Source organism: Phyllobacterium sp. MT110, from assembly GCF_058792715.1.
Genome location: NZ_JBXAFE010000006.1, coordinates 287,990 through 388,599 on the forward strand (window position 1 = coordinate 287,990; position 100,610 = coordinate 388,599).

The 100,610-nt window shown below is 56.8% G+C and carries 99 protein-coding genes and 1 pseudogene (1 of these 100 cut by a window edge); 34 read left to right on the forward strand and 66 right to left on the reverse strand.

Features of this window, described 5'->3' with window-relative positions; translation table 11 throughout:
• The 12 genes from AC1Q5O_RS23050 to AC1Q5O_RS23105 form a co-directional block, all read right to left on the reverse strand.
• Positions 1–322 carry the start of an LLM class flavin-dependent oxidoreductase gene (locus tag AC1Q5O_RS23050; RefSeq protein ID WP_464663617.1) on the reverse strand. 656 nt of this gene lie to the left of the window's left edge, so the window shows 322 of its 978 coding nt (coding positions 1–322); the start codon lies at positions 320–322; its stop codon lies beyond the left edge, outside the window.
• Positions 319–996, reverse strand: a complete 678-nt coding sequence (locus AC1Q5O_RS23055; RefSeq protein ID WP_492566337.1) for a DUF427 domain-containing protein — start codon at positions 994–996, stop codon at positions 319–321. The genes AC1Q5O_RS23050 and AC1Q5O_RS23055 overlap by 4 nt, the downstream gene beginning before the upstream one ends.
• Before the next feature lie 116 nt (positions 997–1,112).
• Entirely contained in the window at positions 1,113–2,045 is a 933-nt protein-coding gene (locus AC1Q5O_RS23060) for an ABC transporter ATP-binding protein (protein WP_464663614.1), read from the reverse strand.
• Entirely contained in the window at positions 2,042–2,683 is a 642-nt protein-coding gene (locus AC1Q5O_RS23065) for an ABC transporter permease (RefSeq protein WP_464663612.1), read from the reverse strand. The genes AC1Q5O_RS23060 and AC1Q5O_RS23065 overlap by 4 nt, the downstream gene beginning before the upstream one ends.
• A 9-nt stretch (positions 2,684–2,692) precedes the next feature.
• The gene (locus tag AC1Q5O_RS23070; RefSeq protein ID WP_492566210.1) at positions 2,693–3,310 is read right to left on the reverse strand and encodes an ABC transporter permease; all 618 of its coding nucleotides are present in this window, start codon (positions 3,308–3,310) and stop codon (positions 2,693–2,695) included.
• Between the two features lie 105 nt (positions 3,311–3,415).
• Positions 3,416–4,297 (reverse strand): glycine betaine ABC transporter substrate-binding protein, encoded by an 882-nt coding sequence (locus tag AC1Q5O_RS23075; RefSeq protein ID WP_492566211.1) that lies wholly within the window; start codon positions 4,295–4,297, stop codon positions 3,416–3,418.
• A 308-nt stretch (positions 4,298–4,605) separates the two neighbouring features.
• On the reverse strand, positions 4,606–5,382 hold the full coding sequence (locus tag AC1Q5O_RS23080) for an anti-sigma factor family protein (protein WP_492566213.1): 777 nt from the start codon (positions 5,380–5,382) through the stop codon (positions 4,606–4,608).
• Positions 5,379–5,909 (reverse strand): RNA polymerase sigma factor, encoded by a 531-nt coding sequence (locus AC1Q5O_RS23085; protein WP_464663605.1) that lies wholly within the window; start codon positions 5,907–5,909, stop codon positions 5,379–5,381. The genes AC1Q5O_RS23080 and AC1Q5O_RS23085 overlap by 4 nt, the downstream gene beginning before the upstream one ends.
• 145 nt (positions 5,910–6,054) lie before the next feature.
• Positions 6,055–7,518 carry a YncE family protein gene (locus tag AC1Q5O_RS23090; protein WP_492566215.1) on the reverse strand — a complete coding sequence of 488 codons (1,464 nt, stop codon included), beginning with the start codon at positions 7,516–7,518 and terminating at the stop codon, positions 6,055–6,057.
• 10 nt (positions 7,519–7,528) lie between these two features.
• Positions 7,529–8,041, reverse strand: a complete 513-nt coding sequence (locus AC1Q5O_RS23095) for a DUF305 domain-containing protein (RefSeq protein ID WP_492566339.1) — start codon at positions 8,039–8,041, stop codon at positions 7,529–7,531.
• A gap of 381 nt (positions 8,042–8,422) precedes the next feature.
• Positions 8,423–9,244 carry a PfkB family carbohydrate kinase gene (locus AC1Q5O_RS23100; RefSeq protein ID WP_492566217.1) on the reverse strand — a complete coding sequence of 274 codons (822 nt, stop codon included), beginning with the start codon at positions 9,242–9,244 and terminating at the stop codon, positions 8,423–8,425.
• A 51-nt stretch (positions 9,245–9,295) separates the two neighbouring features.
• On the reverse strand, positions 9,296–10,309 hold the full coding sequence (locus AC1Q5O_RS23105; RefSeq protein ID WP_492566219.1) for an SIS domain-containing protein: 1,014 nt from the start codon (positions 10,307–10,309) through the stop codon (positions 9,296–9,298).
• Between the two features lie 196 nt (positions 10,310–10,505).
• On the opposite strand from AC1Q5O_RS23105, the gene AC1Q5O_RS23110 reads away from it, so the two are divergent.
• Positions 10,506–11,237 (forward strand): GntR family transcriptional regulator, encoded by a 732-nt coding sequence (locus tag AC1Q5O_RS23110; protein WP_464663598.1) that lies wholly within the window; start codon positions 10,506–10,508, stop codon positions 11,235–11,237.
• A gap of 46 nt (positions 11,238–11,283) precedes the next feature.
• Here the strand turns inward: AC1Q5O_RS23110 and AC1Q5O_RS23115 are convergent, their stop codons facing one another.
• The 8 genes from AC1Q5O_RS23115 to minC form a co-directional block, all read right to left on the reverse strand.
• A complete protein-coding gene (locus AC1Q5O_RS23115; RefSeq protein ID WP_492566221.1) occupies positions 11,284–12,036 on the reverse strand; it encodes an amino acid ABC transporter ATP-binding protein in 753 nt (250 codons plus the stop codon).
• A gap of 22 nt (positions 12,037–12,058) precedes the next feature.
• The gene (locus tag AC1Q5O_RS23120; RefSeq protein WP_464663594.1) at positions 12,059–13,030 is read right to left on the reverse strand and encodes an amino acid ABC transporter permease; all 972 of its coding nucleotides are present in this window, start codon (positions 13,028–13,030) and stop codon (positions 12,059–12,061) included.
• Between the two features lie 14 nt (positions 13,031–13,044).
• A complete protein-coding gene (locus AC1Q5O_RS23125) occupies positions 13,045–14,328 on the reverse strand; it encodes an NAD(P)/FAD-dependent oxidoreductase (RefSeq protein WP_492566223.1) in 1,284 nt (427 codons plus the stop codon).
• A 95-nt stretch (positions 14,329–14,423) separates the two neighbouring features.
• Positions 14,424–15,251 carry a transporter substrate-binding domain-containing protein gene (locus AC1Q5O_RS23130; protein ID WP_464663592.1) on the reverse strand — a complete coding sequence of 276 codons (828 nt, stop codon included), beginning with the start codon at positions 15,249–15,251 and terminating at the stop codon, positions 14,424–14,426.
• 364 nt (positions 15,252–15,615) lie between these two features.
• On the reverse strand, positions 15,616–15,798 hold the full coding sequence (locus AC1Q5O_RS23135; RefSeq protein ID WP_223614463.1) for a hypothetical protein: 183 nt from the start codon (positions 15,796–15,798) through the stop codon (positions 15,616–15,618).
• Positions 15,799–15,855: 57 nt separating this feature from the next.
• Positions 15,856–16,119 (reverse strand): cell division topological specificity factor MinE, encoded by a 264-nt coding sequence (minE, locus tag AC1Q5O_RS23140; protein WP_464663590.1) that lies wholly within the window; start codon positions 16,117–16,119, stop codon positions 15,856–15,858.
• A complete protein-coding gene (minD, locus tag AC1Q5O_RS23145; protein WP_223614465.1) occupies positions 16,116–16,931 on the reverse strand; it encodes a septum site-determining protein MinD in 816 nt (271 codons plus the stop codon). The genes minE and minD overlap by 4 nt, the downstream gene beginning before the upstream one ends.
• Positions 16,932–16,960: 29 nt before the next feature.
• Positions 16,961–17,713 carry a septum site-determining protein MinC gene (gene minC / locus AC1Q5O_RS23150; protein ID WP_464663588.1) on the reverse strand — a complete coding sequence of 251 codons (753 nt, stop codon included), beginning with the start codon at positions 17,711–17,713 and terminating at the stop codon, positions 16,961–16,963.
• Positions 17,714–18,081: 368 nt separating this feature from the next.
• Here minC and AC1Q5O_RS23155 point away from each other — a divergent pair, with 368 nt between their 5' ends.
• From AC1Q5O_RS23155 to AC1Q5O_RS23165, 3 genes are read left to right on the forward strand one after another with little or no spacing between them, the layout of a single operon-like run.
• Positions 18,082–20,907, forward strand: coding sequence for a xanthine dehydrogenase family protein molybdopterin-binding subunit (locus AC1Q5O_RS23155; protein ID WP_492566226.1), 2,826 nt, complete (start codon positions 18,082–18,084; stop codon positions 20,905–20,907).
• Complete coding sequence (locus AC1Q5O_RS23160) at positions 20,904–21,449, forward strand: (2Fe-2S)-binding protein (protein ID WP_463012558.1); 546 nt, start codon at positions 20,904–20,906, stop codon at positions 21,447–21,449. Before AC1Q5O_RS23155 ends, AC1Q5O_RS23160 begins: the two co-directional genes overlap by 4 nt.
• Before the next feature lie 11 nt (positions 21,450–21,460).
• The gene (locus AC1Q5O_RS23165) at positions 21,461–22,753 is read left to right on the forward strand and encodes a c-type cytochrome (protein ID WP_492566227.1); all 1,293 of its coding nucleotides are present in this window, start codon (positions 21,461–21,463) and stop codon (positions 22,751–22,753) included.
• Between the two features lie 189 nt (positions 22,754–22,942).
• Here AC1Q5O_RS23165 and AC1Q5O_RS23170 read toward each other — a convergent pair whose 3' ends face one another.
• The gene (locus AC1Q5O_RS23170; RefSeq protein WP_472460397.1) at positions 22,943–23,293 is read right to left on the reverse strand and encodes a YciI family protein; all 351 of its coding nucleotides are present in this window, start codon (positions 23,291–23,293) and stop codon (positions 22,943–22,945) included.
• A 328-nt stretch (positions 23,294–23,621) separates the two neighbouring features.
• Between AC1Q5O_RS23170 and AC1Q5O_RS23175 the strand changes: the two genes are divergently transcribed.
• The 3 genes from AC1Q5O_RS23175 to AC1Q5O_RS23185 all read left to right on the forward strand — a co-directional run bounded on the left by AC1Q5O_RS23175 (position 23,622) and on the right by AC1Q5O_RS23185 (position 26,717).
• Positions 23,622–24,596, forward strand: a complete 975-nt coding sequence (locus tag AC1Q5O_RS23175; RefSeq protein ID WP_492566230.1) for a DUF2971 domain-containing protein — start codon at positions 23,622–23,624, stop codon at positions 24,594–24,596.
• Positions 24,597–24,785: 189 nt separating this feature from the next.
• A complete protein-coding gene (locus AC1Q5O_RS23180) occupies positions 24,786–25,808 on the forward strand; it encodes an LLM class flavin-dependent oxidoreductase (protein WP_464663579.1) in 1,023 nt (340 codons plus the stop codon).
• 177 nt (positions 25,809–25,985) lie between these two features.
• Positions 25,986–26,717 (forward strand): response regulator transcription factor, encoded by a 732-nt coding sequence (locus tag AC1Q5O_RS23185; protein WP_464663577.1) that lies wholly within the window; start codon positions 25,986–25,988, stop codon positions 26,715–26,717.
• Between the two features lie 140 nt (positions 26,718–26,857).
• On the opposite strand, the gene AC1Q5O_RS23190 is transcribed toward AC1Q5O_RS23185, so the two are convergent.
• From AC1Q5O_RS23190 to AC1Q5O_RS23235, 10 genes are all read right to left on the reverse strand, one after another.
• Entirely contained in the window at positions 26,858–28,297 is a 1,440-nt protein-coding gene (locus tag AC1Q5O_RS23190) for an HlyD family type I secretion periplasmic adaptor subunit (RefSeq protein WP_492566232.1), read from the reverse strand.
• A gap of 11 nt (positions 28,298–28,308) precedes the next feature.
• Positions 28,309–30,024, reverse strand: coding sequence for a type I secretion system permease/ATPase (locus tag AC1Q5O_RS23195; protein ID WP_464663573.1), 1,716 nt, complete (start codon positions 30,022–30,024; stop codon positions 28,309–28,311).
• A gap of 97 nt (positions 30,025–30,121) precedes the next feature.
• Entirely contained in the window at positions 30,122–30,700 is a 579-nt protein-coding gene (locus tag AC1Q5O_RS23200) for a PE-PGRS family protein (protein ID WP_464663572.1), read from the reverse strand.
• Between the two features lie 327 nt (positions 30,701–31,027).
• Positions 31,028–32,107: a hypothetical protein gene (locus AC1Q5O_RS23205; RefSeq protein WP_492566341.1), complete on the reverse strand. Its 1,080-nt coding sequence runs from the start codon at positions 32,105–32,107 to the stop codon at positions 31,028–31,030.
• A gap of 287 nt (positions 32,108–32,394) precedes the next feature.
• Complete coding sequence (locus AC1Q5O_RS23210; RefSeq protein ID WP_492566234.1) at positions 32,395–33,705, reverse strand: MGH1-like glycoside hydrolase domain-containing protein; 1,311 nt, start codon at positions 33,703–33,705, stop codon at positions 32,395–32,397.
• 22 nt (positions 33,706–33,727) lie between these two features.
• A complete protein-coding gene (locus AC1Q5O_RS23215) occupies positions 33,728–34,786 on the reverse strand; it encodes an ABC transporter ATP-binding protein (RefSeq protein WP_464663567.1) in 1,059 nt (352 codons plus the stop codon).
• 13 nt (positions 34,787–34,799) lie between these two features.
• Positions 34,800–35,633 carry a carbohydrate ABC transporter permease gene (locus tag AC1Q5O_RS23220; RefSeq protein WP_492566236.1) on the reverse strand — a complete coding sequence of 278 codons (834 nt, stop codon included), beginning with the start codon at positions 35,631–35,633 and terminating at the stop codon, positions 34,800–34,802.
• Positions 35,630–36,481: a carbohydrate ABC transporter permease gene (locus tag AC1Q5O_RS23225; RefSeq protein WP_464663563.1), complete on the reverse strand. Its 852-nt coding sequence runs from the start codon at positions 36,479–36,481 to the stop codon at positions 35,630–35,632. The genes AC1Q5O_RS23220 and AC1Q5O_RS23225 overlap by 4 nt, the downstream gene beginning before the upstream one ends.
• Positions 36,482–36,517: 36 nt before the next feature.
• Positions 36,518–37,795, reverse strand: a complete 1,278-nt coding sequence (locus AC1Q5O_RS23230) for an ABC transporter substrate-binding protein (protein WP_464663561.1) — start codon at positions 37,793–37,795, stop codon at positions 36,518–36,520.
• Between the two features lie 16 nt (positions 37,796–37,811).
• Positions 37,812–38,846, reverse strand: a complete 1,035-nt coding sequence (locus tag AC1Q5O_RS23235) for a LacI family DNA-binding transcriptional regulator (RefSeq protein ID WP_492566239.1) — start codon at positions 38,844–38,846, stop codon at positions 37,812–37,814.
• Positions 38,847–39,185: 339 nt separating this feature from the next.
• Between AC1Q5O_RS23235 and AC1Q5O_RS23240 the strand changes: the two genes are divergently transcribed.
• The 5 genes from AC1Q5O_RS23240 (at position 39,186) to AC1Q5O_RS23260 (ending at position 44,691) form a co-directional block, all read left to right on the forward strand.
• The gene (locus AC1Q5O_RS23240; RefSeq protein WP_492566240.1) at positions 39,186–39,794 is read left to right on the forward strand and encodes a CDP-alcohol phosphatidyltransferase family protein; all 609 of its coding nucleotides are present in this window, start codon (positions 39,186–39,188) and stop codon (positions 39,792–39,794) included.
• 28 nt (positions 39,795–39,822) lie between these two features.
• Complete coding sequence (locus AC1Q5O_RS23245; protein WP_492566242.1) at positions 39,823–41,601, forward strand: bifunctional alpha/beta hydrolase/class I SAM-dependent methyltransferase; 1,779 nt, start codon at positions 39,823–39,825, stop codon at positions 41,599–41,601.
• A complete protein-coding gene (locus AC1Q5O_RS23250) occupies positions 41,598–42,941 on the forward strand; it encodes a phosphatase PAP2/dual specificity phosphatase family protein (RefSeq protein ID WP_492566244.1) in 1,344 nt (447 codons plus the stop codon). Before AC1Q5O_RS23245 ends, AC1Q5O_RS23250 begins: the two co-directional genes overlap by 4 nt.
• 159 nt (positions 42,942–43,100) lie before the next feature.
• Positions 43,101–43,757, forward strand: a complete 657-nt coding sequence (locus AC1Q5O_RS23255) for a lysophospholipid acyltransferase family protein (RefSeq protein ID WP_223614486.1) — start codon at positions 43,101–43,103, stop codon at positions 43,755–43,757.
• Positions 43,750–44,691 (forward strand): phosphatidate cytidylyltransferase, encoded by a 942-nt coding sequence (locus AC1Q5O_RS23260; RefSeq protein ID WP_492566246.1) that lies wholly within the window; start codon positions 43,750–43,752, stop codon positions 44,689–44,691. Before AC1Q5O_RS23255 ends, AC1Q5O_RS23260 begins: the two co-directional genes overlap by 8 nt.
• Positions 44,692–44,778: 87 nt before the next feature.
• On the opposite strand, the gene AC1Q5O_RS23265 is transcribed toward AC1Q5O_RS23260, so the two are convergent.
• The 5 genes from AC1Q5O_RS23265 to AC1Q5O_RS23285 all read right to left on the reverse strand — a co-directional run bounded on the left by AC1Q5O_RS23265 (position 44,779) and on the right by AC1Q5O_RS23285 (position 48,499).
• Positions 44,779–45,636: a sigma-70 family RNA polymerase sigma factor gene (locus AC1Q5O_RS23265; RefSeq protein WP_492566247.1), complete on the reverse strand. Its 858-nt coding sequence runs from the start codon at positions 45,634–45,636 to the stop codon at positions 44,779–44,781.
• A gap of 66 nt (positions 45,637–45,702) precedes the next feature.
• Entirely contained in the window at positions 45,703–46,017 is a 315-nt protein-coding gene (locus tag AC1Q5O_RS23270; protein WP_492566249.1) for an EthD family reductase, read from the reverse strand.
• A 52-nt stretch (positions 46,018–46,069) separates the two neighbouring features.
• Positions 46,070–46,375 (reverse strand): putative quinol monooxygenase, encoded by a 306-nt coding sequence (locus tag AC1Q5O_RS23275; protein ID WP_472460412.1) that lies wholly within the window; start codon positions 46,373–46,375, stop codon positions 46,070–46,072.
• Positions 46,351–46,602 carry a hypothetical protein gene (locus AC1Q5O_RS23280; RefSeq protein WP_492566250.1) on the reverse strand — a complete coding sequence of 84 codons (252 nt, stop codon included), beginning with the start codon at positions 46,600–46,602 and terminating at the stop codon, positions 46,351–46,353. Before AC1Q5O_RS23280 ends, AC1Q5O_RS23275 begins: the two co-directional genes overlap by 25 nt.
• A gap of 172 nt (positions 46,603–46,774) precedes the next feature.
• A complete protein-coding gene (locus tag AC1Q5O_RS23285) occupies positions 46,775–48,499 on the reverse strand; it encodes an FAD-dependent oxidoreductase (RefSeq protein WP_492566252.1) in 1,725 nt (574 codons plus the stop codon).
• 161 nt (positions 48,500–48,660) lie between these two features.
• Here AC1Q5O_RS23285 and AC1Q5O_RS23290 point away from each other — a divergent pair, with 161 nt between their 5' ends.
• Positions 48,661–49,206: a LysR substrate-binding domain-containing protein gene (locus AC1Q5O_RS23290; RefSeq protein ID WP_492566254.1), complete on the forward strand. Its 546-nt coding sequence runs from the start codon at positions 48,661–48,663 to the stop codon at positions 49,204–49,206.
• A gap of 36 nt (positions 49,207–49,242) precedes the next feature.
• Here the strand turns inward: AC1Q5O_RS23290 and AC1Q5O_RS23295 are convergent, their stop codons facing one another.
• On the reverse strand, positions 49,243–49,875 hold the full coding sequence (locus AC1Q5O_RS23295; protein ID WP_464663542.1) for a LysE family translocator: 633 nt from the start codon (positions 49,873–49,875) through the stop codon (positions 49,243–49,245).
• A 227-nt stretch (positions 49,876–50,102) separates the two neighbouring features.
• Between AC1Q5O_RS23295 and AC1Q5O_RS23300 the strand changes: the two genes are divergently transcribed.
• Positions 50,103–51,092 carry a cupin domain-containing protein gene (locus AC1Q5O_RS23300; RefSeq protein WP_464663540.1) on the forward strand — a complete coding sequence of 330 codons (990 nt, stop codon included), beginning with the start codon at positions 50,103–50,105 and terminating at the stop codon, positions 51,090–51,092.
• Positions 51,093–51,151: 59 nt separating this feature from the next.
• Positions 51,152–52,360, forward strand: a complete 1,209-nt coding sequence (locus AC1Q5O_RS23305; RefSeq protein ID WP_464663538.1) for an MFS transporter — start codon at positions 51,152–51,154, stop codon at positions 52,358–52,360.
• Between the two features lie 145 nt (positions 52,361–52,505).
• Here the strand turns inward: AC1Q5O_RS23305 and AC1Q5O_RS23310 are convergent, their stop codons facing one another.
• Positions 52,506–53,444, reverse strand: a complete 939-nt coding sequence (locus AC1Q5O_RS23310) for an AraC family transcriptional regulator (RefSeq protein ID WP_492566343.1) — start codon at positions 53,442–53,444, stop codon at positions 52,506–52,508.
• A gap of 133 nt (positions 53,445–53,577) precedes the next feature.
• On the opposite strand from AC1Q5O_RS23310, the gene AC1Q5O_RS23315 reads away from it, so the two are divergent.
• A complete protein-coding gene (locus tag AC1Q5O_RS23315) occupies positions 53,578–54,294 on the forward strand; it encodes an SDR family oxidoreductase (protein ID WP_492566256.1) in 717 nt (238 codons plus the stop codon).
• Positions 54,295–54,370: 76 nt separating this feature from the next.
• Here the strand turns inward: AC1Q5O_RS23315 and AC1Q5O_RS23320 are convergent, their stop codons facing one another.
• The 5 genes from AC1Q5O_RS23320 to AC1Q5O_RS23340 form a co-directional block, all read right to left on the reverse strand.
• On the reverse strand, positions 54,371–55,186 hold the full coding sequence (locus AC1Q5O_RS23320; RefSeq protein ID WP_492566257.1) for an SDR family NAD(P)-dependent oxidoreductase: 816 nt from the start codon (positions 55,184–55,186) through the stop codon (positions 54,371–54,373).
• On the reverse strand, positions 55,173–55,655 hold the full coding sequence (locus AC1Q5O_RS23325; RefSeq protein ID WP_492566259.1) for a MarR family winged helix-turn-helix transcriptional regulator: 483 nt from the start codon (positions 55,653–55,655) through the stop codon (positions 55,173–55,175). The genes AC1Q5O_RS23320 and AC1Q5O_RS23325 overlap by 14 nt, the downstream gene beginning before the upstream one ends.
• Positions 55,656–55,911: 256 nt before the next feature.
• Complete coding sequence (locus AC1Q5O_RS23330) at positions 55,912–58,650, reverse strand: autotransporter outer membrane beta-barrel domain-containing protein (RefSeq protein WP_492566261.1); 2,739 nt, start codon at positions 58,648–58,650, stop codon at positions 55,912–55,914.
• A 671-nt stretch (positions 58,651–59,321) separates the two neighbouring features.
• Complete coding sequence (locus AC1Q5O_RS23335) at positions 59,322–59,630, reverse strand: autotransporter domain-containing protein (RefSeq protein WP_492566345.1); 309 nt, start codon at positions 59,628–59,630, stop codon at positions 59,322–59,324.
• Positions 59,631–59,790: 160 nt separating this feature from the next.
• The gene (locus tag AC1Q5O_RS23340; protein ID WP_464663527.1) at positions 59,791–60,837 is read right to left on the reverse strand and encodes a LacI family DNA-binding transcriptional regulator; all 1,047 of its coding nucleotides are present in this window, start codon (positions 60,835–60,837) and stop codon (positions 59,791–59,793) included.
• A 201-nt stretch (positions 60,838–61,038) separates the two neighbouring features.
• On the opposite strand from AC1Q5O_RS23340, the gene AC1Q5O_RS23345 reads away from it, so the two are divergent.
• The 7 genes from AC1Q5O_RS23345 to AC1Q5O_RS23375 all read left to right on the forward strand — a co-directional run bounded on the left by AC1Q5O_RS23345 (position 61,039) and on the right by AC1Q5O_RS23375 (position 68,254).
• Positions 61,039–62,064, forward strand: a complete 1,026-nt coding sequence (locus tag AC1Q5O_RS23345; RefSeq protein WP_492566263.1) for an ABC transporter permease — start codon at positions 61,039–61,041, stop codon at positions 62,062–62,064.
• A gap of 29 nt (positions 62,065–62,093) precedes the next feature.
• Entirely contained in the window at positions 62,094–63,104 is a 1,011-nt protein-coding gene (locus AC1Q5O_RS23350) for a substrate-binding domain-containing protein (RefSeq protein WP_464663524.1), read from the forward strand.
• A gap of 269 nt (positions 63,105–63,373) precedes the next feature.
• Complete coding sequence (locus tag AC1Q5O_RS23355) at positions 63,374–64,939, forward strand: sugar ABC transporter ATP-binding protein (protein WP_492566265.1); 1,566 nt, start codon at positions 63,374–63,376, stop codon at positions 64,937–64,939.
• Positions 64,936–65,961, forward strand: a complete 1,026-nt coding sequence (locus AC1Q5O_RS23360; protein WP_492566267.1) for an ABC transporter permease — start codon at positions 64,936–64,938, stop codon at positions 65,959–65,961. The genes AC1Q5O_RS23355 and AC1Q5O_RS23360 overlap by 4 nt, the downstream gene beginning before the upstream one ends.
• A 23-nt stretch (positions 65,962–65,984) precedes the next feature.
• Positions 65,985–66,986: a dihydroxyacetone kinase subunit DhaK gene (locus AC1Q5O_RS23365; protein WP_464663519.1), complete on the forward strand. Its 1,002-nt coding sequence runs from the start codon at positions 65,985–65,987 to the stop codon at positions 66,984–66,986.
• Positions 66,987–66,995: 9 nt separating this feature from the next.
• Complete coding sequence (locus AC1Q5O_RS23370; RefSeq protein WP_464663517.1) at positions 66,996–67,640, forward strand: dihydroxyacetone kinase family protein; 645 nt, start codon at positions 66,996–66,998, stop codon at positions 67,638–67,640.
• 20 nt (positions 67,641–67,660) lie between these two features.
• Positions 67,661–68,254: a sensor histidine kinase gene (locus AC1Q5O_RS23375; RefSeq protein WP_464663515.1), complete on the forward strand. Its 594-nt coding sequence runs from the start codon at positions 67,661–67,663 to the stop codon at positions 68,252–68,254.
• Between the two features lie 72 nt (positions 68,255–68,326).
• On the opposite strand, the gene AC1Q5O_RS23380 is transcribed toward AC1Q5O_RS23375, so the two are convergent.
• Positions 68,327–68,644, reverse strand: a complete 318-nt coding sequence (locus AC1Q5O_RS23380; RefSeq protein WP_464663514.1) for a hypothetical protein — start codon at positions 68,642–68,644, stop codon at positions 68,327–68,329.
• A 66-nt stretch (positions 68,645–68,710) separates the two neighbouring features.
• On the opposite strand from AC1Q5O_RS23380, the gene AC1Q5O_RS23385 reads away from it, so the two are divergent.
• Positions 68,711–69,061 (forward strand): hypothetical protein, encoded by a 351-nt coding sequence (locus tag AC1Q5O_RS23385; RefSeq protein ID WP_492566271.1) that lies wholly within the window; start codon positions 68,711–68,713, stop codon positions 69,059–69,061.
• An 18-nt stretch (positions 69,062–69,079) separates the two neighbouring features.
• Here AC1Q5O_RS23385 and AC1Q5O_RS23390 read toward each other — a convergent pair whose 3' ends face one another.
• Positions 69,080–69,247: a hypothetical protein gene (locus AC1Q5O_RS23390; RefSeq protein WP_464663511.1), complete on the reverse strand. Its 168-nt coding sequence runs from the start codon at positions 69,245–69,247 to the stop codon at positions 69,080–69,082.
• 101 nt (positions 69,248–69,348) lie between these two features.
• On the opposite strand from AC1Q5O_RS23390, the gene AC1Q5O_RS23395 reads away from it, so the two are divergent.
• Together AC1Q5O_RS23395 and AC1Q5O_RS23400 are read left to right on the forward strand one after the other, a co-directional pair.
• Positions 69,349–69,852, forward strand: coding sequence for an NAD-dependent epimerase/dehydratase family protein (locus AC1Q5O_RS23395; protein WP_492566273.1), 504 nt, complete (start codon positions 69,349–69,351; stop codon positions 69,850–69,852).
• Positions 69,770–69,991, forward strand: coding sequence for a hypothetical protein (locus AC1Q5O_RS23400; protein ID WP_492566350.1), 222 nt, complete (start codon positions 69,770–69,772; stop codon positions 69,989–69,991). Before AC1Q5O_RS23395 ends, AC1Q5O_RS23400 begins: the two co-directional genes overlap by 83 nt.
• A gap of 210 nt (positions 69,992–70,201) precedes the next feature.
• Here AC1Q5O_RS23400 and AC1Q5O_RS23405 read toward each other — a convergent pair whose 3' ends face one another.
• The 7 genes from AC1Q5O_RS23405 to AC1Q5O_RS23435 form a co-directional block, all read right to left on the reverse strand.
• A complete protein-coding gene (locus tag AC1Q5O_RS23405) occupies positions 70,202–71,752 on the reverse strand; it encodes a L,D-transpeptidase family protein (protein ID WP_492566274.1) in 1,551 nt (516 codons plus the stop codon).
• 4 nt (positions 71,753–71,756) lie between these two features.
• Positions 71,757–72,779: an ABC transporter ATP-binding protein gene (locus AC1Q5O_RS23410; protein WP_492566276.1), complete on the reverse strand. Its 1,023-nt coding sequence runs from the start codon at positions 72,777–72,779 to the stop codon at positions 71,757–71,759.
• Complete coding sequence (locus AC1Q5O_RS23415; RefSeq protein ID WP_492566278.1) at positions 72,772–73,752, reverse strand: ABC transporter ATP-binding protein; 981 nt, start codon at positions 73,750–73,752, stop codon at positions 72,772–72,774. Before AC1Q5O_RS23415 ends, AC1Q5O_RS23410 begins: the two co-directional genes overlap by 8 nt.
• Entirely contained in the window at positions 73,752–74,570 is an 819-nt protein-coding gene (locus tag AC1Q5O_RS23420; protein ID WP_464664003.1) for an ABC transporter permease, read from the reverse strand. The genes AC1Q5O_RS23415 and AC1Q5O_RS23420 overlap by 1 nt, the downstream gene beginning before the upstream one ends.
• A 59-nt stretch (positions 74,571–74,629) precedes the next feature.
• Entirely contained in the window at positions 74,630–75,562 is a 933-nt protein-coding gene (locus AC1Q5O_RS23425) for an ABC transporter permease (RefSeq protein ID WP_464663503.1), read from the reverse strand.
• Between the two features lie 164 nt (positions 75,563–75,726).
• Positions 75,727–77,328, reverse strand: coding sequence for an ABC transporter substrate-binding protein (locus AC1Q5O_RS23430; RefSeq protein WP_492566280.1), 1,602 nt, complete (start codon positions 77,326–77,328; stop codon positions 75,727–75,729).
• A 39-nt stretch (positions 77,329–77,367) separates the two neighbouring features.
• A complete protein-coding gene (locus tag AC1Q5O_RS23435) occupies positions 77,368–78,270 on the reverse strand; it encodes a serine hydrolase (protein WP_492566282.1) in 903 nt (300 codons plus the stop codon).
• A gap of 126 nt (positions 78,271–78,396) precedes the next feature.
• On the opposite strand from AC1Q5O_RS23435, the gene AC1Q5O_RS23440 reads away from it, so the two are divergent.
• Complete coding sequence (locus AC1Q5O_RS23440) at positions 78,397–79,341, forward strand: LysR family transcriptional regulator (RefSeq protein ID WP_492566284.1); 945 nt, start codon at positions 78,397–78,399, stop codon at positions 79,339–79,341.
• Positions 79,342–79,526: 185 nt separating this feature from the next.
• On the opposite strand, the gene AC1Q5O_RS23445 is transcribed toward AC1Q5O_RS23440, so the two are convergent.
• Complete coding sequence (locus tag AC1Q5O_RS23445) at positions 79,527–80,318, reverse strand: SDR family NAD(P)-dependent oxidoreductase (protein WP_492566286.1); 792 nt, start codon at positions 80,316–80,318, stop codon at positions 79,527–79,529.
• A 342-nt stretch (positions 80,319–80,660) separates the two neighbouring features.
• Between AC1Q5O_RS23445 and AC1Q5O_RS23450 the strand changes: the two genes are divergently transcribed.
• The gene (locus AC1Q5O_RS23450; protein ID WP_492566288.1) at positions 80,661–81,578 is read left to right on the forward strand and encodes a LysR substrate-binding domain-containing protein; all 918 of its coding nucleotides are present in this window, start codon (positions 80,661–80,663) and stop codon (positions 81,576–81,578) included.
• A 231-nt stretch (positions 81,579–81,809) separates the two neighbouring features.
• Here the strand turns inward: AC1Q5O_RS23450 and AC1Q5O_RS23455 are convergent, their stop codons facing one another.
• Positions 81,810–82,367: an SAM-dependent methyltransferase gene (locus AC1Q5O_RS23455; RefSeq protein ID WP_492566290.1), complete on the reverse strand. Its 558-nt coding sequence runs from the start codon at positions 82,365–82,367 to the stop codon at positions 81,810–81,812.
• A gap of 569 nt (positions 82,368–82,936) precedes the next feature.
• Here AC1Q5O_RS23455 and rnk point away from each other — a divergent pair.
• On the forward strand, positions 82,937–83,386 hold the full coding sequence (gene rnk / locus AC1Q5O_RS23460; RefSeq protein WP_492566292.1) for a nucleoside diphosphate kinase regulator: 450 nt from the start codon (positions 82,937–82,939) through the stop codon (positions 83,384–83,386).
• Positions 83,387–83,602: 216 nt separating this feature from the next.
• Here rnk and AC1Q5O_RS23465 read toward each other — a convergent pair whose 3' ends face one another.
• Positions 83,603–84,043 carry a MarR family winged helix-turn-helix transcriptional regulator gene (locus AC1Q5O_RS23465; RefSeq protein WP_464663490.1) on the reverse strand — a complete coding sequence of 147 codons (441 nt, stop codon included), beginning with the start codon at positions 84,041–84,043 and terminating at the stop codon, positions 83,603–83,605.
• Between the two features lie 79 nt (positions 84,044–84,122).
• Here AC1Q5O_RS23465 and AC1Q5O_RS23470 point away from each other — a divergent pair, with 79 nt between their 5' ends.
• Entirely contained in the window at positions 84,123–85,925 is a 1,803-nt protein-coding gene (locus tag AC1Q5O_RS23470; protein WP_492566347.1) for a chloride channel protein, read from the forward strand.
• A gap of 48 nt (positions 85,926–85,973) precedes the next feature.
• Positions 85,974–86,276 (forward strand): hypothetical protein, encoded by a 303-nt coding sequence (locus tag AC1Q5O_RS23475; RefSeq protein ID WP_492566294.1) that lies wholly within the window; start codon positions 85,974–85,976, stop codon positions 86,274–86,276.
• Between the two features lie 174 nt (positions 86,277–86,450).
• Here the strand turns inward: AC1Q5O_RS23475 and AC1Q5O_RS23480 are convergent, their stop codons facing one another.
• The 6 genes from AC1Q5O_RS23480 to AC1Q5O_RS23505 form a co-directional block, all read right to left on the reverse strand.
• A complete protein-coding gene (locus AC1Q5O_RS23480; RefSeq protein ID WP_492566296.1) occupies positions 86,451–86,693 on the reverse strand; it encodes a hypothetical protein in 243 nt (80 codons plus the stop codon).
• A gap of 225 nt (positions 86,694–86,918) precedes the next feature.
• Positions 86,919–87,083 carry a hypothetical protein gene (locus AC1Q5O_RS23485; protein ID WP_492566298.1) on the reverse strand — a complete coding sequence of 55 codons (165 nt, stop codon included), beginning with the start codon at positions 87,081–87,083 and terminating at the stop codon, positions 86,919–86,921.
• Positions 87,084–87,280: 197 nt separating this feature from the next.
• The gene (locus AC1Q5O_RS23490) at positions 87,281–88,801 is read right to left on the reverse strand and encodes a DUF6212 domain-containing protein (protein ID WP_492566300.1); all 1,521 of its coding nucleotides are present in this window, start codon (positions 88,799–88,801) and stop codon (positions 87,281–87,283) included.
• Positions 88,801–90,843, reverse strand: coding sequence for a glycosyltransferase family 2 protein (locus tag AC1Q5O_RS23495; RefSeq protein WP_492566302.1), 2,043 nt, complete (start codon positions 90,841–90,843; stop codon positions 88,801–88,803). Before AC1Q5O_RS23495 ends, AC1Q5O_RS23490 begins: the two co-directional genes overlap by 1 nt.
• Positions 90,844–90,989: 146 nt before the next feature.
• Positions 90,990–91,976 (reverse strand): NAD-dependent epimerase/dehydratase family protein, encoded by a 987-nt coding sequence (locus tag AC1Q5O_RS23500; protein WP_492566304.1) that lies wholly within the window; start codon positions 91,974–91,976, stop codon positions 90,990–90,992.
• A 172-nt stretch (positions 91,977–92,148) separates the two neighbouring features.
• Positions 92,149–93,054 (reverse strand): LysR substrate-binding domain-containing protein, encoded by a 906-nt coding sequence (locus tag AC1Q5O_RS23505; protein WP_492566306.1) that lies wholly within the window; start codon positions 93,052–93,054, stop codon positions 92,149–92,151.
• Between the two features lie 105 nt (positions 93,055–93,159).
• Here AC1Q5O_RS23505 and AC1Q5O_RS23510 point away from each other — a divergent pair, with 105 nt between their 5' ends.
• A complete protein-coding gene (locus AC1Q5O_RS23510) occupies positions 93,160–94,560 on the forward strand; it encodes an FAD-binding oxidoreductase (RefSeq protein WP_492566308.1) in 1,401 nt (466 codons plus the stop codon).
• Between the two features lie 266 nt (positions 94,561–94,826).
• Here the strand turns inward: AC1Q5O_RS23510 and AC1Q5O_RS23515 are convergent, their stop codons facing one another.
• The 4 genes from AC1Q5O_RS23515 to AC1Q5O_RS23530 all read right to left on the reverse strand — a co-directional run bounded on the left by AC1Q5O_RS23515 (position 94,827) and on the right by AC1Q5O_RS23530 (position 98,233).
• On the reverse strand, positions 94,827–95,738 hold the full coding sequence (locus AC1Q5O_RS23515) for a nucleotidyltransferase and HEPN domain-containing protein (RefSeq protein WP_492566349.1): 912 nt from the start codon (positions 95,736–95,738) through the stop codon (positions 94,827–94,829).
• Positions 95,739–96,349: 611 nt separating this feature from the next.
• The gene (locus AC1Q5O_RS23520; protein WP_492566310.1) at positions 96,350–97,045 is read right to left on the reverse strand and encodes a PA3715 family protein; all 696 of its coding nucleotides are present in this window, start codon (positions 97,043–97,045) and stop codon (positions 96,350–96,352) included.
• Positions 97,042–97,209, reverse strand: coding sequence for a hypothetical protein (locus tag AC1Q5O_RS23525; protein ID WP_492566312.1), 168 nt, complete (start codon positions 97,207–97,209; stop codon positions 97,042–97,044). The genes AC1Q5O_RS23520 and AC1Q5O_RS23525 overlap by 4 nt, the downstream gene beginning before the upstream one ends.
• A gap of 382 nt (positions 97,210–97,591) precedes the next feature.
• A complete protein-coding gene (locus AC1Q5O_RS23530) occupies positions 97,592–98,233 on the reverse strand; it encodes an FMN-dependent NADH-azoreductase (protein WP_492566314.1) in 642 nt (213 codons plus the stop codon).
• Positions 98,234–98,373: 140 nt separating this feature from the next.
• Here AC1Q5O_RS23530 and AC1Q5O_RS23535 point away from each other — a divergent pair, with 140 nt between their 5' ends.
• Both AC1Q5O_RS23535 and AC1Q5O_RS23540 read left to right on the forward strand, forming a co-directional pair.
• Positions 98,374–99,324: a LysR family transcriptional regulator gene (locus AC1Q5O_RS23535; RefSeq protein ID WP_492566316.1), complete on the forward strand. Its 951-nt coding sequence runs from the start codon at positions 98,374–98,376 to the stop codon at positions 99,322–99,324.
• A gap of 225 nt (positions 99,325–99,549) precedes the next feature.
• Positions 99,550–100,224 (forward strand): hypothetical protein, encoded by a 675-nt coding sequence (locus AC1Q5O_RS23540; RefSeq protein ID WP_492566318.1) that lies wholly within the window; start codon positions 99,550–99,552, stop codon positions 100,222–100,224.
• A 240-nt stretch (positions 100,225–100,464) separates the two neighbouring features.
• On the opposite strand, the pseudogene AC1Q5O_RS23545 reads toward AC1Q5O_RS23540, so the two are convergent.
• A pseudogene (locus tag AC1Q5O_RS23545) lies at positions 100,465–100,610 on the reverse strand (class I SAM-dependent methyltransferase); the annotation flags it as partial.

The following is a 100,610-nucleotide window of genomic DNA, read 5'->3' on the forward strand; positions in this document are numbered from 1 at the left end:
GGGACGCGAAACGCCGGGCGAGATTATACGGTTCGTGCTGATACGTTGCGGCGGCGGCAATCAACCCGATCCTGCGCGTAGCCGTCGCCAGCGCCGACACCAGCATGGTTGGCTCGAACGGCATGGCGAGCGGCGAAAGATCATCATGAGGCCGCTGACCGAAGCTATCCGCCAGCAGGACGAAATCCAGCCCGCCTGCTTCCGCCTTATTCACCTGCGCCGCCATGTGACTGAAATCGAGCGCGTCCAGCTGGCCGCTTTTTGCGCGCCAGGCGGTCGGATGATGGCCGAACGGTGTCAGTGACAGGCCGATATGCATCATTCCGCATCCCCGGCGCTGACGCGGATTTCATCGACCTTTTCATTGTAGAACGAGATCAATCCCTTGATCCGCCCGCTTTCGTGGAGCGGCTCCGGATAATACCAGACGATGTTCTCGTGACGCTTTCCATCGAGATCGAAATGATAGTAGGACGCCCTGCCCTTATAGGGGCAATAGGTGTGCAGCGCGCTATTCGCCAGCGTGCCGGCAATCAGGTCTTCCACGGGAAAGTAATAGCGCGGGATCAGGCTGGTCTCGAACAGGAAAACCGCGCGGTTCGTGCGGGCAACCAGCGTGCCATCGACAAAGACCTCCACACGGCGCTTGCTGTCGATCGTATCGACCCGCCAGTGAACATTGCGCGGATGACCGAAGATTTCCTCATCTTCCTCAAACCAGCGCACGGCGCTCCAGGCCACCGTTGCATAATCTGCCAGTTCGGGCACGCCCTGCGGCACATGCTCGTAACTCCAGGCGCTACCCTCAGCGCCCTTGAGCGACCAGTAGCGCCTTGCCCCGAGCACTGGCGATGCCCCCGTCTTTTCCGATGGTCCGAGTGCACCATCGCGGAAGTCCGACTTCGGCAGGTAATAAACGGGGTGACCGCCATTTTCATAGATCACGATGGCCTGCGTGCTGTCGGCGATCACCTCTTCACCCAGCTTCAGGCGGATACGCGATAGGTCGGTTCAATCAAAACCGCGGGCACTTCCCGGGAACGATAGCTGATGGACATAAGCACTCTCCAAAGGTGAGTTTCTATCGGCAGGCCTGATCGGACGGGAGGCGATCAGACCGAAAAAATCGCATCGCGCGTCAACCGGCCGGTGACGGCCCCGGCCCCATCCACGACAGCAAGAACATCGCTGTTTGCAGCGACCATCAGCGCCAGCGCATCGCGCAGGTTGCTGGTGGCAGCGACGGGGTGAGCTCCATCCCGCGGCTTGTCCGCCGTCATGGCATCGCTGACAGTAAACAGGCTCAGGCGCTTGATCGCCCGGTCTATGCCGACGAAGTTTTCGACAAATGCGTCAGCGGGGTGGGAAAGGATCGCATCGGGCGTATCATACTGGACGATCCTGCCGCTCTTCATGATGGCGATGCGGTCGCCCAGACGGATGGCTTCGTCGAGATCATGGGTCACCAGCACCACAGTCTTGCGTACCCTCTGCAATATCTGGCGGAACTCATCCTGCAGGCGGGTTCGGGCAATCGGATCGATGGCACCGAACGGCTCATCCATCAGCAGCACGGGCGGGTCGGCCGCAAGCGCACGCGCGACGCCGATGCGCTGCCGCTGGCCGCCTGAGAGCTGCCGGGGATAGCGCTTGAGCATTTCCGCCGGGTCAAGACCAACGAGGTGCAGAAGCTCGTCGATCCGGTTCCGGATCCGCGCCTCATCCCAGCCAAGAAGCTTGGGTACGGCGGCAATGTTCTGGGCGATGGTCATATGCGGAAACAGACCTACCTGCTGGATCACATAACCGATATGGCGACGCAGGATCACAGGATCAACCTTGGTAACGTCTTCGCCGTTGACAATGATCTTGCCTTCGGTCGGATCGATCAGCCGGTTGATCATGCGCATGGTCGTGGTCTTGCCGCAGCCCGACGGCCCGATCAGCGCAACTGTCGAACCCTCGGGCACGATCAGGCTGAGATCGTCCACCGAAGCAACGCTGCCTTCCCCATAGCGTTTGGTGACGTGGTCCATGTTGATCATGCGGATGTTCTTTCTGCGAAGAAGATTTTTTCGGCCCGGCCGAGAATGAATTCCGTTGCCAGCGCCAGAATGGCGATGGGAACCGCGCCAACCAGAAGCCGTGACATGTCCATCATGCTGATGCCGACAGCGATAAAATCGCCAAGGCCGCCGCCGCCGATGAAGGGAGCGAGCGTTGCACCGGCAAGCACCTGCACGGCGGCGGTGCGTGCGCCGGCGAACATGGCGGGCGCAGCCAGCGGAATGCGAATCTTGCGCAGCACCTGTCCGCGGCTCATGCCCATGCCGATTGCAGCTTCCACCGCATCGGGATCGACATCGCGCAGACCGATAAAGGCATTGAGCAGGATGGGCGGCAGCGCGAGCACGGTCAGCGCGACAATGGAAGGCCACAGGCCGATACCGAGCAGCGGCATCATGATGGCGAGAATGGCAAGGCTCGGGATCGTGCGCAGCGCATTGATGGAATTGATGACCGCAAAGGCCAGTCCGCCGCGATTGATGATGAGAACGGCAAGCGGCAAGCCGATAGCCAGCGCAAACACCAGCGACACGCCGGACATGACCAGATGCTGGCCGAGCGCCCGCAGGAATTCAGGCTGGTTGTTGACGATCCAGTTGGAGGCGGTGATCAGCATGGCCACCCCTCAACGCCAACGAACCAGGGCTTTTTCAGCCTGGCTCAGAATGAGGTCAAAGAACGTCGCCATCAGCGCCGTCAGGATACCGCCGACAAGGATTTTCTCCGTATAGCTCTGGTCGATGCCCATGAGGATGATTGTTCCGAGCCCGCCGCCGTCGATGAAGGCCGCGACGGTGGCGACGCCGATGACGGTCACCAGCGCGATGCGGATACCGGACACGATGAGCGGCAGGGCCAGGGGCAGTTCGATGCGCACCAGCCGCTGCCAGGCGCTGTAGCCCATGCCGTCGGCCGCATCGAGCACGTCGGCGGGGACGCCGCGCAGACCGGTTACCACATTGCGCAGAAGAATGAGCAGGCAATAGGAGGACAGGCCGACCAGCGCCGGTTTGGTGCCAAGGCCAAGCCAGGGGATGAGCAGCGCGAACAGAGCAAGGCTGGGGATGACGAAGATGATGCCGGTGATCGTCAGGACGACGGCATAGAACCGCGGGCGCCGGGCGCAGATGATCCCGAGGATCAGCGCGATGACGAGCCCGATCAAAACAGATGAAACCGACAACACAAGGTGCTGCCAGGTTGCGGCAAGAATTTCCGGAATGTTTTTGGGAGCCCAGTTCAAATGCGTCGTTCCATATCGCTTAGAATTGAAACAGCGGAGACAATCCTATCTCCGCTGTTTCCGGGATGTCCACGTGGCCGTTTGGCCGCAGGCGTCAGGACGGTCTCAGATGCCCTTTTCCTTCAGAAAGGCTTCCGCCACTTCCTTCGGTTCCTTCTTGTCACGCTCGACGGCGGCATTCAGTTCGCGCATGTTCTCATTGTTCAAGAGTGGACTGATCTTGTTCAGGACTTCAGCGATCTTGGGGTTTTTGGCCAGGATACCCTGGCGAACGACGGGCACGAGGTAATAGGGCGGAAACAGGTTCTTGTCGTCGGCGAGAACAACGAGCTTGTTGTCCGCGATCTGCCAGTCGGTGGCAAAGCCATAGGAAACGTCGATGTTCTTGCTGGTCAAAGCGCTGTAGCGGATACCGAGCTTGGCAAAAATACGAAAGTCCTTGAAGACGATACCGTAGGTCTGCTTGAGACCGGGCAAACCGTCCTTGCGTTCGCCAAACCCGCCTTCCGCACCGAAACTCAGATCCTTCGACACGGGACCAAGATCCGTCAGCGTCTTGAGCTTGTACTTGTCAGCGGTTTCCGGAAGCGTGATGATGGCGTAGCCATTGTTGATATTGGTCGGCTGGAGCAGGGTCAGCTGCAGGTTTTTCTCGTAGTAATCCTTGACTTCCCCATAGATCTTTTCGGCCGAACCCGAGAGATCGCCCTTCACCACGGCGGCAAGGGCCGTACCCGTATACTCGGGGTAGAGATCGATTTCGCCGTTCAGCAGCGCCGAATGAGCAATCAACGTCGCGCCAAGATTGGTGCGCCGCTCGACCTTCACGCCAGCCTTCTCCAGGGCTTGCGCATAGATTTCGGCCACCACGAACTGTTCGGTAAAGTTCTTGCTGCCGATCTTCACAACCTGAGCAAAGCCCGGCGTTGCGGCAGCCAATGCCAATATTACCCCCAGCCCTATGGAGGCCACGTTTCTGAAAGTCATGATTTACCCTGCGAGCTGACGTAGGACTTTGAATATCCTACTGGTTTCGTTGTTCATTTCGCATGCTAGCAATCCACGGCAGTAAGTTCGTAGAACAAACTCCTAATATTTCCCCGATAAGTAGAAATTATTTACTCGGCAATTGCAATCGCTTTGGCGCTGCAATGCAGGGCCTTTACGAGCCTCGCAAAACCACTCGGGTGAACTGTCGAGGGTTATGGCGTGGATTCGCACGGCCCGTGATGATGATGTGAAGCGCTGGAGCCACCAGTCCCCGTCGCAACAGCATGCTTTTACTCACACTCCGTCTACACATTTGTTTCGATTTGCCGGCGCATTTCATGGGCAATCGGATTGAGGGCCTGGGTGGAAAGAGGCCCGACCAGGCTGTAGCCGATACCCTCCTTGGACCAGCTGACCCTTTGCACGGAACCGGTCGATTGTGACGACATGGGCGCGTTTTTATCGGCTGTCATCGCCCGTGTCAGCATCACCAGCCGGGTGCCACGGTCATCGTCGTACATGAGCATGCCTGCAGGGCCGTGCGCTGTTGCGACAACCCGCCCCCCCATGAACCGGTAGCCTGAGCCCGTCAGGTCAGGCACGGATATAGTGTGGCCCAAACTGTCCGAAACCCATTTGACCAGGCTAACCTGATCGGATGCCTTGATTTCGACTGGCCGCCCTTTATCGCCAGCATACACCTGATAGCTGTATGTTGCCTCGTCAGCGAGCGCCATGATCCCGCCAGCGGCCGGTTGACCCATATCGTGAAGCGACCAGCCGCCGGTTATGCCAACAGCAAGCAATACAACAGCGGCGGCCGCCGAGCGCCAAACCGGGAATCCGGGACGGCGCGCACCATCAAGCATACGGACCAGATTGAGCTCCGGAGGTACCGGTTCTTCGCTGATTGGTGCGAGCGCGGACCGCAGTTCATCCCTCTGCCTTCGGTAACTTGCGATCCTTTTTGCTTCGTCAGGGTGCTGCTCAAGATATCCGGCTACCTCATCCCGCCTGGCCGTGCTGAGAGCCTGGTCGACATAGGCATGCAGATCGTCTTCCGTAATCGGGCGCTTGTTCATTTTACCCTCCTCAAATGAGGACCGTTTTCAATTTTGTTGCTCACATCACCCTCGAGAATCTGCCGTAACCGTTCACGGCCGCGCGCCAGTCGCGACATGACCGTGCCGATGGGAACCCCGAGAATCTTCGCGGTCTCCGCATAGGACAGATCTTCAACCGAAACGAGAAGAATGACGCTTCTCTGTTCTTCGGGCAAGGTCTTCAAGGCACGCAAAACGTCCTGCTGGTGTAAGCCATCCTCCTGCGCGGGCCGTCCGGAGAGAGCCGGGTCAGATACATCATCAATGTCCAGATGCACCCCACGCCGTGCGGTTTTTCTCAAGTTGTTCATCGCCAGATTGTGCAGGATCGTAAACATCCATGTTCTGGCGTTGCCATCCTCACGCCGCTGATGCCAATGACTGACGGCCCGCTCCAGACAATCCTGCAGCAGGTCATCGGCAGCCGATCGATCCCCCATCAAGCTGCGCGCATATCGCCGCAAGGCCGGAATGAGGGGCTCAATCAAAACGACCATATCTGTCATGACCGAACCCCTTCTGGTTCAAGACATTGTCTTGCGTCTTTGGCGGTAGCCGGTGTGCCAATAAGATTCTGATGTCCCGTCCTGATCTGCAACCGCTGCCCGCATTCCGCTGTCCGGCGGCAAACCGAAGGCGGGCAGCGCGTTATCATTTGGTCTGCACCTGCACGGGCGTACCGATTTTGGCGGCTGTGCCGGACGCAACCACCAGATAACGGTTCGGGACATCCTGTCCACTCTGCGCCAATTGACGAATGGGGCCAACCGCATTGACGATTGCCGAACCTGCGGGGTTGGTCATGAACGCCGCCAGCGGCTCGAGCATGCCACCGCCATCCGCCTGAGAAGCCAAGGCCAGCACATAAGGCTGCTTTGGCTCCAGGCCCGTCACTGCGGCTTGCAGGACCTGTGTAAGCCCCTGATCGAAGAGGGTCACACTGGTCGGCTTCGCGTCCACAGACACAGCTGGTGTCACCGAACCGAGGGTCAAGTGAGCCGCTTGGCCAGCAACACCGAGAGGTTGCAAGTTCTGCATCCCGTCCCCTTGCGGGACGGCATTGGGAACATAGGCCAAGGCCTGCGGTGCCTGTCCGATGGGAATGGTTGCAGTCACAGTATTGGTGAGCGTGTCGATGGCCGCCAATGCATCGGCATTTTCCAGACCAACGTAAATGCGCGTGCCATCGCCAGAGGGCCACAGGCCATGCGGGAGCTTACCGACCGGGATCGCAGCCACTTGCTCAAACGTGTCGGTGCGGAAAACCTTGATCTGGTTCAATCCGCCAACAGTCACATAGGCAAACATGCCATTGGCATTGCGGACGATATTCACGTGATTGGTGATCGGCCCCGTATCCAGCGTTTTGAGGAGTTTGAAGGGGGGCTTGGCGTCAAACACCTGTGTCCTGCCCACGTCTTTCAGGGTGAACCAGACCTGCTTGCCATCGGGCGTTGCTGCAAGATCAGGGCAGAATGGACTTTCCTGCTTCACATGGCCGACGATCTTGTGATCGGCAATGGAGATGACAACGGTTTCCGGATTGAACGACGAACAGACATAGCCGTATTTGTTGTCAGGTGAGAAGATTTGCATGCCCGGTCCTGCGGGAACCTTGATCCGCGTCTTTTCTGCAAATGTATGTCCATCCAGAACAGCGATGTAATCTTCACCCCGAACCGTGACCCAGACTTCCTTGCCGTCGAGTGTGAAAAATGCCTCATGCGGGGCCCGCCCGAGGTAGGTGACGTGTTTGATCGCGTTGGTGGCCGTGTCGATAAACGTAACGGAATTGGTGCCGATCGAGACAACCGCAAGCGTTTTGTGATCGGGGGAGAAACCCATGCCGTGCACAAGCACCTGGCCGCGATAGAGCGGACTGAGATTGCCGGGTTGTGGATCTCCGAGCCGGATCACGCCCAACAACTTGTTATCGAAGGGATCGGTAACCGATACTGTATTGGAGAACTGTTCGGCAGCGTAGACGCGATCACGATGACTGACCGGAACGTCGGGTGCCGAGGCCAATCCGGGTACCTGCCCGGCCAAAGCAGGAACCAACCCTGCGACTGCGGTGCCAATCAGCAATGCTGTTGTAAAAAGCTTCAATCTCATTTCAAACTCCCTATTTCATGTTCATGGCTGGTGACATGGACATTGCTTGCGTTGACGGCGAGCGGGTATCCAAATCAGGTATGAACGAGGTTTGGGTCGGAGATGGTTTGGATGGAGGCAGGGGTTCGCCGATCGCCAGGCGCATCGCTGCAATTTCCTGTTGCTGCGTGACGATGATTTCCTGGGCGAGACGCTTTATGTTCTCGTTGTTGCCATAGCGCAGAACCGCCAGTGCCATATCAATCGCGCCCTGATGATGCGGCACCATCATCGCAACAAAGTCGCGATCAACATCACCGGTTGGCTTGACCTCCATGTCCGCCATCATTTTTGTCATGGCCGCATCATTCTGCGTCAGAAATGGCGTTTCGTTCTGCACTGCAGATTTCGTCGCGTCGCTCATGCATATCGCGTCGTTGGAAGGATCGCGCGCCGCAGCAATGGCGGACCAAGCGACAGCAAGTGTTCCGGCGAGAAGAAGTGCTCGTTGACCATTGAGATATCGATGGGACATGTCTTTCATACTCCGATCGGATTGTGTGTTCTGATGGTGAGACACGCCAAACGTCGGTTTATTCCACGCCGTGACATTTTTTTGCATTGAGCATGTTCAAGCAAGCTGCGGCGCCGAAGCCGGATGCTGAAATCTCTTTACCGCTGCCGTTTGCAGCTCGAGGCTTGGTGGAAGGGTTGAGCGTCCAATAAGGGCGCCGCCCGGCAGTGTTATATTTGTCGCCAGAATGCCCGGGACGCCAGTCTGCGGCGGGGCCCAATATACGCAACAGCAAGGTAGCTGTCCGTTGAAAGTGCGATTGAAAACCGCCGTGGAGGTTACAGACGAGACCGCTTTTCCTGCGGCCTCCATTTTGGGAAAATAGTCTCGCTTTCCAGATTCTTTCGCTCTTTACAGATCCGTCGCTATCAGTGGCTGCAGAAACCCGCCCAAATGCGAGCAGGTGACGGCTGCACAATCACGTCCCGCAACCAGACAGCTGTGGAAATCTTTCTGATGCAGGAAAGCCACGAGAAAGCCGGCAATGAAGCTGTCGCCCGCGCCGGTCGTATCCACCACCTCTGTCTTCCTGCTGCCTACTCGAATTTCACCGTCGCCACCGTGAGCGATTGCACCGGCACTGCCGCATGTGACAACGGCGTTGAGAGCACCTGCGGCGAGATAGGTTGTCAGCAATTGTGTTGCACGTGCGGCGTTCTCCCCCGCCGACCCGAAGGCGATTGTCAGCCCATGGGGTTCTAGGTGTGCTGGATCATTATTCACGCCGAGATCCTGCGATACGCTGACACCCCGCTCCGTGAGGTGACGACGCAGCGTTCCCCCGTCGTCGAGCCAACCGATATGCACGTGATCCATTGTTTCGAGAACGGCCAGATCGCGAGCCGGTGGGGCATATCCAGAGCAGGTGCCAAAATCTTCGTCGACTATTATCCGATCGCCTGAAGAAGTTATCGAAATTTGTGTCGACGCCGTTCTGCCGGCTTTACTCTGGATGTATTGAACCTCCACGCCATTTTCTGCCAGGAGCGCGACCGTGCGCTTCCCGGCAGCATCCTCACCAACGGCACCGAAGTAGAACGACTGGCATCCCAGCCGCGCGAGTTGAACCGCAACATTGACTGCATTTCCACCAACGACCGAATATGCCGGAGGCGCCTGAAAGTAGTCGATGCAATTATCGCCAACGGCAGCAATGCGCAGTGGTGTCTTCAACGTGCTTGAACCTTTCTTCAAATCGAAGGATGGCTTGGACCATGATCCTCTCTAGTAAGCCACCCGCTTATAGTAACGGCGGGTGGTCAGCGGATGGTTCCGTATCACTTCCAAATGGGCGCTGATCCTCTCTAAAACAGCTGCCAGCAGAATGGGCGAGACAAGCCCGCGCAGTTCGGCAGAAATACCGGGCAGATCAAATGCCGCCGTATCGATGACCGACACCTGGTCGGTATAGTTTCGTGCGAAGCTCTCCACACGGTCGGCCAAGGGGCGGCAAGCATCTTCCCCCTTTAGCAGGAACAGGCTGACATTCTCTTCGACGAGTTCCAGCGTTCCGTGAAAGAAATCCGACGCATGCACCGGACGCGCGCGTATCCACTGCATCTCCTCCAGAATACACATGCCGTAGTAAAAGGCCGCCGGCCACACATTCCCGGCCCCGGTTATGATGTGATAATTGGAATTCGCCAACCGCATGGCCAGCCCATTTGCCTGATCTTCGAAGGAACGCTTCACGTCGAGAAGAAGCCCCGGCAACTGTGTGAGTTCACCAATCAGCTGGTCATAATTGGCAATCTCACCGCGGTGTTTCATAACGGACAGAGCAATAATCAGGGATTGCAGATAGAAAGATTCGCAGGACGTATCGTCTTCTGCGAAATTAACGAACACGTGATCGCCACCCTTTCCAAGAGGTGTCTGCTCATGTCCGACAAGGGTGATTACCGTTGCCCCCAGCGTTTTTATTTTCTCAAGCAGTGCCACGCTCTCTTTGGTCGTGCCGGATAGCGAGGGCATCACGACGATCGATTTCGCGGTGAGATTGCGCGAACCGGTCACCAGCAGCTCTGCCGTCGATTCGATAAAGGCGGGAAAACGCGACTGCCGCTGCAGCAATTGCACGGCGGGCTGCATGAGGATTGCCGCGCCGCCGGTGCCGAGGAAAAATATGTTTTCAGCTCCGCGAGCCAAACAGCTTCCTATGACCTGATCAAGGCGGTTTTCCAGCGCGAGCGCGCCGGTTTGGATGCGAAGATATCGCTGTTCATCAAAATTCAGCATGTTGGTCTTTCTGGCAGAGAAGTGTGGATTGTTCTCAATCGGAGATACATTCTTAGTTGTAAGACAACTGACATCATTGTCAATAATGCCCATATGAAAGAGAGCGATTTAAATGATAAGTTCAGCAAAAGCCTTCTTGACCGGATCATATTTGTCAGACAAGGAGGATCAAAACCACTTGCTGACGAGGTGATCCGTGGACGAGCCCCTTCGCGATATGCGAACATTGGTCATTCAACTTCGCGAAAGAATTGCAGACCTCATTCGCGAGCAGGCCCTCCGGCCCGGCGATAAACTCCCGACGGAAGCGCAACTGACGGCGCGTTTCAAAATCTCCCGGCCGGCATTGAGGGAAGCGTTGAAACTGCTGGAACAGGACGGATTGATCTACGTCGAACACGGGCGCGGCCGATTTGTCTCGGCAATTTCCGCCATCCAGATCGACCGTCCCATAACGGTCTTCGAAAGTGTGACGGAAATGACCGGACACTACGGCTACAACACCGTCAACAAGGTCTTGTCCATCTCCGAAGAAGCACCGGATCCGGCCCTGGCAAAGCAACTGAACCTCGACGAAGGCGCGCGCGTGATCCGGCTCGAACGATTGCGGTTGGAGCATGACGATCCGATAATGTATTGCGTGGATTACGTGCCGCGCAGCATCATAACCGCCCGCCTTTATGACATCGACTGGAGCGGCTCACTATTGGCCTTGCTGGACCAGTACAAGCAAAGGCCTCGCATGTCGGCCGCGTCCGTTTCCGCCGTGATGCTACCGCAGGATGTCGTGGATCGGAATGATCTGCGCAATTTTGGCCCCGCGCTGCTGATCACTGAAACCTGTTTCAATGCAGCGGGAACGCCGGTGGTCTATGCCCTGGACTACCACAAGGGCAGTCATTTTTCATTCAGTCTGGCGCGCAGGTAACGCTGCGATAGCAGCGTCCGGTCGCCGACGCATTTGGCCATGCCGGTCAATGCAGTATTTGGCTCAAGAAATGCCGGCTGCGCTCATTCTGCGGATTGTCGAAAAAGTCATTCGGCTTGCCTTCCTCGACGATCTTGCCGCGATCCATGAAAATGACGCGATCGGCAACCTGTTTTGCAAAGCCCATCTCGTGGGTGACGCAAATCATGGTCATCCCCTCTTTGGCCAGAGACACCATCGTGTCGAGCACTTCCTTGACCATCTCCGGATCAAGCGCCGATGTCGGCTCGTCAAACAGCATGATCTTCGGATTCATGCAAAGAGCGCGGGCGATGGCGACGCGTTGCTGCTGGCCGCCGGAAAGCTGGATCGGATATTTGTTGGCCTGCTCGGGGATGCGCACACGCTCAAGATAATGCATGGCGATCTCGACGGCTCTTTTCTTTGGCGTTTTCCGCACCCACATGGGCGCCAAAATGCAGTTCTGCAATATGGTCAGGTGAGGAAACAGATTGAAATGCTGGAACACCATGCCGACTTCCCGCCGCACTTCATCGATCCGGTCTTCATCAGCGGTCAACTCAATCCCGCCCACGACGATCTTGCCTTCCTGATGGGCCTCGAGCCGGTTGATACAGCGTATCAGGGTGGATTTACCTGAACCGGACGGTCCGCAGATCACCACCTTTTCCCTGGGAGCGATCACAAGGTTGATGTCGTCCAATGCATGGAAGCTCCCAAACCACTTATGGACGCTGTTCAGTTCAATTTCGACCGATGAAGCGGCGGATGTTGTCATGGCGTTTCCCTTGGAGCGAGCATTAGCGTTTCAACGACCGGCCGAACCGCTCTTCAATGCGGGCCTGCACAATCTCGAGGCCGATGGACAGGAGCCAGTAGATCATTGATGCCGTGATGAGCATTTCGATGTGCCTGAATTCTTTCTGGCCCATCGTGCGCGCCAGATACATGATCTCCCAGACGCCCACGACCGATACCAGTGAGGAATCCTTGAGCATGGCGATGAATTGATTGCCGGTCGGCGGAATGATGACGCGCATGGCCTGCGGGAGGACAACCAGAAACATCGTATGATTGGGCCGCAGACCGAGCGCTGTTGCGCCCTCACTCTGGCCGCGCGGTATGCTTTCAATGCCGGCCCGGAAAATCTCGGTCATATAGGCGCCATAACAAAGCGACAGCGCCAGAATGCCGGCCGGGATCGCACCGATCACATAGCCCACCTGCGGCAAGCCCAGATAGATGATGTAAATCTGCATGAGCAGCGGCAGACCGCGGAACAGCGATGTGTAGAAACTCGCAAGTCCGTAGATGACACCGTTCTTGGAGAGCTTGGCGATTGCGCCAATCAGCGCAATGACCGTGGCAATGAAAATTGAGATCACCGATATATAAAGGGTCGTGACGACGCCTTGCGTTATGAGGAAGCCAATCTTCTTTGCAATGAATGTGAAACTGAGATCGAATGAATAGAAGAACAGCAACAGCAGGCCGAACAGTTCCGCCCATACGGCGCCGATCTGGTACGTCCTGGGCAGAAGCCCCAGGAGCTTCCAGTTAACTGCAATCAGCAAGGCGAAGCAGATCGCCGCTAAGGCGCGTGTTATCTCGGGCGAGGCTGCAATTCCCGGCGCCAATGAAGGAAACAGGGTCGTAATCCAGTTTCCGCCCACGCCCATCCAGTAGAGCATGGCCGCAACAAACACGACAGCGATGACGGCTGCGATGCGTCGTGTTGTCTTTGGGTAGGAAAGAACGAGAGTTGCAATCATTTTGATCCCCATAGTCAGACGGACGATCGTTCTCGCCACCAATCCTGAGCCTGTAGTTTCCAGTAAGTGAGTTGCGCCACCGTCAGCCCGGCCAAGCCTCCAGCCCAGACAAGGCCGAACGGCTTGAACAGATTGTATCGGTCGGATTGTCCCAGGATGGCCTCGGCCACGAGCTTGCCGCCAATGGCGGTCGTGTTCAAACCATGTCCACCAAATGCGGTGCAATACCAGACGTTCGACTGCAGTTGCCCGATCTGCGGCATGAGGTGCCTGGCATAGGACATCAATCCAGACCAGGATGTTTCGATCTTAAGATCGGCAAGTTGAGGATATGTGCTTACCATTTCCCGCCGCAGCTCGGCGGCAAGCGCAGCCGGTGACGCTGCCCTTGTGGTAATCCGGCCGCCCCATAGCAGGCGCTTGCCCCCCTCGACGACCCGGTAATAGTCCCCTGCCCTGCGGTTGTCACCCACGGCGTGCGACGTATCGACGGCCTGCCGGATCAGTTCGGGAGCTTCTTCGGAAAGCATCACGTAGGTCGCGATCGGCAGAAAGCTTCGCTTCAGTTTTGGCAGGAAACCGGTGGTGTAGCCGCCCGTCGTCACCACGATGCAACGCGCCTTGACCTTTCCCGTGTCGGTGTGAACAATCTTTTCAGGTTGGGAAAAGTCGTTGGCAATCGCGGGGCTCGCTTCGAAGATCTTTCCGCCCAACCGCTCAATCTCCGCGGCAACGCCGCGCAAATAATTCAACGGATGCATGTGAAAGGCTTGCGGATCGCGCAATGCCTGGAAATAGCGCTTGGACCGGAGTTTCGCCTGCACTTCATCACGGCTCAGATAGTCCACGCCATAGCCGAAATCCCGTTGAAGGACTGCAGCGCGGGCCTTCAGAGCCTCCCCATCGTCATATCGCAAGACAGACATGATCCCGTGGATAGGGTCTGCCGACGCAATGTTCAGATCGTTGATCGTGTCGCGTACAAAGCGCATGCCTTCAATGGACAGGGCATGAAGCTTGTGCGCGCTTTCAGGCCCAACCATGCGGGCTATGGCATCGCCGTCATTGGCAAAACCCGAACCGACGAAGCCGCCGTTTCGCCCGGACGCTCCCCAGCCGATACGCTCGGCCTCCAGCACAACGACCGTCTGGCCGGCCCGTGCCAACTGAAGAGCAGTGGTAATTCCGGCGAGACCACCGCCAATAACGCAGGTGTCGCACTCGACAGTGCCCGACAGAAGCGGAAATCGTCTGTCTTCGGCAATTGTCCGTCGATAGAACGTATCAATGTAACTCATTGCTTGCTCGCGGGGGGAATGCGTTTGAAGGATCGAATACCAGGAGGATGGAGCGCGGGTATTGCCACAATCGTCGGCGCCCGCGCTCTTCCTTGTCAGTTGGTGCTATAGTCCTTGCCGTACCATTTGGTGGTCAACGCCGTGAGCGTGCCATCCGATCGCATGGCCCCGATGATTTCACCGATCTTGGCGGTCCACTCGGGATCACCTTTTTCGGCGATCACGACAAGCGGTTCACGGAAGGCATAGCCGCCATCAAGAATTCGGACGGGATATCCGTTCTTGATTGCGTTCTGTGCTGTCTGCTCCGGGGCGATGACCGCATCCAGACGGACCCCGTCGCCAAGGCGAAGATCGTCAAATGGCAGCATTGAATCGGCAAAGGTACGAACTTCACCTGGTTCGACTTTATACTCGACTGGTGGCAGGCCCGGAGCATCGATCTCAAGCTGACGACGGATAAAATCTTCTGACGTCGTTGCCGTCTCGACACCGATGGTCTTGCCGTTCAAATCCGCGCTCGATTTGGCTTTGCTGTCCTTATGGACGACGTAGACATAGGGGCTGTAGTAATACACCGATGCGAAATCGATAACCTGCGCACGGGCTTTTGTCGGCGTTACGGAACCGACGCCCACGTCATACCGCCCTTGCCAGCGACCGCCCGTCAGAGTAGCCCAGTCCGGGGTCTGGAAGGAGACTTCGACGCCAAGTCGCTTGCCGATCTCCTTGGACATGTCGATATCGAAACCGACCATTTCGTTGTTGTCATCGAGATAACTTTGCGGCGGCCAACTGCTGTTGGTTGCAACAACCATGGCCTTTTTCTGCATTACCCGCTCAAGCGTTGTTCCCGCTTGCGCTGCCGGTGCGAACGAAAGTGCCAATATCCCGGCCGCCAGACTCTTGAATATATAACCCATGCCATCCTCCTGAATGCGACGTCGGTCCCCTGCATTTCAATGCTTATGTAAGACGTCAGACAATGCAGTTCATAGCCAATGACCTATGGAGTCAAGACGGCGCCTGCCATTTTATGCGCAACGCCCGCAAAAGTTGTTGCAATTTGAATATGAGATCATGAGAAATGAAAATGTCACGTTGCGGCTTGGAATCCGCACTGTTCAGATGATGCGCACAGCCTGCTGGAAAAGGGCACAGGCCAGCGATCGGATCATCGCCCCAAACGGAGCGATGAGGCGCGGCTGAGGAACACAAGGAACCGGAGCCGGCCCATGCCCGGAGTTGATCCCTCAGCCTATCTGTACAGAACCTTCGAAGCTGCGATCAAGATGCAGCGTGCGCTTTGCCAGGCTTAGGATCGATCCCAACAGCCTGTTCGCAAAGAGCCACGTGTTTGGCTAGCGCATCGATTGGCAGAAACGCACTGACCGTGCAAATATCGCGCTTTTGGAACTTTGGCATTCCCTGGAGCTCCTTCAGCCGTTCAAGAAGTGCAAACCGGTTCATACTCGTCTCCTTCATCCACTGGTTTGGCGTTTGCCCCGACCCCTTCTCATGTATCCATCAAGCAGCCCGAACTCCGGCTTTCAATGGAATCTCGATGTCGACCTCCAGCATCGAAACCTGATCATCACTGTTCATTGTCACGCGAACTTTTTCCCGATCGATTTGTATGTGCCGCGTGACGACTGCCAGGATTTCTTCCCTTAACAGAATGACCAGGTCGGAATGCCCGTGCGATGCACGTTCATGGGCAAGCAGAATCTGCAGACGCTCGCGTGCCTTGGGTGCCGAAGCTTGCTTATTGAAGAAACGGAAAATGCTCATGCTGCCCTCCGTCGGAATATTTTGCCCAACAGACCGCGCTTTTCACTGGGAATGGTGACAGGGATCGTTTCGCCGGCGAGGCGCCGTGCGGCATCCATATAGGCCAAAGCCGGTGCGCTATCCTTGTCAGCCAGGGTTACCGGCGAACCGATGTTGGATGCGCGCAGGACGTCCTGGCTTTCGGGAATGATGCCAAGCAGCGGAATGGATAGAATTTCGAGAACGTCTTCCACCTTCAACATATCGCCGCGTTCCGCCCGGTTTGCATCATAGCGGGTTAAAAGGAGATGTTTTTCCATTCTCTCACCGCGTTCGGCCTTGAGCGTCTTTGAGTCGAGAAGGCCAATAATCCGGTCTGAATCCCGAACCGAGGAGACTTCCGGGTTCGTGACGACGACTGCAATGTCGGCGTGGCGCATCGCCAGCGTCGCCCCGCGTTCAATGCCTGCCGGGCTGTCGCAAATGATCCAGTCAAAGGATTTCTTCAAATCTTCGATGACCTTTTCCACACCCTCAGCCGTGAGATTGTCCTTGTCGCGGGTTTGGGATGCAGGCAGCAGGAAGAGTGTATCGAGCCGCTTGTCGCGAATGAGCGCCTGGGGCAATTTCGCGTCGCCCTGGATGACGTTGACCAGATCGAAGACGACACGGCGTTCTGCACCCATAACAAGATCGAGGTTCCGTAATCCCACGTCGAAATCGATGACAACCGTCCTCTCATTGCGCTGAGCAAGTGCCGCGCCAAGTGCGGCGGTTGACGTTGTTTTACCAACGCCTCCTTTGCCCGAGGTAACTACCACCACTTTTCCCATATTTTTTCCTACCTTCCTCGAGCCCTGATTCAACCAAATGCCTCTGCCAGTATGGTGTCTCCCTCGAGCCACAGCTGTACAGCTTTCCCGCGAAGCCGAGGTTCCAAATCCTCGGCTGTCTTGTAAAGGCCATCTATGGCCAACAGTTCTGCTTCAAGTTTGCGGCAAAAAATGCGCGCCGATGCGTTGCCGGCCGAGCCGGCCATAGCTCTGCCTCGCAGCGTGCCATAGACATGGATAGAGCCACCCGCGACGACTTCAGCGCCCGAGGCGACCGATCCGATGATGGTCACATCGCCCTCCGGAAAAATCACCGATTGCCCCGATCGCACAGGCTCCTTGATGATAATCGACGGCATCACGCGGACCTGAGCTCCACTGGAAGCGTTCGCCGACGTTAAAGGAGGCTTGGCGTTTCCGCTGCGTGGTTCGATTGCCGTCGTTGCTGCGGGAGCCTGGAAATCCGTCGCGGATTTCCCGCCCCGCATTGCCGGTGGCATACCGGGAGCAAGCAGTGACGGGCGGGCACCTTCCATGCCCATGATCGATACCCCGCGCTTGGCAAGCTCTTCGATCAGCAGCGTCAGCCCAGCGCGGTCGGTTTGCAGGTTCTCAACGTCGAGAACAATCGGTTTACCCAGGAAGAACCCCGCAGAACGTGATGCAAGGTCGTCCAGTTGGAGCAGCCAACGATCGATCGGCGCTTCGGGCGAAAGCACAAGGGCAAGAAACGACCGGCCTTTGAGGCGTATTGGTTGAGAATCTGTTAGCACTTTGTTCATCTAAGTTAATTTTTCGTTCCGGCGGTATAGGCGGCGAATGGTTAACAGATGGTTAATTTCCGCCGATTTCACACAGGTGAAAATCTGCAATCCGGTCCATGCGCGGAGGAAGCAGGCGGGTCTCGCTCGACCGACTTTGCCGGATGAGTACCGCCCCGAAAGCTGTCCCAAAATGATCTGAAGTTTGCCCGCGGCACCACAATCCTATTCGGCCCTGATATACGGGAAAGCTGCAAGTCCATCGCAACACATGCAACCTCCTTTCAGAAGCAACTGCATGTATTATTTGACTCCGAAATTGCGTCCGCTGTATCTATACGTCAGGCTGCGCGCTACACTGCCTGCAATTGTTTGGAGGAGGGGGAGACATGAAGCCCAATGTTTCGCGTAGAACCTTTATCAAAGGCAGCGTCGCGGCAGGCATCGCCATCAAGGTGTCTTTTCTCTCAGCGCCGGCGCAGGCTGCACTCATTCAAACGCCCCCCTCACCCGGGCCTGACTGGCTAAAGGCCGACGGTCGGCCGAAATTCCGGCTCGACGCCATCGCCAAGGTCACAGGCGAAAAGACCTTCGCCCGCGATTACCGTGCCCGCGATCTTGAAAACTGGCCGAAGGCGCAGGCGCACGCCTTCATGCTGCACGCGACCAAAGCGGATCGCATATTCGAAGGCATCGACCTGAGCCTTCTCGGCGACGACTTGAAACCCGACCGCCTCGTTCTTCACGAAGATCTCGTTGCCGACAACCTCACCATCCCGGGCGACGGCTTTTATGGTGACGTATTCTTCGTGCCAAAAGGGCAAACCGCCCGGCTGCTGGGGCAGCCGGTCGCACTTCTCGTCTATCATGACTTCGTCCGCTACGACGCGGCCAAGCGGCTGATACGCTTTGACGATACGGTGGTTCGCTATGGCGGCAAGGCGCCTTACAGCCATCCGGCGCACTATGGCGCGGCGCGTTATGTGCGCATCGACGGCGGCACGCCTGATGCGGATGACCGATACTCATCGCTGAAGGATGCTGTGATCTATGGCGGTTTTGCCGGTGATGAACCGGCGTGGCCGGCAGCGGGCGACGGCAATGCCATGGCACGCGGCATGGCTGCCGCTGCGCAGATCGAGAAGGAAATCGGCGACGCCGGCAACGACCTGCTGGTCTTCAAACACAAATACTTCTCCCAGTCGGTCGACGCATCCGCCATGGAGGCGGACAACGGCAATGTCTGGTACGATGCATCAACCGGTATCCTTCACATCATGATGGCGACGCAGTCGCCTTACGAGGTGGCCGAGGTCTCGGCAAGCCTCGTCTCCAAATCGAAATTCCATCTCAAGGAGGTCGACCTCAAGGTCGGCTATACCGTCGGCTACGGCACCAAGGATCATTCCATCTTTCCGTTTTTCTGCGTTCTGGCGGGCCTCTACGGCGATGGCCGGCCGGTACGGCTTGCCAATGATCGCTACGAACAGTTCCAGATGGGACTGAAGCGGCACGCGTTCTGGATGGACAACACGCTGGTCGTTGACCGTCAAACCGGCCAGTTCCGCGCCATGACCGGCCATTTCAAGAACGACGGCGGCGGGCGCCCCAACTTCTCGTTTTCAGTGGGCTTCGTCGGGGCAACGGCGGCGCAGTCGATCTACTATCTGCCGAAAAGCGACTTTTCTGCCGCAGCCATTGCCTCGCGCGCTGTCGACGCGGGCTCGACGCGAGGCTATGGCACCCTCCAGTCGATGTCGGCGACCGAGATGATGGTCGATGAGGTCGCCGAAATCCTGAAAATGGATGCGATCGACCTCCGGTTGAAGAATGTTTTCAAGTCCGGAATGAAGAATACACAAGGAGCGATCCCCGCGGGCGCACTGCGCAACGAGGAAATCCTGCTCAAGGCGCGCGACCATCCGCTGTGGACAAAGCGCGCCGAGAAGAAGGCCGCGTTCGATGCCGCCAATCCCGGCAAACGCTACGGCGTTGGTTACGGTCACGTGCAGAAGGACTACGGCACGGGCGCGGAGTCGGCACTCGCTGCGCTTGAGTTCGATGCCTCGGGCCGGATCAGGTTCGCGCATGTGGCACATGAGATCGGAACCGGCACGACCACGTCGCAGGCGATCATGGTTGGCGACATTCTCGGCCGCGTCCCCGACGAGACGGAGTTCGGCAAGGTGCGCTGGCCGCAGATGCCGCTCGAAACCTCCGAAGAGCCATACACCATGTCTCAGGAAGACGAAGACAAGCACAGCCAGAACCCGCGCTGGACGCCAAGTTTCACCTCGCCGATGAGCGCGACCAACAGCGTCTATTATCTCGGTCATGCCACGCGGCAGGCGGCGCATGCGCTTGTCGACCTTGCCATTTGGCCGGCAGCCAAGTCGCTGTGGTCGCGCGGCATTGGCGGCGGATCGATGACCCCCTACACCGTGCGGCGGGAGGACATCCGGCTTGAAAACGGCCAGGTGAACGCGGGCGGACTGGCGCCGCTCAGTTTCGAGGCGGTTGCGGCCGAAGCGCACCGGCTCGGTCTCGTCACCGGCGTGACGGTCCATACCTTCAACCGCTGGCAATGGACGGAAGCCGAATTCGACATCCCGAATGCAGGACGGGTGCGGCTTCCGATCGATGCGCTTGCGGTGAAATATGGCGATGGCGCCTCCGCCGAAACCAGAACGCTCATGACGCTGGACGGCTGGCAGTTCGTCAACCGGGCAGCGGTTCACTATCCGCCCACCCAGCGCAACAATGCCGGCGTCACCTATTATGCGCCGATGGCGACACTGGCCGAAATCAGCGTCGATACGGCGACAGGCGAAGTGACGCTGCTTGCGCACCACTCGATCATGGAGTGCGGAACCCAGGTCGTCCCGGAACTGGTCTCCGGGCAAATCCAGGGTGGCATCGCCATGGGTATCGGCCATGCGCTGAAGGAGTATCTGCCGCTGTACGAGGACGGTCCCGGCGACGGCACCTGGAACTGGAACCGCTACGAGCTGCCTCGTTCCAAAGACGTGGCAGTCTGGACCCAGACTGCGGAAATCCTCGCGCCGCTTTCGGAGACCGACCCGCCCAAGGGTATCGCCGAGGTCGTGATGATTGCGGTGGTGCCGGCGCTTGCCAACGCGGTGGCGCACGCCATCGGCAAGCGCTTCTACGATTTGCCGATTACACCGGAAAAGATACGGGGAGCGCTGGCATGACCCTGGCCACAAAGAAGCTGTCGCTGACCGTCAATGACAAGGCGATCGATCCCGTCGACGTGCCCGAGGGCATGATGATGCAGGATTTTCTCTACGAGTATCTCAATCTCACGGGTTCGCGCATGGGCTGCGGGCAAGGCATCTGCCATGCCTGCACGGTGATCGTGGAAAGGGATGATGGTACACTCGATGAGGTGCGCACCTGTATTACGGGTGCGCATTGGTTCAAGGACAAAAAGGTGCGCACGGTGGAGGGACACGCCAGGCGCGATGCCTCTGGTGCCATTGTCGAACTCTCGCCAATTCAGCAGGCCTTCATCGAGAATTTTTCGTTCCAATGCGGTTACTGCACGCCGGGTTTTGTCACCGGTGCAACCGTTTTCATCGACCAGTTGAAACGAAAGCCGATCGCCAGAGCCGATCTGGAGCAGGCCATCACTGAAGCGCTTGATAATCATATCTGCCGCTGTACCGGTTACGTCCGCTATCACCAGGCCGTGCGCGACCTGGTGCTGAAGACACCCGGCCTCTTGAAAACCTGAGGGAGTAGTCCATGAGATTGCGTAGGCTACTCTGGATCATGGCGATACTGATCGTGTGCGGCGGTCTGGTTGCGGGCAGCGTTTTTGCCGGTCTGTTCGAGAAAAGCGCCGTGGCCAAGGACATCGAGCAGCCCCTGACTGCGGACCAGATGAAAGTATTGGCGCAACGCGGCGCCTATATCGCGGTTGCCGCGGATTGCTATGCCTGCCACACGGCAAAGGGCGGGGCTGCCTGGGCCGGCGGGCTGCCGATGCAAACGCCGTTCGGCACGATCTATTCCAGCAATATTTCGTCCGACAAGGAGAATGGTATCGGCAATTGGACCCGGTATGAGTTCCAACGTGCTGTTCGCGATGGTATCGGCAAGGACGGGAAACATCTCTATCCGGCAATGCCCTATGCCTCCTACCGGCAGATGAGAGCGGAAGACGTCGATGCGGTCTACAGCTATCTGATGACGCGCGAACCCATGCCGGTGAAAAACCAAGACAACGACCTGGCGTTTCCCTTCAATATTCGCCGCACGCTGACCTTCTGGAATCTTGTCAACCTGCCCGGCGCGGTGCCGGCAAATGATCCGGCCCGATCCGCATTATGGAACAGAGGCCGATACCTGGCCGATGCCCTCGCCCATTGCGGCGAGTGCCACACACCGCGCAACCTGATGCAAGGCATGGAGCAGACACGGTATCTGCAGGGAACGATCATTGAAGGCGTCTCAGCGCCCGACATCACGAAGGATGGGCTGACACGCATGGGATTTGACGTCCCCTTGCTGGCGAGCTTTATGAAGACCGGCATTTTCGCCGGGGGTGCGATGACCAACCAGATGTTCGAGGTTGTCCATTTCTCGACACAGTACATGACCGACGACGATATGCAGGCACTCTCGGCCTACCTGTTCAACCTCGATGCCGTGCCGGACCAATCCACGCCGCCGCCAGCGCCCAAGCCGATCAATGTGGCTCCCGAGCTTGCAGCGTCGGCACGGGGAACTTATCTCAACCTTTGCTCGGGCTGCCATGGCGCCCAGGGCGAAGGTATTCCGCATGTCGCGGTTCCGTTGGCCACCAACACGTCACTGCGCATCAATGACGCGCGCAATTTCGTCCGCACAGTCCTGCATGGCATTCCCGCACAACGTTTCCCGGGTCTCGAACGCATGCAGCCGATGCCAGCGTTCAAGGACCAGCTGACGGACCAGCAGGTAGCGGATCTTGCCAACTGGGCACGGGCAACATGGGGTGGCCAGGAAACGAACGTCAAGCCGGCCGACATTGCCTCGATCCGTCACAGCAACTAAAGGCAAACCTGTTGCCAACGGTCGCAAACGACGTGTGGCCCCTGACGGATTTCCTTTGAGCAAGCCAGTTCGCGCAGCATTCTCGCCAGGCTGGCGATCAGTCGGGGTTACCCGCACCGCCAGATGGCGAGAGCACCCGATGAATGTCGGCGGCCGTCACGGCCACCGACCGGATGAGCGGTTTTTGTCTCAAGGGCCGGCGAACGCACGAACCTCGCACGTGCCTTCCCATCCCGGCATGAAGTCCTTGTGCAGTTGCATGAACTCGACCGCCGACGCTACGGCCTCGTCCTTGTTGCCAAACTCCATGATTGCATAGCCGCCGATGACCTCCTTTGCTTCGACAAAAGGGCCGTCAATGACGCTGAGCTGCCCGTTTGCTATGCGAACCTGCGCACCCATGGTGACTGGTGTGAGTCCGCCCATGTCGAGCATGCGGCCAGCCTTGATCTCCCGGTCGGCGAGCTTGTTCATCGCCTCCATGAGTTCCGGCGTGGGAGGTTGGGAGTGGGCGGATGTGACGATTGACATGAATCGCATTTGACAATTCCTCCTTCGGCGAGCTGCGGGCACCATTGCCGCTGAACTGGCTCACTTATCAAGACAACGATCCAGCTCTTGCCAAATCGACATCCGCATTGAAAAAATCGCACTTGTCTCAAGGTTGAGGGAATACACAATGCAAGGTCGGGCTTTTGACATGGCGTTATGGCCGCCAATACTCCTGTTTCGCGATGCTCGACTATACACGATTTAGAGCCCAGCCTGGCTTTGAAATACCTTCTCCCTCAAGGGAATGCGCGCTAAACACGTACAGATGAGTTGCAGGCGAGTTGGCGGTTTCGCGCCGAATCCAGGGGAAATATTTATGGAAAATTGGGATCCGGCCGTTATCAAAATGCTCAGCATCTTCATGCCGAGCACTTTTGAAAGCCGTGCAGCAATCAAACCGGAATCTCGGTTCGTCCATTACACCACGTCGAAAAATCTGCTCCAAATTCTTGACAGTGAAGAGATCGAGTTCAGAAACACCCGGGATATGAACGATCACCAAGACATCGAGACCGGCTTGGAAAGACTGCAGCACTGGATCGACCATTCAGGCAGTGCTGCGCTCGCTGACGCGCTTGATCGATGTGCGCCGGGCGTCTGGAACGAAGGCGTAAAGAAATTTCAGGACTGGCTGCCGGGTTTGAGAAACGAGTCCTATGTCTTGTCTGTAGCCGAACACGATCCTAACGAAAACAACACCGGACGCCTGTCATTGTGGCGAGCCTTTGAAGGGGATGCAACCGGTGTCGCGGTCGTCGTCGACACTTCGCCGTTCATGCAGGTAGCACAGACGCTGAAAGCCTATTCGAGCCCGGTTGCGTACTGGACAAGACAGCAGTTCGCTGGAGAGTTTGAAACCGTCACTGCGTCCATATTGGACAATCAGCAATTCATATCCCAGACCAACAGGCCCGTGCTACGCGAGATTATATTTTTGATGCTGCTTTTTGCGGCCGTATGTTCCAAACACCCTGGCCTTCGCGATGAGCGGGAATGGCGAGTCTTGACCAACCCGCTTCTGTGGCCTTCGCCCATGCTTATCAAACACAACCCTGCTGTCGAGGTCAGCAACAGAACGATCTATAAACTGCCACTCAAAAATCGGCCAACGGAGAACATCACTGGATTGGAGTTTCCTCAGCTGATCTCGCGGGTCATTATTGGCCCCACAATGAATGCCGACGCCATCCGGGAAGAGATCGTGTCAAAATTGGCGGAGAAAAACGTCCCGCAACCCGCCACGAAAGTGATCATGTCCAAATTGCCTGTTCGCGCGAAAGCGATGGGGTAACACAGCGGAACACCAAGCTTGCTTGCCGCGTGGTCTGCCATCCATTGCCGCGCGAAAACTGTACCTATGCACGCGCCTCTTGTGCCACTCTTCGAACACTGTGTTCAACGCACTTACAACCATTGGTATCCGGCCCCATATTGAGCGCTCCGCGAGCGACGGGGTTTGCTCCTTTTCAGGGATGATATCATGAAGAAGATCGGTTTTCTTTCGTTCGGCCATTGGGCGCCTTCACTCCAATCGCAAACCCGTTCAGCCGGAGACGCTCTTCTTCAGTCGCTCGACTTATCTGTCGCCGCCGAGGAGCTTGGCATGGATGGCGCCTATTTCCGTGTGCATCACTTTGCCCGGCAATTGGCCTCCCCCTTCCCGCTATTGGCGGCAATTGGAGCGAAAACCAAAAATATCGAAATCGGCACCGCTGTCATCGATATGCGCTACGAGAACCCGTTCTATATGGCCGAAGATGCCGGTGCGGCGGACCTGATCTCGAACGGCCGGCTGCAGCTTGGGCTGAGCCGGGGCTCCCCGGAACAGGTCATCGACGGCTGGCGTTATTTCGGTTATCAGCCAAACGATGGCGCCACCGATGCTGACATGGGGCGTCAACACGCCGAGGTTTTTCTGAGCCTGCTCGGGGGTGAGGGGTTTGCTGAACCAAATCCGCGACCAATGTTTCCGAATCCGCCCGGTATGCTGCGCCTCGAACCGCATTCCGAAGGCCTGCGAAAGCGTGTCTGGTGGGGCGCCGGTTCGAATTCGACGGCGGTCTGGGCGGCCAAGCTAGGTATGAATCTCCAAAGCTCCACCCTTAAGAATGATGAGTCCGGTGAGCCGTTCCATATTCAGCAAGCGGCGCAAATACGTGCTTATCGCAACGCCTGGAAGGAAGCGGGCCACAATTGGACACCGCGTGTTTCCGTCAGCCGAAGCATCTTTGCATTGATGAATGACCGCGATCGCGCCTATTTCGGAAATGGCAGCAAAGAGGGAGACTCGCTTGGTTACATTGATGAAAACACCAGAGCCATTTTCGGCCGCAGTTATGCAGCCGAGCCCGAAGCGCTTGTGAAACAGCTTGCGCAGGATGAGGCCATCGTGGAGGCGGATACTTTGCTGTTAACGGTGCCAAACCAGCTGGGCGTCGATTACAATGTACATGTGCTCGAGGCAATCCTGACGCACGTTGCGCCCGCGCTCGGATGGAGGTGACGGTATCCAGCAAAGTTCTCCGAATACTGAGAGTTGGACGGAAAGCGTATATAGACCAATTGATGTATATCGATGTAGAGTGGTAGCTAATCCCCCTATAGTCATGACATGAAGGAAGAACGGGAATAGTATGCGCTGCTAAAATGGATTGGAATACATCCAAATAGGGAGCAACACGTGTCCATCGGTCAAGATACAAAACGCCGCAAGGCACACAATACGCCGACGGTAATCGTTATAGAACAACATACACTCGTGCGCACAACGATCATCCGGCTCCTCCAGGATGAACTTGCGGGCTGGGACTTCATCGACATGGTCTCTGTCAAGACTCTCGATAGTGCTCTCGGGATGGATGTGCATCTCATTGCACTGGACATGGCTGGAAGAACTCTCGACAGCGCAAGTCTCTGCTACGATCTTGACGTAATTAGAGACATGTTTCCTGAGGCTTCGATCGCCCTTCTCTCCAACATGGATGATACGTTGGTCGCCTCTCAAGCACTTGAGATGGGCATTCGCGGCTACTTCACAACCTCAGTTCCGATCGACGTCGCCCTTGCTGGTATGCGGCTCATCCTTGCCGGTGGTGTTTTCTATCCGCATCCGTTTGTCGCACACGCGAACGCGTCGGCGATGCGCAACAAGTCCCCGGACAAGCCGCGCAGAATAATCGAGAACAACGCACACTATATGTCGATTGCGGATTTTACCCCGCGCGAAGCGGATGTTCTTGCCGAACTGCAATGCGGACATCCCAACAAAGTCATTGCGTGCAAACTAAATCTTTCGGATCATACGGTGAAAATGCATTTGCAGCACATCATGCGAAAATTGCAGGTGCAGAACAGAACCGAAGTGGTCGCACGGCTCGGTCAAAGGGTAACGTCAGACATTCCCGCGCAGTAGCTCCCGGACTATTTTGAGTGACGTCGTCTTCAGAATCCTCAAGCGCAGTCAATAGTCCGGAACATGCCCGGCGACGCTATGCAAGAAGGATCACCAATCTCTTCGCGCAACACCATCCGGATCGCTCCGCTTGCCGTCGGTCAATCTTCGCGAAACGCGCGGGTGAAGCTGTCTAGGAGCGGCCTGACCGCGTAGAACGCCACACTGCTCTCCCCGGTTTCGATCAGCGCCTGCGCAGGCATGCCCGGAATCAGCGCAACATCGCGCATCTTCGCCAGCCGTTCGTCGGTCACGCGAATTGTCGCCGCGTAGTAAGCTTGGCCGCTTTGCTTATCGACGAGACGATCGGCGGAGACGTATACGACCACGCCTTTCAGCAATGGCACGCGACGTTGATTGTAGGGAAGCAGATGAATCTGCGCTTCGAGGCCAGAATGCACGCGGTTGATATCTTCTGGCCGCACATGCGCGGACACAATAAGACTGCCGTTGCGCGGCACGAGATCGACGAGCGGCTCGCCCGCGCCAATAATACCGCCGGCGGTATGGATGCGCAGGTCAATGACCACCCCATCCTCGGGCGCTCTGATTGCGGTCCGCGTGAGTTGATCGTCGATTGCCCGCAATCTTTCGCTCAGTTGCAATATCTGGCTTTCCGTGTCGCGAATGCCTTGAGCGACTTCGTTTAGCCGGTCACTTTCGATTTTCACAAGATAGGCCTGGCTTTCACTGATGACCTGGTATGCGCGTGATATCTGGGCGATAACTTCGCCGAGCTGGCCATCGAGATCCGCTATTTCCCGTCCCAGAACAAGAAGCCTGGTCTTTCGTTCAAGCCCCTTGGCCGCCAACGGGGAGACGGCATCAAGCTCTTGCCGCGCGATTTCCACCCTCTGCGTCAGCGCCGCTTTTTGCGCCATCAGACCAGAAATTTCCTCCTGCACCTGATCCATTTTCTTCTGCGTGATGGCGATCTCGGATTTCATCACCAGACGGCGCGTCTCGAAGATGTGATCTTGACCGTCGAGAATGCCGTTGATTGCCGGATTGGTCACTCTGAGGATTTCGAGATCCGCACCGTACATAACGCGGTCACTGCCCTTCTGTTCTGCACTGAGGCGCGCGTGACTTGCCTTGGCATCCCAGAGCTGTCCCTGGAGACTGTCGCGCTCCGAGCGTGATTTCGTGTCGTCAAGCTGGAAGAGAACCTGGCCAGCTTTCACAGCGTCGCCGTTCTTGACGAGGATTTGCCGCACGATACCGCCTTCCAGATGTTGGATAACCTTGCGGCTCGTTTCAGGCTCGACAACACCTGCGGCGATGGCCGCGCTTTTGAGTGGCGCAAAGATCGACCAGGTGCCAAGCCCAATAATGAAGACACCAATCAGCAGGTTGCCTAACAAGGCGACATTTCGAAGCCTTGGCATCGGGGAAGCAGGTGCCAGCGCCCCGCTGGTTGGTCCCGCGATTGGCACATAGACGAAGTGCTTCTTGTTTTGATCCGACTTGACGATGGCATGGCGCAATGTGTTGAGCACACCTGAAAACTTGAGCGGTATATCGAACTGAACGAGGGCCATTTCGCTGCCTCCTATGTCCCCGTTCGCGCTGGTGGCTGAAGGTACGTGTCGTAAATTTCGTCACTGTCTCCGAAAGCATCGATGGTGCCGTTTCGCATGATCGCAATTTTGTTGGTGACTGGAAGAACACCCAACCGGTGCGTGATGATGACGACCGTCATCCGCTTGGCTCGCATGCGTTGGATCGCATTGAACAGGACACGCTCGCCATCATAGTCCAGGCTTGAGTTTGGATCGTCAAGCACAACGAGGGCTGGATTGCCGTAAGCCGCCCTCGCCAGTCCGAGCTGCTGTCGTTGTGCGCGCAGGAGCAAGCTGCCGCCCTCGCCGATGTCGGTCTCATAGCCCTGCGGCAAGCGCATGATGGCTTCATGCAGGCCGACAAGCTTGGCCGCTTCGATTGCCTTGGCGGAATCCGCGCCATCAAGCCGGCCGATTACTTCCTTGATCGCGCCGCCAAACAATTCGATGTCCTGCGGCAGGTATCCGATATGGCGTGTACCGCCGCAAAGACGCAGCGCTGATATATCCACGCCGCCAAGCAGAGCGCTTCCACTCGTTGGCTGCAGGACGCCGGCCATGATCCGCCCAAGCGTCGATTTGCCGGATCCCGATGAGCCGATGAGCGCCACACAATCGCCGGGTGCGAGGCGCAATGAAACATCATTCAATATGTGCCGGTCAGCATACGGCACGGCGAAGCTCACGTTCTGAAGCACGAGGCTGCTGGATTCAGGCACCGGCACCATGCGCGAGCCGGCATCCGATGCGACGGCAACCAACATCCTGTTGAGACGGTTGAAAGCGTTACGCGCATACGCAAAGGAACGCCAAGCGCCGATCGCACCCTCGATCGGTGTAAGCCCACGGCCCAGCAACAGGCTGGCAACGAAAATAATGCCAGGGCTGCTGCTCTCCGCCAGCACCAGCCACGTGGCGGCGCCCATCACCAGAATTTGCGTCAGCGTGCGGATGGATTTCGAGAATCCAAGAATGATCTCGGTCCGGTGCATTGCGTTGTCCTGCGCTATTCTCGCAAACTCCGCATCGCGGTAGACAACCTGCGCGGCGCCGTCCTGCATGCCCATTGCCCGGACCACCTGGATGTATTTTAGCGCCATTCCGAACCGGGAGTAGCTCCGCGCCAGTGCCGCGCTTGCGTGGGTCAGCGGTTCATGCGTGGCGAGCTCGGTTAGAAGGGCAAGAAACAGCAGCGCAAGTGCGCTTAAGAGGCCAATTGCTCCAAGCAGCGGGTGAACGAGAAAAAGCAGAAGCAGGAAGACGGGCGCCCAGGGGATGTCAAAAAGCAGCGCGCTCGCCGGGGAATCGAGAAATTGGCGCAGCGAAGCAAGATCCCGATAGCAATCGGCGGCAACATTCGTATTGACCCTGGCTGCATATTCGAATGCGGCGGTAAGGACAACTGGCCGCAGTCGATGATCGAGCCAACTGCCGATACGGGTAAGCGCAGCACGGCGCACGATATCGAGTACCGATCCAACAACAACCGCGACAGCGATGACAAGGGTCAACATCAGCAGCGTGTCGGTGCTCCGGCTCGACAGGACGCGGTCATAAATCTGGAGGAGATAGATCGACGGTGCGAGTAGAAAGATATTGTAACCGCAACTGTAAATGAAAACCAAACCAAAGGCTCCTGCGCAGGCGCGAAGGGCCACGACCAGATGCGTCGGTTGGCGCTCGGATTGTATGATATTCGTTGTCATTATCAGATCTCGGTTTTCGCGGTACTGACAAGGCAAACACCTGGCCGTCGATGAGGATCGTCGGTTTGAACCCGGCGATCCTCACGGGCCGGAAGCGTCAGATCAAATGGCTCAGATCAAGATCGACGTGACTATGGTCGAAATGATCGAGAGTATTTGATACGGACTGAGTCGTCGTTGTGGGATCGGTGTGAACCACTGCAGCCGAGATATCGCCACCGCGTGCAATATTGCCGTTACCGCCATTGCCGCCGACGCCGGCGAGAATAGTGGCATGCTGATCTGCGAAGAATTGAGTGTTCTGGGTAGCAGTCGTTGCTGCAGAAACTGCGGCTATGTCACCACCACTGCCGTTTGTCTCGCTCCCGTTCGAGGTGGAAGCGCCGCCAGCGCCGCCAGCGCCATTGTTCGTGATGGAGGAAAGGGTTCCGTTCTCAGCTTCAGCTGAGCCACCGTGGCCACCAGGCCCCGCGCCCCAATCTGCAGTTTGCCAAACGTGATCGCCATTGTGCAGATCCGTATCGGCGCCATATACCGTCTGTGAATTGGCGACATATGCACTGGGATTGTAATTGATATCTCCGTAGCTGTAGCCGTCGCCGCCGTTACCGGCACTTGCGTCGCCTGCGTTGGAATGATTGAGCTGGATCGTGTCAGATAATTGTGGAACAGGCATAACTTTACTCCCTTTACAGTCTGTGTTTCTCCCACGTCCTGGTGCCCAGCGATGTCATCGCCAAGCAAGATAATCGCCGGAGAACAGTGCTCGCCATTTACATTGCGAGCTAGCTAGATATTCGGAGACGTTCTTTTGGGGAGGGTACGGCTGCATAAGGGGGCGAATCGCCAAAACACCCAACCGGCTATAGCCGCGTGCTGGTGCGCGCCCCGTTCAGGCAATGCCGGCACTGCTGGCATTTCATTGCATTCGAGAGGGAAATGGGTGGAGGTTGGTTTGCGAGGGGAGACGCAGATCCGCGGCCATATCCGGTGGATCATGTGTTCACACATGGATGAACGAGAGAATGTCGTCTACCAGCGCTGAATGGGCATGCGAGATGTCGCCGCCATGACCACCGATGCCTGCCATTTGCAACGCATGCTGATCGTAAAGAACGTGATCAAGTTGTTGCGCATCGGCCGTGCCACCGGCGGGTACAGCGATGTTGATCGGATGGAAGTATCCTATGTTCACATCCACCATACTGCCGTTCGAAAAGCCCGACCCGCCACTTCCCGATGAATGGTTGCCGGTGAAAATCGTATCGGAACTCAGATTGAAACCGCCGCCATTGCCTCCAATGCCCGCGATCTGAACGGCGCCCTGATCGAAGATTGCATTGTTGGTCTGATGGGCCTCAGCCGAGCCGCCTGCCGCACCGACCGCAATATTGATCGGCGAGAAAATGGCTACGTTCAGATCGATCATGCTACCGATGAAATAGCCGTTGCCGCCATGCCCCGCATACAGATCGCCGCTATAGGTGAGCGCAGTTCCAGACCCGCCCGGGGAATCATGGATCGTTGTATTGTGATCACCGCCCGAGCCGCCGATCCCGCCAATCTGGGTGGTACCCTGCAGCATGGCCGAATTGTTCGATTGATCGGCAATCGCGTGTGAACCCGGCCCCCCGGCTACGGCAACATTGACCGGGACAAAACTCCCGACATCCGAACTTACCATACCGCCGTAGAAAATCCCGTTGCCGCCACTGCCGGCATGATGGAGAGTGTCCCCACCGCCGCCGCTGAGTGCAGCGTTGCCGCTACCCCCGTTCCCGCCCATGCCAGCCATTTCGGTGGAGTGCTGATACATCAAGGAATTGTTGCCCTGCTGTGCGTCAACCACGGCGTGCGGACCTGCGATTGCGGCATTTGAGGGCGCGAAGATTGCCATAGGAGTGCTGCTTATGACGCCAATCGCGATGCCATCGCCGCCGCTCCCGGCCGAACTGCTCGGCATAACCTCCAGGGGAAGCCACGTTGGGACGAGCGCCAAATGCCCCGAGGCGGAACCCGGAATCGCATTCTGGCTGGTGCTCGTGTTGAACACCCCTTCCGCTATGGGACGATTATCCGCCATCATCGTTACTCCACCCCAGTTGCAACCACCCGCCTCGCGAAGCTCTGCGGAACGCATGGTTCGACCAACCTCTATTGTGCAGTCAGATGAACAAAAAGAAGAGCCTGCAATTCATCTACAGCCATCCGGGCGTAGGGATAGCTATTTGGCCGTAGTCTTTTTCGGGCAAGTTCACGTTGCATCTGCCTGTGAGAATTGTACCGACAATCAGGATTTCGGTGGTTCTCAACGCAAGGGGACAGCCAAATTGGCGCGTTTCACTGCACGGTGCTTCGCCAAGCGCATTACTACGATGAGCTTGTAAGTTCCGGTCGCGCGCGCCTCATTGAGCTATCTACCTTCATCTCGATATAGGCTGCCGCCGTCCAGGAGAAACCCAATCCGCCACAACCTTCACCGGTCAAGGGGTCGAAATACTCGGCAAAGCCATTTGCTTCGATGGCTCTTACGGTGGAAAGGCGCAACTTCTCGGCCATTGTATCTTTGCCGTTGCGTTGCAGACCATCAATCAGCAGCCAGTTGATGACCGCCCAGACCGGACCGCGCCAATAGCGCTTTGCCTCGAAACCGGAATAAGATGGTTGTGTCGATGGGAACAACACTTTCAGTCCATCAGACCAAGCGTTCATTTCAGCGATTACTGCTTCCAGCATGGCCTGTTCCAGATCAAGCGCCAGGAGCGGACAGAAACAGGCCTGCGTCGGCGCTTCAATATCAGTGCCTGAAATCAGATCACGCGAAACGAAGCGCCGCAGTTCCGGCCTCCATTGCGCCAGCAGCGCCTTGCGGGATCGAGCATTGACTGTCTCAAGCTCCTCCGCGTCGGCCTCCCGGCCAAATTCGCGGGCGAGTTCGAGCAGCGCTTCGCCGGATGCCAGAAGAATGGCCGTCGTCTGGATTTCTGCGACTTTGAAGGGAGCGGCTGCCCATTGCTCCGCGGGATTCCACTCGCACGCGGCGTAGGTATCGACCAGATGAATAAAGCGGCGATAATCCTCGTCATGCGGCCGCATGGCAGCGTCCACATGGCCGGTATCCTTGCGAATGACTTCGGTTTTCGTCGTTGTGGGAACGCGGGCCAGCGCGATATCCCAGGCTGGTGAATTGTCGCTGCCACTTTCCCATGGATGCAGCAGCGCGACCAGTCCCGTGCTCTCCGGATCGCGGGCTTGATACCACCAGCGGTGCCAGCGCAGCGCCGCATCATAGAGGAACCGGCTGCGTTCTCCGGTGCCCGTTCGCCCCTGACGTTTTGCAGCATCATGGACCTTTTTCAGCGCCATTCCGAAGACAGGAGGCTGGGTAATGCCTGAAGTGGCAATGGCGTGGCGTGTGCGCCAGACATTCGGACCCGGAAAATATGTGTCACTTGGCGCGTGGAAAACGATATGCGGGATCATTCCGTCGGCCCATTGGCCCTCGATCAACCGTTCAAGTTCACGATAGGCGCGCGGAACATCATAGGTCGCAAAACCCATTGCGACGAATGCGGAATCCCAGTTCCACTGGAATGGATAGAGCCGATCGGTCGGCACTGTGTAACCGCCACGATCATTGGCGGCCAGAATTTGGCGCGCGTCTTCAAGATAATCAGTCATGGCTTCCCGTTCAAAGGTGGAGTTATGCAATGGGGTGATTGAGGGAAAGACCGGTTTCAGGCGAAAGCCATGTCAAACGGTCTGCATCGAGCTTGAGGCCAATCGCGTCACCGGCCCTGACTGTTTCGCTCGGCGGCAGGATCACGCGTACGGGCTGTTCCGCGACGGTACCCGTCAAGAGCAGATGCGAGCCCATTGGTTCAGCCACGCGCACGTCGAGGCGCAAACCTTCAGCAAGCGGAGCGATCGAAACATTTTCGCCGCGAAGACCAAGCACAATGTCGCTGCCTGAATGAGCGGGCACTGCATGGCTGGTATTGCCGAGCTTTACAGTGCCATTCGTGACTGGCAGCCGGATAAAATTCATCGGTGGGCTGCCCATGAAACCGCCGACGAAGCGGCTCGCCGGGTGGCTGTAAATATCGACAGGCGCGCCGACCTGCTCGATGCGGCCATTATACATGACGGCGATACGATCGGAGAGGCCCATGGCCTCGGTCTGGTCGTGGGTCACATAGATGGTCGTCGTTCCCGACGCCTGCAGAACGGCTTTCAATTCCGTGCGCATTTCAAGGCGAAGCAGAGCATCGAGGTTTGAAAGCGGCTCATCCATCAGCAGCACTTTCGGCTCGACTGCCAGCGCCCGAGCAACAGCGACGCGCTGGCGCTGGCCGCCGGAAAGCTTGTTCGGATAGCGATCAAGGTAGGGTTCGATATGCAGGAGCGCTGCAGCCTTGCCGACCTGTCTTTTCACCCGCTGTTCATCGGCCCTTTGCATGCGCAGACCGAAGGCCACATTCTCGAACACTGTCATGTGGGGGAAGACCGCATAGTTCTGGAAAACCATAGCCAGACCACGATCCTTCGGTGCCAAACCAGTGATGGGAGTGCCGCCAATCAAAAGTTTGCCGGATGTTTCGGTTTCGAGCCCGGCAATGATCCTCAGCAATGTTGTTTTGCCGCAACCCGACGGTCCCAACAGAGAAACAAACTCGCCGTCGCGTATTTCGAGCGATATTTCCTTCAATGCCTCGAATGTACCAAAGGTCTTTTTAATGCGATCAATGACGATATTGGCCACGATGGTCGCTCCCTTATTTGCTGGAAATACCCCATATTGCGAACAGGTAGCGCCGGACCGCGAATATGAAGATGACGGAGGGAAGGATAAGCAGCAGGCCACCGGCAAAGCGGTAGTGCAGCGGACTTTCAGCGAGAACAGTCAGAAGATAGGCCGTCAGTGTACGGTGCCGGACTGTCAAAACGGAGGCGGCAAAGACCTCGTTCCAGGAAATGACGAAGGCAAAGACCGCCGTTGCGGCAAGTCCCGGCAGCGCCAGCGGTGCGACAATACGGAAAAAGGCCTGGGGATGCGAACAACCGAACACCCATGCAGCCTCTTCGAGTTCCCGTGGTACACCCATGAAAATGCCCTGCGTGACGAGAGCGGCAAAGGGCAGAGCCAAAACCGTGTGCACCAGCCCGACACCGATGATGGTGTCGTAAAGGCCGATCCGAATGAAGGAGACAGTCAACGGCAGGGCTAGGATGGCGAGTGGAAAAGCCCGGGTCAGAAGCACGAGCAGACGAAAGCTCTCCTTGCCCTTGAAGTTGTAGCGGGCGAGCGCATAACCGGCTGGGGCGCCGATCAGAACGGACAGGACAACGGTGACCGCGGCTGCGCCAAGCGAGTTCATGAAAGCGCCGGCCACGCCTTCGGTTTTCAAAAAGAGTAGAAACGGCTCGAAAGAAACACCGGCCGGGAAAACGGTTTTCGGCCATTGATAGACCCCGCCTCGCCCGCCAAAGGCACCAAGTGCTACCAGATAGATCGGGACGAGAACCCAGGCACAAAGCACCGCGATGCCGCTCCAAAGAAGAACAGACCGGGCCGAACCAAAGCTTGACGGTTGGGAGCTGGTGCTCATGGCAGGCGCTCCGGATCAACCCTGACGGCTTTGAGATACACAAACGTGGCAGCCAGCGAGATGATCATGATCAGCACCGCATAGGCTGCGGCTACGCCATAATTCTGGTTCTGGTTTTGCCAGGTGTAGGCTTCGCCAACAAGCACAGGCATATTGCTTCCACCCAATGCATAGACCACGGCGAAAACCTCGAAGGCGAGAACTGTCCTGAGGATCAATGCGGATTGGAGAGCCGGTTTGATCAAGGGCAATGTGATGCGGAAAAACCGCGTCCAGCGGCCTGCGCCGAAGACTTCAGCCGCTTCGCCAAATTCCTTTGGCACCTGATTGAGACCTGCCACAATGATGACCATGACAATGGCGGTGCCACGCCAGATTTCAGCGACAGCAATAGCAAAAAACAAGGCTATCGGCGTCTGATAGGACAGCCAGTTGGCCGGCCGCTCCATGAGACCAAGAGTGAACAGCATACTGTTCAGATAGCCACTGTTTTGCAGGATCGACAGCCAGACGAGGCCCGCCGCGAGATCGGAAATGCCAAGTGGAATTGTCCATATCCAGAGAATGGTTTCGCGGCCGGCGCCAACTTTGGCGACCATGGAACCCATTGCCAGGGCAATCATGATCTGGATCGGTACAACCGCAAGTGTCAGCAGGAACGTGTTGCGGATGGCCGAGCGAAAGTTCAAATCCCCCGCCATGGTTTGCAGATTGGCGAGGGAGGGCATGCCGCCTTCGGAAATCGCGAGCCAGATTGTCTGGACCAGCGGCAAAAGAAAGAGCAGCGCGAGAAAGATCACGCAGGGCGCGATCAGCGCATAGGGAATCCAGGACTTGTCGTTCTGCATGATCAATTTCTCGGGGAGTGTGCACGTCCAATGATATTATTCGACAGGACAGGAACCTTGGCTTGGTGCATCCGGTGCCCAGCAAGGGGCGCCCGTATCACCGATCAGTTTGCTCAGGCTCGCGGCTTGCTGGCTCAAGACATCGGTTACCGGTTCCCCGCGAATGACGATCCGCTGGAATGCATCCATATAGACTTTGTTGAACTCGCCGCCGCGATCCCCAAGACCCACCGGCAACAGTGAAATGACAGCATCCGGTGCCTGCTGCGTTGCCTGCACGCCGGCGGCCAGCATGGCAATGCCCGGTTCAATATCCGCCGGAAGTTTTGCGTCGACCGTTGGAAAGAAGCCAACATTCCTTGCCGTGAGAATTTGCGTTTCCGGTTTGACCAAATGTTCGATGACGCCTTTGGCTCCGGTTTCATCAGGTGCCCCTTGCGGGATTGCCAAGCCAGCCACGACCGGCATGTAGCCGCGCCCCTTCGGGCCAGCCGGAGCAGGGAAGATCACATACTGGTCCGGCTGTGACGCGACGGCTTCTTTCAGCCGGGCGATATGATCCCAGGCAACCCATACTTCATCGGCAAGCAAGGGCTCCTGCATAAAATTGTAGTTGGTGGAATTTGGATTGACGACGGCCCAGAGCTTTTTGAAGCTTTCCCACCCCTTGGCCGCATCCGCGGATTTGAATGGGCGAACAACACCGCCCGTAAAGGACGGATAGAAATATCCTTGGAAATAGCGCGCCATCAGACCTTTGGGTCCAGCGGGAAAGCCGATACGCGGTTGTCCGGTCTCGGTTTGCATCTTCTGACCCCATTCAATGAGCTGATCATAGGTCAGTTTGTTGATGTCAGCCCCCGCAGGCAAATACTGGAGTGCCTGTTTGTTGGCCGCCATCACATAGGTTGCCTGCATCCACGGGATATATTGCTGTTTGTCCTTGCCGAGTTTTCCAAGATCGAGAAGTGCCTTTGGCATGCCCTTGTCGGCAAGTTGCTTAGCCAGATCGTCAAGTGGCACAAAGCCGTCCTTGGATGCAATGGGGGACAACTCGCCATGAAGTGCGCCGACAAGACTGATTGTATGTTTTCCCGCCTGGCGCTCGGCTTCCATGCGCACGGCAAATTGTGGCGGTTCTTCAACGACATACTCCACGGGGGCGGCCAGACCCTTCAGGATCACATTGCGCACGGCCGTTGCCTCTTCAATGGGACGCAGCTGGGTCGATAGAAAAACTGTTTCGGCCTTGGCGACGGTAGCAGTCAAAAAGCCAGAGGCCGCGAGCAGCCCGATAAGCAGGGATCGTTTCATTGCTTCTCCTCCATTATTAGTCGTGAATGCCTGCGTCATTGTCGGCCAGCCGTTGCGACCGGCAATGACTGACACGCGGTATGAATTCGACGGGGTGTATTTCCTGGAGGGATTCCGGCGCCTCGCCATCGATGGCACGCAACAGCAGAGAAGCGATGCGAACGCCAATGTCTTCGCCGGTCACGCGCATGGTCGAAAGTGGCGGATCCGTAAACGCACTCATAGGCAAGTCGTCATGTCCGGTAATACAAACGGTGTTGCCGCCCGCAACTTCACGCAATGCCCGCAATGCGCCGACCGCCATTTCATCGGTTGCGCAAAGAATGGCTGTGGGTTTGACGGGACCGCTCATCAGCGCCTTCGCAGCGGCATATCCGCCATGCTCGGTGGGTTCGCCTTCAGCCGTGAGTTCCGATGCAAGCCCGGCCCGGCGAAGGGCATCCTCCCACCCCAAACGCCGGTGGTGGGCGAAGGAAAATTCCTGTGGCCCCGCCACATGCCCGATATGCGTATGGCCATCGGCAATGAAACGCAGTGTGGCATCCCGAAAGCCGGAGAAGCCGTCACCGTCAAGAAACGCATGCGGTTTCGCCGATTCCGTCCGGCCGTGCGTAACAAACGGGACACCCCGTGACTGAAGCAATTCCACGCGCTCATCATGGCGCCTGGTACGTACAAGCAGCATGGCATCAACCCGCTGTCCGTCGACGAAGCGCCGACACATTTCGAGTTCACTCTGCCCGCGCGGGACAGGTGCAATGACAAGGTTGAGGCCTGAAATGGCCAGATGCTCCGCACATGCGGAAAGGATATCGAGGAAATGCGGTGGTCCGATATGACCGGGGGCAGTTGGAAGCGTGACTGCGACAAGTTCAGCGCGTTGCCGCCGCAGACGCCGCGCTGAAGCATTCGGCTGATATCCCGTTTTAGCCACAGCTTCGAGCACGCGCGCCTTTGTCTTGGCCGAGACGTCAGAATAACCGTCAAGCGCCCGCGATACCGTTGTAATGGATAGGCCAAGCGATTGCGCAAGTTGTTTCAGATTGGACATGCCCCCTCCCAGAAGTGTGCGGTATAGTTTTCCAAAACGTTTTGGATGTCAATTATCAATACAAAAAATGAAGAATAGGCCTGATTTTGAATCGTTGGGATGAGAGGCACAATGTGCTGAAACCCGCACTAGCGGCCTCGATGTGCCAAAAAGGAAGCCGGCAACATCATCGCGACAGAAAAGGCGCCCGCTCTCGACGTTAAATCAGCGGATTTTATGATAGACTCGGAAGTGATTTCATTTCCGAAACAAATATCTCATGCGGGAAACCAGTCCGAAGTGGATTTTCTGCTACAAGCTGTTGAGTGGTGAAATTAAGCACAACCATGGGGGGATTTCATGCCGACGCTTTATTCCATCAAACCAGCTTTTCAGAACCTGCTCCGCCCCTTGGCCACTGGACTCGTTTCCGCTGGCGCCACCGCAAATCAGGTGACCATAGCCGCAACAATCATCTCGGTTGCAACGGGTGCGTTGATTGCGTTTTTCCCGCAGAATGCGTTGCTTTTTTGGCTGTTGCCGTTGGTGCTTTTTGTTCGTATGGCACTCAATGCCATTGATGGAATGATGGCTCGTGAATTCGAACAGGCATCGAAACTCGGCGCGTATCTGAACGAGCTTGGCGATATCGTTTCGGATGTGGCCTTGATCCTTCCATTCGCTTTTGTTGCACCGTTTGCCACTGCAGGGGTGGTTGCCTTTGCCGTCACAGCGATGATTGCCGAATATGCCGGCGTGCTCGGTGTCATGACCGGCGGCGGGCGTGGTTATGACGGGCCGTTCGGAAAGAGCGACCGCGCATTGGCCCTCGGCATCATTGCCGCGCTTATCGGTAGTGGCATCATCCTGCCCTCATGGTTCGGCTGGGTTTTTCCCCTCATGGCTGTGCTATCCGTTGTCACCGCCGTGAATCGTGTTCGTGCGGGCCTACGCCGCGCCAATTCCTGAAAATCAATTCTGCTTTCGGAGCAAGCCTATGTCGATAGATCCATCCTCCAATCCTGCGGCATTAGATGCAGTAGAGGAAAGTACCTTTCTCACCGACGACGGGACCGAACTTTTCTATCGGAAATGGCCGGCCAGATCGGGAAAGCCGAGGGGTGCAATTGTTCTTCTGCATCGTGGTCACGAACATGGTGGACGCGTTGCCCATCTGGTTGAGGAACTTGGCCTTGACGATTTCACATTCTATGCCTGGGATGCCCGCGGCCATGGCCGTTCACCGGGCGAACGCGGCTACTCACCATCCTTTGCAGCATCGGTGCGCGATCTCGGCAGTTTCGTAAAGCACATATGCAAAACCGGCGGTTTTGCCATTGAGGACATTGCGGTTGTCGCCCAGTCGGTGGGTGCCGTGCTCGCGGCAACGTGGGTCCATGACTATGCGCCGCGTATCCGGGCGCTTGTGCTGGCTTCTCCGGCTTTCAGTGTGAAACTCTATGTTCCATTCGCGCGTGAAGGCATCTGGCTCTGGCAGAAACTGAAAGGACAATTCTTCGTCAATTCCTACGTCAAGGCCAAGTTTCTGACCCATGATCCCGCGCGCATCGCGTCGTTCGACAATGACCCGTTGGTCACGCGGGCCATCGCATCGAATATACTGCTCGATCTTTATACGAACGCTGAACGGGTGGTTGCGGATGCCCGCGCGATCATCATACCGACGCAGTTGCTTATCTCCGGCAGTGACTGGGTGGTCCGGCACGGGCCACAGCATCGCTTCTATGAAAATCTGGCCCACCCCCTCAAAGAGCGCCACGTGCTCAAGGGATTTTACCATGACACTCTCGGCGAGAAGGAGCGCGCAATTGCCATAGCACATGCGCGCCGGTTCATTCTTGCGTGCTTCGACACAGAACCGGAGCCGCTGGATGTAACGAACGCCCATCAAACGGGCTTTACCCGAGATGAACAGGACAGGCTGTCATCCCCGCACGACCTGCTTTCCCTGAAAGGTCTCTATTGGGCGATCTACCGCTCGTCCATCCGCTTCAGTGCATTGTTCTCGAAGGGACTGAAAACAGGCGTCGAGACCGGTTTCGACTCCGGCTCAACCCTCGACTATGTCTATGAGAACGAACCGAGGGGAATGGGACCGGGCGGCAGGCTCATCGACAAGCAGTTCCTGAATGCGATTGGCTGGCGGGGCATTCGTCAGCGCAAGCTGCATCTGCAGGAGCTTATCGGCTTCGCCCTGACAAGACTGCAGAATGCCGGCCGCACGACACATATTCTCGATATAGCCGCCGGTCATGGCCGTTATGTCCTCGATGCGATTGCCAAATCCGCAGTCAAGCCGACAAGCGTCCGGCTGCAGGACTATGCGCCGATCAATGTCGATGCCGGACGCAAATCCATCGCCGAGAGAGGCATCCAGGATATAGCGAGCTTTCATCAGGCGGATGCTTTCGATGCTGCCGAACTGGCTGCAATCCAACCCGCGCCCGATCTTGCGATTGTATCCGGCCTTTACGAACTCTTTCCCGACAACGCGCTTATCAAGTGCTCGCTTGGCGGCCTTGCAACGTCGATGCAATCCGGCAGTTTGCTGATCTACACCAACCAGCCGTGGCATCCGCAACTGGAAATGATTGCACGTGCGCTCACCTCGCACCGTGGCGGCGAAGCATGGGTCATGCGCCGCCGGACGCAGGCTGAAATGGATCAGCTGGTTGCGGCAGCAGGTTTCAGGAAGATCGACCAGCTTGTCGATGAATGGGGCATATTCACTGTTTCCATCGCTGAGCGCACATGACCGAAAACACCGTCGCACCGATTGGACAATGGCGCTTGAACCGGGCCGTCGCGAAACGTGCACTGATCTGGCTCATTTGCCTCGCACCATTGTTCTACGCGACCTATGGGACAGCCAATTGGCTTGCCTCGCAGCGGGAGAACGTTCCGAATATTACCTTTACCTGGGAACAAGCCATTCCTTTCATTGCCTGGACCATTTTCCCCTATTGGTCGATCAACCTGTTCTACGGACTTTCCTTGTTCTTGAACGATACAACCGCTGAGGTCGATCGCCTGGCGAAACGCTACCTGACCGCACAGATCATCGCGGTTACCTGCTTCATCGCGTTTCCCCTGACCGTCATCTTCCACAAGCCGCCGACCAGCGGCGCATCAGGCTTTCTGTTCGATATGCTGGGTGGCTTCGACAAGCCCTTCAACCAGGCGCCCTCCCTGCACATCGCTCTCCTGGTGATTATCTGGACGCATTGGCGCGTTCGTCTGTCGGGTATTGTTCTTTGGATCTGGCATCTCTGGTGCGCATTGATCGGCATTTCCGTTCTCACGACCTATCAGCATCATTTTATCGACATCCCCACTGGTCTGCTTTTGGGTCTTTTTACTCTTTGGCTCTTCCCGGCACACATGCCCTCACCCGTGGCCGCATTCCGCTTAACCGATGATCCCAAGGCACGGCGCATTGGCACCTATTATGCAATGGCCAGTCTGATCTTCTTGCTTGCGACAATCATCGAAACGCCGACATCGGCGGCATTCCTGTTTTTCCTGTGGCCGGCGCTGGCCCTCCTGCTCGTATCAATCGGCTATTTCGGTGCGGGCCCCACCGCCTTTCAGAAGTGCGCTGACGGCACGCTTTCCCTGGCCAGCACATGGCTGCTGGCCCCTTGCCGCCTTGGTGCCATTGTCAACAGCTGCATCTGGACACGCCAGCTCCCGCCCTCTGTTGCGATCGGCAAGAACGTGTATTTGGGGCGGCTGCCGCGGGTATCTGAACTGTCGAAATTCATGACCGTGATTGACCTGACCGCCGAACTGGCAAAGCCTTCCGGCGTGGAGATTGCATGGCTGTCGTTCCCGGTGCTTGATCTCGTTTCGCCTCAACACGACGAATTGCGCAAAGCGGCCGACGCCATCGAACGTGCCCGGCACAAGGGCCCCGTTCTCGTTTGCTGTGCACTTGGATTCCAGCGCAGTGCGGCAGCAATTGGCGTTTGGCTTTTGCAGTATGGCGATGTCAAAACCGCAGCCGAAGCAATCAGCGTAATCGAAGCCGGCGGCAGGCGCATTCATCTGGCAGAAGACATGGTGTCTTTTGCGCAAGAGGTGAAACAACCATGAATGAACGGGCCTCTGCACTCGCCCACCGATTGCACGCCAAGGTAACGGCCATCGCGTCATGGCTGTAACAAACTGCCTCTTGTTGAAACTGCATCTTGCTTTTGCATTTTTTCTTGTTCTATTCGCTGTAATTACAACCTATGGGTTGTGGGGGCGCATATGAATGCAAGAGAAACGTTAAGGCGAATTTCCGCCATGGTGCTTGCCGGATTGGCTCGCGGCATTACGGGCGTGCGCCCGATCTGGCAGGGATGCGCGCCTTCGGACCGGCAGCGCATTTTCTTTGCGAACCATTGCAGTCATGGCGATTTTATTCTGCTTTCCTCCAGCCTGCCGCCACGCGAGCGGCAGCGCACACGTGCCGTTGCTGGTGCCGATTATTGGAAGCGCAATAAATTGCGGAACATTCTCGCCAAGGACTTGCTGAACACCGTGCTGGTTGACCGCAATTGGGTCGAGCGCTCGGAGGATCCAATGGTCGTCATGCTCGATGCATTGCAGGAAGGAAGCTCACTCATTGTCTTTCCCGAAGGCACCCGCAACATGACCGAGGAACCGTTGCTGCGCTTCCGCTCCGGTCTCTACAATCTTGCTGTGGCCCGGCCGGATGTGGAGCTTATTCCCTGCTGGATCGAGAATATGTCACGCGTCCTGCCGAAGGGCACCTTCCTGCCCGTCCCTCTCCTGTGCCGCGTTGTCTTTGGCTCGCCAATCGCACTTGAACCGAATGAAGACCGGAAAGAGTTTCTTCAAAGGGCGCGCCAATCTCTGCTCGATCTTTCGCCGGAACATCAGAAAGCGCTCAATCATGGCTGAAACGGTCTGGCTCTTTCTCGGCCTGCTCGGTGTGCTCACGCTCGCCAGTGCCATTGCAACAATGCTTACCTGGAAAAGCCGGCGCACGGCGGAGGTCTTGCCATCAACGCTCGTGAACCTCAATTCACGCATAAAGGCGTGGTGGATCATGATCGGCGGCATTTCCGTCGCTTTTCTCTTCGGTAAAAATGGTGTCATTTTCCTGTTCGCCTTTGTCTCCTTTGCTTCGCTGCGCGAATATGTGACCCTCACCCATACGCGGCGCGGCGATCATCGTATTCTCATCGGCATGTTCCTCGTCATCATTCCTGTCCAATATTACCTTCTCTGGATTGAATGGTATGGGCTCTATTCCATCTTTGTGCCGGTCTACTGCTTCCTTGCCATGCCGGCCTTGACGGCAATTTCGGGTGATACGGAGCGCTTTCTCGAGCGCGTCAGCGAACAGCAATGGGGCATCATGCTGTCGGTCTATTGCATCAGCCATGTGCCTGCCCTGCTCACACTTTCCATCCCCGGTTTTCAGGGCAAGGGATTGCTTTTGATCGCATTCCTGATCGCGACTGTTCAGGGGAGTGATGTGCTGCAATATGTGTTCGGCAAGCTTTTCGGCAAACACAAGGTTGCACCGAAAATCTCGCCATCCAAAACCTGGGAGGGTCTGATCGGCGGTATTGTCAGCGCATCATTGCTCGGCGCAGCGCTGACGTGGTTGACACCCTTCAGCGTCCTGCAAGCCGGGCTCATGGCGGGACTTGCCTGCATCATGGGTTTTTTCGGCGGGCTGGTTGCTTCGGCGATCAAGCGCGACCGCGGCGTCAAGGATTGGGGCCACATGATCGAGGGGCACGGCGGCATGCTCGACCGGGCTGACAGCTTGATTTTCGCCGCACCGGTTTTCTTTCACATCGTTCGCTATTTCTGGGCAGCCTGAAGTAAACCCGCCGGAACGAGATCGTGCAGCAAATGGCCGGATCGCTGGTAGCTTCGCCGGGTGGGGTTGGAACTCGACCGTAACCTTTTAGCCCAACTGCACCCAATTTATGCCTTCGAGCACATAGGGCGCGAACAGGAAGTCGCGGATCTCGATAATCCGGCTATCCGACCAGCCGATCAGGACAAAATGCGCAGGCCTGTCCATCGGGCCGGTGCCGTCGAAGACGAGCATGGCCGGCTGCCCTTCAACCGCACCGAAGGCAAACCGCCATTTCGTCTCTTCCGCATAGCGCGTGAAATAAAGGCCAATCTTGTCACGCCCTTTCCATTCGAGCCGGTTCACCAGATCGAGCTTGACGTCATCGGCGAGCATGGCGCGGATTGCATCGAAATCGCCGCTTCGAAACAGATGGACGTAAGCCGTGATCTTCCGCCGGTCCGGATCGGACATCAGCGGCAGCCGGGTATCTTCAGGCGCCTGCGCGAGTTGCCGCAACGCTACACGCCCGCGCTGCAGCGCCGATTTGGCCGCAGCCGGTGTGCTGCCGGCGATCGCCGCGATCTCTTCGACCGAGTGGCCAAGAACGTCCTTGAGAATCACGGCGCAGCGCTGAAGTTCGGGCAGTCGCAGAAACGTTTGAAAGCCGACCGCGACGATATCCGCCTCGGGCATCGTCGCATCTTCCAGATCTTCGGTGAGCGAGACAATGTTGCTGCGGGAGCGCCGGCGCAGGAAATCCAAACTCGTATTGTGGGCGATACGGAACAGCCAGGCTTCGAGATTTTCGACAATAGTGCCTTCCCCACGCGCCCGCAGGGCTTTGATCAGGGTATCTTGCAGCACATCCTCACCATCCACACTCGAACCGGTCATGCGCGCGCAGTAACGGTGAAGCCGTGGCCGCAGCGCTTTCAGTCGATCCTCGAATTCGTCCGTATTCATGTGTCGAGACCTATAGTGCTTCCACTCTGTTCCGCCAGGGATTGGATACCAATATCACGGCTGGGTTCAAACCTCTCTGTTGTCAAAGAGGAACATTTGAACGCCCGAGTCATCCGGCGCAAAAATCCGGCGATCCTCACCGGCTGCCCGTCCCTCCGCGCTTGCAAACGCCCTTTCGATCGCCGCAAGGTCGTCGAAATACAAGGTTCCAATCCGATGGATATCAGGGGTTCTCAGCGGTGTCGCGATGGGACCGTCGCTGACCTCGTATTTCCGGAGACCCGGAATCTTCTTGGCGAGAGGCACGTGGATATCGAAGTAATGTCGATCAAATGCCTCTACGTCCTTGGGTGTCCGGTAAATCACGACCATCCGGGCCATCGCGGTTCTCCTTTGTAAATTGTGTGGCGCAAACTTACTTGTGTGTTCACCCTCACCGGACTTCGCTCAACACCGCCGAGCCCATGACCGAGTCCAAGCTCGCCAACTCGATGATCTTCGGGAAATAGGCTTGCATGTGCGGATCGCTGCGCATCGCCTCGACGGCTGCCGGGTTCTCCCACTCGGAGTAAATGACGACGCCGGCGCCGTCCTTTGCCGCGATCAGCCGGGTTGTTTTCCATCCGGGGAGCATGCGGACCACCGTATCGATGTTCTGCTTCAAGAGCGCTATCAGCGCCTCCTGCTTCCCGGGTTTGACCTTCAGCAGATTGATCAAAATGACGGATTCTTCGGACATGGCATATCTCCTTCTGTTTCAGATATACCAAGGACGACCCAAAGGATTAAAACGGATCGCGGCGCAGAAGAATTTTCGAAAATCATGTCGAAGGAGCGTGCCTTGCCGAGTTTTGCAACGCCAGTTGCAATGACCCGACATAGCCAGGCATCGTTGACACAGAGCATCCAGATACCACGCGCAACCATCATTTCTTTCAGGTCACGCAGCCCCATAGAACGCTTCACTCACTATCCGCGATGTGACCGCCTCGCTACCCACGATCACGAGCAGCGGATCGCCGTTATGCGCGCGCACGGCCCGTCGGCAGTTCCACGGCGCGGTTGACGCCGAGATGGCGCCAATCATTTGCTGCGAACCCAACGGTTCCAAGCCAATATGCTTATCGCGAATTTCTGCCTATCGATTTTTGGCGCCCGGAACCTGCTTGAGATACTGGTGAATGGCTTGAACCACGACTGATCCTTCCCCTACCCCTGACGCCACCCGTTTTACCGATCCCGCGCGAACATCGCCAACGGCGAATACGCCAGGAGCCGAGGTTTCAAAGGGAGAGCCGCTGGTCAAAACCCCGGCCATGAGTCCAGTCTCAATAAACCCGGACTTGTCCAGCTTAACACAGCCATTGAGCCATTCCGTGTTTGGGGCAGCTCCAATCATCATGAAGATATTCGAGATATTTTTGGTTTCGCTCTGTCCAGACATACGATTGGTCCAGGTCACCGTGTTCAGGTATCTGTCACCGTCGATAGCGGTGATTTCAGTGTGCGCGTGCAGTGAAATGCGCTGTGATTTTTCGATGCGTTGAATCAGATAGTCCGACATTGTCTCCTTCAAACCCGGCCCCCGGACCAGAATGTGCAGGTGTTTGACCCATTGCGACAGGAACATCGCCGCCTGACCGGCCGAATTGCCGCCGCCGACAACAATGACCTCCTGTTCCCGGCACAACTGCGCTTCCATTGCCGTGGCCGCGTAGTGAATGCCCTGCCCTTCAAACCGCTCGTAGTTCAACAGGTCCGGCTTGCGGTAACGGGCTCCGGTGGCAACGACCATTGCCCGCGCTGAGACGGTTTGTCCGTCATCGAGCAGGACGCGGTAAGGCGACCTGTCGCAATCGACGGAGACAGCCATGCGGGAAATGGCCAGACGCGCCCCGAACTTCTGGGCCTGAACCTGTGCACGGCCCGCCAGAGCCTGCCCGGATATACCAGTCGGGAATCCGAGATAATTCTCGATCTTCGAGCTTGTTCCTGCTTGCCCGCCTGGGGCTACCCCTTCGATCACGATCGTTTTCAATCCTTCCGATGCGGCGTAGACTGCCGAGGCGAGGCCGGCCGGTCCGGCACCGACAACCATGACATCGTAGACTTCGGCCGGATCAATGATTTCTGTCAGCCCCAGCACATCCGCCAGTTGGCCCGTTGTCGGATTCTGCAGGACCGCTTTTCCTGGCGGAACGATAACAGGCAGCGACAACGCACAGATTTTCAACGCGGTGACCATTTCCTTCGCTTCGGGATCGACGTCGGAATCGACCAATCGGTGGGGATAACCGTTACGCGTCAGAAAGCGCTGCAATCTCAACGTGTCAGCAGCGTGGCTCGGCCCTATCAACACAACGCCTGCCTGACCGTGTTTGATAAAGCCGACACGGCGCAAAATAAGTGCGCGGGTAATGATTTCACCGATATCCGGCTCCGCCGACATCATCCGCAGGAACGAATCCCGCTCAACGCGGACAAGATGCGAATCCTCAGCCGCCCTCGCCGTCACCAAATTCTCCCGACTATTGAACAGGTCGAGTTCTCCGGTGAATTCCCGCTCTCCCTGCAGAGCCAGGACGCGGCTTGAGCCATCGCCGCCAAGATCAAGTATCTCGATGGAGCCAGACTTTATCAGGAAGAAGTCCGTCTGGCGTTCGCCGCGACTGAACAGAACCGCGCCCTTGGTGACTGAGGTCTCGGATCCGAACGCGGAAACGCGGTCCATCATGCCCTTATCGAGCTGCGGAAAAGTTTGTGTCCTGCGGGCGTAGGGGTCGCTCGCATCGGCCGAGACGTTATCGCTCAATTCCACCTGGTTCATTCCGGCGCACTCTCTCTCGTGGTCCGATTTTGACATTTGCACCCCCTTGATACAAGCCATGCAGGCAAATGTCAGATCAGGTGAACCTCAACGCCGCATATATGTGACGAGATCGGCTGAGACGCGCTTTGCTATTTGCCGGGGGCGCGCTGCCAACGTGCGGAACCGACGCGTCCGCTTTTCTTCGTGGCGGGACTTTGCAACGGTTCCACGATCTTGCGGTCACCCTCGACAGTGTCGCCAAGCAGACATCCTTACCTCTCTTCGAAGAAACGCTCTACATCGTTGGCCCGTCAGGGCAGTTCACGCCCGATGCGGAAGTGACAGTGGAACATGCCCTCGGCCTGCCGCTGATCCTGCCCATGCGTCGCCACGGGATCCGCATATTGCTTGAACGGCAGGCTCTGATCTCCGGACGGGAACTTAACATCGTGCGCGAAATCGAAGGTGTGGCGAGCACGAAGGCGGCAATTCGCGCGGGTCTCGGACTGAGATCCTCGGGCGCGGCGCGGTCCATCCCGAGCAAGAAAACGGAACTCTGTCCGCCATCGCTCTCACCCGCCCCGGTCTCACCCGCCGCCTCGTTCTCGACATGCCGGCCGACCATCCGCCGACGCGGGCCGTCATCGAGGTGCAAAAAATTCTGCTCGCGGTTGTCAGAAAGCTCGGTGCTGATGGTCACTGGAGTTGCCTCTCACCGACGCTGTCCGCAATCCGGTAGGTGTTCTGCCGCAGACATCTGAAGCAATATTGGATCTGTGCGTTCAGTTCCTTCAGATCTATTTTTGTGCTTCCGTGGCCATTCGAATAGCCAGGCCAGCCAAAACAGTTCCCATAAGATAGCGCTGAACCGTCATCCAAAATGGACGATTGGCAAGAAATGCTGCGATCGAGCCAGCAGTGACCGCGATCACGGCATTGACAGTCAAGCTTATGGCAATTTGTGTAAAACCGAAGCTGATTGACTGCAAGAACACGCTTCCAAGCTCCGGCTTTACGAACTGCGGCAAGAGAGACAGATACAGAACCGCTGCCTTGGGATTAAGGAGATTGGTTACAAAACCCATGACAAACAGTTTTTGTGGTGTGTCCTTTGGCAGTTCTCGAACAACGAATGCCGAGCGTCCACCCGGCTTGAGGGCGTTCCAAGCAAGCCAACCGAGATAAATTGCTCCGCCAAATTTCAAAACCTCGTAGGCAAACGGCACCGCAAATACGAGTGCCGTAATGCCAAGAGCAGCGGAAAGCATGTAAAAAACAAATCCCAGCGCTACACCCCCAAGGGAAATCAATCCCGCTTTCGGGCCCTGGCAGATTGAACGGGATATGAGGTAAATCATATTGGGGCCAGGGGTACAAACCATACCAAAGGCAATTAATCCGAATGCAAGCAGACTCGTTACTTCAGGCATCTGTCACCTTTTGAGAGTGTACGTTGCTACCCATGTTTTGAGAGTGCTCACTACCGCTGCAGCCGCATACGCTGCAAGCATCCAATTGTCTGCATGACAAGTTTACGCGCTGGAAATAGGGCAAGGGCTATGGGTAAACCTTGCCCTGTGAATAGTGACTGGAAAGGCGGTTGTTTAGGACAACCACCCCACTTGCCTGCCGGACGTTCGGCATATATATTAGACAAATGTCTGATAATTCGTCCCGACCATCTTCACCGCCACATATCCCGATGGATGCGCTAAGCGAAGTCCTGCAGGACTTTCGCTTGAGTGGCGTCAATTATGGCCGCTGCGAGCTCCGGCATCCATGGAGCATCGCCTTTCCGCAACAACAGCTGCTTCGTTTTCACTTTGTCAGCCAGGGTCCGTGCTGGATCCATACCGAAGTGCAGGGCTGGCAGGAGTTGCGCGATGGCGACCTGGTGCTGCTGCCGCAAGGCATCGCCCATCGGCTGGCCAGCGCGCCGGACGTCGTGGGCGACTCGCTCAAGGGTTGCCACGTGACCAAGCTGGGAAGCAACGTCAGCGAAGTGGTGCGGGAGGGAACGGGGGCGACCAGCACCCTTTTCTGCGGCTCCATGGCCCTGGGTGCCTGTGCGCTCAACCCCTTGATCACTTTGATGCCGCCGATCATCAAGGGCTGCGACGTAGCCGGTAATGACCCGATCGTCGGTCCCTTGCTTGCGGCAATGACGGTCGAGGCCGCACAGCCGCAGATGGGCAGCGCCACCATCCTGTCGCGGATGGCGGACCTGCTGACCGCCCGGCTCATCCGCTGCTGGGTCAATTGCACCGGAGCCCCGACCACCGGCTGGCTCGCCGCCATCCGCGACCCCCATATCGGCCGCGTTCTGGCGGCCATGCACCGGGACCCCGGCCACAACTGGACCCTCGAAAGCCTCGCCGGCCTGGCAGGGCAATCGCGCTCGATTTTCGCCGAGCGTTTCAGCGCTGTTTTGGGGGAAGGCGCGGCACGCTATCTCGCCCGTCTTCGTATGCAACTTGCCCGCGAATTGTTGGGGCAAAACGGCATGTCGGTTGCCGAGGTCGCGACTCGTTTGGGCTATGAGTCCGAGGCATCCTTCGCACGCGCGTTCAAGCGTATCACCAGCGTCTCGCCCGGCGTTGTGCGTCGCACCATTTCCGGACGAACGGACATGCATTTCGGATTTTAGGATACATATCATCCGAAAGGACTCGTCTATGAAGATCTCCAAACCTTGGAGATACTTCAATGACAGACACAACATTACAGCTTGAAGGCACCGCAATAGATCTTGATGCCGCTCCGCCAGTCGCGTGGAGCCCGGCCACCTGGTTCGCGGTTCTTTCAATGGCGGCCGCCAGCTTTGCGCTGGTGTCAGCCGAATTTCTGCCGGCAGGCCTGTTGACGCCGATGGCGCGCGATCTCGGTATCAGCGAAGGAACGGCCGGACAGGTCGTCACTGCCACCGCTTCCGTCGGCGCCGTCACGGCCATGTTGAGCAATGTTCTCATCGGCCGATTGAACCGCAAGACAGTGCTGGTTGGTCTCAGCGCCTTGGCAATCGGTTCCAATATTCTTGCGGCGGTCGCGACCGATTTCTGGCTATTGTTGCTGGGTCGGGCCGGGCTGGGCATCGCCCTCAGCGCTTTCTGGGCACTTTCCGTTGCCGTCGTAGCGCGGCTGGTTGGCGCCAACGCCACGGGCCGGGGCATGGCTATAGTCACTCTCGGCGTCTCGCTCGCCACCATTGCCGCACCGTCGATGGGTGCATTGATCAGCGACTGGGTGGGCTGGCGCAGCGCCATGGCCATGACAGCGGGGCTGGCCGCGGTTGCCATGGTGTTGCAATTTCTCAGCCTGCCGACCCTGCCTGCCACCACGAGCAACAGTCTCGCCGACGTCTTTCGGCTGACACGGCGGCGCGGCATTCAACTCGGCATGCTGGCTATCCTTCTGCTCATGACCGGGCATTTTGCCGGCTCGGTCTATGTGCGCCCCTTCCTCGAACAGGTTACGCACCTTGGAACCGGGCCGATTGCCCTGGCGCTGCTCGGGTTTGGTATCGCCGCCGTGATCGGCAACGTTGTTGGTGGCCGCATGGCCGACGCCAATATCCACACGGCTCTCATGGCTACCGCCGCCTTGATGGGGCTTGCAGCGCTCGCTTTGGTATTGTGGGGCGTGCACATCGGCGTTGCCTTCGGTTTCGTCACCTTGTGGGGGCTCGCCTTCGGTATGGCGCCCGTGGTGCTGCCGACCAACCTGTCCCGCGCAGCGCCTGACGCTCTGGAAGCAGCAGGCAGCCTGATGGTCACCTCTTTCCAGGTCGCCATCACGATTGGCGCGGTTGTCGGCGGCTATGTCGTGGACACCTATGGCGCTACAGGGCCCCTGACCCTCACCGCCATCCTTGCCGCATCGACAGTCGTGCTGGCACTGCTCCAGCCCCGCAGCTAATCTTTGTTGCTGTGCAGCAGATGGAGCAACCAGAAGTCACAACAAGGTTGCAATGGTTGCAGATGCGGCACTCACGCCGCATCCGCACAGCGTCTGGCCAGAGCCGTGATGGGGTTCGACCCATGAACCCTTTGAGGGTCGATGGTTAGCGTGCGGACCCGACGCTCGTTTGGGCGTCATCGGAAGCGTCCGGTGTCACATGGGCAATGGTCTTCGCCCGAAGCCGGCTTGCATCGCGCGCCGGCGGTAGTCCGAATAGCCGCGCATATTCCCGGCTGAATTGGGACGCGCTTTCATAGCCAACGGCGAAGGCTATGCGAGCGGCGTCGCCCGGGGTCTCGAGCAACTGACGGCGCGCCTCGTACAAACGGAACCGTTTCTGATACTGGATCGGTGTCATTGTGGTTGCCGCCTTGAAATGACGATGGAACACCGAGACACTCATTCCTGTCATCCGCGCCAGATCCTCGACTTTGAACGGTTTGGTGAAGTGCTCGCGAATCCAGGCGAGCGCCCGCCGAACCTGGGACTGACGCCCATCAACCTGAGCGATCTGCCGCAGCTTCGCTCCTTGCGGTCCCTGCAACAGGCGGAACAGAATTTCCCGCTCGATCATAGGCGCCATGACGGGAATTTCATTTGGCCTATCGAGAAGCCGCAACATGCGCAGAAAGGCTTCGTCGAGCTGCGGATCGGTCGGGCTTACGCCGAGGCCGCACAGGAAATCCGGATCGCGCATCTCAGGCATGTCGATCAGAAGGTCGCTAATCCCACGGGAGTCAAAACTGAGCCCGACCCCGAGAAATGGTTTCTCGCAGCTCGCTTCGGATATTCTGGCAATGACAGGGATCTCAATCGAGGCGACAAAGTAGCTGCCCGCACCGTATTGCAATATGTTCTCGCCGCAAGTGACCGCCTTGGCACCCTGCAGCACCAGGCACGTGACGAGCTCCGTCATACCTGCAGTCGGCCCAGTCGTCCGCTCTGCCCTCAGCAAACCGACACGCGGGATAGCCGTCAGCGTACTGTCGCCGCGCGCGTGCCTCTCTATCAGGAACTTCAGTTCCTCGCCTGCATTTTCCATACTTTCTAGATCGCACCAGTCTCCGATACGCGCAAGGCCTTCGGCAGGATTAGGCAAGAGTTCAATAGAATTTGGCACGCCGCTGGAAGGCCGACCGCCCATATTGGGTGGGCAATCAGAATGGAGAACAATCATGTCGAAGAATGTGTTGATCACGGGTGCCAACAGGAGCATCGGCTATGAAACGGCACGCCAGTTGGGCGAACGGGGCTATCATGTCTGGCTCGGTGCGCGCGATGCCCGGCGCGGCGAAACAGCGGCGAAAGCCTTGCGCGCACTCGGCCACCACGTTCGCTTCATCGAGATCGCCGTCGAGGACGACATAAGCGTGAACGCCGCCGCGGCGCGCGTAGGCCAGGAAGATGGCAAACTCGACGTGCTCATCAACAATGCGGGCATATCCGGAGCATTCGTCGATCCGGCTGCTCAGAGCTTGGACGATATCCGCAACGTATACGAGATCAATGTTTTCGGGCCCATTCGAATGACTCAAACCTTCCTGCCTCTGCTCAAGGCCGCAGGTTCCGCCAGTGTGGTCAATGTCAGCAGCGAACTCGGTTCGCTCGGTGCCCTGACAGACCCGCAGAGCGAATTTTATGGCGTGAACAGCCTTGGCTATAACAGCTCGAAGACAGCGCTCAACGCAGTGACCGTATCGTTCTCCAAGGCCCTCGCTTCGTCCGGCATCAGAGTCAACAGCGCGGATCCGGGATACGCAAAGACGGATTTCAACGGCAACACAGGCTATCGGACAGTCGAGCAGGCCGCAGAGATCATCGTGCAGCTTGCGACTGCCGACGATGGTCAGACCGGGACCTTCATCAATGACGCGCGCACCCTACCCTGGTGAGCCTGACTTGATCGGCAGGGCGTAACGCCTGGCGTGCCCTGCCCTCACCATGGCTCCGCGGAAACGCGAAGCCGGTTTAACCCGCGAGAAAGCCGCCATCCGTGCAGAGGATATGGCCGACAACATAATCAGCCTCACTTGACAGCAGCCAGCAAACCGCCGCCGCAACTTCCTCGGGATGGCCCATGCGCCGCAGGGGCAGGCTGGCCGCGACCTGACGCATGTCCGCAATACCCGACGCCAGCATCATATCCGTCACCACACGCCCTGGAGCGACGCCATTGATCCGCACGCCCTGCGGTGCATATTCCATGGCCGCCGAACGCGTCATGGAAATGGCGGCCGCTTTCGACGCAGAATATAGCGACAATCCAGGATTGGGATTACGTAGTCCGCTCACGCTTGTGTTGTTGACAATCGTCCCGCCACCAGAGGCCAGGAGCGTGGGTATTTGGTGGCGCATACAATGAAATATAGCCCGCACATTGGTGTCAAACACCCGGCTATAGACAGCATCCGTCTGGTCAGCCAGGGAAGCTCGCTTCTCCTGGAACCCGGCATTGTTGAAAACCGCGTCCAGCCTCCCGAAGCGTTGCAGAAGCGTTCCGACCAGGTGCTCTACCTCTGCCTCGCAGGCAACATCTGCAGCAACAAAGAGTGCCTCAGCGCCGATGGTCTCAAGTTCGGCAGCGACGTTTTGCCCGATAGCCTGCCTGCGACCCGCTATGACGACCGCCGATGCACCCTCGCGAGCCATTCGAAGCGCAGTAGCGCGGCCGATGCCAGTTGCACCTCCCGTGACCAGACATACTTTGCCTGCCAGCTTGCCACCCGGCCGCCATTGTGGAACGGGTCCTGCCAGAATCACCGGATCGACATCATTCAACGCCATGCTCCTTGTCTCCAGTTTTATTCTCTGTTCGGCTGGCCTGCAGGGCGCAGGCATAGGAATCCAAGCTCTCCGGCAAGTTACGACCCGCCTCGACGCCCATCCTCGTCAGCGCCTCCATCACCTGATGCCGTGCAAACGCATCGACCCGCTGCAGCGTCGATACCCCTTGCGGGGTAAGCGACAAGGGCTTTACACGCGCATCGTCATTGCTGATTTCCTCTGCCAATTCACCGGCTTTGACCAGCTTGCGTACCATTCTGCTCACCGTGGATTTTTCCAGGATGAGGACTGCACTGAGATCGGAAGCCGTCATGGACCCGCGTGCACCGATTTCAACCAACGCATGCACAGCAGAAGGCGGCAGATCAGTTGCCGCCAGTGTTGGCCGCAGGAAGCCAAGCTCCCGTACAAGTCGGCGAGAGGCATCGCGAATCCGGGCAATATGAGATTCATCGTTGTAAGCAGTCATACCGCGTCACCCAATATAGTTGCTCCATACAACTATATTGGAATTCTGCATCACTGAAAAGAGACCACATAATAGAAACTTGGCGTGAGCGCCTAAAAAGAGCCGACCCTTTGTCACCCGTTTCAAACAACGAGGCAATGCGGCCAACCAAATGCGTAATCACCGATCGCAAGCCATGGCAGAACGGGCAGCAATCGGTGGCCAGACCGTCTGAAACGGTCAGCACGAACCCTTCAAACAACGGGACATCACCCTGTCAGAACTTGAACGAAATATCCGCCTTGAACGCATTGTCCTGCGCCTTGCTGGCAAACTGTCCGGAATAAGAAATGCCAATCGTTGCCTGTGGTGAAAGCTTGAAATCGAGACCCGCTTCAAGCACCAGCGCGTCTTTGGTAATGGCGACGCCGGAAATATCAAAGGCAGTGCTACCGGTAAACGCAAGATTCGAATGGGATACGGTGTCACCGAACGCATGACGCCAACCCAGCATGCCACGCGCAGCCGTTGTTACATTGCCCAACATGAAGTCCGAAGAGGCCCTGACGCCCAGCGTCGTGAATGTAACATCCGTATCCGTCTTGCTGCCGATAAGAGCCGCTGCTCCGCCGGTTTCAGCAAAGGCGTCATGCTTGAAGTTCACATAGGCCAGATTGGCGAAAGGCTCAAAGGCAACGCGATTGGTATCAATTCGATAACCGAGCTCACCGAATACCTGTGCTGTGTGCGCATTGTATTGGGCAGATGTATCGTCTGAGAAACCGGGGAAAACGACCGACCGGCGGATATTGATATCGTGCCACGTATAGGTCGCACCTGCCCTAAAACCAAGATTACCCCATTGCGAGCCGCCATATACGCCGAGGTGATAATTGTCGCTGTCACCTGAAGAATTTCGATCATCCACTTTAAAGGAGGTGTGACTATACCCGGCAAGCAGACCAAGGCGCCAGTTGTCAGCGATTTGGGTATCTGCTCCGATCAGAAAGCCACCGGTCGTGCTCTCAAGACTCGCGGCGTGTCCGTTGCTATCGCCTGAACCCCAATTGCCGAACCCTGTGCCCCATACGCCAAATTGATCCGTCACCGAGGGTGCAAGTTTGGGACCGTCATCACCATAGGCCATAATCGGGACCGCTACCGCTGCGACACCGCTGAAAGAACCACGGATTCTATTGATTGCCGCATCTCGGATGAAGCGGCTATCTTCCAAAAGAACGGTTGTTGCAGAGGCATAAACTTCGCCGGACAGCGCATCAAAGGCTTTCCGTGCAGATGCTGCATCCAAGACGAGCAGTGTATTGTACAGCGCAAGTGCATTGCCGCTTTGCGGCAGAGTGTTAAGAGCACCAGCAGTTGCTATTTGATGCGGAGTGGTGGCCGCAATGGGGAATGGACCTCCGTCCGTCGTTGAGGATTGCTTGACCGCTATAGTGAGATCGACAGCTTTTGCAGTGTTCGCGAGCGTTGCATCTAGAAAGGCGGAATTGGTCAAGACATTAGGATCGAATGTTCCGCCAACGCCGCCTTGCGCGGTGAGGATCCGATAGGTCTGGCCTGTGTGATAGCTCGTTGCGGGATCAAGCGCACGAACCGAAACCGCTCCACCCTGCAGCGTTGCAATCCCCGTTGCCGCGATGAGATCCGAAGTGCCGGCTGAGGTGATCTCCACGTTGTAGACCGAACCGTTGGCAAGGGTTACATCTCCAGCAATGTTGAGCGTGCCGACCGAATTGCCGGGCGCAATCACACCACCTGAGGCAATTGCTGTGGTTCCGACTGTTCCTGTACCGGAAAGTGTACCGCTATTGAGCACCTGAACTGTTCCGATCAGAGTCCCGTTGACAGCAAGAATACCTGCCTGAACGGTTGTCCCCCCGGTATAAGCATTGTTTCCGGACAGGGTGAGTTTGCCCGTACCCGTCTTTACCAGAGATGCTCCGGTACCGCCGCCGGTACCCCCATCCTGAATAATGCCGGAGACGTCCGTCGATAGATTGTTCGCGCCGACTGTTAACGCAGTCCCGCCAAGGAAGAATCGGCCACTACCTTCAAGAGAACCGGCCGTGTTTGTGGCAGGACCATTGGAAAAATCGACGAGCCCGGTACTGTTGGCAATCAACCGCGCATTGCCACCGGTGCTGTTCGTAAAGAAAACGGTTTGACCGCCAGCGTTGGAAGTAATTGTCGCGTTGCCAGCCGATCCGCTGTCATCAAAGAGCGTTCGACCACCGCTGTTGTTGGTGATGACAGCGCTTCCAGCTGAGCTGGTTCCGCGAATAAGTGTCAGACCGGTATTGTTGTTGGTGATCGTGGCATTGCCGGCAGTACTGGCGTCGAAGAATGTCACTCGTCCATTGTTGGCGTTGATCAGAGACGCACTACCAGCGGTGCTGGTGTCATCGAATTCGGTATTTCCTCCGTTGTTGGAAATATTGGCAGTGCCTGCAGTACTTGAATTGATGAAAGCGGTTGTACCACCAACGGTGTTCGTTATGACAGCATTGTCTGCTGTGCTGGTGTCACCGAATAACAATGCACCGCCATTGTTGGTTATGATGGCATGCCCAGCGACGCTGTTGCTGAAGAAATCAGTGCGGCCATCGACATTGTTGACAATGGAGGCATTGGCTGCCGCGCTCGTACCGAAGAAGAGGGTCTGTCCCCCATTGCCATTTGTAATGGTCGCGCTGCCCGCATTGCTGGCGCCGGAAAAGAGTGCCAGCCCGCCAAGGTTGGCAATATTTGCATTCTCGGCAGTACTGTCATTGGTGAAGTCCGTTTCGCCGCCAGTAAGGTTTGCAATGGTAGCCGTACCGCCTTGGCTTGTGTCCTGAAACGTTGTGAGATCGCCAGAATTGTTGACTATTGCGGTATTGCCGGCAGAACTGTTGCCCGAATATGTCGTATTGCCGGCGTAGGCTGTTCCAGCAAGCAGTGCCATTGTAAGCGCTGTCGATGCACATGTCGCTTTATACAGGGCCATGGCAGTCATTTCCCCCTCGTTTTACACCGAGCGCAACTGGGCGAGTACGGGGTTATTTCACGATGTCCTGCCCCTCCGCCCGAATGTGCGGGCAACCTCACCTAGATCCTCGATCACATAATAAGAGCCGGCGACTCCCAAGATGCCGAGCCGCAATCCGTCCCAACACGCCCAACCGGACGCGCATTCAGTACAACCGATCCATGCTCGTCACGTGTAGATGGATGATAGACTTAGTTGGCGGAATTCACGGACGCCCAGTTTCAAACTGCTACCTAGAATGGCTAATCACGGCCATCCCAATGGCGGGCCATTGCAGAAAGCTGGCACATTGCTTGGAAGACGAATGCGCCCAATGACTGAGATGGGCCGTTCAAGCCATATTGCTGGTTGCGTTGCCCGCACCGGTTCCCATACCAACGATTTGAACGATGATGCCTGATTGATTCAAGGGAGCTGTTGGACGTTTATTCAGCCTCTTTGTGCATCATCTGTTAGAACCTCACGTTGAAATCTGCCTTGAAGCCATGCTGACGGACGTCGGCGGCGATCCACCCCTGATAAGAGAGACCGAGGGTTGCTTGCGGGGGTAGCTTGAGATCAAGGCCAGCCTCAACGAGGGCAGCGTCGCGTGCGATGGGAACGCCGGCGACTGTAAAAGCATTGCCCGCCGAGAAAGCCTAGGTTGCGAGCGGGGTGGTGTCGCCATAGGCAGGCCGCCAGCCGAGCGTGCCACGTGCAGAGACGTTTTGTTCGCCCAGGTTGAGGCTGGTGGAGGCTCTCAGGCCCAGTGTCGTGAAGGCCGCGTTGGCTGTCCAGCCGTTGGCGTGAAGTGCCGGCGCACCGCCTTGCTCAGTATGGCAGAGTGCAAAGCTGTGGCGGGAGCGCCCGTCTGGAATCGAAGCTGTGCCGATTGTTGCCCACAATTGAGATTTCCGCGACATCGCCCGAGGAATTGGTTCGCCATATAGTCCGCGAGGGATGAACATATTCGCGGACAACCGGCCGGTCCTTGAAAACGGAAAAAAGCGAAGGAGAAAACAGGACTTGACCACGGCGCCAAACCCGAAACATACGTAAAAGGCAGGTCAAATCTCGGTGGAAATACCGGGGCAGTTCCTGGTGGAAATCAACACGACAACACCTTTGTTAAATCTTTGAAGCTGCAAAATCAGAATCGCTGGCTCTGACAACGAGATTGGCTCCAACCAATATCTTCACTGCTGGCTGCACCTCGGAACTATTGATCAGATCATCAAGTATCGTCACGGCAAGATTGCCGATCTTACGCTTGGACACATCAACCGTCGTTAGCATTGGCTCCATAGTCGCACTTTGGGGCAGATTATCAAAGCCGATGATCGAAACATCTTCCGGAATCCGGATGCCTTTACCCTTCAACGCTTTGATGAAGCCATAGGCGATGATATCGTTGGTACAGAAATAGCATTCCGCCAGATCCAGACCCGAATGCAACAGGGCGCATGTATCACGATAAGCGCCTTCATAGGTCGATTCAACCGAGAGAATATCGCGTTCCTGGACGCTCAGTTCCAGACGCTTCATATTTTTGAGAAATGCATCGCGACGGAGGCTAAAATTCGTCGTCTCGGTGTGGCTGGCAACGAACCCAATGCGCGAAAAGCCAAGTTGCTTGAAGCGAGACAAGACCTTGAAGACGGCATCTTCATTGTTCATGTCGACGAAATTGGCCTCTATGACCTCATAAAACGTATCGATGAATACAGTCGGCAGTCCCAATCCCTGAATCATGTGGATATCTGCAGCTGTCAACTCGGTTCCCAACGCAATCACCCCGCGGATCGGGGCGCCAGCCAGGGATTCAGCGACCGCGCTGATAGGCTGCCCCTCAAAGCTGACGACCTCGAGCGTATAGTTGCGGCGGGTCGCTTCGGACGACATACCGTCGATGTAATCAGAAACAAACACGCTATGATCACGATTGACCGTTTCACCATGCTTGGCGATCTTCAAAAAGCGGATCGTCTCGCCTGCGCCTGTGCCGGCTTTGGCAGTGCGCGGCACATAGTTGAGCCTCGAAACCGACTCAAGAACACGCGCTCGCGTCTCGCCTGAAATCTCACCTTTGCCATTCAAAACTAGCGAAACGGTAGCGGGGGAAACGCCCGCATTCTCAGCAATATCCCTGACTGTAAAGGACTTTTTCTTCTTCATATTCTCCGCGCGACTATTCGGCATTAGGGGAAAAATGACAAGTCGTTTAGTAAACATAAACGCCGTGATTTAAAACGATTAGGGGAAATCCGTGCGTTAGGCAATCGAAATCCGACGATAACAGGCTTGACAGCCCACCATCTTCTGTTCAATGATTTAGTGAATAATATATTTGTTTACTAAACATGGTAGGAGGAGACCATGCAGAAAACAAGCAACCAGCTTGCTATGCTTGTTGTCATCAATCTGGGATTGCTCGCCCTTGGCGCGTATATTTCCGCAGGATCGTTCCTTTCGCTGTTCAATCTCCAGTCCATGGCTGGTCAGGTTCCCGAAATCGGGCTTCTGGCCATCGGTGTGATGCTGGCGATGTGCGCCGGCAATGGCGGTATTGACCTGTCTGGCATTGCGCTGGCCAACCTTGCTGGCGTGCTCTCCGCAGTCATCGTCTCGATGTTCATCTCCAGTGCGGAGAAACAGCTTGGCTTCAGCCTCGCATTTATGGGGCTGGCGCTGGCAATTGGTCTTGCCGGTGGACTTATCAATGGAATCCTGATTGCGCGGTTCAATATCACGCCCATCCTCTGCACCCTTGGCACCCAGATGGCATTCATGGGGCTGGCTGTCGTGGTTTCAAGTGGTCGTGCGGTCATGGTGGGTAGCCCGGATCTGCTATCACGTATCGGCAACGACATGTTCCTCGCGGTTCCGATCAGCTTCCTGATTTTCATAGCGGTCGCATTGCTGATTGCAGCCGTGGTGCGCTTTACGCCTTACGGCTACTGGTTGATGCTGATGGGGACGAACCCGAAGGCCGCAGTTTTTGCAGGCTTTCCACGCAGCGGCGTGCTGATTGCCACCTATGCAACCAGCGGCCTGCTGGCAGGCTTTGCAGGCATCATCATTGCTGCGCGCAACGTCAACGTAAAGTTCGACTATGGCAGCTCGTACCTTCTGGTCGCAATTCTCATCGCCGTCATGGCGGGTGTGAAGCCCGAAGGTGGTTATGGGCGTGTCATCTGCGTGGTGCTGAGCGCTATTGCATTGCAGCTCATGTCCAGCCTGCTCAATTTCGGCGGCCTTTCCAATTTTGTACGCGACTTCGCGTGGGGCCTGCTGCTGCTCGCTTTCCTCGCTGTCGCCAAATACGACATCGCAGGATTTTTCACCCTCGGCAATTGCCACAGGGGAACCATCGGTGCCCAACCCTCAGGCACCAGAACATAACACTGGGGGCTGTAAGTGTGGAGGAAATCATGAAAGCAATAACGAAGAAACTACTCGCCGGCACGCTCATTGGCGCAGCAACGATCGCGGGCAGCGCTGGCACACTGGTCGCGCAGGAAAAGCCTGTTATCGCAACGGTCGTCAAGATCAGCGGCATTCCATGGTTTGACCGCATGAATACGGGTGTCGAAGCCTATCAGAAAGCAAATCCCGACGTGGTTGCAACGCAGAGCGGCCCTGCCACGGCCGACGCAGCGCAGCAGCTCCAGATCGTGCAGGACCTCGTCGCCAAGGGCGTCAACGCGCTTGCGGTCGTTCCCATGGACCCGGCTGTTCTCGAAGGTACGTTCAAGCGCGCCATCGAACGCGGCATCGTTGTTGTGACTCATGAAGCCGACAACCAGATCAACACGATGGCCGACGTTGAAGCCTTCGACAATGCTGATTACGGCACAGCGCTGAACGAACGTCTTGCAGAGTGCATGGGCAAGGCTGGCAAGTGGACAACGTTCGTTGGTTCGCTGGGCAGCCGCACACATATGCAGTGGGTTGGCTCGGCAGAAAAAAATGCCAAGAAATATGCTGACATGCAGCTCGTCGATCCAAACAACGAATCCTTCGACGATGCCAATGGCACCTATGAAAAGGCCAAGGAAATCCTGCGCAAGCATCCTGACCTCAAGGGCTTCCAGACTTCTGCCGGCAACGACGTACTCGGCGTCGGCCGTGCAATCGATGAAGCCGGTCTGAGTGGTAAGGTTTGCCTGGTCGGCACCGGCCTGCCAAATCCGTCGGCCGATCTTCTGGAATCCGGTGCCATCACGGCCATCGGCTTCTGGGATCCGCAGAAAGCTGGCATGGCGATGAATGCAGTCGCAAAGCTTCTGCTTAAAAAGCAGGACGTCAAGGACGGCACCGATCTTGGCGTTGAGGGCTATAACAGCGTCAGCGTGAAGAAGGGTGCTGGCGAAGGCCTTCTTGTGGTCGGTAATGGCATGGTTGTCGCGGATAAGAGCACCTACAAGAAGCATCTTTTCTAGGCGTTCTCACGCAGGCTGCCGGCCTATGCTGCGAGGACATCGTTCAGCCTCGTAGCATGGCGTCAAAAGCTTGGATGCTTTCTGAACGTGGAAAGCATCCAAGTACCTTAACCGGGCTGATTTGTCATTTCAAACCCACGATTTAGAGCGCATCCCGAAAAGGGTGAAATGTTTCCGGAAAACATGCGCGGCAAATAAAAATCCAACCGGTCCGACAGCTGGCGCCAATCGCAATGTTGCGTGTTGGTACGGCAACAAAGGAATTCAACGTGTCGACTACGACGAACAATAGGGCGAACAACGACCTGTCGGCGGAACGTTTCCTCGAACTGCGCAACATCCACAAGCGGTTTGGTGGCGTCCACGCGTTGCGTGGCATTGATCTGACGATTGATCTTGGCAAGGCCTATCATCTCTTGGGCGAAAATGGCTGCGGCAAGAGTACCGTCATCAAGATCATGTCTGGCGCCCACGCGCCAAGCGAAGGCGAGATTATTCTTGGCGGCAAAACCTATACATCGCTTAACCCGATCCAGTCTCTGGCCGCTGGTATTGAGACTGTCTACCAGGACTTGTCGCTCATTCCCAATCTGACCGTCGTTGAAAACGTGGCGCTGAATGAGCAGCTCGTTGAAGGCAATGGCAAATTGTTTCGCAGTGTCAAGCTTTCGCAACTCCGTCAGACGGCAGAACGGGCGCTGAGCACGGCTGGTCTGCCAACCGACAAAGCTTTCCTGAACACCATCGTATCCGAACTCCCGCTTGCAGTGCGCCAGCTCGTTGCCATTTCGCGCGCCATCGCGACACGCGCCAAGCTTGTCATCATGGATGAGCCGACGACATCGCTGACACGCCGCGAAGTGGACAATCTCATTGCAGTCGTCGAACATCTGCGCACTGAGCGCGTTGCTGTGCTTTTCGTGACGCACAAGCTCGATGAATGCTACCGCATCGGCGGTAACGCAGTCGTATTCCGCGATGGCCAGTGCGTGGCACAGGGACCAATCGAGAATTACACCAAGAAACAACTCTCCGAACTGATGATCGGCAGAGCAATTGATGCCGAACGCTATCGCACGGCCAAGCCCGGCGAAGCAGAACTGCTGAAACTTGAAGACCTAACGGCACGGGGCTTCAAAGACGTCGGATTTGCACTGCGCAAGGGTGAAATCCTCGGCATCACGGGGCTTGCCGACTCCGGGCGCAATGAACTTGCCATGGCAATCACCGGCGTCTCTCCGGCAGATTCCGGCTCGATCAGCCTCGAGGGCCGTAGAGTTGCAGTCAAAAGCCCGGCGGACGCTATTGAGATGGGCATCGGCTATGTTCCGGAAGACCGACTTGCGGAAGGCCTGTTTCTCGACAAGTCGATTTTTGAGAACGAAATCGCATTGATCTTCAGAAGACTCAGCAACAGCCTGGGCATTGTCGATCAGAAGCAAGGGCGAACCATCGCAACTTCGCTGATGAAGGAAATGCGGCTCAACACAACAAATCTCGACCTGCCGGTGGGCGCACTTTCGGGTGGAAACCAGCAACGCGTTCTGATCGGCCGCTGGCTGAGCATCGGGCCGAAACTGCTGGTACTGCATGGCCCGACCGTCGGTGTCGACGTGGGATCCAAGGATACAATTTATCGCGCAATTCAAGCCTTGGCGGAAGCCGGTATGGGGCTGATCATTGTCAGCGATGATCTGCCCGAGCTCCTGCAGAATGCCGACCGCATCCTCGTCATGAACTCGGAAAACGTTGTTGCCGAGTTCGATGCGTCACAGGCAACCGAAGACCAGCTCTATCAAGCCATGATGTCGCCGCAGAAGGAATATGCCCAATGAGTGCGCCGCAATATCATCAATATCTGGGCCGCGCCCACGCCTTCAAGCCGGGTGAGTTCATTCGCAGACACCCGGAATCCATCACATTCTTTCTGCTCGTCGCGATCTGCACGCTTGTTTCCGTCGCCAACCCAGCCTTCCTACAGGCGTCGACGCTGATCGATATTGGTCGCGCCAGTGTTGTGATGGGCCTCTTTGCACTGGGTGTTTTCATCATTCTTGCTGCTGGCGGCATTGATGTTTCGTTCACCGCGATTGCCGCCTGCACGGTCTATTCATTGACTCTGCTGGTGCAAGCCTACATGCCGGAACTGCCAATTATCGTCATCATTTTGATGGCGATTGCGGGCGGCGTTTTCCTTGGCGTTCTCAATGGTTTGCTGGTGCATTATCTCGACGTGCCATCCCTGATCGTCACCATCGGCACCCAGTATCTTTTCCGCGGCTTCCTGCTGGCTTTTGTCGGCACGGTCTGGATCATGTCACTGCCGCCGACAATGGGCGCTTTCGGTCGCCTGCCACTGTTCCAGTTTAAATCTGCAACGAGCGCCACCATCACCATGCCGTTCTATTTCCTGGTGCTACCCGCTGCCGCCATTCTGACATGGTGGATTTTAAACCGCACACTGATGGGACGCGCCATTTTCGCGATGGGTGGCAATAGCCAGATCGCCAGCCGTCTCGGATATAATCTGCGCACTATCCGTATCTTCCTATTCGGCTATGCAGGTGGTCTGGCCGGACTTGCAGGCATCATCCATGTCTGCGCCAACCGCCAGTCCAGCCCGTTCGACTTTGTCGGAACCGAAATCAGTGTCATTGCAGCCGTGGTTCTCGGCGGTGCGCGTATCACAGGCGGCACCGGCACCGTGTTCGGCACTCTCCTTGGCGTGCTGCTCATTGTCGTCATCAACAGTGTTCTGGTGCTCGTCGGCATTCCCAGTACGTGGCAGCGTCTCGTCGTCGGCTGCTTCATCCTGCTGGCCGCTGCCTTCTTCGTCACCCGCCAACGCAAGAAATAACCCGATACTCTCAAGAGGAAATCATGAAGAAATTCCTGAACGATCCCGTCAATTTCGTGGATGAGATGCTTGAAGGCATCTATCGAGCGCATCCAGAACTCACCTATGTCGATAATGACAAGCGTTGCATGGTCACGGCCAACACGAAATCCGGCAAGGTTGGCATTGCAACCGGCGGCGGTTCCGGCCATCTGCCGCTGTTTCTTGGCTACATCGGCGAAGGCATGATCGATGGCGCAGCCGTCGGCGGCGTCTTCCAGTCGCCAAGCTCGGAGCAGATGTATCAAGTGACAAAAGCCATCGATCAGGGCGCCGGCGTCCTTTACATCTACGGCAATTACAGCGGCGACCTTATCAATTTCGATATGGCTGCGGAACTCGCCGACCTCGATGGCATCGCGGTCAAGCAGGTGGTCGGCAATGACGACGTGGCGTCCTCGGTCGTCGGGGAAGAACACAAGCGCCGCGGCGTTGCCGGTATCTTCTTTGTCTACAAGGCAGCCGGCGCAGCTGCTGCCAATCGTCTGTCGCTTGACGAAGTGACGCGCCTCGCCGACAAGGCACGTCTGCGCACACGCACCATGGGTGTTGCCCTTTCGAGCTGTGTCGTACCGGAAATCGGTCATGCAACCTTCTCGATTGGTGAAGACGAAATGGAAATCGGCATGGGCATCCATGGCGAACCGGGAATCAGCCGCAAAAAACTGGCAAGCGCTGATGCCGTTGTCGACGAGCTGATGGAGCGCATTTTCGCCGAACAGGCGTATGCAAACGGCGATGAAGTCGCTGTTCTGGTCAACGGTCTAGGCGGCACGCCGCTCGAAGAACTTTACATCATGTTCCGTCGTGTTTCGCAGCTCTTTGGCGAACGTGACGTCAAGGTCAAACACGTCTGGATCGGCGAGTTTGCCACCTCGATGGAAATGGCTGGTGCTTCGGTTTCCGTTCTGCATCTTGATGAAGAGCTGGAACCTTTGATTGCCGCCTCGGCAAATACGCCGTTCTTCAAGCATTTTGCAGGTTGAGGTCAGGTTATGAACGTCATTACAGCATCAGACCTGATCAATCTGTTCGATAACTGGAAGCAGCTCTTTGCCGAGCAGCGCGAGTTCCTCATTGCACTTGACGGCAAGGTCGGCGACAGCGATCTCGGCATCACCATGAGCAAGGCCTTTGCCGCCGCTGCCGAAGTGGCCCACGCTGAAGGCGACGCTGCCGGTATCGCAAAATTGCTTCGCACCGCCGGTGCCGCCATGGCCCGCGTTGCGCCATCGACAATGGGCACGCTGACCGCAACCGGCTTTCTGCGTGCGAGCAAAGCCTGCGAAGACGTGAGCGAACTGGGCGCAGGGGAAATAGCTGCCTTCTGGCGGGCATATCGCGATGGCATTGCCGAACGCGGCAAAGCGAAAGTCGGAGACAAGACCCTTCTCGACGTGCTTGACCCGATTGCAGTCACGCTCGAAAGTCAGGCCGCTGCTGGCGCCTCACTGGCTGAGGCGCTTTCAGCAGCATCCAAAGCCGCCGAAGATGCTCTCGAAGCAACCAAATCGATGGTCGCCCAGCACGGTAAGGCTGCAGCCTTTCAGGAAAAGACAGTCGGCCTTCAGGATGCAGGCGCTACAGTCGGCGTTTTGCTAATCAAGAGCATGGCGGCTTTCGTATTGCCCAACGCTTAATCGCATATATAATTGTTAAATTGGGCCCGAACCTCATCGAGGTGCGGGCTTTCGATTCTGTCGCACATTGGAACGGCCCGCACTATAATTGTGGCTCGCTCGCTTCGACATTTTCAGCCCCGGCTGCGCCGTGCCTGGATATCGAACGGCACGGTGTCTCTCTCGCCCGGCACCTTGCGGAGCCATCACCTGTTGCCAACATCAACAAAACAGAACTTGAGCAGGTGATCTACAACCTCCTTCGCAATGCACTTGACGCGCTGCACCTGTCGGAGCAGATGAACAAGCGTATCACGATTGAAACGCGCGCGGAGCCAAACGAATCCGTCATTCGCGCATCGGACAACGGACCCGGTTTGGGTGATGATACCCTTTCGCAACTGTTTCAACGCTTCTTCACCACCAAGAGCGGCGGCATGGGATTGGGCCTTTCCCTGTGCCAAAGGATCATGCTGCGTGCCAGCGGAGTACTCACGGCTGCAAACAATGACGGCGCCGCCTTCACGATCAAGCTACCGAGGACGGAAGCGGTTAGGCAAAGTTTAATGACAATGGACGAGGTCTTTGCTGTCAGTGATCGCCATATCGATCAACAATGCGTTCAAATAGCCTGACGGGACCTGTTTTTGAAACAGATCAATCATCTACCTCCCTAACGAACTTGCCATTGGATTTGGCGGCAACCCTTACGTCTCCAACCCAGAAGTTCCAGGCCTTTGCTCCCAGGAACTCCCAGCTGCAAGAATGCAGCTCTTGCCCGAGACATCTGTGATGACGATGGTCCATGTGGCCCCATGGGGAGAAAGAAACAGCTCAAGGATCGCTTTATCTCCAATCAGACCGAAAGCCCCTTGAAGTTCTTGGAACTCATTCTTCAAATATTCGGCAATCAGAGCATGCTTTGCGCAGACGATTTCCTGCGTGTTGGCAGCCGTGCCGCTTGCGGCAACCAATGCTGCCGCAAGCATGGATATCATAGTCCTATGGATGTAAATGCGCTTCATAACGCACCTCCTTGGCCGAATCCGATCCGGCAACAGGCGCGTTGTTGCGCTCAGTATACCGGAAGGATGACAGCCCGTCGCTTCATACGCACCGTCTCGCTCCTTTCTGCGTTTCGGTTCCTGTCCGTGGAACCAGCAAGCGCTGATTTCACTTATAAATCACGTGGGGATTTTTCATCCGAACTTCAAGCCGAGAGCCCCAGCATCAATGCCGCAGCCCCATTTTTGTGCAAACAACCTGACAGCACCCGGCGAGTGTTATCCCATTGTTTTTGTTTTAGCGGGGCGGCGATATTGATCATAGGCATCAGCCAGTTCATCGCCGATTACAACAACAACCGTTTTCCGCCTGAGATCATTGCTTGGCCTTTGAGGGAGGTTTGGCGTCTTTTGATAAGCCTGATCGCTTACTCATAAGCAATCCCTATACCGAGTTCATGCCTTGTCGATCCGAAACAGTCCGGTTGAAGGAACAATGCATATCCCGCCGCCGAGAATGTCCACGCGTGACGCGTTGCTGGCTGGCCAGTCCTCCCTGTCAGCCTGCACTAACACCAAAGCTGGATCACCAAAGGCGCAGGCCACGAACAATTCTTCAACCATGCGAAAGCTTAATGGAAGGGGAAGTATATCGCTACCGCCATCAGCGTGCTCCGGACGGCGACCGAGCGGCTCGATAATTTTTCACAAAAGGGAAGCGAAGCATGACGATTCTTGTGACCGGTGCGACCGGCCTTGTAGGAACACGGCTTCTATCGCGCCTCGCGGAGGCAGGCATGGATTGTCGCGCGCTCGTACGCAGCGGCAGAAACCTTCCTGCCGGCGTGACCGCCGTGGAGGGCGACCTCTTTGACCCTGCGTCGCTCGTGCGGGCGGTGCGGGACGTCTCGGCGATCATCCATTTCGCCGCAGTTTTCCGCTCGCCCGACACCGACCTGATCTGGAAGAGCAACCTCGAAGGCACGCGCAACCTCATTGCCGCGACGAAGGCTCATGCGTCCGGAGCGCGTTTCATCATGTCGAGTACGAGCAACGTCTATAATACGGACAACGCGCACCCCGGTCGGGAGGGTGATGCCCGAGGCAGCGATCAATGCCAAATAGTATCCGGTTCAAAAGATGAGCATGATCCATCATCGCGACATTGCCACGGCCATGACCCTCGCCCTGACCGGGGCAATGGACGGGCGTGTTGTCAATATCACTGACGATGCGCCGACCTCGATCTATGAACTCGTCGAGCTGGCCGGCGAAACGATGGATCCATCGTCCGAACCGCTAGCGAACCCTTGGTACCTCCACATGAATGGTTCGCTTGCCCGTAGTCTCGGCTCCAGCCGACTGTGAGAACCATGTTTCAGGCCGTGCAGGAGAGGCTGCTGCGACGCGGCTCCGGCGGCTGGGCTAAAACGTCAATGTCCACCGCGCTAGATGGAGAGCCTCAACAGTTTGCCCCGGGTAGACCGAGTCTGCCCAAGGCACTGCAACTTACGAATGGCCGCATAATCCCGCAAAAATCAGAACGCCAGATCGGAACCTCCCGTCTCGATCATCCCGCTAGTTTTGCAGGCGCTCGCTCGGTTTGCAAAGGAAGCAAAGCTCGCTATGCAATGGCGCCGTTAGCCCGGCGAAAATGATCGCCCCATCATAGGGCATCAAAATCTCGCTGCCATCGGCACGTCTTCCGATGAGTTCACCTTTGTTCACTGGTTCGCCAGCGGCAAATTGTTTTGCCAGATGATCCTCGTCATGATCCGCGAGAATGGCATCGCAAATTTCCAGCACACGTGGTGTTTGGGCTTGTGGCCGCGCATCCGCAATCAGACCAAGAGACGCCATGCCATTGACGACGCAGTCATAACCAACCTGTGGCCCCTTCGGGTCTAGATGCTGGCCGCATTCAACGGTAACCCCATAGCCGCCGGCAAAGCGCATAAACTCAGTTGTGCCTATCCCATGCAATGACGACAGGCCTTCGGTTACGCCTGCATCGCGTTTTTGCTTTAGTGCTTTTTCATGCGCAGGCAGCCAGCCATGCACAACCAGCGGAAGATCAAGTGCTTTCGCCAGTGTATTCTCTGCCGCTTCATGGGCAAAAGGCTCAAGCGATCCGTTATTATCCCGTGGACCTATCAGTGCGAAAGCTTCGCCTTCCGAGCTGAAAGAATGCAAATCAATCAACACATCATGGGCACGGAGCAGAGGGCACATGATGTTGGCCACGCGATCTTCATTGTCCTGCGGCATGGCACTTTCCGCAAGATTGCGATTAAAATTGCGGTCTCCGATACGGGTATTCTTGCGGAAGGCAAGCCCGTTGACCACCGGCACAAAAGTAACTTTGCCGCATTCCAGTTCTCTTTGACCTGTACGAAACTCACTGATCAAACGGCCGATCGCATAAGGGCCGGCTGGCTCGTTGCCATGGACAGAACCCGTGACAATCAGACGAGGGCCAGGTTTCATGCCGTGAAACGTAACGCTCTCAATGGATTTTGGCGGCGCGCTGACAAATGGTGCGAGCGGCGTCACCGGATCATCAATTGACGTGATGTCAACGACCATGCCGGGGCGCAGACGCCGTGCCAGTTCCATCAAATGCTCATGCGCCACGACCACGCAGCCGGATGTGCCGCTGTAATCCGGCCGCGCCGTGTGCATGAAAATGGCTGAGCCGCCGCGAGCGTCCGGCAGTGCGTCGTTCCAGCCGACAGGTATGATCAGATCAAACAATCTTTCGCCGCGGCGTGAAGCTTGTGTTTCATCCGTTTCGAACACCAGCTGATTATAGAAGGGGCTGTCGACATCTTCTATCCAGCGGTAATTTTCAGGCTTGGGCAAAAACGGAAAATCGAAGCCACGAGGCTCGTCGCCGAAAACCGTCGGATCATAAAAACCGTAACGCAAAGGATGACGGCCACGCGGCGTTTTACCGTCGCCTTCGCGTTTCAACTGCGGATCCACCAGCCCGTTGCGGCCAATGGCGCATTTGACGGTCCAGTCACCTATGGTCAGCAGACCAATATGCGGGGTTTGCGGGTCATACCCTGTGCGCACAACAATTGTGGGCTGTTCGAGTGTTCCGACCATAAACGGGTTTTGACTCATGGGATTAGCCTTGCTCTAACAAATGGCAACGGGCGCGATGAAAATGCTCACCGGACGAATTGATAAATGACGGGATATCGCCCTCGCGGCATTTATCGAATGCGGAAGGGCAACGCGGATTGAAGGCACAGCCAGGCGGGGGATTAAGCGGCGATGGCGCTTCACCCTGCATCCGGCGCTGGCGCGTCATGGGGGCCAGGGGATCGGGGATGGAAGCGATCAAAGCCTGCGTATAGGGATGCAGCGGACTGGTGAAAATATCACTCCATACGCCCTCTTCAACGATGCGGCCCAGATACATCACTGCGATGCGGTCGCTCATATGTTCAACGACACCCAGATCGTGCGAAATCATCAAAAGCGCGATACCGAGTTCGTCTTTCAATTCCAGCAGCAAATTGATGATCTGTGCGCGGATCGACACATCGAGAGCAGAAACGGGCTCGTCGCAGACAAGCAGTTTCGGTTGAACAATCAAGGCGCGCGCAATGCAAATACGCTGTCTTTGGCCGCCGGAAAACTCATGTGGCTTGCGATCCGCCGCTTCAGGTTTCATGCCAACCTTGGCCAACATGTCCGTCACACGGGCTTCGATCTCCGCGCTATCTTTCATACCGTGGAGACGCAAAGGCGCGGCAAGAGCCTCTCGCACGGAACGGCGTGGATTGAGCGACGCAAACGGATCCTGAAACACCATCTGCACATTGCGGGCCTGCGCGAGCGGATCGTTTTTAACGGCTGTCGGGACATCCCGCCCTGCCACACGCACCGAGCCGGACGTGATGGGAATGAGCCCCATAATGGCGCCGGCAAGCGTGGATTTCCCACAGCCGCTTTCGCCTACCAGACCGAGGCATTCGCCGGCTTTGAGAGAGAGATCGATTCCGTTGACGGCCTTCAGTGTCTTTTTTCGAAAGCCTTCGCGAACAGAATAATGAATGCGCAGATCATGAATGGCGAGCACTTCGGCGGTGTTGCCGTTCTTGTCGCTATCTGTTGGCGTCAAAGTGGTAATCTGTTCAGTCATGATGGAAACACCTAATCGAACCCAGCGCATCAAGGGACGCTGCGGGCGGCATAACCTCCCTGCACTCCTCGGTGACACGCGGACAACGCGAAGCAAAACCGCACCCGATATCGCGCTCCATCAAGCCCGGAACGACACCCTTGATCTCGGTTAATCGGGAGCGGCCTTCCCGCAAACGACGGCCGAGGAGCGGCAAAGAGGCTACAAGCCCATGCGTATAAGGGTGACGCGGATCAGTGAAAATCTCACCGGCCGGACGCTGTTCGACAATGTGGCCTGCATACATAACCGCCACCCGATGGCACATGCGCGCAACAAGTCCCAGATCATGCGAAATCATCAGGACTGCCGTGCCCCGGGCGGTGCACAGATCAAGTATGAGTTCAACAATTTCTGCCTGAATGGTCACATCCAGTGCGGTCGTCGGCTCATCGGCAATCAGCAATGCCGGGTCGCAGGCCAGCGCGATAGCAATCATCACACGCTGGCGCATGCCACCGGAAAGCTGATGCGGATAATCCTTGATGCGCCGTTCCGGGCTTGGAACCTGTACCTGCTCCAGTGCCTCTATGGCTTTGATCCGGGCCTGACGGGCGCTCATGCCCCTATGCAGCACGAACATTTCGCCGATCTGGTCGCCAATCGTCATCAGAGGATTGAGCGAGGTCATCGGCTCCTGAAAGATCATGGCCACACGGTCGCCGCGCAGACGGCGCAAATCCTTATTGGGCAAGCGGTTTATATCCTGCCCTTCCAGAAGCACACGTCCCTGCGTGACGTTCATCGGGTCGCGCAGCAAACCCGCAATCGTCAGGGCACACAGACTCTTACCGCAGCCGGACTCTCCGACAAGCCCGAACACTTCACCGGCTCGAATGGAAAAATCAACCTGGTTTACCGCGGGAAAGTTCTGTCCCTTGGCGCGCAGTGCAATCGAAAGATTTTCGACCTGCAGAATAGGATTGTCAGCCATCAGCGTTTTGACCTCCCGTGCGGATCAAGCAGGTCACGCAAGCCGTCGCCCAGCATATTGAAGCCGAGCACGGTGATGAAGAGCGCCATTCCCGGAAAAATCGCGACCCATGGCGCAACCATGAGCTGCTCGCGTGCCCGTGCCAGCATACCGCCCCAGCTCGGTGCAGGCGGAACAACACCCAATCCCAGAAAAGACAGTGACGCTTCTGCCATAATGGCCGATCCGATGCCCATTGTGGCCACCACAATGAGCGGCCCGCCAATGTTCGGCAGGATTTCACGCAGCATGATGTAGAATTTACCGAAGCCGAGCGTGCGGGCTGCCTGCACATAGTTTTGTGACTTTTGCGTTAGAACCTGCGCCCGCGAAATACGGCAGCTATAGGCCCAGTCCGTCAAACCAAGGGCAATCAGCAGACTGAGCAGTCCAGGCCCAAGAACCGCCATGAGAGCCAAGGCGAACACAATGGTTGGAATGGATAGCATCAGATTTGTCAGGCCTTGCACAAACTCGTCCCACCAGCCGCCGAGATAGCCGGCGGAAAGACCAAGCAGAACGCCTATGCAGGTGTTCATCGTCTGCACGGCAAGCCCGATCATAAGTGAGATACGCGCCCCATAGGCAATGCGTGAGAAAATATCCCGGCCCTGCTCATCGGTACCGAACCAGAACCGCGCACTTGGTGCTTCTTCCGCATAGAGAAGATTGGAGTTGGAAACCGGATCGTAATGGGCAATCCATGGCGCAAACAGCGCCACCAGAATAATGGTCACAAAGATCGTGAGCCCTATGACAAGATTGGAGCGGAACATCAGTGCTGCCTGTTCTGTTCAGAATGTTTGCATGATTGCAAAGAACGCCTTTCCATGAGCACTCAGCGATATCGAATGCGCGGGTCGATCGCGAGATAGGCGATATCGACAAGCGTGTTGATGATGAGAAAGAAGAGCACGATCACAAGAATGCAGCCTTGAACCGTTGGTATGTCGCGCATGGAAACCGATTGCGTCAAAAGCGAGCCGATGCCCGGCCACGCAAACAGGTTCTCAATGACGACCGAGCCACCCAGCATGGAGCCGAATTGCAGGCCGATTGTCGTCAGCACCAATACAAAGGCATTGCGCGCTATATGCTTGGTGACAATGCGGAATTCTGAGTTTCCCTTTGATCTGGCCGTGCGGACGAAATCAGCATTCATGGTTTCCAGCACGGCCGCGCGGGTCGTGCGCGCCAAAAGTGCCATAGGGGCAATACCGAGCGTCAGGGCAGGCAGCACCAGATTCTTGAAATTGCCGTTGCCATAGCCAAAAGTGGGCAGCCAGCCCAGTTTGAGCGATATGAAATACATGGCCAGCAAACCGAACCAGAAACCGGGCAGCGAGAGACCGGAAACAGCTGTTATCATGGCGGTTGTATCTAGCCATGTGCCCTGTCGCACGGCTGCCAGAAAGCCAAGTGGCAGGCCGATGATAATGGCAAAGGCAATCGCCGCAACGGCGAGTTTGAATGAGGCGACTATGCGGGTGGATAGCATGGCGGTGACAGGGCGTTGCGTGGAAAAGGACGTGCCGAGATCACCTGTTACAAGCCCGGAAATATATTTGCCGAACCGCTGTGGCAACGGATCGTTCAGGCCCAGTTCCTTTTCGATGCGTTCGGTAACCGCCGGGTCAATGTCGCGTTTGTCGCTGGAGAGCGACGACACAAATGTGCCGGGCATGACGCTGAATAGAAAGAAGATCAGCGTTATTGCGGCAAAAACCGTGACCAGAGATTGCAGCAGTCGCCTGCCAATCACCATCAACATAGGAATATCCATAAATCGTGGTTAGAGAGAAGCGGCCGATGTTGCGGCTGCTTGGAAAAGCACCCCTTGCCGGGAAATGTCGAGCTCAGGGCCTTTCGGCTTACTGAGTGGTGTTCTGGCAGTCCGGCATGGCGCCGGACTGCCAGAACGGATCAACGGCTCGATTAACGGCCAGGCGCGTTAGCGTCGAGCCAAAGCGAATCCACTTCAATGATGGCGGCTTCGGTCACATTGGTATCAACGCCGTGAATCCAAGGCTGGGTTGCCACAACGGCCTTATTGTAATTATTGAACCAGACTGGCGCCTTTTCAAAAATATAGGCATCCGCTTTCTTCAAAAGCTCGATACGCTTGGCCGGATCCGATTCAGCCGACGCCGCATCCAGAATTGCGTCATAAGCGGGGTCCTTGAAGGCACTGCGGTTACAACCCGAACGGCTTACACGGCTGTCGAAGCAGCGCAAGGTGGTGAGCGGATCAGGTCCGGTGCCCGCAGAACGAAACCATGCCATGGCCGATCCCTGATTCATTTCATCAACGAGCGTGTTGGAATCCACGACCTTGGCTTTGGCGGTGATGCCGACCTCTTTGAGAAATGGCATCATGGCTTCCAGAACACCGAGGCTCGACGTACCTTCCGTCACGGATATTGTAACTTCAAAGCCATCGGGATAGCCGGCTGCGGCCAGCAGCTCCTTGGCTTTCGCGGGATCATACGGATATGGCGCGCGGTCTTTGTCAAATGCCGGGGATGTAGTTGGTAGCCAGCCCGTTGCCTTATACGCTTTGTCCTTGAGAAGTTTGTGGATGATGATGTCACGGTCAACAGCATAATTGATTGCCTGCCGCACGCGCACATCGTCAAATGGCTTCCTTTCAGTGTTGAGGCCCATATGGCGGGTGAACACTTCCGAAATTTCAACCAGGCCCTTGGAAAGTTCTGGATCAGCCTTGTAAAGGACATAAGCGTTTTCTGACAGAACGGTGGCATCCAGCTCGCCAGCGCGAAATGCCATATCAAGCGCGCTGTTGTCACCGGATATGGTGAAATCCACCGCATCAGCATAGGGCTTGCCCTGCTTGTAATATTTGTCGAATTTTTTGCCCGAGATTTTTGAACCTTCGACGTGATTTTCAAAGGTAAATGGTCCAAGACCAACCGGATGGGTAAGGAAATTGCCGCTTTCCACTTCTTCTTTTGGCAGAATGGCTGTGATTGCCTCGAAGAATTGCGTGCCCGGATCGACAAGGTCTTTGAATGTGAGCGAGAAGGTACGGTCATCGATCTTTTTGATGCCGCTGATTTCTTTGACTTCACCCTTGGAATATTCCTGCGCACCGACGAGCGTGCCGACCTGCACCGCGCCCGGATAGCCCTTTACCGGGTCCATGATACGCGTATAGGACCAGACCACATCATCTGTCGTCAGCTTACGGCCATTGTGGAAATAGATGTTGTCAAACAGCTTATAAGTGAAGGTTTTACCGTCATCACTGGTTTTGACCAATTCAGCCAGATCAAGAGCAGGCGCGTTTTTGGCTGAATCCCACGTATAAAGGGACCGGTGAAACGCTTTGGAGACCACCATGTCCTGCGAGGTATAAGTCGCATGCGGGTCAAGACTTTTGAGGGCGGCGCCATAGGGCGCTGCCAGATGCAGCGTACCGCCGGGCTTCGGCTCATCTGCCCAGGCTGAGCTTGCGGGAACAGCCGCAGACAGTGCGGCGGCAATCAACGCAGCTCTTATGATCGAGCGATAGTTCATGGTTTTCCCCTTTTTCCTTGATTGGCTTTTACGGTCAGCTTATTTTTGGAAGGCATATCGGTAAAAGTGCCGCGCGAAATTGGGCAGAAAACTTTTGTCATTCGCTGACCATTCCCCATCGCACATCACACAGAGAACGAAACTTTTTCCGTCAGGCGTTTCCCCGTAGACCAGATCGTGCCTGGTCCAGGACGTATGACCCGCTTTCGACCACGTCATTACGTCCCGTGGCAAACCCTCGACCAAAAAGCCAAGGACCTGATCACCTTCAGGATCGCCATCATTTGGATGGCGCTGAAACTCGCGGTTCATCAGCCCCATCATCCAATCGGAGCGCGCACGCGCTCCGCGCGCGATATCGTGCATCAAAGCTGCCGCGGACAAGGCGGTGAGAAGATTTCCATTTTTGCCATTGCGGATCTGCTTGGCGCGACCATACGGGCTGTCCTCATATGTGCCATGCAATACGTTGATACCCGCGAATTCTGGACGGTTCTGTGATTCATACCACTGCTGGACACGGTGGCGCGCCGCGCACCATTCTTCCAGCGCTTTTCCCTGCAACGGGGCGCCATCATCAGCACCGGTCAAACGTCCCACGAGATAAACCGTCGCCTCATTGGAGGAAATGGCCATCATCTGTTCGGCAGCGCGGTCATCTTCCGCGTCCTCGGCCAGGCGGCCTTCTTCACGGAACGCCGCCAACGCATCGAGAAAAAACAGCTTCACGACACTTGCCGGATAAAGCGGCTTCATTGCCTGATGTCCAAACCATGACGAATTCAGGAATGCGCCGGGATCAACCAGGCGCAAGGGAGCATCGAAACGGCAGGCGGCCAGGCTGACACGGCTTTCGTCGAGAGCGCCATTTGTCGACAGCAATGCGTCTGATAGTGCGCGTGACGCCGGATGCGTCTTCGGCATTTGGGCTGTGGCGTTCATTTATGTTCCCTATTTTTAAAGCAATTTAGTCATGGAAATTTATTCGTTGATATAGAAATATCATTGGAACTTTATGCGCCTGCGATATGATGTGGTAAAAATCACCGCAATTTTGGAGGGCAAAAGGTGGGATCGAGCAAAGATCATATCGGTTTGCGCCAGGTAGAAATTTTTCGCGCCACCATGAAGTTTGGTACCGTCACGGCTGCCGCGGCGGCTCTTGGTTCTTCGCAACCAACCATCACGCGTGAGTTAGCGCGATTGGAGCAACATATCGGCTTTCGTCTGTTTGAACGGCGTCTGCAAAGACTGGTGCCAACAGCCAGAGCGCTCAAGCTTTTTGAGGAAGTGCAAGCCTCATTCATCGGTCTGGATCGTATCAATGACTTTATCGATCGTCTGCGCGACGCTTCGGAAGAAGTGCTCACGGTCGCTTCTCTTCCGGCCTTTGCACAGACGATATTGCCTGAAGCGGTCGCTCGATTGAATGCCACCCATCCGGATTTGACACTGCAAATCAGCACGGTTGACCCCCGCAATCAATCGAGCATTTCCGGCTTTAATTTTGATGTCGGCCTGATCGAGGGCATCTATATCGAAAGAGATGCGGAATCGCGGATACTATGGGTGTTCAAGCTCGTCGCCATCATGCCGCCGGATCATCCTCTTGCACAACGTGACTATGTTGAACCGCACGATTTTGAGGGCATCAACTTCATCAGTCTCGGCTCTCAGGATCCATACCGGCTGAGCGTGGAACGTATATTCGACACGGCTGGCACGCAAAGACGGCTGTTCCTGTCATCGCAATCGGCCAGCAGCGTGTGCGAACTGGTGCTGAAAGGGCTGGGTATTTCAATTATCAATCCGCTTACCGCGTTAAGCTATGAAAAACACGGCCTCGTATTAAAACCTTTTTTGCCCGCACAGGATTTTGTGCTGTCCGTTTTACGTCCAATCAATCGCCCTGTCGTCGCCAGTTCTGATGCGCTGGTGGCGCATTTATCCCAAATATGTGCGCAAACGCATCAAAATCTGGTCCAAAAACGCTTGGCCGTTGACGATAAATGACGGCAATGATGATGAGGATTGAACCAGTCTACCCATTCGAGTGGTATAAATTCAACAGCCTCGAAGTTTCGCCGCGGCACATGAAACTGACGGTTTACCCCGGTTGAAGCGCAACAGGCCGCTCCCGCCACGCGGCGCATGCTTGCGGGACCGCTTGGCGGGATTTGCGACGAAAGCGTTGCTTGTCAGACATCGCGCCTGAAGTTCGATTTGATGACCCTGCCAGCCAGTTGCCCGCCGTCTACGGGCAGCACCGCGCCTGTTACGAACCCGGATGACGGCGACGAAAGCCAGAGCACCGTGTTGGCGACATCGATGATGGAGCCCAGCCGTCCCATCGGGACTGCCATGGCGGCCATGCGTTGGACATCCGGGCCGGCTTCCTCCAGATGGTGGGTCAGGACAGGGCCCGGGGCGACCACATTCACCCGGATGTTCTGATCCGCATAGTCAAGCGCAGCGACACGACTGAGACCGATAATACCGGCCTTTCCAGCAACATAGGCGGAAAGGCCCGAGACGCCGGCGACACCGGCTGTCGAGGCCATATTGACTATGGTGCCGCCGCCATTTCCCAGCATGGCCGCAATCTGGAACTTCATCCCATGAAACGTGCCATGAATATTGGTGCGAATACCATGGTCGAAGGCTTCAGCATCGATCTTTGCCAAGGGTGCGGGGCCCGGCCCGTCGGTCGCGTTGTTGAATGCGGCGTCGAGACGGCCAAACGTATCAATTGTTGTTAAGACAAGAGCCTCCATGCTGCGAGGATCCGTAACGTCAGCCGCAACAGCCAGGGCTCGGCCGCCCGCTGCCTCGATCTGGCGGGTCACGTCTTCAATAGCCGCTTGATTGCGCGCCGCCAGCACCACAGCGGCTCCGGCCCGGGCGAACGCCCTCGCCGTCTCCGCGCCGATGCCCTTGCTTGCGCCCACCACCACGGCCACCTTGCTGGAAAAATCATGCACTTCTGTCACTTGGGTCTCCATGATTGGCGCGTTTGCGAGGGCGCCAGGTGCCGAACATCCCGCCGAACCGGGATATGCCGGCTCTGGCATAGACTCCGGCCCTCTCCTGTTGGAAGCGGCAGTCGAGCCCCGCGGCGTGGGACATTAACCGAACGACGGTGATGTGCGCTGCTGTGCCGCCCATAGTCTTGGGCTTGAAGTTCGGCGGAACAGCGTATCGCTTCTCATTGGCCGCTGTGCCTCGGACCGAACGGCTGGCTTTCGTGACATCATTTAATCTCCATTTCTCTACGCAACGAAGAATTAGCCTCGACAATCACATTTAAAAATGGGCACTTTCCTGAAAGGATCATGAAGCAGGACTTAATGATGGACCCAAGCACTCTGGCCGCATTGCCCATCTTCCGCGCCGTGGCCCGGGCTCGTGGTTTCACCGCGGCATCGGGCCGGCTCGGCATTTCCGTTTCGGCTGTTTCGCAGTCGATTCGCCAGCTTGAACGTCGTCTGGGAGTACGATTGTTCGACCGGACAAGCCGCAGCGTCCGCCTGACCGAGCACGGCCGCCAGTTACTGGCAACCATTGAGCGGCCCATCGACGTTCTTTCGACAGCCGTCGAGGCGATCAAGGAGGCTGACGGCGAGCCATCTGGACACCTCAGGATTACGCTATCGAGGCTCGCCGCTGAAGTTTGCATCCTGCCGACACTGCCCGATTTCGTCAGGCGCTATCCGGCGATTCGATTGGAGCTATCGACGGACGACCGCTTGACCGACATCGTCAGCAACGGTTTCGATGCAGGCATACGCTTCCGCGAGACGCTGGAACTGGACATGATCTCCGTCCCTGTCGGCCCGCCGCTGCGGCGTTCCATGCTCGCCAACCCGGACTACCTGTTGCGGGCCGGCGTCCCTCGCACGCTCGACGAACTCAACAGACACGCCATCATTCGCTACCGCTTTCCCGGGAGCGGCCGCCTGGAACCGCTGACGTTTCGCCGCGGCGAAGAAATCATCCACCTCGATCCTCCCGCCGTTCTCGTGCTCGATGACAACAGGCACTTCGCGATGGCTTCGCACGCTGGTCTAGGGCTGGCGCAGCGCTTTCGACCGACCGAAGAGGATGGTATCGAAAGTGGAAAATTGGTGAGCGTACTCGACGCTTATGAACCAGAACCGCAACAGTTTCGTATCTATTTCCCATCACGTGACCTTCAGCCGACAAAGCTGAGAGCATTCATCGAATGGTTCAGGGCGGGTCGGTCGGCATAAACAGCATTCACTGCGGCTTGGTAGTCCAGGCACCTATCTCGGATCGCCCGATCAGCGTGCCGACGGTACCGACCTCCGAAAGAATACGGTCCACGAGCGTGGAGGGATCGACCTGCGACGCTGCCACAATTCCAAACCTCTCCATGGTCGGCAATTGTGTCTCCACGAGATCGGTAACAAGGTGCACAAGATTTACTGCCCGTGGTCCCAACGAGATGGCCGCCTCCAGCCTCAGGGTCGGCGGAGGCAAACCGGCATCTTCAAACAACGAACCAAGTCGCGCACCAAGGCGCACTTGCGCCCCCGCCGCCTCGATTGTACGGCTGAGCCACACGCATACTTGATCATATGTGGGCGACGGCGGCGACGAACGAGCACCATCCCAGTCAAGTTCGTGGAATACGACGATCCCACCCGGCCGCAAATGCCGGACGATCCGTCGGAGCGACCAACGATCGCATCGAATGATTCGTCAAAATTCAGGTCAGCCGGGTCACCCTGTCTGAAAGAGATTCTGCTGGAACCGGCATTCTTGACGCGTCGTTCTGCCCGTTCGACAGCCGCAAGAGCAAGGTCGGTACCCACAACTTCTCCGGTCGGCCCAACGAGTTCGCCACAGAGAAGCGCAACATCGCCGGCCCCGCTGCCGATATCCAGGATCCGCATACCTTTTGCGATCCCGGCAGCCTCCAGAAAGCGACGCGTGATCGGACCGATCAACCGAGCCTGAGTGCTGAGGCGGCGCAGTTCCGCCTCTGCATGTCCCAGTGCGTAGTCGGTATCGCTCATCTCAACGTGCACGTGGCCCTTCTGCTGATTGTCGCGAAATATACGCCGTGAAAGCGTTTGAGCGCGACGACAATCCAACGATCCAAGAACTCAGCACAGCTGTTATAAGATCAGACCACGATTTCATCAATCCAGCGCACGGTGCACTCATTTTGGCACGGCAGTTCATGAGTGGATGTATCCGGCAAAAAAATGCCGATGTAGACATTCGGTTCGCCGCCATCCCAAACCGCAAAATAAAAGCTCTGCTCAACCTGGGTACTTCAATTTTTCAATGTCCGGCCAGCTTTTGTCGCGGGTTGACTTTAGGGATTGCTTACCCAACTATATCGCGATGTGTCATACCGCTAAAACCATTTGCGATTATCTGTATCGGGTTTTCCCTATCGCGGGATATTAACCCCCGGCTCGGTTGCCCACGCTTCGAGTCGAGGGGCTTCACATTACGACTGCGATCAGGGCGACAGGAGCTTTGGCACCCACGTCCATGACGCACTCTCAACAAAATAATTGCGCCGAAAAGCCGGTACTGAATCCCCGAGTGAGGACGATGTGCGGATGAAAAAGATATGAGCATTCAAATGCAGCACATGAGACAGACTAAACGTAAACCCAATATCCGGATATCGGAGACTGATCATTCAAGGTTGACCGCATTGGCGAGTACCTCGATGACAGAAAATCCGGAAGTTTCCGAGGAACTGCTCGACGAACTCGATCGCGCCAAGGTGGTCGCCGATAGTTCCATTGCCGCCGAGGTGGTGCAGATGGGTTCGACGGTCACTTACAAAGCCTCCACCAATGACACCAAGACCGTCAAGCTCGTGTTCCCGGGAGAAGCGGATATCTCCGAAGGCAAGATCTCTGTTCTCACGCCGATCGGGACGGCATTGATCGGCTTGTCCATCGGGCAATCCATTTCGTGGACTGCCCGCAACGGGCGTCGTCATGAGCTGACGATCCACGACGTCATTCACCCTCAACATGGACCAACAACCACTCTCGGTAAATTCCGTTAGCCCAACGAGTAGTATAACGGGGACGGCCGCAAGACGAATCCACCCGGACTGTTCACGTGGCAGTCCGGCAATGACATTTTCACAAAAGCACCACAGATTGTTAGAATGTCAGCATCGCAAATATATTTGCGGGGCAGACCGTATATCCTCGCGCACACGGCAACCGTCGAGAATGGCCAGGATATCATGATCGCCGCAGGCAGGGACGCAAGCCCGTCATTCCTTGTTATGGTTCCATTTGTTCAACATGTCTGCAAGTTCAGGCCCACGACGCCTCAACTCGGAAACATGCGCCCAGGAAAGCTCCTCCAGAAGTTCGTGCGCACGCAGCGTTAAATGGAGGTGCATCTTGCGACGATCATCGGCGGCGACAGCTCTTTCCACCAACTGAGCAGAAACAAGACGGTTGATAAGTTCAACGGCGCTGTGATGCTGAATCATGAGATGAGCTGCCAAATCTCCGACGGAAAAACCTCTTTCCGCCGGCGTGCCGCGAATGGCGAGAATTGCCTGATGCTGCTGTGGGGTGAGGCCAGATTTCTTCGCCGCTTCTTCGCTAAAGCTCAAAAACTCGCGAATGGACCGCCGGAATTGTGCCAGCGCACTATAGTCCGCATCGTCAAGTTTTGATTGCTGCGACATTGATTTGCGCGTCATCGGAAATCCTTGTATTATATCGTAGTGCGATATATTGGCATTGATCTATCCTTACCAGAAATTGAAGGCACTGACATCCATGCTCAACAGCGCGCAAGGCCCGCAACCCGCACACAGTCCGGGAGACTTTTCCACCGATCGCCGTGTACTCATACTCATTGGCATGGCTTTGATTGTCGGTACGTGCAGCGTTGGAGCCGCATGGTTGTTGATCCGCCTCATTGCCCTTGCCACAAATCTGCTTTGGTTTCACCGGATCAGCGTTGACGACGTATCACTCGCATGGACCCACCCGGGCATATCAACCATCGTCATCCCGATCGCGGGCGGACTGCTTGTTGGGCTGATGGCGCGGTTTGGCTCGGAGAAAATCCGTGGTCACGGCATTCCGGAAGCCATCGAAGCTATCCTCATCGGTGGAAGCAGGCTTCAGCTTAAAGTTGCCATCCTCAAACCGCTGTCATCGGCCATATCCATTGGTTCGGGCGGCCCGTTCGGCGCGGAAGGCCCCATCATAATGACGGGCGGCGCGATAGGGTCTCTCATTGCGCAGTGTTTCCACTTTAGTGCGGCGGAACGGAAAACACTCCTCGTTTGCGGCGCTGCCGCCGGAATGACGGCGATCTTCGGTACTCCGGTTGCGGCCGTTCTCCTTGCGGTGGAACTGCTCTTGTTCGAATGGAAACCGCGAAGCCTGATCCCTGTCATTGTGGCGTCGGTAGTCGCAATCGCATGGCGGCCGCTTCTGTTCGGCAACGGCCCGCTCTTTCCGCTGCTTTCAAGCCTCGCGCTTTCACCAACGGTGCTCATTGCCTGCGTTGGTGTCGGGATATCGGTCGGACTTGCCTCTGGGCTTTTAACCTCGCTGCTCTACAGGGTGGAAGACGTCTTCGCGAAGCTTCCCGTTCATTGGATGTGGTGGCCGGCGTTGGGTGGCCTGGCCATCGGGCTCGGCGGACTGATCGAGCCGCGCGCCATGGGCGTTGGCTACGATGTGATCCGCGACCTGCTCGTCACCGACACGAATGCTCACACCGTCTGGGTTCTGCTTGCCGTGAAGGCTGCAATTTGGATCATCGCGCTGGCATCAGGAACATCGGGCGGCGTTCTTGCACCACTTCTGATCATAGGCGGCGCGATAGGCTCATTGGAAGGGCATTATCTTCCAGGCGTCGGAGGTTGCTGGGCCCTGCTGGGAATGGCCGCCATGATGGGCGGAACCATGCGTTCCCCGCTGACGGGCATTCTCTTTGCCGTGGAACTGACCGGTAATGTCGAAATGCTTGTACCGCTGCTGATCGCCACCGGCTCCGCATACACGGTAACGGTGCTTCTGCTCAAGCGATCAATCCTGACAGAGAAGATCGCGCGGCGCGGCCAGCACATCACGCGGGAATATAGCGTCGATCCATTTGAACTGCTCCGGGTGTCTGATGTGATGGTTGCGCCGGCCGATACGCTGGCGGCAACCATGTCGGTCGATGCGGCAGTCCGCTTTTTCCAGTCCGACGACCATCGGCACAAATCCTATCCGCTCGCCGACGCGAACGGTTCGCTTGTCGGCATCGTGTCTCGTGCCGACGTGCTGAAATGGAGCAGCGAAGGATCGCACCCGGATCAGACGCTGTTCGAGCTCGTATCGGACAGCGCAATTCTCGTTGGCTATCCCGATGAAGTAGTGGCGCGTCTCGCGGATAGAATGGTGCTGAATGATCTCGGCCGTGTGCCTGTCATTGATCGCAGCAATCGCAAAATTCTGGGCCTGGTATCACGGAAGGACCTTTTGCAGATTCGGCACTCGGCTCATTCGGCAGAGCAAGATCGGTCAGCCTATATTCGCTCCGGCAGAAAACCGGCGACGCCTCAGACCAGCGCAATCTGATGCGCCGGTCATTTCCAAGACAGTGATGCGGTAAATCTGGAGGAAGACATGCAGGACAACATCGTTCGTGACGTCATCGGAAAGCTGGCGCGATTTGAACAGAGATTCAGGTCCAAGCGGAAAGCGCATATGTCGCTCGGCGTGCTTCCGGCGAATGTCCCAGCCCGGTACGACCGCTTTGACCAAAAGCGCCGGGATATACAATCGAAACTGAAAGCAAGGCTTGAAGGATCGCACGGCATTGACTGGGAACTGCTGAAGCTGGAACTGCAAAACGACATTCTGTTGCTGACGACAAGTTTTGAACACTGGTCGCAACAGCTGGATGCAAAATTCAATAAACAAGAATGATGCCGGATGTTTGGCGCGGCTTCACAAGATATGTTGACTGCGTTGCTCGCGGGTCAGGCATCTCTGACAAACTTCTCAAACAGGGCGGAAAGCATGCTCTGCTGGCGTTGCCTGCGCGCTGCAATTTGGAAGGTTCGGTTGAATGATCGGCTTACGCGCCATGACCGGCATTCATCAGATATTGTCGAAACCGCCGCCTGCCGCGACGAAGCCGCCGGTCACGCGCAACGAGGTGATTGCACCATGCTGTTCCATCGGAGCGACTCCGGCTCCATTGGTCTTGACGCCGCCACAGATCTCGATCTCACGTGCCGAACCGCCCGGCTTGATGCTCAGCGCGATGGCGGAGAGCGTGACGACAACACCCTTGACCAGCGACGGCCCGGTGCCACCGAATGTCTCAATGCCGCGATGCACGATCAGCCGGCCGATCGGCTGGCTGATCTGAACGCCGACTGCGCTGTCCGCGTTGGTAACAACGCGGTCGAACTCCGCGAGGTTGACCGTGCCGGTATAGACATTGAAGCCGCGCGCACCTGCACCGAAGGTTTCGATGGGAGCGTTGACTTTCAGTTCATGGACGATGCCGCTTGGACCGTGCGACGTGATCTTGGCCTCGGCGGTCCAGCGATCAACGACGCCTCAATTGTCAAGCACCATGTCGTTGACACCGTAGGTTACGACCGGACCAAGATTGCGCACTACGTCGACACAGGCGCCGTAGACCGTGAAGACGCCGCCGGTAATCTGGTCCGCCGTGCCGGGCGAAAACTGATCCGGACTCACGCGAACATATTGGCCGATCATATGGGCGCATCGAAACGCTCGGGTCGGATACTATGCAATCCACAGGACCAGTCCGTAAAGGACAATGGCTTTCGCCGGTTTCAGTCCTTGCACCGTCGCAGGATGGGCGACCGATAGCCGTTACCAGTCCAGTGCCCCTGTCATTGTTGAGTTACACGGCATTGACGGACCGTGCAGCGGCATCGGATGCCGATTTGTTATGGCGTGGCCAACGGCATGATCGGGGCGCACTGCCAGGCTGCTCGGTCAGAAAGCGCAGCTTCGAAGCCGTCGAAAATCACGCGGCCGTGTTCCAACGTCCCTCCGCGCGGAAGACGCGAGAAAAAATGAATGTCAATCGGACTGGATAGCGGCTCGGGGAGGCGAATGGTCAACGGGAAGGGCTTGAGGGGTTCAGCAAGTTCAATCCATGCGGTTGAGGCGAGCACGCCAATCCCCTGCTCCGCCTCGTCAGCATTGTGACCGGGGCGCGTTACCGCAAGGCGTACAAGCAGCCGCGTTTTGCACAAGCCATCGTCAATCGTAGCCTGACAAGACACAGCGCTTATGCCTGGTATGGCGGGCAGGCTGATGGACGCCGCCGACGCCGGATTTTCCCGCAACGGGCGCAACAACACCCGTCCTCCTTTTAAATAGCCGAAATAGGGATAAGCCCAGGTAAGTTCTCGTGTCGTCCTGGCCGCGGCCACAGTATGTTCGGGAATCGCCATCACGGGATCTGCCGGCAACGGAGCCGTGCTCGAACCGGTGTTCGCCTTAGTGCCAGGAATACCACCCCAGAGTTTGAAGGCGAGCATAGTGTCGCCTGCAGTCTCGCTGCCGGTCGATGTACATGAATATTCGGGTAAAAGACCAACTGGCGAACATGTGAACTTCGGTGCGTTTACGCCGCCCGTGGCATGAACACGCAGCTCGAGTCCATGTGATCGAAGGATCAACGCTGCAGGCAATCGCAGGGGTAGCCAGCCTGGTTTGAGTTCGTCATAGGCAATCTCCCAGTGCGCCAACGCCTTTTCTGTCTCACGAACAAATAACGAGAGACGAAGATGCCCGTTTCCGGAACCAGGAACAGCGACGTGCACATCTATGCCAAGCAGCCCGTGAGCCCCGATAGGCAAGCGTTGACACAAATGTAGTGCCTTCCCATCACCCATTGCTGCCTGCACCGTCTTCGCATCAACCGTCGGCGCGGCGGTCTCAAAGATGAGGCGCGGCGGCGCAAGGCGAAGGTTGGCCAATAAGTCCTCAAGCTCCGCCGGAAGTCTGACATCCTGGGCCCAGCTTTCACGCAGCGCTGCCAAGTCCTCGATCAGCAGTTGATTTGCCTGCGTCAGACGGGTGACTTCAGCGCGCGAGCGCTCAAATAGCGCTGCATTCAGCTTCGCCGCGTCACCGTCAATGAAGCTTGGTTCCGCTCCGATTCCGCCGGCACCCGCCCACCATTGCGCCAAGCCTGCCACCTGTTCTTCATCATGCGGATTCCAGACGACCCAGACATTCGTGGGCGGCATGTCAAGCAAATGATGATCGGTTCCGGTTGCGGTGTCGGCGGCACCGGCGAGAATGAAACCGCCGGTATCGGATTTTTCAGCGATAAGCCAACGCACCGTATTCGTCGGAGGAACGAACGTCCAAGACTGGGCCCTGGACTTTACAATCAAAACTTTTGGATGACCGTCATAGAGTGCGGGAAGCAGATCTGGAGAAACGTGTAGCATTAGGCTGAGACTCGGTTGTGTTCGATTGCAGGTGTAGTCGCTTCGGCGAAGGCCATGGCATCGGTGCCGTGCCACGGACGCAGCTTTCTCGGCGGGATACCGAGACCGCGGCAAAGATGCAGCATGTCCCGTGTTTGCGGAAAGATCGCATCATAGGCCTGCTCAAAAGCAGCGCAGGCTGTGATTGTATTGGCGGCGGAGCGTGTGTCGTGTTTGGCGAGGAAAGCCCAGGTTTCCACCTTCAGTCGCCGTAACGCGCCGGCAAGCAAATGCAGGACAGTGCTTTCGGCAGAGACAACCAGTGAATAGCCCGCAAGCGTAGCGACCGCCGCCTGCCTGTCGCGCCAATCGAGATGAGGCAGGCTCGTTCCAAGATATTCTTGGCGCATGGTCTTGGACGTGGTGCGAAGGGAGGCCAGCGGTAGTGAAACAATTTCGGCAAATGCGTCGAGATCGCTGGTATTGCCTGACAAATGCCCGGCGAAGGTCACAAGATGCAAAACAGTTCCCGCTTCACGAAGCGTGTTGGCCAGCCGCGCGGCAAGGGCGATTGAAGCGGTCGTGGCGTCGTCAACCACAATTGCTATGCATCGGTCTGTCACGGGTGTTGGAAAGACCGATGCCGTGTTGAAAAGCTCCGGATAGAAATCACGCGGATGGGTGGCCTGAGCACGATAGCGATCGTGTTCGATGGCGTGCCAAAGGGCGCGCTGCTCACGCAGGGCCAGCTGTTCCACGGCCTGGAGTAGGGACGCAAAGCCTTCAGCAAGCGGTTTGAATGCTTTGATTTCACCGGAGCTGCTTACTTCAAGATCAAAGAAACAGCCACCAAGCGGTTTCGCCATGTGCCAGTGATTGCCATAGGCAAAGCCGCCTTCAGCAAATTGCTGCGCGAGCAGTTCGCCGGCTTCTATCGCGACGATCTGCGCTTTTTCCGGTATTGGCGGAAGGTTGTGTGCACTCGTCCGATTCACGGAAAGTGAATCCCAATGGAGCATCCGTTCGTTTGAGGAATGAATGGTGAGCGAGCACGTTGCTATCGCTGCGTGCATCACTGCGCATTCAAGCGTCCACAGCACGCCCTGGAGCATACGTTCCGTCACCAGCATATCGTGGAGTGCTTGATCCATAAGGATCAAATGACCGGGGCAAAGGCCATAGCCGGGGCGCTCGGCAGCGCGAAACAGACGAACAAGGTAGTCGTCAAGCTTCACGAGCTCGTCAATACCGTGAACTGTCATGCACCGCACAAAGCCTGTGTCCGGATGGTAAACGGCATACCGTGCCCGCGCCTCAATCTCCATCCGCAACACGGCTTTCACATTATAGAGCCGGGAATGCTTCTCGCGGATGTAGGTGAGGATTGGCGCGAAATCGCGTTCTGCTTCCACCAGCATGCTTTCGCCACGGCGCCGGTAGTGAAAGCCCGCATCCGGCACATGAACACCGCGAAAACCTTTGTCGAGCCCTTGCAGCCAGAAGTCCCAATCTTCGACGCCTTTGCGCATCGCCGTGTCGAAGCGGATGCCAGTATCGAGCATTCGCCGTGAGACCATGCTACCCGCTTCGCAGAAGCTGCGGAAAAGGTGCTCCAAAGGCGAATAGATACCGGAGGTGTCATGAAAACTTGCAAATCCGAACTTGTCGACATCAGCATAAACCCAACCGACTGTTTCGTCCGAGAATCTCAATGCATTGACAAGTCGTTGCAAGAGAAGGGGGCCGATGTGATTGTCACAATCGAGAAAATAAATCGCCTCCAGCGCGGGGAAAGCGCGCACAGCAAACTCGATACCAGAATTTCTGGCGGCGCTAAGACCCCCATTCGCCTTTTTCAGATAAAAGACCTTGCCTTCATATGTTGCCGAGAAATTGAGACAAATCTCGTGGGTTTCCGGTGAAGGGCAACCGTCATTGACGACCACAACAGCAAAATCAAAATCGGTTTGTTGTGCCACAGCCGTATGAAGTGTCTCGGCTGTGAGCCACGGCTGCCCGTAGGCAGGTATGAGAATGACGGCGCGTACATCTGTCGTTGTCATGACGCTCTGGGTCTCCTTTTAGTGGTCGCACCAGATGTGCAATACCAATCGAACAAATTTGATGCGCTGCGTGATGACTCCTCGGATGCACCCGCAATTAAGCGACCGACACCATAACAGTGGCAGGGAACGCCGCATATGAGGATTCAGTCTCCAGAAATCGCTTCCATCGCACGCCTGCCATAAGACTGATGCCATTGAGCCGTGCGTTGCAAACCCGCTTTGAATGGCACCTTTGGTTGAAAGCCGAGGACGTTTATTGCCCGGTCTATGCTGAGTATATTGATGGGCACATCGAACTGATTGCCCGCAGCATGCCGTACGCTGACTTTTCTGTTCAGGAGAGTTTCGATTTCATTGACGATATCCAACAAGGACAGCCCACGTCCTGAGCCAATATTGAATATTCTTTCGATGCCCGCATAGTTTGCCACCTTGATCAAGCCGTCCACTGCGTCAGCAATGTAGAGATAATCCCTAACAATCGAACCGTCTCCCCAGATTTCGATTGGTTTATACGTTAATGCCCGATGCAAGAAAACAGAAACTGCTCCTTGGGCGCGGTCCGTCGCCTGGGCCTCGCCATAGGGATTAGACAATCGCGCTATTCCGTATTCCAAACCATGCAGATTGAAAAAGAGCTTCATATATTTTTCAATGGCAAGTTTGCTAATCCCATAGGAATTATTAGGTTCAAGCGGGTGAAATTCCGCAATCGGGATGCTCTGCGGTGCTCCATAAATAGTCCCGCCCGATGAAGCAAACACCACCTTGCGGCATCCAGATGCAAGCGCAGTTTCAAGCACTCTGATGGTACCGCACACGTTCGACGTTACGTCATGGATCGGATCTTCGTTGGAGGATCGCGGGAGCATAGTACAAATCAGGTGGAAGCAGATATCGGCACCGGCCATTGCTTCTGCCAGTTTGCATTGATCATTCCAGTCACCGACAGTCCATCGCACCGATTTCGTTGGAAACCTAACGCGCGCGACATCCGGTTCACTTCGGCTCAACACAGACACAGCGTAGCCAAGCGAGATCAATCGCTCAACAAGGTGTTGGCCGATGAAACCAGTCGCTCCCAGAACACAAACATTCACGGTAATACTCTCTTGCAAGACAGGCGTCATGATTAGGTATTTGCAGATGTATGCTCAACCACTCCTCGAACAATTCTAATGTCACGCCGCAATAATGAAGATTCATGTAAGCGTCGAACGCAGTCAGTGGATCAGCGCGAGATGGCAACACCAAGTTCATGTTACAATTCCGACACTGACTCAGCCTTTGCCATGCAACCCGTCAGCGGACATCTTTAATCCAGACCGAAAAAGCCTCTATGACCGCCGCCCGGGGACTATAAGGCATCGAGACGATGTAGAAACCGTAGCCCGGCAACGACAGCGGATGCGCTTTGACGAGCAGACCGGTTTCCAATTCATGACCGACGATGACATCGCTGCAGATCGCGATTCCCTGCCCTGCCAGGACCGCGTCAATCGCATGCAGTTCTTCCCGAAAGCTCAGATCCCACGCCTTGTCCACTTTCAGATTGGGATCGATCGACCGCGCTTTCGACAGCCACTGCCGCCAGGTCGGGGCCTCGGGATCCTTGTTCAACCAATCAAAATGGATCAAAGGAAAACGCAGAAGATCCGAGACGCGCTGAGATGCATGGCCGTTGCGCTTGAGCAAATTTGGGCTGCACACCGGAAAAAACGTATCGCGGCAGACCTCCTGTGCAGGAAAGTCCGAAGGCGGCCTGCGGGCATAGCGGATGGCGACATCCGCTGCCCCGGCGCGCAGATCCAGCACCGCATCGGTCCCGATGATCTCCAACGGGACGGTTGGGTTTGTTTCCCGCCACTTTGGCAGGCGTGGGACGAGCCATCGACTTGCAAAGGCATTCGGGCTGGTAACCCGCAAAGGCGCCTGCTCGTCCGTCTCGGCAACGGCAGCGATGGCACCTGCGAGGGCATCAAAGCCATTGCGCAGAGCGGGAAACAGTCGGGCGCCGGCGCTCGTTAACACGAGAGGTCGCGGACGCCGCTGAAACAGTTGGCAACCGCACGTCCCTTCCAGCAACCGGATTTGATGGCTGATCGCCGTCGGTGTAACGCCGAGCTCCTCTGCAGCCGCCTTGAAGCTCCCATGCCTCGCAGCCGCCTCGAAGGCGTGCAACGAGCGAAGAGGTGGAAGCTTTCTCATGTGGACAATGTAGATGAATTTCTCTCATCCAGCACCTGAGATCTTCGACATTGCAGTTGGCTGCGGGCCTATGAGACCATGCCAAAAGCTGGGAGGTGTACAACGATGGAGTTGAAGCGGCCAATTGACCATCCAACGGGCACATATCCGCCCGGCCCTGCAGCCATTGAGAAGCTTCGGCAAAGCCTTCGGGGCGACTTGATCATTCCAGGAGACGCCGTCTACGATGAAGCGCGCAGGGTCTGGAACGGGGCAATCGATAGGCGGCCGGCCCTGATTGCCTACTGCGTCGACGCCAACGACGTGATCCTGGCCGTGACCTTCGCTCGGGCGCACAACTGTCTTGTGGCGGTTAGAAGCGGCGGCCACAACGTCGCGGGCCTGTCGGTCTGTGATGCCGGCATCGTCATCGATCTCTCGCGCATGAAGCGCATCGCAGTCGATCCCGTCAGCCGCGTCGCCCATGCCGAGGCTGGTCTGAGCTTGGGTGAGTTCGATACGGCGACGCAGGCTTACGGTCTAGCGACGACGATGGGTGTTAATAGCGACACCGGCATCGCCGGGCTCACGCTGGGTGGCGGTTTCGGCAAGCTCGGCCGCAAATATGGTTTGACTTGTGATAATCTCATCGCGGCCGACGTCGTCACGGCTGACGGGAGGCTGCTTAGGGCAAGCGCCGCCGATCATTCCGATCTGTTCTGGGGCTTGCGGGGCGGTGGGGGCAATTTCGGAATCGTGACCGCGTTTGAGTACACGCTTCATCCAGTCGGCCCGTCCCTTCTCGTCGGTTCGGTGCTGCACCGATACGATCAGGCCCGCAAGGCGATCCGCTTTTACGACGACTTTGCCCGCAAAGCGCCGGACGAACTCAGTGTCGATGCGGCGCTTGTGACGATGCAATCGGGCGAACGGTTCTTCAGCGTTTCGGCCTGCTATATCGGACCGCCCGAATCCGGCAAGCCCATCCTCGCGCCTCTGATGGCGTTCGGCACACCCCTGGAAAGCAGCCTCGGAGCCGTCCCCTACCTTCAGATCCAGTCGAAGGGCGACACCATTTTCCCGCGCGGACGCCGCTATTACTGGAAAGCCCAGTTCCTCAACGAAATCAGTGATTCCGCTATCGATGCGCTGCTCGAGGCTTATGCCGGCGCTCCCTCTGCCACCTCGCTCTTGGTCTTCCAGCAGGTCGGCGGCGCTATCGCCCGCGTGCCAAAATCTGAAGCACCTTACGCCAATCGTGACGCGCTTTATGACTGTTTCCCGATCACGATCTGGGATGATCCGGTGGATGACGAAGCAAACATCCAGTGGGCTCGCGCGATGTGGAGCGCCATCAGGCCATATGCGACCGGCGGCGTCTACGCAAACAACCTCGGCGATGAGGGCGGCGACCGCGTGCGCCAGGCCTATGGCGAGAACTACGCCCGCCTGGTGGCGCTTAAAACCAAATATGATCCGACCAATTTGTTTCGGCTGAACCAAAATATCCCGCCGGCTGCATCTTGATCATTGATCCGCAGCGACATCGGCAGAATAAAGTGTTGGAGCATTGAGATGGATGCGGGCGTACTGTCGCTGGGCCAGTCTTGCCGCTGCCAGGCGCAGGCCTAACCGGTTCGAACGCAGCTTGGAACATTCAAGGAGCCCAAAAAAACGATCGTCTGTGCCCTTAGCCGGAAGGTCTACGATGGACTGGCTATTTCCCTTGTAAACACCGGCGCTGTGGATGACCGCAGCCTCCACGACGGTAGCCTCTGCCGGCAACAGGGAAATTAGACGCCGGCCTTTGCCTTGAGTTTACTCAGATGGTCCGTGCAGATCGTCTCGACAAGTTCATGCAGGATGGCGGCCCGCTCGCCCAGCCAGACAAGCGCTTCCTCGCTGATCGCGTAATGCTTGGAATAGCGCGATTTGACATAGGCCTCGTTGACCGTGTTGAACCAGGCGCGATAGCGCTGCTGATCGCGCGGCCAGGCCTCGGCAAGGCGCCGGTCCCGCCCTTCGGCCAAGGTGCGCAGAAAGTTCAGATTGTGCGATGCCGGGCCGTAATTGGTGAGGGTGAGAAGCGCGGTCGAATAGGCATGCTCGATGGCTTGGTGCAGAAGGAAGGAAGCATGCTTGAATTGATTATCGCCAATGGCAGTCTCTACCAACTTTAAGTGATACCGTGCGAATGGCAGCCTATCCTCAAAATGTTCCCTCGCCACCGTGTACTCGTCGGCCGGGGTGAGCGGGCGGGGCTCGGCCAGCGGCTCGTCGTCGAGTTCGTAGAGCACAATGCCCTGACGCTGAATGTCGGAAAAGAAATACTGGCCTTGCCGGAGCGCCGTGTTCACCTCGCGGCGCGAATGGACGATGAAGCCGACCTGCGTGTGAACGCCCTTGTCGTGGATCAGCCGGTCGGCGGCCTTGTACCAGTAGCTGGCAAAGTCGGTCAGCTTGCGGTTGTTGACAAGGATGAGCAGATCATAGTCGGACCGGTACCCCTTCATCGTGTGGGGCTCATCCACCCAGTCCCCGCGCGCATAGGAGCCGAACAGGATCACCTTCAGGATCCGGCCCTTCTTCTTGAAGTCGGCCGTCGCATCCTTCAGCGCATCCTCGAATTCCTCCAGGAGGATGTCGACAATGCGCATGAGTTCCCGCTGCTTGCGTTCGGGCAGATGATCAAGACTGGACTTCATCATGCGGTGCTCTGTCTCCCGGCCGGTTCTTCGCATTCTGCAGCGCAGGCGCCAGCTGCCCCGGTGTGCCATGTTTGCCGGCAGGCAGCAACAGTCTCTGCACTCCCCGCTGAGATTGCCCTGCAAAAGGGTCGCTTTCAAGATCGGTTACCCGCAGCGAAAGGCAAGCGCGCCCAGGCGTGGCCGGCCGTTCATTTTCAATGGAGATGAGGGGGGTGATTTGTCTTGGCAGGATAGGACTTCTCGTTGAGAAGCCCGTTTCGCCCGCGGGGCAATAGCCAGTGAACGCCAATCAAACACGCGCTGATTGACCCCTTTGATGAAAGCCGCAGACGGCTTTGCATTCCCGCCAACCGAGGCCGGGAGAGCTGCCAAAGGCTTCCTTTGAAAAGGCCGATAGCAGCCAGCTTTATGTTATCTCGATTAATGACGAATATTCCGCAATCGCTCGCCGAGGCCTTCGACATCAGCGACGTTCAGAGGTCTTATCGATATATCGAGTCATGTCGACTGAGGTGGAGAAATCCAAAGACCCGATGATACGAGGGGAATGTTGATGGCGCGTCCAAAGTACGCTCAACCGACTTGCGAAATACGAATGCGAGACACTGTTAGGGTTTGCCAGCTCCTACCGTGATGCTGGAGAATAAATCATCGTCGACATCACCATTGTCAGAGCCGACGTTAACACCCGCAACCGGGCGATAGCGGCCGTCTCGATAGGCCAGACTGAAGTGCACAGGCTGGTCGAAGCGATTGCTGGAATGGCATTCCGCGGCCGTTTTGGTTGACGTCTCGTGCATCACCGTCTGTTCGACCCGCAGTTCGCGATAGCCTGGTTTCTTTTTGGGAGCAATTGTGAGCGTGCGCTTGATCGTCGTCGAGCTGCCGCTACAGTCCCCATCATTTTCACCATTCGTGCGCTGTACAATCAGTCCATCCAGTACCCGTTCAATGCCACCATTGTTAAACGTGTAGAGCCAGAGCGCATGTTCGTCATAGGGGTTAACGCGCGAACTGCCATATTGCGAAGTGCGCAGACCAAAGGCGCGCAGATCGCTGCTCACATCGTAGCGGGCCGTATCGAGTTCGAGGCTGCTGAACCGAATGGCATCGGAGAAGGCCATGCCCGTCTCAAGACGTCTGGCGAGCAGCTTGCCAGTGGTGCGATTGAAGACAATGATCTCCACATCTCCCTTGTTCTCGCCCTCAGCTGGCGGGACGGCCTCGAGTATCGGTATCGCGGCCAGGGTGAGTTCCGGCCTGTAGGACCAGGCCTTGCACACCACGTTGTCGGGATTGATCACCTGGGCATGGCCACCACTTTTTTGACAGCCAAACCGTCCGCGACCTGCACCGCCATAGGGTAAGCCTGCTTGAGCAAAGCATCTGTGATATCGCAATCCGCGAGGGCTTGTGTTGGCAACATCATGGCGAATGTTGTGATGTGCAGTGCTGCGGTGAATTTCATCAACTGATCATTTGACCTTTTGAAACAAGGATTGCGTCTGAACAAGCTTTCTCAACGGCACCGTAACCTTAGCTTTCATCAAGGTAAAATACTGTTGTTGAGTTTCAGCACCAGTTGACCCATTTTTCCATCCGCGATGACCACGGTCGATCGAGAGACTAGTAGCCGGAACACCATTGGGCACCAAGGCGTGAGATAGTGCTCCTCGCTGACAGCACAATCTATGAAACGGTGCAGCGCGCCGAATTTCCGCGACCGCGAAAATCCCGTCCAACCGGCCGCGGTGGTTCGACCTCACCATCCCCATTTGCAATGGAAGAAGCCGTCGACTGGATTTCGCTTGGCATGAAGCAATCCACTGTCTTCGATCTTCGGTCAGTTATCAGGCGGCCGCCGAGCCCACCCCGAAAGCAGCACTAGCAGCCTCGATTTCACCCTGGAACTTGTCCAGGAAGTCATCTCGCCCGATCTCGCCCAAATCAACTGCCTTTGCTCCACCTGCCGCAATGAACGTCACGTCGGTGATGCCGATGACGCTCAGGATCAAGCGCAGATACTGGGTCGCGATGTCTCGATCGCGGATTGGGGAACCTTCGGTGTAAACACCACCGGAGGCCATAAGCACAGTAGCCCTCTTACCGCTGACAAGGCCTTTGCCGTCCATCCCGAGCGTCGACCCCTTGCGGACGATGTGGTCAACCCAAGCCTTGAGCGCCGCCGGAATGTTGTAGTTGTACACGGGCGTGGCAATGACGAGATGGTCGGTCGCCAGCAGCTCCGCGACAAGTTCGTCCGACAGCCGGAGCACGTCTTTCATTTCGGTCGAATGCTGCTCGGGCGGCGTGAAATAAGCCCGGAGCCACGGCGCGCTCACAAACGACAAGTTCGTTTCCATCAGATCACGGGTAACCACCTGCCCACCGGGATGTGCTGCCTGCCATTCGGCGAGGAAGCGACCGGTGAGATTGCGCGAGATCGAAGAATCACCGCGCGGACTGGTTTCGACAACGAGAAGGTGGGGCATGAATGGTATCCTTGGATTTGAGTTGGCCGAAGCGGAAGCCGGAGTTCGGCGCGCCGAGAGCATGACTGTAGCTTGCGCGCTGGACGATCATCATTAAAAGGGATAATAATCCGATTATCTCTATCGATCTGGATGATGGAATGTTGGGCAGTTTGACCCTGGACCAGTTGCGCGTGCTGGTAGCGATCACCGAAACTGGCAGCTTCTCGGCTGCCGGTCGCAAGCTCCACCGTGCCCAGTCTGCGATCAGCCAGGCCATTGCAACGCTGGAAGACGTGCAGGGGGTGATCCTGTTCGATCGGAGCAGCTATCGCCCGCACCTGACCGATGCAGGCCGCGCGCTGGTCGCCCAGGCTCGTGTCGTCCTGTCGGGCACGGCACGTTTCGAGGCGATGGCTGCCGCCACGCGCAATGGACTGGAGCCCGAGCTTGCAGTCGCAATTGATCCGCTGGTACCCACTGCTTCGTTTATCGATAGCCTGCATGCGCTCCGCGAGGCGTATCCTCACCTGCCGGTGAGCTTCTCGGAAGAGGGCCTCGGCGGCGCCGAGCGACGATTGCGCCGAGGAGATGCTGCACTCGCGTTCTGTGTGCTTCTACCTGATGTGCCTGAGGATGTTGTAGCTTTGCCATTGCTTGACGTGCGCCTGCTTCCGGTCGTGTCGCCAGCCCATCCGCTCGCCCGGCTCGGCCGACCGGTAACGCGCGCGGACCTGGATGAGCATGTCCAGCTTGTGCTGTCTGATCCATCCACACCGGACAATCCCGGCTATGGAATTCTTGGGACGAAGGTGTGGCGTTTCGTTGAGCTGGGGCGCCGACTGGATTTCCTCCTCGCAGCGCTTGGCTGGTGCCGGATGCCCGAGCATCTGGTGATGCCGCTTCTGGTCGAGGAACGCCTCGTCCCGCTGCAAATTGAGGACGATCCTGCCAGCGCTCACAGCCCTCTGACCATCTATGCAGCGCATATGCGAGATCGCTTCCCGGGCCGCGCAGGCGCATGGCTCCTCGACAATCTCCAGGCCCGGTTCATTTCAGTTTCAGCGCATCCTCGCTCAGAAGCGGACATAGCAATTTCCACCCATCGCTGAGTCCAAGACCACAATCGCCGGGATCGTGCGACAGAAAAAGATCAAGCTATGGGAAGCTCTTAGCGCTAGCTAAGACGTTGAGTACCTCATGGTCGAGCAGACGTTCCAAATTCATCATCTGCAATGTATCATTCGGAAGCGCATTGGACGCGATGCTCGCAAACGCCTCAGCGAGAACACAGGAGCCGGTCGATGACGAGCACACGAAATTCACGGGGGTTCTGAATGGCAGCGACCTCTCACCTGAGAACCACCGGCCTGCAACAATTCCTTGATCTTGAGCAGCAGCGCGATTGGATAGAGGGCGAGATCGACTTGCCCGACACGGGCGACCGCTTGGAGTCCCTGGAACAGCGTTTCAAATATGTGGCGCGATTTGAGAAGCTGCTTGGTCGCCCGCAAGCAGGGGAAGTCCTGGAGATTCTCGGGCTGTACGGTCCTAGCTGCATTCCGATCCCGCGCAAGACCGAGCGCTCCTACTGGTCTGTTTCCTGTCTGCCATCGACATCGGACAAGCCGCTCGTCCGCGTCAATGCGAGCTGGATGGAGCTTTTTACGCTTTATGCCCAAGACGAAGACATCCGCGCCAGATTCATCGTGCATCTTTCGGATTTCACGACAGATCGCTCAGCCACGCCGAGCCGGGTGGACGAACCCTTTCTGGAGCAAAGTGTCGCGCTGCCAGAGCACGTCAGTTATTTCTTCCCGCGTGGCGCGGACATTTTCGGCATCAATGTGCGCGGCTCAGTCTCGATCCGCAAATTCCTCACGAGCCGCCGCGTGGTGTGCGCCATTCGGACGTTCAACCTGACACACATGAACCGGGGGCGGAACGCCTATCAGGCGAGCCATTGCTACAGCGTCGCCGATTACATGCAGGCAGGTAAAGGGGTTCTTTAATGCGCGCCATCCTGGCGAACTCACCGGCGTCATCGCGGCCCATTTCGCGAGGTCGAAAAGACAACGGAAGCGCACTTGTACGTGACTGTTTCGGCCCAACCACGGCGCCAACGTCGACAGGTATGCACCCGCATACCTGTCGATAGGTAACTGTGCCTTCGACCGGAAGCTGACATTGCAGTGACCGCCTGGAGCTCATAGTCGCAACAGAACCGGCCATTCCCGCAAGTTCTGTGTGGGTCACGCCCGGCTCGCCCGAACGCTCAGCCACCGATCATGCGGCTTTCCAACGCACCGGCGTACCTCGCCGACGATCCAGCCGGCGTCTGTGAGTGCGGACCGCAGGGCAGACTCGCGCCAGTACGTCTCGACGTAGCGCCGGGGCG

What these genes read in the sequence shown, in the direction of transcription:
- AC1Q5O_RS23060 (WP_464663614.1), bottom strand. Translation starts at nt 2,045, where the DNA reads ATGATCAACATGGACCACGTCACCAAACGCTATGGGGAAGGCAGCGTT.
- AC1Q5O_RS23065 (WP_464663612.1), bottom strand. Translation starts at nt 2,683, where the DNA reads ATGCTGATCACCGCCTCCAACTGGATCGTCAACAACCAGCCTGAATTC.
- AC1Q5O_RS23075 (WP_492566211.1), bottom strand. Translation starts at nt 4,297, where the DNA reads ATGACTTTCAGAAACGTGGCCTCCATAGGGCTGGGGGTAATATTGGCA.
- AC1Q5O_RS23080 (WP_492566213.1), bottom strand. Translation starts at nt 5,382, where the DNA reads ATGAACAAGCGCCCGATTACGGAAGACGATCTGCATGCCTATGTCGAC.
- AC1Q5O_RS23085 (WP_464663605.1), bottom strand. Translation starts at nt 5,909, where the DNA reads ATGACAGATATGGTCGTTTTGATTGAGCCCCTCATTCCGGCCTTGCGG.
- AC1Q5O_RS23090 (WP_492566215.1), bottom strand. Translation starts at nt 7,518, where the DNA reads ATGAGATTGAAGCTTTTTACAACAGCATTGCTGATTGGCACCGCAGTC.
- AC1Q5O_RS23095 (WP_492566339.1), bottom strand. Translation starts at nt 8,041, where the DNA reads ATGAAAGACATGTCCCATCGATATCTCAATGGTCAACGAGCACTTCTT.
- AC1Q5O_RS23105 (WP_492566219.1), bottom strand. Translation starts at nt 10,309, where the DNA reads ATGCTGAATTTTGATGAACAGCGATATCTTCGCATCCAAACCGGCGCG.
- AC1Q5O_RS23115 (WP_492566221.1), bottom strand. Translation starts at nt 12,036, where the DNA reads ATGACAACATCCGCCGCTTCATCGGTCGAAATTGAACTGAACAGCGTC.
- AC1Q5O_RS23120 (WP_464663594.1), bottom strand. Translation starts at nt 13,030, where the DNA reads ATGATTGCAACTCTCGTTCTTTCCTACCCAAAGACAACACGACGCATC.
- AC1Q5O_RS23125 (WP_492566223.1), bottom strand. Translation starts at nt 14,328, where the DNA reads ATGAGTTACATTGATACGTTCTATCGACGGACAATTGCCGAAGACAGA.
- AC1Q5O_RS23130 (WP_464663592.1), bottom strand. Translation starts at nt 15,251, where the DNA reads ATGGGTTATATATTCAAGAGTCTGGCGGCCGGGATATTGGCACTTTCG.
- AC1Q5O_RS23135 (WP_223614463.1), bottom strand. Translation starts at nt 15,798, where the DNA reads ATGAACCGGTTTGCACTTCTTGAACGGCTGAAGGAGCTCCAGGGAATG.
- minE (WP_464663590.1), bottom strand. Translation starts at nt 16,119, where the DNA reads ATGAGCATTTTCCGTTTCTTCAATAAGCAAGCTTCGGCACCCAAGGCA.
- minD (WP_223614465.1), bottom strand. Translation starts at nt 16,931, where the DNA reads ATGGGAAAAGTGGTGGTAGTTACCTCGGGCAAAGGAGGCGTTGGTAAA.
- minC (WP_464663588.1), bottom strand. Translation starts at nt 17,713, where the DNA reads ATGAACAAAGTGCTAACAGATTCTCAACCAATACGCCTCAAAGGCCGG.
- AC1Q5O_RS23155 (WP_492566226.1), top strand. Translation starts at nt 18,082, where the DNA reads ATGAAGCCCAATGTTTCGCGTAGAACCTTTATCAAAGGCAGCGTCGCG.
- AC1Q5O_RS23160 (WP_463012558.1), top strand. Translation starts at nt 20,904, where the DNA reads ATGACCCTGGCCACAAAGAAGCTGTCGCTGACCGTCAATGACAAGGCG.
- AC1Q5O_RS23165 (WP_492566227.1), top strand. Translation starts at nt 21,461, where the DNA reads ATGAGATTGCGTAGGCTACTCTGGATCATGGCGATACTGATCGTGTGC.
- AC1Q5O_RS23170 (WP_472460397.1), bottom strand. Translation starts at nt 23,293, where the DNA reads ATGCGATTCATGTCAATCGTCACATCCGCCCACTCCCAACCTCCCACG.
- AC1Q5O_RS23175 (WP_492566230.1), top strand. Translation starts at nt 23,622, where the DNA reads ATGGAAAATTGGGATCCGGCCGTTATCAAAATGCTCAGCATCTTCATG.
- AC1Q5O_RS23180 (WP_464663579.1), top strand. Translation starts at nt 24,786, where the DNA reads ATGAAGAAGATCGGTTTTCTTTCGTTCGGCCATTGGGCGCCTTCACTC.
- AC1Q5O_RS23190 (WP_492566232.1), bottom strand. Translation starts at nt 28,297, where the DNA reads ATGGCCCTCGTTCAGTTCGATATACCGCTCAAGTTTTCAGGTGTGCTC.
- AC1Q5O_RS23195 (WP_464663573.1), bottom strand. Translation starts at nt 30,024, where the DNA reads ATGACAACGAATATCATACAATCCGAGCGCCAACCGACGCATCTGGTC.
- AC1Q5O_RS23200 (WP_464663572.1), bottom strand. Translation starts at nt 30,700, where the DNA reads ATGCCTGTTCCACAATTATCTGACACGATCCAGCTCAATCATTCCAAC.
- AC1Q5O_RS23205 (WP_492566341.1), bottom strand. Translation starts at nt 32,107, where the DNA reads ATGGCGGATAATCGTCCCATAGCGGAAGGGGTGTTCAACACGAGCACC.
- AC1Q5O_RS23210 (WP_492566234.1), bottom strand. Translation starts at nt 33,705, where the DNA reads ATGACTGATTATCTTGAAGACGCGCGCCAAATTCTGGCCGCCAATGAT.
- AC1Q5O_RS23220 (WP_492566236.1), bottom strand. Translation starts at nt 35,633, where the DNA reads ATGAGCACCAGCTCCCAACCGTCAAGCTTTGGTTCGGCCCGGTCTGTT.
- AC1Q5O_RS23225 (WP_464663563.1), bottom strand. Translation starts at nt 36,481, where the DNA reads ATGCAGAACGACAAGTCCTGGATTCCCTATGCGCTGATCGCGCCCTGC.
- AC1Q5O_RS23230 (WP_464663561.1), bottom strand. Translation starts at nt 37,795, where the DNA reads ATGAAACGATCCCTGCTTATCGGGCTGCTCGCGGCCTCTGGCTTTTTG.
- AC1Q5O_RS23235 (WP_492566239.1), bottom strand. Translation starts at nt 38,846, where the DNA reads ATGTCCAATCTGAAACAACTTGCGCAATCGCTTGGCCTATCCATTACA.
- AC1Q5O_RS23240 (WP_492566240.1), top strand. Translation starts at nt 39,186, where the DNA reads ATGCCGACGCTTTATTCCATCAAACCAGCTTTTCAGAACCTGCTCCGC.
- AC1Q5O_RS23245 (WP_492566242.1), top strand. Translation starts at nt 39,823, where the DNA reads ATGTCGATAGATCCATCCTCCAATCCTGCGGCATTAGATGCAGTAGAG.
- AC1Q5O_RS23250 (WP_492566244.1), top strand. Translation starts at nt 41,598, where the DNA reads ATGACCGAAAACACCGTCGCACCGATTGGACAATGGCGCTTGAACCGG.
- AC1Q5O_RS23255 (WP_223614486.1), top strand. Translation starts at nt 43,101, where the DNA reads ATGAATGCAAGAGAAACGTTAAGGCGAATTTCCGCCATGGTGCTTGCC.
- AC1Q5O_RS23260 (WP_492566246.1), top strand. Translation starts at nt 43,750, where the DNA reads ATGGCTGAAACGGTCTGGCTCTTTCTCGGCCTGCTCGGTGTGCTCACG.
- AC1Q5O_RS23265 (WP_492566247.1), bottom strand. Translation starts at nt 45,636, where the DNA reads ATGAATACGGACGAATTCGAGGATCGACTGAAAGCGCTGCGGCCACGG.
- AC1Q5O_RS23270 (WP_492566249.1), bottom strand. Translation starts at nt 46,017, where the DNA reads ATGGCCCGGATGGTCGTGATTTACCGGACACCCAAGGACGTAGAGGCA.
- AC1Q5O_RS23275 (WP_472460412.1), bottom strand. Translation starts at nt 46,375, where the DNA reads ATGTCCGAAGAATCCGTCATTTTGATCAATCTGCTGAAGGTCAAACCC.
- AC1Q5O_RS23285 (WP_492566252.1), bottom strand. Translation starts at nt 48,499, where the DNA reads ATGTCAAAATCGGACCACGAGAGAGAGTGCGCCGGAATGAACCAGGTG.
- AC1Q5O_RS23295 (WP_464663542.1), bottom strand. Translation starts at nt 49,875, where the DNA reads ATGCCTGAAGTAACGAGTCTGCTTGCATTCGGATTAATTGCCTTTGGT.
- AC1Q5O_RS23300 (WP_464663540.1), top strand. Translation starts at nt 50,103, where the DNA reads ATGTCTGATAATTCGTCCCGACCATCTTCACCGCCACATATCCCGATG.
- AC1Q5O_RS23305 (WP_464663538.1), top strand. Translation starts at nt 51,152, where the DNA reads ATGACAGACACAACATTACAGCTTGAAGGCACCGCAATAGATCTTGAT.
- AC1Q5O_RS23310 (WP_492566343.1), bottom strand. Translation starts at nt 53,444, where the DNA reads ATGGAAAATGCAGGCGAGGAACTGAAGTTCCTGATAGAGAGGCACGCG.
- AC1Q5O_RS23315 (WP_492566256.1), top strand. Translation starts at nt 53,578, where the DNA reads ATGTCGAAGAATGTGTTGATCACGGGTGCCAACAGGAGCATCGGCTAT.
- AC1Q5O_RS23320 (WP_492566257.1), bottom strand. Translation starts at nt 55,186, where the DNA reads ATGGCGTTGAATGATGTCGATCCGGTGATTCTGGCAGGACCCGTTCCA.
- AC1Q5O_RS23325 (WP_492566259.1), bottom strand. Translation starts at nt 55,655, where the DNA reads ATGACTGCTTACAACGATGAATCTCATATTGCCCGGATTCGCGATGCC.
- AC1Q5O_RS23330 (WP_492566261.1), bottom strand. Translation starts at nt 58,650, where the DNA reads ATGACTGCCATGGCCCTGTATAAAGCGACATGTGCATCGACAGCGCTT.
- AC1Q5O_RS23335 (WP_492566345.1), bottom strand. Translation starts at nt 59,630, where the DNA reads ATGTTCATCCCTCGCGGACTATATGGCGAACCAATTCCTCGGGCGATG.
- AC1Q5O_RS23340 (WP_464663527.1), bottom strand. Translation starts at nt 60,837, where the DNA reads ATGAAGAAGAAAAAGTCCTTTACAGTCAGGGATATTGCTGAGAATGCG.
- AC1Q5O_RS23345 (WP_492566263.1), top strand. Translation starts at nt 61,039, where the DNA reads ATGCAGAAAACAAGCAACCAGCTTGCTATGCTTGTTGTCATCAATCTG.
- AC1Q5O_RS23350 (WP_464663524.1), top strand. Translation starts at nt 62,094, where the DNA reads ATGAAAGCAATAACGAAGAAACTACTCGCCGGCACGCTCATTGGCGCA.
- AC1Q5O_RS23360 (WP_492566267.1), top strand. Translation starts at nt 64,936, where the DNA reads ATGAGTGCGCCGCAATATCATCAATATCTGGGCCGCGCCCACGCCTTC.
- AC1Q5O_RS23365 (WP_464663519.1), top strand. Translation starts at nt 65,985, where the DNA reads ATGAAGAAATTCCTGAACGATCCCGTCAATTTCGTGGATGAGATGCTT.
- AC1Q5O_RS23370 (WP_464663517.1), top strand. Translation starts at nt 66,996, where the DNA reads ATGAACGTCATTACAGCATCAGACCTGATCAATCTGTTCGATAACTGG.
- AC1Q5O_RS23380 (WP_464663514.1), bottom strand. Translation starts at nt 68,644, where the DNA reads ATGAAGCGCATTTACATCCATAGGACTATGATATCCATGCTTGCGGCA.
- AC1Q5O_RS23385 (WP_492566271.1), top strand. Translation starts at nt 68,711, where the DNA reads ATGACAGCCCGTCGCTTCATACGCACCGTCTCGCTCCTTTCTGCGTTT.
- AC1Q5O_RS23390 (WP_464663511.1), bottom strand. Translation starts at nt 69,247, where the DNA reads ATGGTTGAAGAATTGTTCGTGGCCTGCGCCTTTGGTGATCCAGCTTTG.
- AC1Q5O_RS23395 (WP_492566273.1), top strand. Translation starts at nt 69,349, where the DNA reads ATGACGATTCTTGTGACCGGTGCGACCGGCCTTGTAGGAACACGGCTT.
- AC1Q5O_RS23400 (WP_492566350.1), top strand. Translation starts at nt 69,770, where the DNA reads ATGATCCATCATCGCGACATTGCCACGGCCATGACCCTCGCCCTGACC.
- AC1Q5O_RS23405 (WP_492566274.1), bottom strand. Translation starts at nt 71,752, where the DNA reads ATGAGTCAAAACCCGTTTATGGTCGGAACACTCGAACAGCCCACAATT.
- AC1Q5O_RS23410 (WP_492566276.1), bottom strand. Translation starts at nt 72,779, where the DNA reads ATGACTGAACAGATTACCACTTTGACGCCAACAGATAGCGACAAGAAC.
- AC1Q5O_RS23415 (WP_492566278.1), bottom strand. Translation starts at nt 73,752, where the DNA reads ATGGCTGACAATCCTATTCTGCAGGTCGAAAATCTTTCGATTGCACTG.
- AC1Q5O_RS23425 (WP_464663503.1), bottom strand. Translation starts at nt 75,562, where the DNA reads ATGTTGATGGTGATTGGCAGGCGACTGCTGCAATCTCTGGTCACGGTT.
- AC1Q5O_RS23430 (WP_492566280.1), bottom strand. Translation starts at nt 77,328, where the DNA reads ATGAACTATCGCTCGATCATAAGAGCTGCGTTGATTGCCGCCGCACTG.
- AC1Q5O_RS23435 (WP_492566282.1), bottom strand. Translation starts at nt 78,270, where the DNA reads ATGAACGCCACAGCCCAAATGCCGAAGACGCATCCGGCGTCACGCGCA.
- AC1Q5O_RS23450 (WP_492566288.1), top strand. Translation starts at nt 80,661, where the DNA reads ATGAAGCAGGACTTAATGATGGACCCAAGCACTCTGGCCGCATTGCCC.
- AC1Q5O_RS23455 (WP_492566290.1), bottom strand. Translation starts at nt 82,367, where the DNA reads ATGAGCGATACCGACTACGCACTGGGACATGCAGAGGCGGAACTGCGC.
- rnk (WP_492566292.1), top strand. Translation starts at nt 82,937, where the DNA reads ATGAGCATTCAAATGCAGCACATGAGACAGACTAAACGTAAACCCAAT.
- AC1Q5O_RS23465 (WP_464663490.1), bottom strand. Translation starts at nt 84,043, where the DNA reads ATGACGCGCAAATCAATGTCGCAGCAATCAAAACTTGACGATGCGGAC.
- AC1Q5O_RS23470 (WP_492566347.1), top strand. Translation starts at nt 84,123, where the DNA reads ATGCTCAACAGCGCGCAAGGCCCGCAACCCGCACACAGTCCGGGAGAC.
- AC1Q5O_RS23475 (WP_492566294.1), top strand. Translation starts at nt 85,974, where the DNA reads ATGCAGGACAACATCGTTCGTGACGTCATCGGAAAGCTGGCGCGATTT.
- AC1Q5O_RS23485 (WP_492566298.1), bottom strand. Translation starts at nt 87,083, where the DNA reads ATGATCGGCCAATATGTTCGCGTGAGTCCGGATCAGTTTTCGCCCGGC.
- AC1Q5O_RS23490 (WP_492566300.1), bottom strand. Translation starts at nt 88,801, where the DNA reads ATGCTACACGTTTCTCCAGATCTGCTTCCCGCACTCTATGACGGTCAT.
- AC1Q5O_RS23495 (WP_492566302.1), bottom strand. Translation starts at nt 90,843, where the DNA reads ATGACAACGACAGATGTACGCGCCGTCATTCTCATACCTGCCTACGGG.
- AC1Q5O_RS23500 (WP_492566304.1), bottom strand. Translation starts at nt 91,976, where the DNA reads ATGACGCCTGTCTTGCAAGAGAGTATTACCGTGAATGTTTGTGTTCTG.
- AC1Q5O_RS23505 (WP_492566306.1), bottom strand. Translation starts at nt 93,054, where the DNA reads ATGAGAAAGCTTCCACCTCTTCGCTCGTTGCACGCCTTCGAGGCGGCT.
- AC1Q5O_RS23510 (WP_492566308.1), top strand. Translation starts at nt 93,160, where the DNA reads ATGGAGTTGAAGCGGCCAATTGACCATCCAACGGGCACATATCCGCCC.
- AC1Q5O_RS23515 (WP_492566349.1), bottom strand. Translation starts at nt 95,738, where the DNA reads ATGAAGTCCAGTCTTGATCATCTGCCCGAACGCAAGCAGCGGGAACTC.
- AC1Q5O_RS23525 (WP_492566312.1), bottom strand. Translation starts at nt 97,209, where the DNA reads ATGAAATTCACCGCAGCACTGCACATCACAACATTCGCCATGATGTTG.
- AC1Q5O_RS23530 (WP_492566314.1), bottom strand. Translation starts at nt 98,233, where the DNA reads ATGCCCCACCTTCTCGTTGTCGAAACCAGTCCGCGCGGTGATTCTTCG.
- AC1Q5O_RS23535 (WP_492566316.1), top strand. Translation starts at nt 98,374, where the DNA reads ATGTTGGGCAGTTTGACCCTGGACCAGTTGCGCGTGCTGGTAGCGATC.
- AC1Q5O_RS23540 (WP_492566318.1), top strand. Translation starts at nt 99,550, where the DNA reads ATGGCAGCGACCTCTCACCTGAGAACCACCGGCCTGCAACAATTCCTT.